Source organism: Methylobacterium fujisawaense, from assembly GCF_014138435.1.
Taxonomy (GTDB): Bacteria; Pseudomonadota; Alphaproteobacteria; order Rhizobiales; family Beijerinckiaceae; genus Methylobacterium; species Methylobacterium fujisawaense.
The window spans coordinates 115,344-226,929 of record NZ_JACJIM010000004.1 but is presented as its reverse complement, the minus strand read 5'-3'; the positions used below and the strand labels follow the sequence as shown (position 1 = coordinate 226,929).

General features: G+C 69.4%; 112 protein-coding genes and 1 tRNA gene (2 of these 113 only partly in view). 65 read left to right on the top strand and 48 right to left on the bottom strand.

From position 1 onward, the window contains the following. The 6 genes from GGQ91_RS13720 to GGQ91_RS13695 form a co-directional block, all read right to left on the bottom strand. Window positions 1-284 carry the start of a PepSY-associated TM helix domain-containing protein gene (locus GGQ91_RS13720; protein ID WP_053608279.1) on the bottom strand. Its footprint begins 919 nt before the window's first position, so only the first 284 of its 1,203 coding nucleotides appear in the window; its start codon is at window positions 282-284; its stop codon lies beyond the left edge, outside the window. Between the two features lie 71 nt (window positions 285-355). Beyond that, entirely contained in the window at window positions 356-1,924 is a 1,569-nt protein-coding gene (gene garD, locus GGQ91_RS13715; RefSeq protein ID WP_053608278.1) for a galactarate dehydratase, read from the bottom strand. Between the two features lie 44 nt (window positions 1,925-1,968). Further along, a complete protein-coding gene (locus GGQ91_RS13710) occupies window positions 1,969-2,856 on the bottom strand; it encodes a 2-hydroxy-3-oxopropionate reductase (protein WP_179698689.1) in 888 nt (295 codons plus the stop codon). A gap of 24 nt (window positions 2,857-2,880) precedes the next feature. Then, window positions 2,881-3,645 (bottom strand): HpcH/HpaI aldolase family protein, encoded by a 765-nt coding sequence (locus GGQ91_RS13705; protein ID WP_043357688.1) that lies wholly within the window; start codon window positions 3,643-3,645, stop codon window positions 2,881-2,883. Between the two features lie 134 nt (window positions 3,646-3,779). Beyond that, window positions 3,780-4,670, bottom strand: coding sequence for a LysR family transcriptional regulator (locus tag GGQ91_RS13700; protein ID WP_179698688.1), 891 nt, complete (start codon window positions 4,668-4,670; stop codon window positions 3,780-3,782). Between the two features lie 141 nt (window positions 4,671-4,811). Next, window positions 4,812-5,945, bottom strand: coding sequence for a branched-chain amino acid ABC transporter substrate-binding protein (locus GGQ91_RS13695; RefSeq protein ID WP_179698687.1), 1,134 nt, complete (start codon window positions 5,943-5,945; stop codon window positions 4,812-4,814). A 352-nt stretch (window positions 5,946-6,297) separates the two neighbouring features. On the opposite strand from GGQ91_RS13695, the gene GGQ91_RS13690 reads away from it, so the two are divergent. Further along, window positions 6,298-8,988 (top strand): MGH1-like glycoside hydrolase domain-containing protein, encoded by a 2,691-nt coding sequence (locus GGQ91_RS13690; RefSeq protein WP_182592210.1) that lies wholly within the window; start codon window positions 6,298-6,300, stop codon window positions 8,986-8,988. A 33-nt stretch (window positions 8,989-9,021) separates the two neighbouring features. On the opposite strand, the gene GGQ91_RS13685 is transcribed toward GGQ91_RS13690, so the two are convergent. Both GGQ91_RS13685 and GGQ91_RS13680 read right to left on the bottom strand, forming a co-directional pair. Beyond that, window positions 9,022-9,345 (bottom strand): hypothetical protein, encoded by a 324-nt coding sequence (locus GGQ91_RS13685; protein ID WP_043356119.1) that lies wholly within the window; start codon window positions 9,343-9,345, stop codon window positions 9,022-9,024. Between the two features lie 356 nt (window positions 9,346-9,701). After that, window positions 9,702-9,968, bottom strand: coding sequence for a hypothetical protein (locus GGQ91_RS13680; RefSeq protein ID WP_043356118.1), 267 nt, complete (start codon window positions 9,966-9,968; stop codon window positions 9,702-9,704). A 683-nt stretch (window positions 9,969-10,651) separates the two neighbouring features. On the opposite strand from GGQ91_RS13680, the gene GGQ91_RS13675 reads away from it, so the two are divergent. Next, window positions 10,652-12,370: an outer membrane beta-barrel protein gene (locus GGQ91_RS13675; protein WP_182592209.1), complete on the top strand. Its 1,719-nt coding sequence runs from the start codon at window positions 10,652-10,654 to the stop codon at window positions 12,368-12,370. 214 nt (window positions 12,371-12,584) lie between these two features. On the opposite strand, the gene GGQ91_RS13670 is transcribed toward GGQ91_RS13675, so the two are convergent. Continuing rightward, window positions 12,585-13,148, bottom strand: a complete 564-nt coding sequence (locus GGQ91_RS13670) for a sugar O-acetyltransferase (protein WP_210281281.1) — start codon at window positions 13,146-13,148, stop codon at window positions 12,585-12,587. 97 nt (window positions 13,149-13,245) lie between these two features. Between GGQ91_RS13670 and GGQ91_RS13665 the strand changes: the two genes are divergently transcribed. The 8 genes from GGQ91_RS13665 to GGQ91_RS13630 all read left to right on the top strand — a co-directional run bounded on the left by GGQ91_RS13665 (window position 13,246) and on the right by GGQ91_RS13630 (window position 19,490). Continuing rightward, the gene (locus tag GGQ91_RS13665) at window positions 13,246-13,857 is read left to right on the top strand and encodes a TetR/AcrR family transcriptional regulator (RefSeq protein ID WP_246410693.1); all 612 of its coding nucleotides are present in this window, start codon (window positions 13,246-13,248) and stop codon (window positions 13,855-13,857) included. 206 nt (window positions 13,858-14,063) lie between these two features. Further along, complete coding sequence (tauA, locus tag GGQ91_RS13660) at window positions 14,064-15,101, top strand: taurine ABC transporter substrate-binding protein (protein WP_182592208.1); 1,038 nt, start codon at window positions 14,064-14,066, stop codon at window positions 15,099-15,101. Then, window positions 15,098-15,889 (top strand): taurine ABC transporter ATP-binding protein, encoded by a 792-nt coding sequence (locus GGQ91_RS13655; protein WP_043756933.1) that lies wholly within the window; start codon window positions 15,098-15,100, stop codon window positions 15,887-15,889. Before tauA ends, GGQ91_RS13655 begins: the two co-directional genes overlap by 4 nt. Further along, window positions 15,886-16,737, top strand: a complete 852-nt coding sequence (locus tag GGQ91_RS13650) for an ABC transporter permease subunit (RefSeq protein WP_182592207.1) — start codon at window positions 15,886-15,888, stop codon at window positions 16,735-16,737. The genes GGQ91_RS13655 and GGQ91_RS13650 overlap by 4 nt, the downstream gene beginning before the upstream one ends. Window positions 16,738-16,936: 199 nt before the next feature. Then, window positions 16,937-17,536, top strand: coding sequence for a PAS domain-containing protein (locus GGQ91_RS13645; protein ID WP_182592206.1), 600 nt, complete (start codon window positions 16,937-16,939; stop codon window positions 17,534-17,536). Window positions 17,537-17,846: 310 nt separating this feature from the next. Then, a complete protein-coding gene (locus GGQ91_RS13640; protein WP_043756927.1) occupies window positions 17,847-18,356 on the top strand; it encodes a ferritin-like domain-containing protein in 510 nt (169 codons plus the stop codon). 187 nt (window positions 18,357-18,543) lie between these two features. After that, the gene (locus tag GGQ91_RS13635; protein WP_403091249.1) at window positions 18,544-19,089 is read left to right on the top strand and encodes a cysteine hydrolase family protein; all 546 of its coding nucleotides are present in this window, start codon (window positions 18,544-18,546) and stop codon (window positions 19,087-19,089) included. Window positions 19,090-19,292: 203 nt separating this feature from the next. Then, a complete protein-coding gene (locus GGQ91_RS13630; protein WP_012318739.1) occupies window positions 19,293-19,490 on the top strand; it encodes a hypothetical protein in 198 nt (65 codons plus the stop codon). A 102-nt stretch (window positions 19,491-19,592) separates the two neighbouring features. Here the strand turns inward: GGQ91_RS13630 and GGQ91_RS13625 are convergent, their stop codons facing one another. Beyond that, the gene (locus GGQ91_RS13625; protein WP_043756918.1) at window positions 19,593-20,363 is read right to left on the bottom strand and encodes an SDR family NAD(P)-dependent oxidoreductase; all 771 of its coding nucleotides are present in this window, start codon (window positions 20,361-20,363) and stop codon (window positions 19,593-19,595) included. Between the two features lie 152 nt (window positions 20,364-20,515). On the opposite strand from GGQ91_RS13625, the gene GGQ91_RS13620 reads away from it, so the two are divergent. Further along, entirely contained in the window at window positions 20,516-21,145 is a 630-nt protein-coding gene (locus GGQ91_RS13620; protein WP_043379529.1) for a TetR/AcrR family transcriptional regulator, read from the top strand. Between the two features lie 301 nt (window positions 21,146-21,446). Here GGQ91_RS13620 and GGQ91_RS13615 read toward each other — a convergent pair whose 3' ends face one another. The 5 genes from GGQ91_RS13615 to GGQ91_RS13595 form a co-directional block, all read right to left on the bottom strand. Then, window positions 21,447-21,791, bottom strand: a complete 345-nt coding sequence (locus tag GGQ91_RS13615; protein WP_182592205.1) for a DUF1330 domain-containing protein — start codon at window positions 21,789-21,791, stop codon at window positions 21,447-21,449. A 64-nt stretch (window positions 21,792-21,855) separates the two neighbouring features. Then, window positions 21,856-22,548 carry an orotidine-5'-phosphate decarboxylase gene (pyrF, locus tag GGQ91_RS13610; RefSeq protein ID WP_043346079.1) on the bottom strand — a complete coding sequence of 231 codons (693 nt, stop codon included), beginning with the start codon at window positions 22,546-22,548 and terminating at the stop codon, window positions 21,856-21,858. A gap of 69 nt (window positions 22,549-22,617) precedes the next feature. After that, entirely contained in the window at window positions 22,618-23,235 is a 618-nt protein-coding gene (locus GGQ91_RS13605) for a uracil-DNA glycosylase family protein (RefSeq protein WP_043379530.1), read from the bottom strand. Window positions 23,236-23,372: 137 nt separating this feature from the next. Then, the gene (locus GGQ91_RS13600; RefSeq protein WP_182592204.1) at window positions 23,373-25,568 is read right to left on the bottom strand and encodes a xanthine dehydrogenase family protein molybdopterin-binding subunit; all 2,196 of its coding nucleotides are present in this window, start codon (window positions 25,566-25,568) and stop codon (window positions 23,373-23,375) included. 50 nt (window positions 25,569-25,618) lie between these two features. Further along, window positions 25,619-26,074, bottom strand: a complete 456-nt coding sequence (locus GGQ91_RS13595; protein WP_043346072.1) for a (2Fe-2S)-binding protein — start codon at window positions 26,072-26,074, stop codon at window positions 25,619-25,621. Between the two features lie 284 nt (window positions 26,075-26,358). Between GGQ91_RS13595 and GGQ91_RS13590 the strand changes: the two genes are divergently transcribed. Further along, window positions 26,359-27,894: a sensor histidine kinase gene (locus GGQ91_RS13590; protein ID WP_043346075.1), complete on the top strand. Its 1,536-nt coding sequence runs from the start codon at window positions 26,359-26,361 to the stop codon at window positions 27,892-27,894. A 24-nt stretch (window positions 27,895-27,918) separates the two neighbouring features. Here the strand turns inward: GGQ91_RS13590 and GGQ91_RS13585 are convergent, their stop codons facing one another. Then, window positions 27,919-28,335, bottom strand: coding sequence for an EVE domain-containing protein (locus GGQ91_RS13585; RefSeq protein ID WP_182592203.1), 417 nt, complete (start codon window positions 28,333-28,335; stop codon window positions 27,919-27,921). A 246-nt stretch (window positions 28,336-28,581) separates the two neighbouring features. Here GGQ91_RS13585 and GGQ91_RS13580 point away from each other — a divergent pair, with 246 nt between their 5' ends. Continuing rightward, a complete protein-coding gene (locus tag GGQ91_RS13580) occupies window positions 28,582-30,948 on the top strand; it encodes a bifunctional diguanylate cyclase/phosphodiesterase (protein ID WP_043379535.1) in 2,367 nt (788 codons plus the stop codon). 328 nt (window positions 30,949-31,276) lie between these two features. Here the strand turns inward: GGQ91_RS13580 and GGQ91_RS13575 are convergent, their stop codons facing one another. The 5 genes from GGQ91_RS13575 to GGQ91_RS13555 form a co-directional block, all read right to left on the bottom strand. Further along, the gene (locus GGQ91_RS13575) at window positions 31,277-32,275 is read right to left on the bottom strand and encodes an NAD(P)H-dependent glycerol-3-phosphate dehydrogenase (protein WP_043350600.1); all 999 of its coding nucleotides are present in this window, start codon (window positions 32,273-32,275) and stop codon (window positions 31,277-31,279) included. Next, window positions 32,272-33,129, bottom strand: a complete 858-nt coding sequence (locus GGQ91_RS13570; protein WP_043756909.1) for a GNAT family N-acetyltransferase — start codon at window positions 33,127-33,129, stop codon at window positions 32,272-32,274. Before GGQ91_RS13570 ends, GGQ91_RS13575 begins: the two co-directional genes overlap by 4 nt. Next, the gene (gene tsaD / locus GGQ91_RS13565; protein WP_043350596.1) at window positions 33,126-34,181 is read right to left on the bottom strand and encodes a tRNA (adenosine(37)-N6)-threonylcarbamoyltransferase complex transferase subunit TsaD; all 1,056 of its coding nucleotides are present in this window, start codon (window positions 34,179-34,181) and stop codon (window positions 33,126-33,128) included. Before tsaD ends, GGQ91_RS13570 begins: the two co-directional genes overlap by 4 nt. A gap of 151 nt (window positions 34,182-34,332) precedes the next feature. Continuing rightward, on the bottom strand, window positions 34,333-34,542 hold the full coding sequence (locus GGQ91_RS13560; RefSeq protein WP_043350594.1) for a TOBE domain-containing protein: 210 nt from the start codon (window positions 34,540-34,542) through the stop codon (window positions 34,333-34,335). A 97-nt stretch (window positions 34,543-34,639) separates the two neighbouring features. After that, window positions 34,640-34,981, bottom strand: a complete 342-nt coding sequence (locus tag GGQ91_RS13555; protein WP_043379540.1) for a DUF2293 domain-containing protein — start codon at window positions 34,979-34,981, stop codon at window positions 34,640-34,642. 102 nt (window positions 34,982-35,083) lie between these two features. Between GGQ91_RS13555 and GGQ91_RS13550 the strand changes: the two genes are divergently transcribed. After that, entirely contained in the window at window positions 35,084-35,407 is a 324-nt protein-coding gene (locus tag GGQ91_RS13550) for a hypothetical protein (protein ID WP_043379541.1), read from the top strand. A 111-nt stretch (window positions 35,408-35,518) separates the two neighbouring features. Here GGQ91_RS13550 and rpsD read toward each other — a convergent pair whose 3' ends face one another. Next, window positions 35,519-36,136 (bottom strand): 30S ribosomal protein S4, encoded by a 618-nt coding sequence (gene rpsD, locus GGQ91_RS13545; protein WP_010686187.1) that lies wholly within the window; start codon window positions 36,134-36,136, stop codon window positions 35,519-35,521. A 192-nt stretch (window positions 36,137-36,328) separates the two neighbouring features. On the opposite strand from rpsD, the gene GGQ91_RS13540 reads away from it, so the two are divergent. Beyond that, on the top strand, window positions 36,329-36,808 hold the full coding sequence (locus tag GGQ91_RS13540) for a GNAT family N-acetyltransferase (RefSeq protein WP_182592202.1): 480 nt from the start codon (window positions 36,329-36,331) through the stop codon (window positions 36,806-36,808). Between the two features lie 129 nt (window positions 36,809-36,937). Here the strand turns inward: GGQ91_RS13540 and GGQ91_RS13535 are convergent, their stop codons facing one another. Further along, window positions 36,938-38,572 (bottom strand): alpha-D-glucose phosphate-specific phosphoglucomutase, encoded by a 1,635-nt coding sequence (locus tag GGQ91_RS13535; protein WP_111474008.1) that lies wholly within the window; start codon window positions 38,570-38,572, stop codon window positions 36,938-36,940. A gap of 219 nt (window positions 38,573-38,791) precedes the next feature. On the opposite strand from GGQ91_RS13535, the gene GGQ91_RS13530 reads away from it, so the two are divergent. After that, window positions 38,792-39,934: an alpha/beta hydrolase gene (locus tag GGQ91_RS13530; protein WP_053608264.1), complete on the top strand. Its 1,143-nt coding sequence runs from the start codon at window positions 38,792-38,794 to the stop codon at window positions 39,932-39,934. Window positions 39,935-40,139: 205 nt separating this feature from the next. Here GGQ91_RS13530 and scpA read toward each other — a convergent pair whose 3' ends face one another. From scpA to GGQ91_RS13485, 9 genes are all read right to left on the bottom strand, one after another. Then, window positions 40,140-42,305 (bottom strand): methylmalonyl-CoA mutase, encoded by a 2,166-nt coding sequence (scpA, locus tag GGQ91_RS13525; protein ID WP_182592201.1) that lies wholly within the window; start codon window positions 42,303-42,305, stop codon window positions 40,140-40,142. 56 nt (window positions 42,306-42,361) lie between these two features. Beyond that, window positions 42,362-43,132: an SURF1 family protein gene (locus tag GGQ91_RS13520; protein WP_182592200.1), complete on the bottom strand. Its 771-nt coding sequence runs from the start codon at window positions 43,130-43,132 to the stop codon at window positions 42,362-42,364. A 14-nt stretch (window positions 43,133-43,146) separates the two neighbouring features. After that, the gene (gene cyoD / locus GGQ91_RS13515; protein ID WP_043379552.1) at window positions 43,147-43,551 is read right to left on the bottom strand and encodes a cytochrome o ubiquinol oxidase subunit IV; all 405 of its coding nucleotides are present in this window, start codon (window positions 43,549-43,551) and stop codon (window positions 43,147-43,149) included. Beyond that, window positions 43,548-44,180: a cytochrome o ubiquinol oxidase subunit III gene (gene cyoC / locus GGQ91_RS13510; RefSeq protein WP_043379554.1), complete on the bottom strand. Its 633-nt coding sequence runs from the start codon at window positions 44,178-44,180 to the stop codon at window positions 43,548-43,550. Before cyoC ends, cyoD begins: the two co-directional genes overlap by 4 nt. Before the next feature lie 4 nt (window positions 44,181-44,184). Then, the gene (gene cyoB / locus GGQ91_RS13505) at window positions 44,185-46,185 is read right to left on the bottom strand and encodes a cytochrome o ubiquinol oxidase subunit I (RefSeq protein ID WP_043346007.1); all 2,001 of its coding nucleotides are present in this window, start codon (window positions 46,183-46,185) and stop codon (window positions 44,185-44,187) included. A 75-nt stretch (window positions 46,186-46,260) separates the two neighbouring features. Continuing rightward, a complete protein-coding gene (cyoA, locus tag GGQ91_RS13500; protein WP_182592199.1) occupies window positions 46,261-47,472 on the bottom strand; it encodes a ubiquinol oxidase subunit II in 1,212 nt (403 codons plus the stop codon). Window positions 47,473-47,584: 112 nt separating this feature from the next. Next, the gene (locus tag GGQ91_RS13495; protein ID WP_182592198.1) at window positions 47,585-48,922 is read right to left on the bottom strand and encodes an MFS transporter; all 1,338 of its coding nucleotides are present in this window, start codon (window positions 48,920-48,922) and stop codon (window positions 47,585-47,587) included. A 167-nt stretch (window positions 48,923-49,089) separates the two neighbouring features. Next, on the bottom strand, window positions 49,090-51,273 hold the full coding sequence (locus tag GGQ91_RS13490) for a glycosyltransferase family 2 protein (RefSeq protein ID WP_100793955.1): 2,184 nt from the start codon (window positions 51,271-51,273) through the stop codon (window positions 49,090-49,092). A gap of 2 nt (window positions 51,274-51,275) precedes the next feature. Next, on the bottom strand, window positions 51,276-52,319 hold the full coding sequence (locus GGQ91_RS13485) for a hypothetical protein (protein ID WP_182592197.1): 1,044 nt from the start codon (window positions 52,317-52,319) through the stop codon (window positions 51,276-51,278). Window positions 52,320-52,676: 357 nt separating this feature from the next. On the opposite strand from GGQ91_RS13485, the gene GGQ91_RS13480 reads away from it, so the two are divergent. The 4 genes from GGQ91_RS13480 (at window position 52,677) to GGQ91_RS13465 (ending at window position 54,026) form a co-directional block, all read left to right on the top strand. Beyond that, window positions 52,677-52,751 (top strand) — tRNA-Val (locus GGQ91_RS13480). A 110-nt stretch (window positions 52,752-52,861) separates the two neighbouring features. Continuing rightward, window positions 52,862-53,119 carry a hypothetical protein gene (locus GGQ91_RS13475; protein ID WP_182592196.1) on the top strand — a complete coding sequence of 86 codons (258 nt, stop codon included), beginning with the start codon at window positions 52,862-52,864 and terminating at the stop codon, window positions 53,117-53,119. Beyond that, a complete protein-coding gene (locus tag GGQ91_RS13470; protein ID WP_182592195.1) occupies window positions 53,116-53,319 on the top strand; it encodes a hypothetical protein in 204 nt (67 codons plus the stop codon). Before GGQ91_RS13475 ends, GGQ91_RS13470 begins: the two co-directional genes overlap by 4 nt. Window positions 53,320-53,732: 413 nt before the next feature. Then, on the top strand, window positions 53,733-54,026 hold the full coding sequence (locus tag GGQ91_RS13465) for a hypothetical protein (protein ID WP_081948566.1): 294 nt from the start codon (window positions 53,733-53,735) through the stop codon (window positions 54,024-54,026). A gap of 302 nt (window positions 54,027-54,328) precedes the next feature. Here the strand turns inward: GGQ91_RS13465 and GGQ91_RS13460 are convergent, their stop codons facing one another. Together GGQ91_RS13460 and GGQ91_RS13455 are read right to left on the bottom strand one after the other, a co-directional pair. Further along, on the bottom strand, window positions 54,329-54,583 hold the full coding sequence (locus tag GGQ91_RS13460; RefSeq protein ID WP_182592194.1) for a hypothetical protein: 255 nt from the start codon (window positions 54,581-54,583) through the stop codon (window positions 54,329-54,331). A gap of 136 nt (window positions 54,584-54,719) precedes the next feature. Next, complete coding sequence (locus GGQ91_RS13455; RefSeq protein WP_246410692.1) at window positions 54,720-55,127, bottom strand: hypothetical protein; 408 nt, start codon at window positions 55,125-55,127, stop codon at window positions 54,720-54,722. A 222-nt stretch (window positions 55,128-55,349) separates the two neighbouring features. Here GGQ91_RS13455 and GGQ91_RS13450 point away from each other — a divergent pair, with 222 nt between their 5' ends. The 6 genes from GGQ91_RS13450 (at window position 55,350) to GGQ91_RS13425 (ending at window position 60,645) form a co-directional block, all read left to right on the top strand. Then, window positions 55,350-55,859, top strand: coding sequence for a hypothetical protein (locus tag GGQ91_RS13450; protein WP_043345988.1), 510 nt, complete (start codon window positions 55,350-55,352; stop codon window positions 55,857-55,859). Then, the gene (locus tag GGQ91_RS13445) at window positions 55,856-56,350 is read left to right on the top strand and encodes a hypothetical protein (protein WP_043345986.1); all 495 of its coding nucleotides are present in this window, start codon (window positions 55,856-55,858) and stop codon (window positions 56,348-56,350) included. The genes GGQ91_RS13450 and GGQ91_RS13445 overlap by 4 nt, the downstream gene beginning before the upstream one ends. Before the next feature lie 573 nt (window positions 56,351-56,923). Further along, window positions 56,924-57,061, top strand: a complete 138-nt coding sequence (locus GGQ91_RS13440) for a hypothetical protein (RefSeq protein WP_164706393.1) — start codon at window positions 56,924-56,926, stop codon at window positions 57,059-57,061. A gap of 130 nt (window positions 57,062-57,191) precedes the next feature. Beyond that, window positions 57,192-57,971 carry an SDR family oxidoreductase gene (locus GGQ91_RS13435; protein ID WP_043379573.1) on the top strand — a complete coding sequence of 260 codons (780 nt, stop codon included), beginning with the start codon at window positions 57,192-57,194 and terminating at the stop codon, window positions 57,969-57,971. Between the two features lie 65 nt (window positions 57,972-58,036). After that, on the top strand, window positions 58,037-59,320 hold the full coding sequence (locus GGQ91_RS13430) for an amidase (protein ID WP_043379576.1): 1,284 nt from the start codon (window positions 58,037-58,039) through the stop codon (window positions 59,318-59,320). 515 nt (window positions 59,321-59,835) lie between these two features. Then, complete coding sequence (locus GGQ91_RS13425; RefSeq protein WP_075380084.1) at window positions 59,836-60,645, top strand: class II aldolase/adducin family protein; 810 nt, start codon at window positions 59,836-59,838, stop codon at window positions 60,643-60,645. Window positions 60,646-60,839: 194 nt separating this feature from the next. Here GGQ91_RS13425 and GGQ91_RS13420 read toward each other — a convergent pair whose 3' ends face one another. After that, window positions 60,840-61,739, bottom strand: coding sequence for a LysR family transcriptional regulator (locus tag GGQ91_RS13420; protein WP_043379578.1), 900 nt, complete (start codon window positions 61,737-61,739; stop codon window positions 60,840-60,842). A gap of 141 nt (window positions 61,740-61,880) precedes the next feature. Between GGQ91_RS13420 and GGQ91_RS13415 the strand changes: the two genes are divergently transcribed. Beyond that, window positions 61,881-64,043, top strand: a complete 2,163-nt coding sequence (locus tag GGQ91_RS13415) for a malate synthase G (protein ID WP_182592193.1) — start codon at window positions 61,881-61,883, stop codon at window positions 64,041-64,043. Window positions 64,044-64,334: 291 nt separating this feature from the next. On the opposite strand, the gene flhB is transcribed toward GGQ91_RS13415, so the two are convergent. From flhB to motA, 6 genes are all read right to left on the bottom strand, one after another. Continuing rightward, window positions 64,335-65,396 carry a flagellar biosynthesis protein FlhB gene (gene flhB / locus GGQ91_RS13410; RefSeq protein WP_043379583.1) on the bottom strand — a complete coding sequence of 354 codons (1,062 nt, stop codon included), beginning with the start codon at window positions 65,394-65,396 and terminating at the stop codon, window positions 64,335-64,337. Window positions 65,397-65,410: 14 nt separating this feature from the next. Next, window positions 65,411-66,439: a flagellar motor switch protein FliG gene (locus GGQ91_RS13405; protein ID WP_043348557.1), complete on the bottom strand. Its 1,029-nt coding sequence runs from the start codon at window positions 66,437-66,439 to the stop codon at window positions 65,411-65,413. 14 nt (window positions 66,440-66,453) lie between these two features. Next, on the bottom strand, window positions 66,454-66,846 hold the full coding sequence (gene fliN, locus GGQ91_RS13400) for a flagellar motor switch protein FliN (protein WP_043348558.1): 393 nt from the start codon (window positions 66,844-66,846) through the stop codon (window positions 66,454-66,456). Between the two features lie 91 nt (window positions 66,847-66,937). Next, a complete protein-coding gene (locus GGQ91_RS13395; protein ID WP_244538780.1) occupies window positions 66,938-67,279 on the bottom strand; it encodes a hypothetical protein in 342 nt (113 codons plus the stop codon). After that, on the bottom strand, window positions 67,260-68,189 hold the full coding sequence (locus GGQ91_RS13390) for a flagellar motor switch protein FliM (RefSeq protein WP_043348563.1): 930 nt from the start codon (window positions 68,187-68,189) through the stop codon (window positions 67,260-67,262). The genes GGQ91_RS13395 and GGQ91_RS13390 overlap by 20 nt, the downstream gene beginning before the upstream one ends. 2 nt (window positions 68,190-68,191) lie before the next feature. Further along, window positions 68,192-69,079, bottom strand: a complete 888-nt coding sequence (gene motA / locus GGQ91_RS13385) for a flagellar motor stator protein MotA (protein WP_043379585.1) — start codon at window positions 69,077-69,079, stop codon at window positions 68,192-68,194. A 252-nt stretch (window positions 69,080-69,331) separates the two neighbouring features. Here motA and GGQ91_RS13380 point away from each other — a divergent pair, with 252 nt between their 5' ends. The 16 genes from GGQ91_RS13380 to GGQ91_RS13305 all read left to right on the top strand — a co-directional run bounded on the left by GGQ91_RS13380 (window position 69,332) and on the right by GGQ91_RS13305 (window position 82,955). Next, on the top strand, window positions 69,332-70,111 hold the full coding sequence (locus GGQ91_RS13380; RefSeq protein WP_182592192.1) for a DUF1217 domain-containing protein: 780 nt from the start codon (window positions 69,332-69,334) through the stop codon (window positions 70,109-70,111). A 1-nt stretch (window position 70,112) separates the two neighbouring features. Next, a complete protein-coding gene (gene flgF / locus GGQ91_RS13375; RefSeq protein WP_182592191.1) occupies window positions 70,113-70,853 on the top strand; it encodes a flagellar basal-body rod protein FlgF in 741 nt (246 codons plus the stop codon). A 42-nt stretch (window positions 70,854-70,895) separates the two neighbouring features. Next, a complete protein-coding gene (gene fliI / locus GGQ91_RS13370) occupies window positions 70,896-72,221 on the top strand; it encodes a flagellar protein export ATPase FliI (protein WP_081948567.1) in 1,326 nt (441 codons plus the stop codon). 186 nt (window positions 72,222-72,407) lie between these two features. After that, window positions 72,408-73,616: a flagellar hook protein FlgE gene (locus tag GGQ91_RS13365; RefSeq protein ID WP_182592190.1), complete on the top strand. Its 1,209-nt coding sequence runs from the start codon at window positions 72,408-72,410 to the stop codon at window positions 73,614-73,616. Between the two features lie 22 nt (window positions 73,617-73,638). Beyond that, entirely contained in the window at window positions 73,639-75,096 is a 1,458-nt protein-coding gene (gene flgK, locus GGQ91_RS13360) for a flagellar hook-associated protein FlgK (protein ID WP_182592189.1), read from the top strand. A gap of 4 nt (window positions 75,097-75,100) precedes the next feature. Continuing rightward, window positions 75,101-76,156 carry a flagellar hook-associated family protein gene (locus tag GGQ91_RS13355; protein ID WP_043379598.1) on the top strand — a complete coding sequence of 352 codons (1,056 nt, stop codon included), beginning with the start codon at window positions 75,101-75,103 and terminating at the stop codon, window positions 76,154-76,156. A 90-nt stretch (window positions 76,157-76,246) separates the two neighbouring features. Then, window positions 76,247-76,606: a flagellar biosynthesis regulator FlaF gene (gene flaF, locus GGQ91_RS13350; protein ID WP_043348583.1), complete on the top strand. Its 360-nt coding sequence runs from the start codon at window positions 76,247-76,249 to the stop codon at window positions 76,604-76,606. After that, window positions 76,603-77,025 carry a flagellar biosynthesis repressor FlbT gene (gene flbT / locus GGQ91_RS13345; protein ID WP_179698628.1) on the top strand — a complete coding sequence of 141 codons (423 nt, stop codon included), beginning with the start codon at window positions 76,603-76,605 and terminating at the stop codon, window positions 77,023-77,025. Before flaF ends, flbT begins: the two co-directional genes overlap by 4 nt. Before the next feature lie 45 nt (window positions 77,026-77,070). After that, window positions 77,071-77,481, top strand: a complete 411-nt coding sequence (flgD, locus tag GGQ91_RS13340; RefSeq protein ID WP_182592188.1) for a flagellar hook assembly protein FlgD — start codon at window positions 77,071-77,073, stop codon at window positions 77,479-77,481. 368 nt (window positions 77,482-77,849) lie between these two features. Beyond that, entirely contained in the window at window positions 77,850-78,131 is a 282-nt protein-coding gene (gene fliQ / locus GGQ91_RS13335) for a flagellar biosynthesis protein FliQ (RefSeq protein WP_043348590.1), read from the top strand. Window positions 78,132-78,290: 159 nt separating this feature from the next. After that, complete coding sequence (flhA, locus tag GGQ91_RS13330) at window positions 78,291-80,381, top strand: flagellar biosynthesis protein FlhA (protein ID WP_182592187.1); 2,091 nt, start codon at window positions 78,291-78,293, stop codon at window positions 80,379-80,381. A 6-nt stretch (window positions 80,382-80,387) separates the two neighbouring features. Then, window positions 80,388-81,134 (top strand): flagellar biosynthesis protein FliR, encoded by a 747-nt coding sequence (gene fliR, locus GGQ91_RS13325; protein WP_182592186.1) that lies wholly within the window; start codon window positions 80,388-80,390, stop codon window positions 81,132-81,134. A 1-nt stretch (window position 81,135) separates the two neighbouring features. Next, on the top strand, window positions 81,136-81,651 hold the full coding sequence (locus GGQ91_RS13320) for a hypothetical protein (protein WP_182592185.1): 516 nt from the start codon (window positions 81,136-81,138) through the stop codon (window positions 81,649-81,651). After that, window positions 81,648-82,124, top strand: a complete 477-nt coding sequence (locus GGQ91_RS28515) for a rod-binding protein (protein ID WP_043357241.1) — start codon at window positions 81,648-81,650, stop codon at window positions 82,122-82,124. Before GGQ91_RS13320 ends, GGQ91_RS28515 begins: the two co-directional genes overlap by 4 nt. A 41-nt stretch (window positions 82,125-82,165) precedes the next feature. Further along, window positions 82,166-82,501: a hypothetical protein gene (locus GGQ91_RS13310; RefSeq protein ID WP_043357243.1), complete on the top strand. Its 336-nt coding sequence runs from the start codon at window positions 82,166-82,168 to the stop codon at window positions 82,499-82,501. Between the two features lie 4 nt (window positions 82,502-82,505). Continuing rightward, window positions 82,506-82,955, top strand: a complete 450-nt coding sequence (locus tag GGQ91_RS13305) for a hypothetical protein (protein ID WP_182592184.1) — start codon at window positions 82,506-82,508, stop codon at window positions 82,953-82,955. Between the two features lie 563 nt (window positions 82,956-83,518). Here the strand turns inward: GGQ91_RS13305 and GGQ91_RS13300 are convergent. Then, window positions 83,519-86,248 (bottom strand): heparinase, encoded by a 2,730-nt coding sequence (locus GGQ91_RS13300; RefSeq protein WP_182592183.1) that lies wholly within the window; start codon window positions 86,246-86,248, stop codon window positions 83,519-83,521. A gap of 310 nt (window positions 86,249-86,558) precedes the next feature. On the opposite strand from GGQ91_RS13300, the gene GGQ91_RS13295 reads away from it, so the two are divergent. The 18 genes from GGQ91_RS13295 to GGQ91_RS13210 all read left to right on the top strand — a co-directional run bounded on the left by GGQ91_RS13295 (window position 86,559) and on the right by GGQ91_RS13210 (window position 102,309). Next, on the top strand, window positions 86,559-87,242 hold the full coding sequence (locus tag GGQ91_RS13295) for a response regulator transcription factor (protein WP_043357246.1): 684 nt from the start codon (window positions 86,559-86,561) through the stop codon (window positions 87,240-87,242). A 401-nt stretch (window positions 87,243-87,643) separates the two neighbouring features. After that, a complete protein-coding gene (gene flgB / locus GGQ91_RS13290; protein WP_043357248.1) occupies window positions 87,644-88,030 on the top strand; it encodes a flagellar basal body rod protein FlgB in 387 nt (128 codons plus the stop codon). After that, on the top strand, window positions 88,027-88,443 hold the full coding sequence (gene flgC, locus GGQ91_RS13285; protein WP_043357249.1) for a flagellar basal body rod protein FlgC: 417 nt from the start codon (window positions 88,027-88,029) through the stop codon (window positions 88,441-88,443). Before flgB ends, flgC begins: the two co-directional genes overlap by 4 nt. Continuing rightward, window positions 88,443-88,775 carry a flagellar hook-basal body complex protein FliE gene (locus GGQ91_RS13280; protein ID WP_182592182.1) on the top strand — a complete coding sequence of 111 codons (333 nt, stop codon included), beginning with the start codon at window positions 88,443-88,445 and terminating at the stop codon, window positions 88,773-88,775. The genes flgC and GGQ91_RS13280 overlap by 1 nt, the downstream gene beginning before the upstream one ends. A gap of 92 nt (window positions 88,776-88,867) precedes the next feature. Next, the gene (flgG, locus tag GGQ91_RS13275) at window positions 88,868-89,656 is read left to right on the top strand and encodes a flagellar basal-body rod protein FlgG (protein ID WP_043357253.1); all 789 of its coding nucleotides are present in this window, start codon (window positions 88,868-88,870) and stop codon (window positions 89,654-89,656) included. A gap of 4 nt (window positions 89,657-89,660) precedes the next feature. Beyond that, window positions 89,661-90,146, top strand: coding sequence for a flagellar basal body P-ring formation chaperone FlgA (gene flgA / locus GGQ91_RS13270; RefSeq protein WP_043379616.1), 486 nt, complete (start codon window positions 89,661-89,663; stop codon window positions 90,144-90,146). Then, the gene (gene flgI / locus GGQ91_RS13265; protein WP_043357256.1) at window positions 90,146-91,246 is read left to right on the top strand and encodes a flagellar basal body P-ring protein FlgI; all 1,101 of its coding nucleotides are present in this window, start codon (window positions 90,146-90,148) and stop codon (window positions 91,244-91,246) included. Before flgA ends, flgI begins: the two co-directional genes overlap by 1 nt. A gap of 14 nt (window positions 91,247-91,260) precedes the next feature. Further along, window positions 91,261-91,866, top strand: a complete 606-nt coding sequence (locus GGQ91_RS13260; protein ID WP_051045105.1) for a MotE family protein — start codon at window positions 91,261-91,263, stop codon at window positions 91,864-91,866. Continuing rightward, on the top strand, window positions 91,863-92,561 hold the full coding sequence (gene flgH, locus GGQ91_RS13255) for a flagellar basal body L-ring protein FlgH (RefSeq protein ID WP_043357258.1): 699 nt from the start codon (window positions 91,863-91,865) through the stop codon (window positions 92,559-92,561). Before GGQ91_RS13260 ends, flgH begins: the two co-directional genes overlap by 4 nt. A 20-nt stretch (window positions 92,562-92,581) precedes the next feature. Next, window positions 92,582-93,064: a flagellar basal body-associated FliL family protein gene (locus GGQ91_RS13250; RefSeq protein ID WP_043357260.1), complete on the top strand. Its 483-nt coding sequence runs from the start codon at window positions 92,582-92,584 to the stop codon at window positions 93,062-93,064. 58 nt (window positions 93,065-93,122) lie between these two features. Further along, complete coding sequence (gene fliP / locus GGQ91_RS13245; RefSeq protein ID WP_043357262.1) at window positions 93,123-93,860, top strand: flagellar type III secretion system pore protein FliP; 738 nt, start codon at window positions 93,123-93,125, stop codon at window positions 93,858-93,860. Window positions 93,861-94,127: 267 nt separating this feature from the next. Beyond that, window positions 94,128-95,294 (top strand): flagellin N-terminal helical domain-containing protein, encoded by a 1,167-nt coding sequence (locus GGQ91_RS13240; protein ID WP_179698622.1) that lies wholly within the window; start codon window positions 94,128-94,130, stop codon window positions 95,292-95,294. Between the two features lie 169 nt (window positions 95,295-95,463). Continuing rightward, the gene (gene fliF / locus GGQ91_RS13235) at window positions 95,464-97,101 is read left to right on the top strand and encodes a flagellar basal-body MS-ring/collar protein FliF (protein WP_043379619.1); all 1,638 of its coding nucleotides are present in this window, start codon (window positions 95,464-95,466) and stop codon (window positions 97,099-97,101) included. A gap of 2 nt (window positions 97,102-97,103) precedes the next feature. Further along, on the top strand, window positions 97,104-97,730 hold the full coding sequence (locus GGQ91_RS13230; RefSeq protein ID WP_182592181.1) for a hypothetical protein: 627 nt from the start codon (window positions 97,104-97,106) through the stop codon (window positions 97,728-97,730). Window positions 97,731-97,732: 2 nt separating this feature from the next. After that, on the top strand, window positions 97,733-99,010 hold the full coding sequence (locus GGQ91_RS13225; RefSeq protein ID WP_182592180.1) for a MotB family protein: 1,278 nt from the start codon (window positions 97,733-97,735) through the stop codon (window positions 99,008-99,010). Continuing rightward, a complete protein-coding gene (locus tag GGQ91_RS13220; RefSeq protein WP_182592179.1) occupies window positions 99,007-100,281 on the top strand; it encodes a chemotaxis protein in 1,275 nt (424 codons plus the stop codon). The genes GGQ91_RS13225 and GGQ91_RS13220 overlap by 4 nt, the downstream gene beginning before the upstream one ends. 281 nt (window positions 100,282-100,562) lie before the next feature. Beyond that, window positions 100,563-101,804, top strand: a complete 1,242-nt coding sequence (locus GGQ91_RS13215; RefSeq protein WP_343066789.1) for a flagellar hook-length control protein FliK — start codon at window positions 100,563-100,565, stop codon at window positions 101,802-101,804. Beyond that, on the top strand, window positions 101,764-102,309 hold the full coding sequence (locus tag GGQ91_RS13210) for a transglycosylase SLT domain-containing protein (protein WP_075380073.1): 546 nt from the start codon (window positions 101,764-101,766) through the stop codon (window positions 102,307-102,309). The genes GGQ91_RS13215 and GGQ91_RS13210 overlap by 41 nt, the downstream gene beginning before the upstream one ends. Window positions 102,310-102,597: 288 nt before the next feature. Here the strand turns inward: GGQ91_RS13210 and GGQ91_RS13205 are convergent, their stop codons facing one another. Both GGQ91_RS13205 and GGQ91_RS13200 read right to left on the bottom strand, forming a co-directional pair. Next, window positions 102,598-103,005 (bottom strand): hypothetical protein, encoded by a 408-nt coding sequence (locus GGQ91_RS13205; RefSeq protein ID WP_043357279.1) that lies wholly within the window; start codon window positions 103,003-103,005, stop codon window positions 102,598-102,600. Window positions 103,006-103,204: 199 nt separating this feature from the next. Continuing rightward, window positions 103,205-103,396, bottom strand: coding sequence for a hypothetical protein (locus GGQ91_RS13200; RefSeq protein WP_043357287.1), 192 nt, complete (start codon window positions 103,394-103,396; stop codon window positions 103,205-103,207). Window positions 103,397-103,483: 87 nt separating this feature from the next. Between GGQ91_RS13200 and GGQ91_RS13195 the strand changes: the two genes are divergently transcribed. Next, entirely contained in the window at window positions 103,484-103,747 is a 264-nt protein-coding gene (locus tag GGQ91_RS13195) for a hypothetical protein (protein WP_043379630.1), read from the top strand. 60 nt (window positions 103,748-103,807) lie between these two features. Here the strand turns inward: GGQ91_RS13195 and GGQ91_RS13190 are convergent, their stop codons facing one another. After that, window positions 103,808-104,434, bottom strand: coding sequence for a cell wall hydrolase (locus GGQ91_RS13190; protein WP_051045108.1), 627 nt, complete (start codon window positions 104,432-104,434; stop codon window positions 103,808-103,810). A gap of 143 nt (window positions 104,435-104,577) precedes the next feature. After that, window positions 104,578-104,904 (bottom strand): DMT family transporter, encoded by a 327-nt coding sequence (locus GGQ91_RS13185; RefSeq protein ID WP_182592177.1) that lies wholly within the window; start codon window positions 104,902-104,904, stop codon window positions 104,578-104,580. 364 nt (window positions 104,905-105,268) lie between these two features. Here GGQ91_RS13185 and GGQ91_RS13180 point away from each other — a divergent pair, with 364 nt between their 5' ends. Next, window positions 105,269-106,501, top strand: a complete 1,233-nt coding sequence (locus tag GGQ91_RS13180; RefSeq protein WP_182592176.1) for a serine hydrolase domain-containing protein — start codon at window positions 105,269-105,271, stop codon at window positions 106,499-106,501. Window positions 106,502-106,583: 82 nt separating this feature from the next. Here GGQ91_RS13180 and GGQ91_RS13175 read toward each other — a convergent pair whose 3' ends face one another. Next, a complete protein-coding gene (locus tag GGQ91_RS13175) occupies window positions 106,584-107,996 on the bottom strand; it encodes a DUF4105 domain-containing protein (protein WP_043357293.1) in 1,413 nt (470 codons plus the stop codon). A 598-nt stretch (window positions 107,997-108,594) separates the two neighbouring features. Between GGQ91_RS13175 and GGQ91_RS13170 the strand changes: the two genes are divergently transcribed. Beyond that, window positions 108,595-109,023, top strand: a complete 429-nt coding sequence (locus GGQ91_RS13170) for a Ros/MucR family transcriptional regulator (protein ID WP_043357295.1) — start codon at window positions 108,595-108,597, stop codon at window positions 109,021-109,023. A gap of 137 nt (window positions 109,024-109,160) precedes the next feature. Here the strand turns inward: GGQ91_RS13170 and GGQ91_RS13165 are convergent, their stop codons facing one another. Continuing rightward, entirely contained in the window at window positions 109,161-110,114 is a 954-nt protein-coding gene (locus GGQ91_RS13165) for a PAS domain-containing protein (protein ID WP_236961451.1), read from the bottom strand. 743 nt (window positions 110,115-110,857) lie between these two features. Between GGQ91_RS13165 and GGQ91_RS13160 the strand changes: the two genes are divergently transcribed. Next, window positions 110,858-111,586, top strand: the 5' portion of a protein-coding gene (locus GGQ91_RS13160; RefSeq protein WP_182592175.1) for a sugar kinase. It continues 207 nt past the right edge of the window; only the first 729 of its 936 coding nucleotides appear in the window; its start codon is at window positions 110,858-110,860; the stop codon falls past the right edge of the window.

Here is a 111,586-nt window from a genome sequence, read left to right as displayed (position 1 = left end):
ACATGGACGCTGGCGCGCGGATCGTCCGACAGGGTCAGCACGTTGGCGATACGCCCCCCCGCCTGCGCGTCGATCCGCGCCGCGAGGGTCGCGGGAGACAGCGCCGTCCGCGCGCCGGGCGTGACCTCCAGCCGGTCGCGGTTGGCGAAGGCGGTCAGCGCCTCCTCGTAGCTCATCAGCGCCCCGGTCAGGCCCATCAGGGCGAGGACGAGGCCGGCGGTGAGGCCAAGCGCCCAGTGCAGGCGGAAGAGCAGGGTCCGGAGGGAGGGAATCGGCAGCGTCATGGCAATGCCGGCTGCCTAGCAGAACGCGGCCACGCTGACGACGCCGCAGGGCGCATGCCCCCCGGCCGCCCTCAGGTGATCGGCGCCGGGTTGAACAGGGTCAGATCATTGAACAGCCCCCACCGGTCGGACCAGGGGCGCTTGCGCCCACTCGCCACGTCGAGGATCAGGTGGAACAGCTCCCAGCCGACCTCCTCGATCGTGGCCGCGCCGGTGGCGATGCGGCCGGCATCCAGGTCGATCAGATCGGACCAGCGCTCGGCGAGTTCCGTCCGGGTCGCGACCTTGATCACCGGGGCCTGGCTGAGCCCGTAGGGCGTGCCGCGCCCGGTGGAGAAGACCTGGACGGTCATCCCCGAGGCGAGCTGCAGCGTGCCGCAGACGAAGTCGCTCGCCGGGGTCGCGGCGAAGATCAGGCCCTTCTCGCGGACGCGCTCCCCCGGCGCCAGGACCCCGGAGATCGCGCTCGTGCCCGATTTGGCGACCGAGCCCAAAGCCTTCTCGACGATGTTGTTGAGGCCGCCCTTCTTGTTGCCCGGCGACGGGTTGGCCCGCCGGTCGGCCTCGCCCTTGGCGAGGTAGGCGTCGTACCACGCCATCTCGCGGATCAGCGCCTCGGCGACCTCCGGCGTCTTGGCGCGCGGGGTCAGGAGGTGGATCGCGTCGCGCACCTCGGTCACCTCCGAGAACATCACGGTGGCGCCGCAGCGCACCAGCAGGTCGGCCGCGAAGCCGAGCGCCGGGTTGGCGGTCACCCCCGAGAAGGCGTCGCTGCCGCCGCATTGCAGGCCGACCACGAGGTCCGAGGCCGGGCAGGTCTCGCGGGTCCGGCGGTTCAGCTCCGCGAGGCGCGCCTCGGCCATCGCCAGGATGCTGTCGATCATGGCCGAGAAGCCGTGATGGCGCTCGTCCTGCAGCCGAACCACCCCATCGCCGGCGGCGCCGTTGTCGGGCAGGAGGCGCTCCGAGACGAGCTTCTCGCAGCCGAGGCCGACGACCATGACCGCGCCGCCGAAATTCGGGTTCTGCGCGAGGCTCTGGAGCGTCCGGATCGGCACCACCGCCTCGGGGGCGTTGATGGCGACGCCGCAGCCATAGGCGTGGGTCAGGCCGACCACGTCGTCGACGTTGGGGTAGCGCGGCAGCAGCTCCTGCTTGATCCGCCGGATCGCCACGTCGAGGGTGCCGGCGACGCATTGCACGCTGATCGAGATCGCCAGGATGTTCTTGGTGCCCACCGACCCGTCCGGGTTGCGGTAGCCCTCGAAGGTGTAGCCTTCCAGCGGGGGCAGGGGGGCCGGCACGCGGGTGGCCATCTCCAGGGCGTCGAGGGCGGGGGCGACCGGCGTCGCGACGCGGGATTCCTCGACCCAGGCGCCCCGCGGGATCGCCTGCGTGGCGAGACCCACCACCTCGCCGTAGCGGCGGACCGCCCCGCCCTCCGGGATGTCGGTGAGGGCGACCTTGTGGCCCTGCGGCACGAACTCGACGAGCTCCAGCCCGTCCGGGAAGACCGTGCCGGCCGGCAGCCCGAAGGCGTTGACCACGATGGCGACGTTGTCGTCGGGGCTCAGGCGGATCGTGCGCGGCACGTCGCCGGCGGCGGGCGGGCGGGTCGGGGCTTCGATCTCGGCCTGCATCGGAGGCTCCTTCCGTGACGCGCCCGTCCGGGCTTCTGGCGTGATCAGGCGGCGTCGCCGACGGCGTGGTTCGCGAGGGACTCGAGCGCCTTCACCATCGCCGAATGGTCCCAGGCCGCGCCGCCCTGCGCCACGCAGGCCGAGAACAGCTGCTGGGCCAAAGCCGTGGCGGGCAGGCTGAGGCCCAGCGTCCGGGCCCCATCAAGGGCGAGGTTGAGGTCCTTCTGGTGCAGGCCGATGCGGAAGCCGGGATCGAAGGTCCGCTCGATCATCCGCGCGCCGTGCAGCTCCAGGATGCGCGAGGTGGCCAGCCCGCCGGTGATCGCCTGCCGCACCTTGGCGGGGTCGGCGCCGGCCTTCGAGGCGAAGAGCAACCCCTCGGCCACCGCCTCGATCGTCAGGGCGACGATGATCTGGTTGGCCACCTTGGCGACCTGGCCTGCGCCGACCGGGCCGACATGGGTCACGGTCTTGCCCATCGCCTCGAAGAGCGGCCGGGCGCGCTCAAAAGCCTCCGGCTCGCCGCCGACCATGATCGAGAGCGCGGCGTTCTTCGCTCCGACCTCGCCGCCGGAGACCGGCGCGTCGAGATAGGCGCCGCCCCGCTCGGCGATCCGGGCGGCGAAGTCCTTGGTGGCCAGCGGCGCGATCGAGCTCATGTCGATCACGGTCTTGCCGGGGGACAGGCCTTCGGCGACGCCGTCGGCGCCGAACAGGACCTGCTCCACGTCCGGGGTGTCGGGCAGCATCAGGATGATCGTGTCGGCGCGCTCGGCCACCGCGGCCGCCGTGGCGCAGGCGGTGCCGCCCGCGGCAAGCAGCGCTTCGGGCACGCTGCGCCGGGTCTTGAGGAACAGGCTGTGGCCCGCCGCGATCAGGTGTCCGGCCATGGGCGCGCCCATGATGCCGAGGCCGATGAATCCGATGTTCATGCGTGTCGATCCCGGTTGCGGTGTTCAGGCGCGGAAGCGGGCGGCCAGCGCCTCGGAGCCGCGGGCGAGCAGCCCCATGTCGGAGCCCACCGCGGTGAAGCGGGTGCCGGCGGCGATGTAGCGGCGGGCCAGCTCCTCGCTCGGCGTGAGGATGCCGGCATGCTTGCCGGCCCGGACGATCCGCGCGACCGCCGCCTCGATGGTGGCGACCACCTCCGGGTGGCCCTGCTGGCCGACATGGCCGAGGCTGGTGGAGAGGTCGCCGGGCCCGATGAACACGCCGTCCACGCCCTCGACGGCGGCGATCGCGTCCAGATTGTCGAGGGCGCGGCGGGACTCGACCTGCACCGCCACGAAGATCTCGGCCTCGCAGCGGGTGTGGTAGTCCTTGATCCGGCCGAACCGGGCGGCGCGGGGCGCCTGCGAGAAGCCGCGGATGCCGCGGGGCGCGTAGCGCGTCGCCGCGACCACCCGGGCGGCCTGCTCGGCATCGTCGATGTTGGGGATCATCAGCGACTGCGCGCCGGCATCGAGGATGCGCTTGATGGTGATCGGGTCGTCGCTCGGCACCCGCACCATCGGGTGCGTGTCGCCCTCCATCATGGCCTGGAGCTGGGCGTAGATGTCCCGGAGATCGTTGGCCGAGTGCTCCATGTCGAGGAGCAGCCAGTCGAACCCGGCCCCGGCGACCACCTCGGTGGAGATCGGGCTCGCGAGGCTGCACCACAGGCCGATCTGCTGGCGCCCCTCGGCGAGGGCCGCCTTGAAGCGGTTGGTGAGGCTGTCCATCACGATCCTCCCTGGGCGCGCACGCGTCGCGGCGTCTGCGCGCCGTCCGCCCCATCACGCGCAGCCTTCCGGTGCCAGGTCAAAGCCAAACACTGGATCGATCGATGCCGAACATGCATCAATCGGAGGCCCCGTCACGGTGGGGGCATCTCGGCCAGGATCGAGACCAGCCGGGCGATCAGCGGGTCATCCGCATCGCGCCGCCACGCGAGGAGGAGTTCCACCGGGCGCGGGGCGGGCAGGGCGAGCGGCCGGAACACCACGCCCTCGAAGCGCAGGCGCTCGGCGGCGGCCGGCACCAGGGCGATGCCGAGCGCCGCCCGGACGAGGGCCAGGATCGAGTGGATCTGCGTCAGCTGCTGGACCATCGGGGGCTGGATCTCGGCCTCGGCGAGCAGGCCGAGGACGAGGTCGTGGAAGTAGCGCGCCTCGTTGGGCGCGTAGCCGATGAGCGGCTCGCGCCCGAGATCGGCGGGGGTGAGCCGGTCGCGCAGGGCCAGGGGGTTCCCGGCCGGCAGGGCCACCACGAGGGGCTCGGCCAGCGCCCGGACGGCGATCAGGTCCGGATGCGTCACCGGCGGCCGCACCAGCGCGGCGTCGATCCGGCCGGCGAGGAGTTCCTCGATCTGATCCTTGCTGACCATCTCGCGCAACGCGAGCGTCACGTCCGGCAGCGCCCGCCGCAACGCGGTGACGAGGCGCGGCAGGAAGTCGTAGGCCGAGGCCGCCGTGAAGCCGAACTTGAGGACGCCCGCGCGCCCCGCCGCCACCTGCCGGGTGACGTGGGTCGCGGTCTCGGCCAGCCGCAGGATGCGCTGCGCCTCGGGCAGGAAGCTGCGGCCGGCGGCGGTCAGCCGGACGGTGCGGCTGGTGCGCTCCAGGAGCTGCACGTCGAGGACGCGCTCCAGAACCTGGATCTGCCGCGACAGCGGCGGCTGCGTCATGTTCAGCCGGGCGGCCGCGCGCCCGAAATGCAGCTCCTCCGCCACGGCGGCGAAGCACCGGAGCTGGCTGAAATCGAACATGAAGGCTCCCTCTTCCGGACCGCGGCGCAGTCGGGCGGGAGCATAAGGCCGTCGCGGCGGCTGCGTTGAGAGGGCCGCCCTCATCCAATTAGCTGAGGCGGCGGCCTCCGGCCCCGACCGGCCTACGGGGTCACCTCGTGCCTACGGGGCCACCTCGTGCCCGGCATAGTCGATCCGGCCGTCCGGCCCCTTGGTCCACGCGTAGATGACGTAGTCGGGCCGGGTGAGGTCGCCCTTCCTGTCGTAGGCGATAGGCCCGACCACCGTGTCCACCGGCTTGCCCTGGTGCAGCCAGTCGGCGAGCGCCTTCCCGTCGCTGGAGCCCGTCTCTGCCATGGCCTTGGCCAGGACCTGCACGGCCGCGTAGGCGTAGAGCGTGTAGGCCTCGGGATCGATGCCCCGGGCGTTGAAGGCCGCCACCACGCCCTTGGCGTTCGGGTTCTTGCGGGCATCCGGCGCAAAGGTCATCAGGGTCCCGGCCGCGCCCGGGCCGGCGATCTGGACGAATTCCTTGTCGGGGATGGCGTCGCCGCTCATCATGCGGGCGGCGAGGCCCTGATCGCGCATCTGCCGGATGATCAGCCCGGCCTCGGTGTGCACGCCGCCGAAATAGACGACGTCGACATTGGCCGACTTCATCTTGGAGACGAGGGCCGCGTAGTCCTTCTCGCCCGGGTTGATGCCCTCGTACAGCACCTCCTTGCCGCCCTTGGCCCGGAACGCCTTCAGCGTCTCGTCGGCCAGCCCCTTGCCGTAGGGCGTCTTGTCGTGGACGAAGGCGATCTTCTGGCCCGGGAAGTGCGCGGCCAGATAGCTGCCCGCCACCGCGCCCTGCTGGTCGTCGCGGCTGCAGGTGCGGAACGTGTTCCACATCCCGCGCTCGGTGAACTTCACGCTCGTGGAGGCCGGCGTGATCTGGATGATGCCGGCGTCGAGGTAGACGTCCGAGGCCGGGATCGTGACGCCGGAATTGTAGTCGCCGACGACCATCTTCACGCCGTCGCTGGCGAACTTGTTGGCCACCGAGACGCCCTGCTTCGGGTCGGAGGCGTCGTCGCCGACCGTGACCGTCAGCGTCCTCCCCTTCAGCGTGCCCGCCTTGTTGAGGTCTTCGACCGCCTGGCTCACGCCGTTCCGGATCTGGGCGCCGAAGGCCGCGTTCGGCCCGGTCATGGGCGCGGCGACGCCGATCTTCACCGGCGCGCCGCCCTCCTGCCCCTGCGCCGCGGTCATGAACAGCAGCCCGGCCAGGCCGGCCCTCAGTAATTGCGTCATCGTTCCCCCAGATGCGGCCGGTCAGATCGCCGACGAACGCTGAGTTCGGACAGATCAACGTGCATCGCCGCGCGTCGAGTCGCAGATCATCCAGACCGATCCTGTCGCTCACCTTGCGCAGGGTCAAGTTTTCCGGGGCGGGCCCGGATGGTCCCGGGCCGGGCGCGCCGCGGGGCCGGCGGACGGGTCCTCACGGAGCCGTGCGGTGGCCGTGCGGGCGGCCGGGTCGGGATGGCGTCAATGATGCATCGGGCCGGCGCATCCGCAGCAAACCGTCGTGACCGATGGCCGCCTCCCGTCCCCGCCGCGCCCCCGTCCCCCGCCGTCCGAGACCGCGTCCGGGACGCGGCTGATGGGGCCGCGCGTGGACGAGGATCGTGACGACTCCCGGGACGCGTCGGTGGGCTGGGCCGAGCGCCGCCGGATCGCCGAGCAGGGCCGGGGCGACCGGGCGTGGTCGCTCTGGGGGCCCTATCTCAGCGAGCGGCAATGGGGGACCGTGCGGGAGGATTACAGCCCCTGCGGCAACGCCTGGGCCGCCCTGACGCACGAGGACGCCCGCTCGCGCGCCTATCGCTGGGGCGAGGATGGGCTGGCGGGGATCTGCGACGAGCGCGGCAGCCTCTGCCTGGCCCTGGCCCTCTGGAACGGGCGCGACCGCATCCTCAAGGAGCGGCTGTTCGGCCTGACCAACCAGGAGGGCAACCACGGCGAGGACGTGAAGGAGGTCTACCACTACCTCGACGCGGTCCCGAGCCATGCCTACCTGAAGATGCTCTACCGCTATCCGCAGGCGGCCTTCCCGTACGAGGACCTCGTCGGCGAGAACATGCGGCGCGGGCGGGAGCAGCCCGAATACGAGATCGAGGAGACGGGGCTCTTCGACGGGAACCGGTTCTTCGACGTCACGGTGGAATACGCCAAGGCCGACGCCGACGACATCCACGCGGTGATCACCGCGCTGAACCGGGGGCCCGAGGCCGCCGACCTCCACCTCGTCCCGCAGCTCTGGTTCCGCAACACGTGGTCCTGGCAGGCCGGGCAGGCGCGCCCGCGGATCGCCTGCGCCCCCGACGGGGGCGTGGTCTGCACGCATGACCGGCTCGGGCCGTACCGGCTCGCCTTCGACGGGATGCCGGACCTCCTGTTCTGCGAGAACGACACCAACCTGCGGCGGCACGGCGGGCAGCCGGACGCCGCCGGGCCGTTCAAGGACGGGCTCCACGCGGCGATCGTCGGCGGCGATCCCGCTTCGGTGCGCCGGGACACGGGCACCAAGCTCGGCCTCCACTACGCGCTGCGGCTGGCGCCCGGGGAAACCGCCCGGATCCGCCTGCGGCTGTCGGCGGGCACGCGCCCCCGGGTGGTCGATGACGGGTCGCTGGTCCGCCGCCGGGTGGCCGAGGCGGACGCGTTCTACGAGGAATTGCAGGACGGCATCGCGAGCCCGGATTCCCGCGCCATCTTCCGCCAGGCCGCCGCCGGCCTGATCTGGTCGAAGCAGCTCTACAGCTACGACGTGCGGCGCTGGCTGGAGGGCGACCCGCTCCAGCCGCCGCCGCCGCGGGGGCGCGCGGGCGGCCGCAACGGCCAGTGGCGCCACTTCGCGGCGGCCGACGTGCTGTCGATGCCCGACACCTGGGAATATCCCTGGTTCGCCGCCTGGGACCTCGCCTTCCACTGCCTGCCGCTCGCCCTGCTGGACCCGGACTTCGCCAAGAAGCAGCTCCTGCTGCTCACCCGCGAATGGTACATGCACCCGAACGGCCAGCTCCCGGCCTACGAGTGGGAGTTCGGCGACGCCAACCCGCCGGTCCATGCCTGGGCCACCTACCGGGTGTTCGAGATCGACCGGGACCGGCGGGGCGGGCGCGGCGACCTCGCCTTCCTGGAAGGCGTGTTCCACAAGCTCCTGATCAACTTCTCCTGGTGGGTGAACCGCAAGGACGCGCAGGGCCGCAACGTGTTCCAGGGGGGCTTCCTGGGGCTCGACAATGTCGGCGTGTTCGACCGCTCGCGCCCGCCCCCGGGCTTCGGGGTGGTGCACCAGGCCGACGGCACCGCCTGGATGGCGATGTACGCGCTCAACATGATGCGCATCGCCCTGGAGCTTGCCCTCCACAACGACGTCTACGAGAGCACCGCGTCCAAGTTTTTCGAGCACTTCCTGCTCATCGCCGAGGCCATGACCGACATGGGCGGCGAAGGCGGCGGCGACGGCTTCGGCCTGTGGGACGAGGCCGACGAATTCTACTACGACGAGGTCGACATCCCCGGCGGCGGGATGCTGCCGCTGCGGGTCCGCTCCATGGTCGGGCTGGTCCCGCTCTTCGCCGTGGAGGTGATCGAGCCCTCCGTGCTCCACCGGCTGCCGGACTTCGCCCGGCGCCTGAACTGGGTTCTGGAGAACCGGCCCCATCTCGCCCAGCTGGTCTCCCGCTGGACCGAGGGCGGCGTGAAGGACCGCAAGCTGCTGTCGCTGCTGCGCGGGCACCGGATGAAGGCCCTGCTGCGCCGCATGCTCGACGAGGCCGAGTTCCTCTCGCCCTACGGCATACGCTCGCTGTCGAAGGTCCACCGCGACGCGCCCTACGTGCTCAACGAGCTGGGCGCTTCCTTCACGGTCCGGTACGACCCGGCCGATTCCACCTCGAACATGTTCGGCGGCAATTCGAACTGGCGCGGGCCTGTCTGGATGCCGATGAACTTCCTGATCGTCGAGGCGCTACGGCGCTTCCATACCTATTACGGCGACGACTTCCGGGTGGAGTATCCGACGGGCTCAGGCGCGATGCTGACGCTCAGCGCCATCGCGGACGCCCTCGAGGACCGGCTGATCGCCCTGTTCGCCAGGGACGAGACCGGCCGGCGGCCCGCCCTCGGGCCCCGCGAGCCGATCGCCCCGGCGCCCGGTGCCGAGGAGCCGCTGCTGTTTCACGAATTCTTCGATGGCGACACCGGCAGGGGGCTCGGCGCCGCGCATCAGACCGGCTGGACGGCGCTGATCATCAACCTGCTGCACGACCGGGCTCGCGCCCGATAGGCGCGCCCGGTCGAGCGGGGTCCGGCGATCCGGTCAGCAGCTCAGACGGCGGCCCTCGCGACGCCCGAACACCCGGTAATGGGCGGCGCCCGATTCCATCTGGCCGTTGGCCACGGCGCGGCGGACGTCCGGATTGCAGCGCAGGTATTCCCGTTCATCGAACCCGTAATTGGCGCGTCCCCGATAATCGTCCCGATCGCGGTAGCCGCGGTCGCGGTCGCGGTAATCGTAGTCGCCGCGATCACGGTAACCGCGACCGCCGTAATCGTCGTAATCGGGGCGCGGCTGTGCCGAGACCGGGCCGACGACGCCCAAGATTCCGAGGCTCACCGCGGCCGCTGCCAGAAACGCCTTCATTGTACCAATCTCCCTTTCGGTGCCTTGAAACGCACAGCGCCACGGATGGTTCGATCGTCCCGGACGTAGCGGCGCGCGGCGCTGTCCGGGAGGACCGCCGGGCCTGCGGATCGGGCGAGGATCCGGATCCTGCCGGGCGCGGCATCGCGGGCCGGCTCCGGATCCCGGACTATCGACGTCGGCGGGGGCAGGGGCTCCGCGGACCGGTCCGCCGCGGACATGCTCGGCGTCCCGCACGGGTGACGTCCGGGGTCGGGCGCCGGTCCACGCCCCCCTCTGTCGGGAGCCTGCCGCGGCAAGCTCCCGAAGCCTGCGCGTCGAGCCCGGCCTTCCGCCGGACCCGACGCGGATCGCCGTTACATGCGGTGCATCATCTCGCGACGCATCATGCGGTGACGCATCTCGCGGCGCATCATGTGCCGCTCCATCCGGTGCCGCATCATCCGGCGCTCCATGTCACGCCGCATCATGCGCCGCTCCATCCGATCCATCTGGACGGTCGAAACGATATCGGCGGGCGCCGAAACGCCGGTGCCGGGGCCGATCGGCGCGGCGGAGGCCGGGATCGCGACGACGCCGCCGAGGGCCGCCAGCAGGGCGGCGGTGATGATCGCTGAACGCAAAGAAAATATCCTCTCTCGCCGCCGGGGGAGGGGGCGGGCATGTCCCAAAGGGTCGCGGCCGGCACAGGTCCGCCCGAAATCCCGCCCAGGAAGGCACCGACCGCCGGGATGGTTCCCGGAATCGAATCCGCCGCGTGCGTCCAGCCCGAGACGGGGCTCGGCCTCGTCCAGCGGATGCGGGAACGGGCGAACCTATCGCGCTCTCCGGAATGGCGGACTGCGCGTAACGCGCCTGACGGGCTTCGTGGCGGGACGGCGCGATCCCCGCCGGGCGTCAGCGGCGATCGGCGCGGCGACACGGAACAAGGGCACCGGCGCCCGGACAGGCCGCAGGTGATGCAAGGACGCATCACCGGAATCGAAAGTACTGCCGCCCGGCCTCATGCAGAGGCAAACAAGATCACACTCATTCGAATAAAGCACGAATATTACATTTGAATTATTTCGTATATTGCTTTTATGACAGCAATTATTTATACATTCATAGATTATTTTACAGTAAACATATCAATTTTTTTTGATCTCTTACCTTACGAATCGGTTTATTCTGACATAAACATATCTTCACAGCATGCTTGGACGCACGAGGCCGGCCTGCGTCAGCTCTATAATACACATCAGATCTGACGGAGTGGATAAAGTCGGCGCTTCGGCCTTCGATCATGCGTGGCTGGGGGCTATACATGCAACGAACATTGGGATCAGGACTTCTTCTCGTTCTCCTGTCGCAGACCGTGCCGGCGGCGGATCTCCCACGGGCTTCCCGCCCGGAGCCGCCCATCCTGCCTGTCTTCAGCTGGACCGGAGCCTATGCCGGGCTGTTCGGCGGGTACGGCGCGCTGGATCGCGCCACGCAGTTCCTCTGCACGGGTCCGGGCGGGCAGCCCGGCGCACGCTATTGCCCCGTCCTCCCGGCGAAGCAGGGCTCCGACAGCGGGTTTATCGGGGGCGGTGAGATCGGCTACGATTGGCAACTGGGTTCCGGGCTCGTCGTCGGCGGCGCCGTCGATCACCAGTTCACCCGGCTCTGGGGTTACGATCGCTGGAGGGGCACCTTCCCAACCGAAGCCGGCGGCTATTTCCGCCGCAGCGTCGCACATTCCGGGCTGCGGCTGGACGACCTGACCACGATCCGCGGCAAGGTCGGCTTCGCCTTCGACCGGACCCTCGTCTACGCCACCGGCGGCCTCGCCTTCGGGAACGTCCGGACCGACAACAACGTGACGCTGGCAGGCTTTCCCCTCTTCGATGGCCGGCACGGCGAGACGCGCCTGGGCTACGTGGCCGGCGGCGGCATCGAGCACGCCTTCAGCGCGCATCTCTCGGCCAAGGTCGAGGGTCTGTATTATAACCTCGGCAGCCGTGCCGTCCTCCCGGCCCCGAGCTATCCCGTGCTGACCGGCTACCATGCCGGCACCCGCATCGCGACGGACGGCTTCCTGACCCGGGTCGGTCTGAACTACCGGTTCGGAGCCGCCGGCCTGCCCGACTGGCCGCCGCCGTCATCGACCGGCCCGGCCACCTGGGGCCTCGAGGCCGGCCTGCGCTACTTCTTCAGCTCCGGCAGCCCGCGCGAGAGGCTCGGCGACCCCTACGCGCCCGGCCAGCTCAATTCGCGCCTGACCTACGCGAAGACCGATGCCCATGCCGGCGAGACCTTCGTCCGGCTCGATCACAACCCCACGGGCCTGTTCGCCAAGGGTTTCCTCGGCGCGGGCGGCGTCACGGGCGGGCGCCTCGCCGACGAGGATTTCCCGCCCGTCGAAGTCCCCTATTCGAAGACGCATTCGCCGATCAAGGACGGCGATATCGGCTACGGCGTGATCGAATTCGGCTACGACGTGTTGCGCCGGGACGGGTTCAAGCTCGGGGGGTTCCTCGGCTACCAGTACTTCTCCGAGCTGTATAACGGTTACGGCTGCCGGCAGGTGGCGCGCGGCGACATCTGCGCGAGCCATCCGCAGCCGGCCAGCATCAAGACCCTCGGCGAGATCATGCAGTGGAACGCCCTGCGCGTCGGCATCATCGGCGAGGCGCGGTTCGACCGGGTCCGGCTGAGCCTGGAGGGCGCCTACCTGCCGGTCGTGTCGCTGAGCGGCGTCGACCGGCACTGGAACCGGCCGAACATCAACCCGGGGGCGGAATCCGGCCGGGGCGGCGGTTATTTCCTGGAGGGCATCGCCTCCTACGACCTGACACCGGCCGTCAGCGTCGGCGTCGGCGGCCGCTACTGGCGGATGCAGACCGACAAGGCCAGCACGACGGCCTTCGCGTTCTCCCTGCCCAGCCCGATGAAGTTCCAGACCGAGCGCTACGGCGGGTTCGTGCAGCTCTCCTACAAGCTGGCCGATTTTGGGTTCGGCGACGCGGCCGATCCGGTGGCCGTGATCCGCAAGGACTGAGCCCGCATCCGCGGACGCCATCCGGCCGAAACCGACCGAACCGGGACGCGAAGAACCGGAAAGCGCCGGACCATCGACCGGAGCCATGATGCCGGCGCCCGGCCCGCGACGAGGCCCGTCGCGGGCCGGGCCGAGACTGGAGAACCGGCCGTCCCGGCGCCGGGACGGCGGCTCGGCGATCGCCCTGGAGTCCGGTTCGGCGCGCCCGGCCCCCTCACGGTCGCAGCCGGGCCGGGTTGCCCAAGGCGGTAGCGCCGGGCGGCACGTCGCGCGTCACCACGCTGCCCGCCCCGATGATCGCATCGTCGCCGATCGTCACCCCGGGGAGGATGATGGCGCCGCTGCCGATCCAGACGTTGGCGCCGATCACCACGGGACGGCCGAATTCCAGCATCTGCCGACGCTGCGCCGGGTCGCGCGGGTGATCGGGCGTCAGGATCTGCACGGCCGTGCCGATCTGGGTCATGTCGCCGATGGTGACCGACACCACGTCGAGGATGCAGCAGCCGAAATTCAGGAACACGCCGCGGCCCAGGCTGATATTGTAGCCGTAGTCGCAGTGGAAAGGCGGACGGATGTTGCAGCCCGGGCCGACGCGGGCGAAGGCCTCCTCCAGGAGCGCCTGCCGTTCGGGCTGGCTGCGCGTCTGCGTGGCGTTGTAGCGGTCCATCCAGTCCGAGATGCGCCGGTTGTCGGCGGCCAGCTCCGGATCGTCGGCGCAGTACAGCGCGCCGGCCAGCATCCGCTGCTTCTGGGTCTTCATGATCTCGGTGTCCATGGTGAGGGCTCCCCTCCGGCCGCGTCGGCCTGTTCCGGCACGGCGATGCCGCGCAGGCCGTCAGCACCGGCACCGCGCGATCTCGCCATGCGTACATATGTACGTATCCAGGCCGCGCGCGCTACAGTGGGGCGGACGTGATCCCGGATCCGCGGAGATTGCCCTGCCCACCGCCCAGCGCCGTTTCGACCCGGATCGCCGGGCACGCATCGTCCAGGCGACCCTCGACGTCGTCGCCGAACACGGCGTCGCCGGCACGACCCACCGCCGGGTCGCGGCGGCGGCCGACGTGCCGCTCGGCTCCATGACCTACCATTTCGACAGCCTGGACGCGCTGCTGACGGAAGCGTTCACCCGGCTCGCCGACACGGTCTCGGCGCGGTTCGCCGACCGGCTCGCAGCGGCCACGACCTTCGACGAGGCCTGCGAGGCCGTGGTCGACCTGATCGTGCGCGACGTCTGGGCGAGCCCGCGCACGATGCTGCTGAGCTACGAACTCTATGCCTTCGCGGCCCGGAACCCGCCGCTGCGCCGGGTCATGCAGGACTGGATGGCCAAGAGCCGCGCCGCCCTGGAGCGGCACTTCGCGCCGGAGACCGCCAAGGCCCTCGACGCGATGATCGAGGGCCTGACGATCCATCGCTCGGTCGACCCGCACCCCGCCGACCGTGCGCAGGTGCGGGCGATCGTCGAGCGGCTGGTTCGCTAGGTGCTCCGGCCGGGGGCCGGTCGGCGTGACCCCGCAGGGCAGCCGGCCCGCGCGATCAGACCGCCTTCGACCGTGGCCGCACGAGACACCGCGGTTCCGGCCGCTCCGGCCCAAACCCCCTTGCCTCCGAAGCCAAGCGTGGCCGACCCTGCCATCGTCCGGCCGACGCGCTTGTGAGTCGGCCGGCTGGAGGGGGACTTCACGTCATGACATCCGTCGGTACGCACCGCCCCGTCGCGCTCGCGACCCTGGCAACGCTGGTTCTCGGCCTTCTGGCACCCGGCCTCGCCCGGGCCGCCGACAAGGAGGTCACCTTCGCCCACCAGGACATGGTGGTGCCGTTCCGGGCGCTGATGGCCTCGGGCGCCCTCGAAAAGGCGACCGGCTACACCGTCCACTGGCGCAAGTTCGGCGGCGGCGGCGACGTGATCCGCGCCATGGCCTCGGGTAGCGTCCAGATCGGCGAGGCGGGATCGAGCCCGATCGCGGCCGCCGCGTCGCAGGGTCTCGATATCCAGCTGTTCTGGATCCTCGACGAGATCGCCGACGCCGAGCAGCTCGTGGCCCGCGCCGGCAGCGGCGTGACGCGCGTGGCCGACCTGCGCGGCAAGACGATCGCCGTGCCGTTCGTGTCGACGGCGCATTACCAGCTGATCGCCGCCCTGGCGGAGGCCGGGCTCGGCCAAGCGGATGTCAGGATCCTCAACATGCGCCCGCCCGAGATCGCCGCCGCCTGGGAGCGGGGCGACATCGACGCGACCTTCATCTGGGATCCGGTGCTCGCCCGGGTGAAGCCATCCGGCACGGTGGTGGTCTCGGCCGGCGACCTCGCCCGCCGGGGCAAGGCGACCTTCGACGGCCTCGTGGTCGACCGCGCCTGGGCGGCCGCGAATCGGGATTTCCTGGTGACGCTCGTCAAGCTGATCGCCGCCCAGGACGCGGCTTATGCCGCCAAGCCCTGGAATGCCGACGCGCCCGAGGTGGCGGCGGTGGCCCGGATCACCGGCTCGGCGCCGGCGCAGGTGCCGGCGAGTCTCGCGGCCTACCGGTTCCCGACCCTGGAGGCGCAGGCCTCCCCGGCCTGGCTCGGCGGTGCCGCCGCCAAGGCCCTGACCGAGACCGCCGCGTTCCTGAAGGCGCAGGGGCGCGTCCAGGCGCTGGCGCCGGATTACGGCCGGTTCGTCACGACGGACGTCGTGGACGCGGCCCGGAAAGAGCCAGTCCCCGGACCGGAGGGCCGATGATCGAGATCCGCAACCTGAGCGTCCGCTACGGACAGGGTGCCGGCGCGGTCGCCGCCCTGTCGCGGATCGACCTGACCATCGGCCCCGGGGAGTTCGTGGTGGCGCTCGGCGCCTCGGGCTGCGGCAAGACCACCCTGCTCTCGGCGATCGCGGGCTTCCTCCCGCCCACCGAGGGTCAGATCCTCCTCGACGGGGCCCCGATCCGGGGCCCGGGGGCCGAGCGGGGCGTGGTGTTCCAGCGCCACGCGCTGATGCCCTGGCTGGACGTGGCCGAGAACGTGGCCTTCGGCCCCAAGATGCGGGGCGTGCCCCGGGCGGAGCGGCAGCGGATCGCCCGCGCAATGCTCGACCTCGTGGGCCTGCCCGACTGCGCCGACCGGAAGGTCTACGAGCTCTCGGGCGGCATGCAGCAGCGGGTCGGCCTCGCCCGGGCACTGGCCGGAGACCCGCGTGTCCTGCTGATGGACGAGCCGCTGGGCGCGCTGGACGCTCTCACCCGCGAGCAGATCCAGGAGCTGATCCTCCGGATCTGGCACCGGACCGGCAAGATGGCCTTCTTCATCACCCACGACGTCGAGGAGGCGGTGTTCCTCGCGACCCGGCTGGTGATCATGAGCCCGAGGCCCGGCCGCATCGTCGAGACGCTGGACCTGCCCTTCTCCCGGGCGGCGGTCGGCGGCCGCGATACGCGGGCCGTGAAGTCGGATCCCGCCTTCATCGCCGTGCGGGAGCGCGTCCTCGAGCGCATCCGCCACGGTGCCGGCGCCCGGCCCGAGGCCGTCCGATGAGCGGGCCGCCCCGCACGGCGCAGGACGCGGCCTCGGGCTCCGCGGCGGATCCGCCGGCGCCCCCCGGACCCCGTCGCCGCGGCGGGATCCCGGTGCCGGCGGTCAGCGTCGCAACCGTGCTCGCGGCCCTCGGCCTCTGGGTGGTCGCCACGGGCGCCGGCTGGGTGAAGCCGCTGTTCCTGCCGCCGCCGGAGGCGGTCCTGTCGGCCTTCGGGCAGGCCTGGCGCGGGGCGATCGACGGCGCCCCGCTCGGGATCCACATCCGCGACAGCCTCCTGCGCGTCCTCGGCGCCTTCGGGCTCGCCACCCTGGTCGGGATCCCCGTCGGGCTCGCCATGGGCACGAGCCGGATCGCCCGGGGCATCCTCGACCCGCCGATCGAGTTCTACCGGCCGCTGCCGCCGCTCGCCTACCTGCCGCTGATGATCATCTGGTTCGGGATCGGCGAGCTGTCGAAGGTGCTGCTGATCTTCCTCGCCTGCCTCGCCCCGGTGGCGCTCGCCGCGCGCGCGGGGGTGCGCTCCGCCTCGGTCGACCAGATCAACGCGGCGCGCGCCCTGGGGGCGAGCCCCTGGCAGGTCCTGCGCCACGTGGTCTTCCCGGCAGCCCTGCCGGAGATCCTGATCGGCCTGCGGATCGGCATGGGCGTCGGCTGGACCACCCTGGTGGCCGCCGAGATGGTGGCGGCCCAGGCCGGCCTCGGCCAGCTCGTCCTCAACGCGTCCAACTTCCTGCGCACCGACGTGGTGCTGATGGGCATCCTGGTGATCGGCCTGTTCGCGGGACTGTTCGAGTTCGGGATGCGGTGCCTGGAGCGCGTGCTGGTCCCCTGGAAGGGCAGGGCTTGAGGGGCGACCGACCCGAGTCCACGCTCCCGGACGAGACGCCGATGCGGCGGCGGGGAGGGAACGCCGCAGGTCAATATTGCGCCCTCAACATGCGCACTTAATTGTGTCGCTTGCAGATCCCAACGGGATACGGAGTGTGTACGATCGGAGGGCGCGCGCGGCAGCGGCCGTTTTGGCGATGCGCTCGGGGATGCCACGGATGGCCCAAACGGACGAGGATGTGTCCAAGGCGGCTCTGGTCGCGGCTCTCGAAGCCTCCGGCGGCGTCGGCTTCTGGATGTGGGACATTCTCCGGGACGAGGCGCGGGCCGATCCGGTGAGCGCCCTGCTGTTCAACATCAGCCCGGCCCGGTCGCGGGCCGGCGTCAGCCTCGCCGAGCTCCTGGAGGCCGTCCATCCGGACGACCAGCCGCATATCTCGCAGGTCATCCTGGATTGCGTTCGCACGGGCGGCTCCTACACGGCCGAGTACCGCGTCTGCTCCCCGGAAGGCCGGCTGCGGTGGCTGTTCACCCGCGGGCATTTCTACCTCGATCAGGACGGCCGTCCGTCCACCGGCCGGGGGGTGATCGTCGAGATCTCGGACAGCAAGTCCGCCGGCACAGCCTTCGCGAAGCGCGACGGGGCCACGATCGACGACGCCCTCAGCCGGACCGCCGACCTGTGCCTCTCGCTGCACGACACGGTCTCGCAGCTCCGCGACACCGCCCTGGTGGCGCTGACCGAGACGCTGCTGATCGAGATCGGCCGGCGCCTCGCGGACCGCCAGCGCACCGAGCGCGGCGACGCCCTGCATTGATTGGCCCCCCGTTCCCGTCGAGGCGGCGGCCAGGGCGACGACCGTGGCGCCGGAGCCGCGTCTCCCCATCGACGCCGCCGGCCGGTTGACCCGCGCCGTCAGTCCGGGGCGTCGAGGGCGCGCCCGGCCCCGGAGGGGCGCGCCGGAGGCGGTCGATCCGGAACCGCGCCGGTCCGGATCCCGGCACGGCGCAGGACAGGCTCGATCGGCGCCTCCTCCTGCGACCTTCCGACCGGAACTTGGCCGCGCGGCGCCTGTGTTTGCTGGTTGAACGAGCCATCAGGCTCGCAACTGCTACGAGGCAAACGCCATGACCATGGACGTCCGCGAGATCTACGTCACGGCCCTGAAGAATACCCATGCGGTGGAGATGCAGGCGCTGCAGATCATGGAGCGGCAGGTCGAGCGCCTGGAGCGCTACCCCGAGATGGAACAGGCCCTGCGCCGCCACATCGAGGAGACGCACGGGCAGCGCCAGCGCCTGGAGGAGGCGCTCCAGAGCCTGGGCGACAGCCCCTCGGCCCTCAAGGAGGGCTTCCTGGGCTTTGTCGGGAACATGATGGCGCTCGGTCACACCCCGGCCCAGGACGAGATCCTGAAGAACACCTACGCCAACCACGCCTTCGAGAATTTCGAGATCGCCGCCTACGAGTCGCTGCTCACGATCAGCGACGCCGCCGGACAGCAGGGCCACCGGAGCGCCTTCGAGCAGTCGCTCAAGGAGGAGCAGGCCATGGCGGATGCGGTGCGCAAGCTGATCCGTCCGATCACGGAGCGCTACCTCTCCCTGACGGTGTCCGGCGCCAAGGCCGATCGCTGACGTCGCGCCGTCCCCGCCCGAAGCGGGGCGGGGACGGCCGCGTCCGACGACCCTCACACCAACGCCGACCCGGCCTGATTGCGCGCACATGGACACTGGAAGCGGACGATCGACGAATGCTCCCCGGCCGGAGGGGAAAGCCTCCGGAGGGGCCCTGGGGACGGGTTGCGTCCATCTCTGCATCGACATGCAGCGCATGTTCGCCGAGCCCACCGACTGGCAGACCCCGTGGATGAACCGCGTCCTGCCGCAGGTGTGCCGCCTCGCGGCGGCGCATCCGGAGCGGACCATCTTCACCCGCTTCATCCCGGCCGCCCGGCCGGGCGAGGGCCGCGGCACCTGGGCGACCTACTCGCAGCGTTGGGCCGCCATGACCCGGGAGCGCCTCGACGCCGGCATGATCGACCTCGTCCCGGATCTCGCCCGGATGGTCCCGCCCGCGGAGGTCGTCGACAAGACCGTCTATTCGCCCTGGCTCGAGACCGGCCTCGACGCGCGCTTGCGGGCGCGCTCTGTCGATACGCTGATCGTCACCGGCGCCGAGACGGATGTCTGCGTGCTGGCCGCCGTGCTCGGCGGCGTCGATCTCGGCTACCGGATCGTGCTGGCCACCGACGCCCTGTGCAGCTCCTGCGACGCGGCGCACGACGCCCTCCTGCTGATGTACCGGATGCGTTACGGCCACCAGGTCGAGACCATGACGACCGCCGAGATCCTCGATCGCTGGCACTGACCCGGCCCGCCGCCCTCCGGACAGGGCTGAACATTCGCACCGTAATAGCCAAGCTCAGGCGAGATCTGCGCGAGCCGTCCGCGACCATCCCGACTCTCGAACACTCGATCCGTGCGCCGCCGCACGCGAAAAACAGTCGCGCCGCGCGAACCAGCGGCCTGCGCGACCGTTATGATCCTGAACACGGTCCCGGAGGAAAGGTTATGGCCAAGCACGAGATCCTCGGCTACTTCGAGCACCGCCGCGACGGGGCCTGGGTCTGCGTCCGTCCCTTCACCCTGACCACCCGGGATGCCAGCGTCGACATCCGCCAGGGCATGCGCTTCGACTACGGCAAGCGTGTCGGGGGCGTCGACTTGGCCGAGTACCTCGAGCGGCTGGGCTCGCAATTCGGGTCCTGAGGGCCTGCCCGAGGGCTTGGTGGCACCACCGGCAGCCCCGGCGCCGGTCAAAAATGTCTCGACGCGGCGCCGGACCTTGAGCCCAGCGCCGCGCTTCGTCGTTCAGGCGCCACCCCACTGCATCGTCAAGCCGCCATCGACCACCAGAGTGTGGCCGGTGACATAGGCCGCGGCATCCGAGGCCAGATACAGGATCGCCTGAGCGATCTCCTCCGGCTGGCCGGCCCGATGCCACGGGATCCGCTCCAGGGACTGGTCCAGAACCTCCGACCGCTCGAACCGGTCCGCGGTCATCGGCGTCTCGATCAGGCCCGGGGCGACATTGTTGACGTTGATCCGGTCCTCGGCGAGTTCCCGCGACAGGGAGCGGCAGAGGGAGCCGAGCCCCGCCTTCGACATCCCGTAGGGCGCGCTCTCAGGGGTGGGCAGGTGCTGGGCCACGGAGGAGACGAACACGATCTTGCCGTTCCCGCCCTGCGCTCGGCGCATCTTGATGAAGGGGCGCGCACAGAACAGCGGTCCCATGAGGTTCACCCGCAGGATCCGCTCCAGGACCGCGTCGTCCATCTCGGCGACCGGTATCCCGCTCATGGCCTGTCCGGCATTGGCCACGAGGATGTCGAGGGTGCCGAGCTCGCTGCCGATACGGTCGAAGGCCGCCGTGACGGCCGCCGGATCGCCGACATCGAGCTGTAGCACCAGGGCCCGGCGGCCCGCGGCCTCGACCCGCGCGGCGGTCTCGCGGATGCCGTCCGCGTCGCTGTGATAGGTGATCGCGACGTCGGCGCCTGCCCGGGCGAGCAGTTCCGCCGTCGCCTGCCCGATGCCGGAATCGGCCCCGGTGACCAGGGCACGGGTGTCGGTGAAGCTCATCGGGACTCTCTCGCTGGCACCGCCATGGCGGCCGGATGCGGGGGCAATGGGTGTCGCCGGGGCGGGTTCCGGGCGCGCGCACCGGCCGCAGGGGAACCCGATCCGGGTTCGCGTCTTTGACGCCCCACGGCCGCATGGCCTAGTGAGGACGCATGTCCCTGGACGAAACGCCCCACGCGATCGCAGAGGAGTGCGCGCCCGACACGCGGAGCCGCATCCTGGCGACGGCGGGCACGTATTTCCGCGAGATCGGCTATCAGAAGACGACCGTGGCCGACATCGCCCGGACGCTCAAGATGAGTCCGGCCAACGTCTACCGGTTCTTCGAGTCGAAGAAGGCGATCAACGAGGCGGTGCTGGAGCGGCTGATCGGCGAGAGCGAGGCGGTGATCTCGGAGATCGCCGACCGGCCGGGCCTCGACGCCACCGCGCGCCTCGTGGCGGCGATCGAGACCCTGCATCGCGACTGCACCCGCCGCTGCGAGACGTTTCCCCGCCTGCACGAGATGATCGAGGCGGCGATGGTGGAGAGCTGGGACGTCTGCCGTCATCACGTGGCCCGGATCACCGCCGGGTTCGAGCGGATCATCCGCGAGGGGGTGGCCCGGGGCGAATTCGAGGCCGCCGATCCCGTCGAGGCGGCCGCCTGCATCCACGCCGCCATCGCCCGCTACACCCATCCGCTGCTGGTGGGCAGCTCCAGTCTTCAGCCGGTGCCGCCCGTGGCCGCGATGACGGCCTTCCTGCTGCGGAGCCTCGCGCCGCGGAGGCCGCTGTCGTAGCGCGACCGGACGAGATCCGGGATCGTCGCCGGCGGCATCGCGGCCGCCCCGGAGGACCCGCCTCCATGGTCCCGCTCTGACGGTCGGTCCAACGTCGGCATTCCGCCCCCCGCCCCACAGGGGCGAAGCGGCGCGCCGGGACAGTGGCGATCGCCAGCGCGGACACCGCGCCGCCGGATGCGATGGCGGCCGGGGACGACACCTCCGTCATTCCCCGACTGCGCGCAGGCCCCGAAATCCAGAGCCCCGTCCGGTGCCCGGCTCGGCCGCGCGAGACTCCGCGTGGCCCCTTCGCTGCGATCTACTCGGAAGCCGGACCGGCCTCCGGCGCCGGCTCGGAGGCGCCCGGCTGCGGGCCGTCATAGCCCTCGATCACCAGGATCTCGGCCTCGACGCCGCCGCGCTGCTTGGCCTTGGCCGCCTGGTAGAGGTCGGAGTTCCAGCAGGCGAGGGCATCGGCATAGCTCGGGAACTCGATCACCACGTTGCGGGATCGGGCCGGCCCCATCACCGCCTCGTGGGCGCCGCCGCGCACGAGGAAGCGACCGCCGAACTTGGCGAAGGCGGCACCGTTGGCCGCCACGTACGCCTTGTAGGCCTCCGCGTCGCGGACATCGACCCGCGCGATCCAGTAGCCCTTCGTCATGCTGCGTCTCCTGCCTTGCGGAGCGAAGTGGATCCGATCGGCGCGAAGGCAATCCCGGTCCGGTTCAGGCGAGTTCCGCCACGATCGCCTGCGCCACCGCGCGGGGGTCGGCGGCGCCGGTGATCGGGCGCCCGACCACCACATGGTCGATCCCGACCTTTCGGGCATCGCCGGGGGTCATCACCCGCTTCTGGTCGCCGGCCTCGGTGCCCGCCGGGCGGATGCCCGGAGTGACGATCAGCCGGTCCGGGCCGACGATGCGCCGGACCGAGCCCGCCTCGGCAGCCGAGCAGACGAGGCCGTCGATGCCGATCTCGGCGGCCTGGGCGGCGCGCTTGGCGACGAGCTCCGCCACCGGCAGGCCGTAGCCGGCCTCCGCGGCGTCGGCATCGTCGTAGGAGGTGAGCACCGTCACGGCGAGGATCTTGAGCCCCGCGCCCCGGCCGCGGACCGCCGCCCGCATGGTCTGCGGGTAGGCGTGGACGGTGAGGAAGGTGGCGCCGGAGCCCGAGGCCGAGCGCACGCCCTCCTCGACGGTGTTGCCGATGTCGTGGAGCTTCAGGTCGAGGAAGACCTTGAGGCCGCGGGCCGCCAGCCGCTCGGCCAGGGCGAGGCCGCCCGCGTAACCCAGCTGGTAGCCGATCTTGTAGAAGGTCGCGGCGTCGCCGATCCGGTCGATCAGCGCCTCGGCCGCCTGCACGCTCGGCAGGTCGAGGGCCACGATCAGGCGGTCGCGGGGGTCGGCAATCTCGGTCATCGGCGCGTCCTTCGGGGTCGCGGCAGCGATTCCGCGGAACGCCCGCGAGGTCAATGCCGGCACGGCCACTCACCCCGCCAACACCCGCGCCACCTCGGCCCGCAGCACCGGCAGCAGCTCCGCCTCGAACCAGGGCTCGCGCTTCAGCCAGCCGTTGTTGCGCCAGGACGGGTGGGGCAGGGGGAGCACCCGGGGGCGCCGGGGCTCGGCGAGGATCTCCCGCCAGCGGCGCACCGTGCCGGTGAGCCCGCCCTCCATCCGTCCGAGATGCCAGCCTTGCGCGTACTGGCCGATCACCAGGATCAGTTCGAGGTCGGGCAGGCCGGAGAACAGCTCCGCCCGCCAGCGCTCGGCGCATTCCCGGCGCGGCGGCCGGTCGCCGCCCTTGGCGTCGAGGCCGGGGAAGCACGATCCCATCGGCACGATGGCGACCCGGGCCGCGTCGTAGAACTGCGCTTCGTCGAGGCCGAGCCAGGACCGCAGCCGCACGCCCGACGGGTCGGTGAACGGCTGGCCCGTGCGGTGGGCGCGCGTGCCGGGCGCCTGGCTGGCGATGCACAGGCGGGCCGTGGCCGAGCCCTGCACGATCGGCCGGGGCTCCTGGGGGAGGGGCGGACCGTAGAGCGGGCTGTCCCGGCAGAGGCGGCAGGCGCGCAGGCGCGCGGCGGTGTCGTCGAAGGCGGGCATGCCCCGGAGATGGCGCATCGGCGCAGAAAAAAGAAACGGCGCGGTGTCGCGCCGCGCCGTCTTCAGTCGGGTCTCTTGCCTTGGGGGGAAGGCCTCTCCTCCCTACGCCGAACCGGGCCGGTGGAACGTGCGATTCCTCACGCGCCCTTCACGCCCGAGAGGTCGAGAGGCAGGGAGCGCAGGCGCCGGCCGGTGGCGGCGAAGACCGCGTTGGCGATCGACGGCCCGAGCACAGGCACGCCCGGCTCGCCGATCCCGGTGGGCGCCACCTGGCTCGGCACGATGTGAACCTCGACCGTCGGCATCTCGCTCATCCGGGTCGGCGCGTAGGCGTCGAAATTGTGCTCCTGCACCTGCCCGTCCTTGAGGGTGATGCGGTTGCGCAGCACCGCCGACAGGGCGAAGCCCACCGCACCCTCGACCTGCGCGCGGATCACGTCCGGGTTGACCGGAACGCCGACATCCACCGCCGCCACGATCCGGTTCACCCGGACCGCGTTCTCCTGAGCGGTGACGTCAGCGACCATGGCGACATACGAGCCGAAGGATTCGTGGACCGCAACCCCGAGGCCGCGGCCCGGATCCTGCGGCTTGGCGCTCCAGCCGGCCTTCTCGGCGGCGAGCTTCAGCACGCCGGACAGCCGCGGCGCCTGGGTCAGGAGGGAGAGCCGGTAGGCCACCGGATCGACGTTCGCGGCATGGGCCAGCTCGTCGATCATCACCTCCATCACGTGGGCCGTGTGGGTGTGGCCGACCGAGCGCCACCACAGGACCGGCACGCCCTCGCGGCCATTGTGGACGCCGAACCGGTAGGCCGGCAGCGCGTAGGGCGTGTCGGAGGCGCCCTCCACGGTGGTGGAGTCGATCCCGTTCTTGACGATCATCGCCTCGAAGGGCGAGCCGATCATGATCGACTTGCCGACCATGACGTGGTCCCAGCCCACCACCGCGCCCTTGGCGTCGATGCCGGCCCGGACCTTGTGCAGCACGGTCGGGCGGTAATAGCCGCCGGCCATGTCGTCCTCGCGGGTCCAGACGAGGTGCACGGGGGCCTTCTCGCCCGACGCCTTCAGAACCGTCGCGGCTTCGGCGAGGTAGTCGGCGGTGGGGGTCGCCCGGCGGCCGAAGGAGCCGCCGGCCCAGTTGCTGTGGAGGCGGACCCGGTCGGACGTCACCCCGAGGATCGCCGCCATCGTCGCCTGCTCGACGGTCTGGAACTGGAAGCCCGCGTAGACGTCGTAGCCGCCGTCGGCCGCCCGCTCGATCGTGGCGTTCAAGGGCTCCATCGCCGCATGGGCGAGGTAAGGGAAGGTGAACTCGGCCTCGACGACCTTGGCGGCCCCTCTCAGCGCCGCCTGCGGGTCGCCGCGCTCGGAGGCCGTGAGGCCGGGGCCCTTGGCCCGCTCACGGTACTCCGCGAGGATCGCGTCGGACGAGCGGGTCTCGGCGGTGCTGTCGTCCCAGGCGACGGTAAGCGCCTCGCGGCCCTTCATGGCCGACCACGTGTCGCGGGCGATCACCGCCACGCCGGTGGGCACCTGCACCACGTCGAGGACGCCGGCGACCTTGCGGGCGGCGGCGGCATCGAAGCTCTTCACGGTTGCGCCGAAACGCGGTGCCCGGGCCACGACCGCGGTGACCTGATTGGGGCGGCGGATGTCGAGGGAGTAGATCGCCGTGCCGTTGGTCTTGGCCACGGAATCGAGGCGCGGGATCGTCTGGCCGATCAGCCGCCACTCGCTCGGATCCTTGAGCCGCGGCTCGGAGGGGACCGGCAGGGAGGCGGCCGAGGCGGCGAGTTCCCCGAACCGGGCCTGCCGGCCGGAGGGCGCGTGGCGCACGATGTTGTCGGCGACCGTGATCTCCGAAACCGGCGCCTTCCAGCGGAAGGCGGCTTCGGCCATCAGCATCTCGCGGGCGGCCGCGCCCGCCTTGCGCAGCTGGAACCAGGAATTGGCCACCGCGGTGGAGCCGCCGGTGCCCTGGATCGGGCCCATCAGGCTGTTGTTGTAGAGCGTCGCATCCGCGGGGGCGAATTCGGTGCGGACCTTGGACCAGTCGGCGCCGAGCTCGTCGGCCAGGATGGTGGCGAGGCCGGTCGTGTTCCCCTGGCCCATGTCGAGGTGCTTGATCACCACCGTGACGGTGTCGTCGGCGCCGATCCGCACGAAGGCGTTGGGCTGCGCCTTGACGTCGGCGAGGTTCGGGCCGGATGCCGCGCGGGCGGATTTCGGGTCGAGCCGGAACGCGACCACGAGGGCGCCGGCGCCGGCGAGCAGGCCGCGGCGGCTGGGACGGGCGGGCAGGGGATTCGGTCGACGGGCGTTCAGCATGGCGGCGAGGCTCCGGTCGGGACCGCGGGGAAGGTGAGGCGTCAGGCCGATCAGGCGAGGCTGCGCGCGGCTTCGTGAATCGCCGCGCGGATGCGCTGGTAGGTGCCGCAGCGGCAGATGTTGCCGTCCATGGCGCCGTCGATGTCGGCGTCGCTGGGCTTGGCGTTGCCCGAGAGCAGGCCGATCGCCGACATGATCTGGCCGGACTGGCAGTAGCCGCACTGGACCACGTCGAGCTTGCGCCACGCCGCCTGGACGGCCTCGGCCACGCGGCCCGACACGCCCTCGATGGTCGTCACCTGCGCGGTGCCGACATCGCCAAGCCGCGTCTGGCAGGACCGGACCGGCTGCCCGTCGAGATGGACCGTGCAGGCGCCGCACTGCGCGATGCCGCAGCCATACTTGGTGCCGGTGGCGTCGAGCCGGTCGCGCAGCACCCAGAGCAGGGGCATGTCGGGGTCGGCGTCGACCGCGTGCGTGACACCGTTGACGGTGAGATTCGGCATGGTCGGCGACCCTTTCTCGACGCGGGCATCCGGGCAGCCCGGATCACGGCGTGCGGCCTCGCACGGGTAAGCGAGCACGCACCTTTAAATAGCGAGCCCATGCCCGGACACGATGTGCGGCACCGCACTTCAATCCGGCGGCGGCACAGCCTCGATACAGCCCCCGATGCTTAAGATTGAAGGGATGCCGGCAGCCGCTTCTTAACACATCCGCCTCATCTTTACGGCGTGCTTCCCAGCCACCGCCGCCCGTCCGCGGAATCGAGCCGAGTTTCAAGACGCGCATGCCCGATCTCACCGTCGAGATGGTCCAGCGCGGTCGCGGCCCCTCGACGGAGGAGGCGGCGCGCCGCCTCGGGGTCGCCCGGGAAATCCGCTCGGCCCGCGAGAAGCTGACCTCGCAGACCGGCCTGGAGCGGGCCTTCGACTACGAGCTGCTGCGCCACTACGCCCAGTACCGGGCCGGCGCGGGCATCCCGCTGGTGGGATTCGCGGCGGCGCTCGCCACGGCGGCGACCTTCTGGATCGCGCCGCCGGTGGCGGCGGCCTGGGCGCTCGGCGTGTTCCTGATGATCACGCTCAACACCACCTTGAGCCGGCGCTTCCTCCGCGCCGACCCGGCGACGATCCCGCTCGCCCGCTGGCGCCGGCGCTTCCTGATCGGCGAGGTGCTGCAGAGCCTGTCGTGGTCCGCGATGATCGGGCTCGGCACCACCGGCGGCTGGACCTTCGCGCTGTTCGGCCTCGTCATCGCCTCCGCCGTCACCACCATGCTGGCCGCGACGGTGCCGCTGGCCGCCATCGCCGCCCTGGTGCCGCTGGCGCTCGCCACCGTGTCCCTCGCCGCCTTCTCCCGCGGGATGGACCTGCTGATGCTGGTGGTGATGGCCGGCGGCGCGCAGGTCTTCTTCCTGGGCCTCTCCCGCCGCCTCTACACCTCGACGGTGGGCGCCCTGCGCTCCCGGGCCGAGAAGGACGCGGTGTTCGGCGAGCTGGAACAGGCCAAGGCCAATTCCGACGAGGCCCGCCGCCGGGCCGAAGAGGCCAACCTCGCCAAGTCGCGCTTCCTCGCCACCATGAGCCACGAGCTGCGGACGCCGCTCAACGCCATCCTGGGCTTCTCGGAAGTGATGAAGAACGAGGTGTTCGGCACCCACACGGCGCCGTCCTATCGGGAATACTCGCACGACATCCACGACAGCGGGATGCATCTCCTGAACCTGATCAACGAGATCCTCGACCTGTCGCGGATCGAGGCGGGGCGCTACGAACTCAACGAGGAGCCGGTGCAGCTCGCCCACGTGGTGGAGGAGTGCCGCCACATGATGGGCCTGCGGGCCAAGGCCAAGAACCAGACGTTCCACGATCTCGTGGACGGCTCGCTGCCGCGGCTCTGGGCGGACGAGCGGGCGCTCCGCCAGATCGTGCTGAACCTCCTGTCGAACGCCGTGAAGTTCACGCCGCCGGGCGGCGAGATCTGGCTGAAGGTCGGCTGGACCGCGTCGGGCGGCCAATACGTCTCGGTGAAGGACAGCGGCCCGGGCATCCCGGAAGACGAACTCGGCACGGTCCTGTCCTCGTTCGGGCGCGGCTCCCTGGCGATCAAGACCGCCGAGCAGGGCTCCGGGCTGGGCCTGCCGATCGTGAAGGGCCTGGTGGAACTGCATGGCGGGCAGTTCCAGCTGTCCTCCAAGCCCCGCGAGGGCACCGAGGTGGTGGTGACGCTGCCGGCCTCCCGGGTCATGGACACGCTGCCGGCCGTCGAGGTCGAGCCGGAGGTGGTGGCCCCCGCGCGCAGTCCCCTCAACCGCGCGGCGTGACCCGCGCCGGTCGGGCCGCCCCGCTCAGTCGAGGCCGCCGAGCACACGGATCCGGGCCCATTCGGCTTCGGACACCGGCTGCACCGACAGGCGGGAATTGTTGACCAGCACCATGTCGGCCAGGGCCGGATCGGCCTTGATCGCCTCGAGCGTCACAGGGCGGGGCAGCGCCCGCACGGCCTTGACGTCGACCATGCCGAAGCGGCCGGTCTCGTCCGTGTGATCGGGATAGTAGGGGCGGATTACCGCCACGATGCCGACCACCGCCTTGCCCTCGTTCGAGTGGTAGAAGAAGCCCTGCTCGCCGACCTGCATGGCCATCAGCTGCTTCTTGGCGAGGTGGTTGCGCACGCCGTTCCAGTACGTGCCGGCCTCACCGGCCGCGACCTGCTGGTCCCACGACCAGGTCGCGGGCTCGGATTTGAACAGCCAGTACGCCATCGCTGAAGGTCCCGCGGACCGCCCGGCCGGGCGGCATGCCCCGCCATAGCCCAGCTTCGGCCTCCGGGAACAGGCCAGCGCCGCGTCCGTCGCGCTCGGCGCGCTCGGCGCACCGAGGGCCGGCGCATGAGACGTCGTTAAAGATCAGTAAAATCTCGCTTATCGAGGGATGCTGTTGGCTGAATATTAAATTCTGGATGCCAAACGTGGCATAAGAGCATCTCTTAATAATCTCCGGTTGCATACATGCTGTCACTGGTCGGCTGCTTCGCCGGAGAGCACAACTTCTGGCTGGTGGTCCTGGCGGCACTCGTCTGCACGCTGGCGAGTGCGACGGCGCTGGAACTCCTCATCCATGCCGGCCGGGCCGGCGGCCGCAACCGCTACATCTGGCTCACCGTGGCCGCCGCCGCCGGCGGGTCGGGGATCTGGGCGACGCATTTCCTGGCGATGCTCGCCTTCGAGCCCGGGCTGCCGTCGGGGTACGGCGTCGGGCTGACCCTCCTCTCCTACGTCGATGCCGTGGCGATCACCGGGCTCGGCTTCGCCCTGGCCACGACCGGCCGGAGGATCCAGGCGGCGCTCGGCGGCGCCGTGGTGGGGTGCGGCATCGCGGTGATGCACTATACCGGCATGGCCGCCTTTCAGGTGCCGGGACACCTTGTGTGGAATCCCGTCCCGGTCGTGATCTCGGTCGGGCTCGCAGCGGCGTTCGGCGCCGCCGCCCTGGTGGTCGGGCTGTCGGCCACCACGGTCCGGGGCCGGTTCGGCGGCGGCGCGCTGCTGATCCTGGCGATCTGCGGCCATCATTTCACCGGCATGGCCGCCGTGACCATCCTGCCGGACCCCACCGTGGAGATCCACGCGAGCGCCATCCGCACCGCCTGGCTCGCCGCCGCGGTGGCGGCGGCGAGCTTCCTGATCCTGCTGCTCGCCGGGGCTGCCCTGGTGCTCGACCTGCGGGACCGCAAGCGTGCCGAGTTCGAGCGCGAGCGGCTGCGCAGCCTCGCCAACGCGGCGGTAGAGGGTCTCGTCGTCTGCCGCGGCGGCGAGATTGTCAGCGCCAACGAGGCCTTCGCCCGGCTCGCCGGCACCGGGGCCTCCAACCTCGTGGGCACGAACCTGGCCCTGTACCTGCCGGGCGTCGCCGCCGGGGCCGGAACGGTCGACCAGCCCCTCGAGGCCGACCTCGTCCCGGCGAGCGGCGGCACGATCCCCGTGGAGGTGATCATGCGTCCCGTCGCCGAGTACGGGCGCCTGCCGCACCACGCCGTGGCGGTGCGCGACCTGCGCGCCCGGCGCCGGGCCGAGAGCGAGATCCATTACCTCGCCCACCACGACGCGCTCACGGGGCTGGCCAACCGCACGAGCTTCCACGCGCGGCTGGAGCGGGAGATCCGCGCCGCGGACGCCCAGGGCGGCCGCCTCGCCGTGTTGTGCCTGGACCTCGACCGCTTCAAGGAGGTCAACGACCTGTTCGGACACGCGGCCGGCGACGCGATGCTGCGCGATCTCGCCCTCCGGGCCGGCGGCCTCCTCGACGCGAAACAGCTGATGGCCCGGCTGGGCGGCGACGAGTTCGCCATCCTGACGCCGCAAGCGGAGGGGTCCGCCGAGCGGCTGGCCGAGCGGATCCTGTCCACCCTGGCCGCGGTGCCGGCCGCCTCCGGCCCGGTGATCGCCACCAGCATCGGCATCGCGGTCTATCCCGACGACGCCGCGGACCAGCGTGCGCTCCTGAGCCACGCCGACGCCGCCCTGTACCGGGCCAAGAACGAGGGGCGCGGCACCTTTCGGCGCTACGACGCCAGCATGGGTGCGCAGATCCGCGACCGGCGGCAGCTGGAGCACGACCTGCGCCACGCGGTGACCCGGGGGGAGCTGGAGCTCGTCTATCAGCCGCAGAGCGAGATCGGCACCGGCGCGGTAACGGGCTTCGAGGCGCTGCTGCGCTGGCGCCACCCCACCCGGGGCAGCATCCCCCCGGCCGTGTTCGTGCCGATCGCCGAGGAGACCGGGGCAATCCTGGAGATCGGGGCCTGGGTGCTGCGGGAGGCCTGCCGGGCGGCGGCCGGCTGGCCGAACCCTCTGGCGATCGCCGTCAACGTCTCGGCGGTGCAGCTCCACAACCCGCACTTCGTCCAGTTCGTCCACGGGACCCTGTTCGAAGCCGGTCTGAAGGCGGAGCGCCTCGAGATCGAGATCACCGAGACCGCGCTGATCCGGGATCCGGCCCGGGCGCTCCTCACCCTGCGCCAGCTCAAGGCGCTCGGCGTGCAGATCGCCATGGACGATTTCGGCACCGGCTATTCCTCGCTGTCGAACCTGCGCGCCTTCCCGTTCGACCGGATCAAGATCGACGGCTCGTTCATCAAGGCGGTCCACAGCAACCCGCAGGGGGCCGCGATCGTGCGCTCCGTGCTGGGGCTGGGTCGGGGTCTGGGGCTCGCCGTGGTGGCGGAGGGCGTGGAGACCGCCGAGGAGCTGTCCTTCCTGGCGCAGGAGAACTGCACCCTCGCCCAGGGTTATCTGCTGGGCCGACCCGAGCCGATCGCGCGCTTTTCCACCCACACCCACGGCGCGGCGCCGGACCGGGCGGCCGCCGTGGCCTGAGGCGCATCGGGCCGGTCGCCTCACCTCGAAGAGGGGCGGCCCCGGCGCCGGCTCATCCCGGCGGAGGTGGTCGATGGCGGCCCCGCGGTCGGGCTGCCGACGCTGTCGCGGGTCCGATCCGCGATCCGGGGAGGCGCTCCGCGCAGCGCCCCCGGCCCCGTCGTCGACAGCCACGCGACCAGAGGGCCGAGCCCCTGGGCGGCGGATCGAGGCGGAGCCGTGACGGATCACGCAGGGCCTGCCCCCAGCGCCCGCCAGAGACCCGGATGCGCGGTCCCGGGTCCGGGCACCGGGTGCGTCGGCGGCCTGCGCCCCGGGGAGGGCGCCCTCAGTCGGTCTCCCCGCGCAGCGGCCGGGCCAGCAGGCCGGCGATCACGTCGTCGACGCTGGCCGAGCCGGCCACGATGGCGGCGACGGCTTCCGCCACCGGCATCTCGAGACCCTTCGCGGCGGCGAGGCCCGCGAGGGCCGCGGCGGTGAAGGCCCCCTCGGCGAGCTTGCCGCCCGCGGCCTCGGCCGGGCTGGCGCCGGCGCCGAGCCGCTGGCCGAAGGCGAAGTTGCGCGATTGCGGCGATGAGGCGGTGAGCACGAGGTCACCGAGCCCCGAGAGCCCCATCAGCGTCTCGGGCCGCCCGCCGAAGGCGCGGGCGAAGCGCATCAGTTCGGCGAAGGCCCGGGCGATCAGCGCCGCCCGGGCGCTCTCCCCGAGGCCGCGCCCCACCACGATCCCGCAGGCGATGGCCAGCACGTTCTTGCCGGCGCCGCCGATCTCCACGCCCCGCACGTCGTCGGTGTGGTAGAGGCGGAAGCTCGGCCCGGACAGCAGGGCGCTCAAGCCGGCGGCGAGGCCGGCATCGGCCGCCGCCAGGGTCACGGCGGTGGGCAGGCCGCGGGCGACGTCGGCTGCGAAGCTCGGGCCGGACAGGACCGCCACGGGCACACCGGGGGGCAGGACCTGCTCGGCCACCGCGCTCATGAAACTGTCGCTGCCGCGCTCGATTCCCTTGGCGCAGAGGATCACCGGCCCGGCGCTGGCCAGGGGACCGCGCAGGGTTTCCAGCACGCCGCGCATGGTCTGGGCGGGCACGACCACGAGCGTCGCCCGGGCGCCCGCGAGGGCGTCGGCATCGGCCGTCGCGCGGATCGCGGGATGCAGCGGCACGCCCGGCAGGTAGCGCGGATTCTCCCGCTGGGCCTGGAGGGCGGCCGCGGCCTGCGCATCGCGCAGCCAGAGGGTGACGGGATGGCCGGCCCCGGCGGCGGCGTTGGCCAGCGCCGTGCCCCAGGCCCCGCCGCCGACGACGTTGATCGGGGTCTCCGCGCTCATGCCGCTTCCTCCCTGTCCGCGCAGTCCAGCCGGTAGAGCACGTGCGCGCGCAGCGGCCCCTCCGGCACCGCCGGATGCGGGAATGTCCCGGCCGGCCTCAGGCCGAGGCGCTCCATCACGGCCCGGGAGCGGTCGTTGCCGACCGCCGTGAAGGCCACGACGCTCCGGATCCTGCAGCGCCCGGCGAGATCGGCGAGGGCGAGCCGCGCAGCCCGGGTGGCGAAGCCGTGGCCCCAGGCCTCGCGTGCGAGGCGCCAGGCCAGTTCGACCGTCGTTCCGGGCCGGTCGCCCCCCGGGAAGGGCAGGGGTCGCAGGATCCGCATCGGGCCGGCGAAGCCGATGAACCGGCCCGCATGCTCCAGGGCCCAGGGGCCGAACCCGTCCGCCACGAAGCGGCGGTCGCAGAGGCCGGCCTCGGCGGCGCTCTCCGCCTCGGTCCGGGGCCGCGGGAAATGAGCCATCACCGCCGGATCGGCGTTGAGCGCCGCGAAGGGCGCCGTATCCTCCGGCCGCCAGCGGCGGAGGGTCAGGTCGCCGTCCCGGAGGGCCTCCGGCACCGGGGCGGCGGCGATCTTGCCGCGCCAGGCCAGGGAGCGGCGGTTCAGGAGCGCGAGGTCCGCACGGCCGGCGAGCACCGCCTCGCCCAGCGCGATCGCGATCTCGAGCTGACCGAGCGGCATGGTGGCATAGGCGGGCGGGCGGGTATGGTCGCGCCAGGGGCCGCCGCAGGCATTGTCCAGGAGGATACGGGCGAAGCAATGGTCGAGCCGCACCGGCCAGTCCGGACGGACGGCTTCGGGCAGGCGGCGCTCCACCAAATCCCGCCAATGCGTGCGCCGGTCCGCCGGGTTCATCCGGCCGGCACCGCCGCCCGGGCCGCCAGCGGCCAGCGGGGCCGCGCCGGGGCCGTGAGGTCGTCCACCAGCCCGAGGCGCAGGCGCTCCAGCCCGGCCCAGGCGATCATCGCGCCGTTGTCGCCGCAGAGCGGCAGGGGCGGCGCCACGAAGCTCAGGCCCGCCTCGCCGGCCAAGGCGGCCAGCGCCCGCCGGATGGCGCCGTTGGCCGCCACGCCCCCCGCCGCCACCAGGGCGGTGGGCCGTCCGGCCACGTCCGAGAAGGCGCGCAGGGCGACCCGGGCGCGGTCCACCACCACGTCGACCACGGCGGCCTGGAAGCTCGCGCAGAGATCGGCGACGTCGCGCTCGGCCAGCGGGGCGATCCGCTCGGCCTCGATCCGCACGGCGGTCTTGAGGCCCGAGAGGGAGAAGTCGGCCTCGCGGCGGCCGAGCATCGGCCGGGGCAGGGCGAAGCGCTCGGGATCGCCGGCCTCGGCCATGCGCTCGACCGCGGGACCACCGGGATAGCCGAGGCCGAGGAGCTTGGCGACCTTGTCGAATGCCTCGCCGATGGCGTCGTCGACGGTCGAGCCGAGCCGCACGTAGTCGCCGACGCCGCGCACGGCGACGAGCTGGGTGTGGCCGCCCGAGACCAGGAGCAGCAGGTACGGGAAGGCGACGCCGTCGGTGAGCCGCGCCGTGAGCGCGTGGGCTTCCAGATGGTTGACGGCGAGCAGGGGCTTGCGGGTCACGAGCGCCAGGGTCTTGGCGGTGACGAGGCCGACCAGCACGCCGCCGATCAGCCCGGGGCCGGCGGCCACCGCGATGCCGTCGAGGTCCCGGAAGCCGGTCCCGGCCCGGTCGAGGGCACGGGCGATCAGCCGGTCGAGCACCTCCACGTGGGCGCGGGCGGCGATCTCCGGCACGACGCCGCCATAGGCCGCGTGCTCGGCGATCTGGCTCAGTACCTCGTTGGCGCGGATCTGGCCGACACCATCCTCGTCGACCGACACCACGGCGGCGGCGGTCTCATCGCAGGTGGTCTCGATGCCGAGCACGGTCTTCTGCACGGGTTGAACTCCTCCGATCCGGACCGCATCCTATCCGCCGGCGGTCACGGCGCGAAAGCGGAGCATGGTCTCAGCCGTCCGTCCCATCCGCCTCCTGCGGTGCCGGAGCGCAGGGCAGGCCTCGGGATGAGGGGACGGCGCGAGGACGCCCTCAGTCGACGGCGACCATGACGTCGGAAGCCTTGATCACCGCGTAGGCGGGACCGCCGGCGACGAGCTTGAGGGATTCGACGGCCTCGTTGGTGATCGAAGCGGTGACCACTTGGCCGGGGCTGATCTCGATCTTCACGTGGGAGGTGGTCGCCCCCTTGTCCACGGAGAGGACCGTGCCCTTGAGAACGTTGCGCGCGCTGATCTTCATGGTCTGCTGCCTCGCTCCATAAGCCGCACCGGAACAGGTCGCGTCGGGCGGCCTCGGGCAGGTCTCCTACAGCATGGCGGGGTCCCGCGCGACCGCCTCAGCGCGGATCGGCCTCAGGCTCGCCGGCCTCGTCCTCGGGGATCGGCGCGGCCCCCCAGGCGGCCAGCGCGGCGTTGAGATCGTCGAGGACGAAGTGCCGGGCGCTGTCCCGGTCGTATCCGTCGGCCAGGAGGTCGTCGTAATCGGTGAAGACGTGGCGCGCGTACGTGATGAGGGCGAGGCGTGCCGCGGTCTCCGGGGCGGCCCGGCGCAGGCCCGGGCTGGCCAGCGCCCGGTCGAGGGCGGCCTCCGCCTCGAAATCCGGGAGGCGCGGGGCAAGCCGGGCCAGCGCCGCGGCGACGGCGTCCCGGCGATTCAGCGGCGGCGATCCAACGCTCATCGCAGGCCTGCCGACGGCATGATTTTAACGGAGCGATCGGGTAGGATCGGCCTCAGATGAGGCGGGGCCTGCACGGGATCCTCCGCCGGGGAGATCAGGTCCATGGCAATTCTTCGTCCCGCGCTGCTTCTCGGCCTCTTCCTCGGGGCGGCGCCGGCGCTGGCCCAGGGCCCGGCTCCGGGCATGAATCCGGGCACCAATCCGGGCTCTGCCGCGTCCCCGGCCACGGCGGGTTCCCAGGTCAGCGGCCGCCGGACCACGGCCACCGGCCAGACCAAACCCCCGGGCGGCACCGCAGCCACCGGATTGCCGCAGCCCGTGAACCAGGCCGAGATGATCAAGGCTCAGAAGGCCGCCGAGGCCCGCTCGAAGGCCTGGGACAGCAAGATGCGCCACACGATGGGCTCGATCTGCCAGGGCTGCTGAGGCCCGGGCGGTCGTCCCGGACGCCGGAGGCCCTCGTCCGGGACGAGGGTCCGGAAACGCGAAGGGGCCGCCCGAACGGGCAGCCCCTCCTCGGTCGCCGGGGCGACGGGATCAGCGGGAGTAGAACTCGATGACGAGGTTCGGCTCCATCTGCACCGGGTAGGGCACCTCGGACAGGCTGGGGATGCGGGTGACGCGGGCGGTCATCTTGGCGTGGTCGGCTTCGATGTAGTCCGGCACGTCACGCTCGGAGAGCTGGGTCGCCACGATGACGATCTCGAGCTGGCGGGAGGACTCCTTGACCTCGATGAGGTCGCCGGCCTTCACCTGATAGCTCGGGATGTTGACGCGGACGCCGTTCACCTTGACGTGCCCGTGGTTGACGAACTGGCGCGCGGCGAACGGGGTCGCGACGAACTTCGCCCGGTAGACCACGGCGTCGAGGCGGCGCTCGAGCAGGCCGACGAGGTTCTCGCCGGAATCGCCGCGCAGGCGGATCGCCTCGGCGTAGTAGCGGCGGAACTGCTTCTCGGTGATGTTGCCGTAATAGCCCTTGAGCTTCTGCTTGGCGCGCAGCTGCGTGCCGAAGTCGCTCATCTTGCCCTTACGGCGCTGGCCGTGCTGGCCGGGGCCGTATTCGCGGCGGTTGACGGGGCTCTTCGGGCGGCCCCAGATGTTCTGGCCCATGCGGCGGTCGAGCTTGTGCTTGGCCTGAATCCGCTTCGACATATCTTCCGCGTCCTCTCGTGACGAGAATGAGGAACGCGCCCTCCTTTTCCCGGCCCTTCGCGGTCCGGGACGACAGGGCGGGAGGATCCCGCCCACGGGTGCGCGTGAAAACGCGACGGGGCCCCGTGCGGAGCCCCATCGACGGCGGGTCTTTAGGGGACGGACGCGCCGCGGTCAACCGTGAGAGGTCAGATGGACGAGTCAGTCGTGGTCCGGCGCGGCGCGGCCGCGGACGCGGAGGCGATCCGGGCGCTGGTGGAGGCGGCCTACACCAAATGGATCCCGGTGATCGGGCGCCTGCCGATTCCCATGCAGGCGGACTACGCCCAGGCTTTGCGGGACCACCGCTTCGACCTGCTGCGGGCCGGTCCGGATCTCGCCGGCCTGATCGAGACGCGGGCCGAGGCCGATCACCTCTTGGTCGTCAACGTCGCGGTGCACCCGGCCTTCCAGGGCCGGGGCTTCGGCAGCCGGCTGATGGGACGGGCCGACGCCGTCGCGGCCGAGGCCGGGCTCGCGCGGCTGCGCCTCTACACCAACAAGAAGTACACGGCGAACCTGCGCCTCTACGGGGCGCTCGGCTACCGGGTGGAGCGGGAGGAGCTCTACGACGGACCGGGCCGGACCCGCGACGACGACGTCACCGTGCACATGGTGAAGGACTTGGTTTGAGGCATCGGCGCCGGCCTTACCGTCATCGCGAGCGCAGCGAAGCGACCCAGGGTGGCGCGCCGCCGTAGAGCGTGGCGCCTCTGGATTGCTTCGCGGCGCTCGCAAAGACGAGGCGTCTCCCGGCTCCCTTCAGGTCACCACGCTCGGCTCAGGCCGTCCGGTGCGGGGCTCGATCTCGGCGATCGCGCGGGCCGCGGCCGCGACCGGGGCCAGCACCTCGGCAACGGCCAAGTCGAGCCGGTCCGGTGCGTTCTCGTAGCGCTCCAGGTAGACCCGCAGCGTCGCCCCGGCGGTGCCGGTGCCGGAGAGCCGGAACACCGCCCGCGCGTCCTCGGCGAAGCCGATCCGGATGCCCTGGCGCTCGGTGAGCGAGCCGTCCACGGGATCGCGGTAGGCGAACTCGTCGGCCGTCGACACCGTGAGATCGCCGATCCGCGTGCCCGGCAGACCGTCGAGTTTCTCGCGGAGCGCGTCCATCAGACCGTTGGCGGCGTCCGAATCCACCTCCTCGTAGTCGTGGCGGGCGTAGTAGTCGCGCCCGTAGGTGCGCCAGTGCGCCCGCACCAGCGCGTCGGCCCGCTCGCCCGTGGCGGCGAGGATGTTGAGCCAGAGCAGCACCGCCCAGAGCCCATCCTTCTCGCGCACGTGGTTCGAGCCGGTGCCGGCGCTCTCCTCGCCGCACAGGGTGATGAGGCCCGCGTCGAGGAGATTGCCAAAAAACTTCCAGCCGGTGGGCGTCTCGTAGGCCTTGATGCCCAGCGCGGCCGCGACCCGGTCGGCGGCGCGGCTCGTGGGCATGGAGCGCGCGACACCGGCCAGCCCGCCCGCGTAGCCCGGCGCCCGGTGGGCGTGGGCGGCGAGCAGGGCGAGGCTGTCGCTCGGCGTCACGAACAGGCCCGGGGCCACGATCATGTTGCGGTCGCCGTCGCCGTCCGAGGCGGCGCCGAAATCCGGCGCGTCCGGCCCCTGCATCAGGTCGAACAGGTCGTGGCAATGGACCGGGTTCGGATCCGGGTGGTGACCGCCGAAATCCTCTTTCGGGACCGCGTTGACCACCGTGCCCGCGGGGGCGCCGAGCATCCCTTCCAGGATCGCCGTCGCGTAGGGGCCGGTCACCGCGCTCATGGCGTCGAAGCGCATGCGGAAGCCGGAGGCGAACAGGCGCGCCACCGCGTCGAAGTCGATGAGCGTGCGCATCAGCGCGGCGTAGTCGGCCACCGGGTCGATGACCGTCACCGTCATGGCGCCGAGGCGGGTGTCGCCCAGAGTGTCGAGGTCGAGGTCCGGGGCCTCCACGAGGCGGTATTCCGTGATCGCCTTCGCCCGCTCGAAGATCGCGTTCGTCAGCGTCTCGGGCGCCGGGCCGCCATTGGCGGCGTTGAACTTGATGCCGAAATCGCCGTCCGGCCCGCCCGGGTTGTGGCTCGCCGAGAGCACGATGCCGCCGAGCGCCTTGGCCTTCCGGATGACGCAGGAGGCGGCCGGCGTCGAGAGCAGGCCGCCCTGACCGACCAGGACCCGGCCGAAGCCGTTGCCGGCGGCGAGGCGCAGCGTCTTCTGCACCACCTCGCGGTTGAGGAACCGGCCGTCGCCGCCCAGCACAAGAGTCGCGCCCGCCTTGTCGGGCAGGGTGTCGAAGATCGCTTGGACGAAGTTCTCGACGTAGTTCGGCTGCCGGAACACCGGCACCTTCTTGCGCAGGCCGGAGGTGCCCGGCTTCTGGTCGGGGAAGGGCGTGGTCGCGACGGTGGTCGGAGTCGTCATAAGCGGGCGTCTCCCGGAATCTCCCGCCTCAATGCCCGTCCGGGAGCTTGGCGTCACCAGCCCCGGCGACAGGGGCGGGCTTTTTTCACGCGGTTTCGCCGGATCGGGCGACGGAACCCGCCGCCTGTCCGCCGCCGGCCGGTCCGGAGCGTTGCGCCCGCCGACGCCCGCCGGTTGAATCGCCCAAGCCGCCAGACAAGGCGGATCGGAGGAGACATCATGGCGGACAGACCAATGCGGACGGACCCGGACGCGGCCCGGCCCGGCCGGGGCTTGGCCCGGCGCGAGCTGGTCGGGGCGCTCGCCGCCGGGGCGGCGGTCGCGGCCTCGGCGGCCCAAGCCGTTGCGGCGCCTGCCGTCGCGGCTCCTGTCGTCGCGGCTCCGGCGGCCCAGCTGACGACGGACGAGTTCCGCCTGCCCTGGAGCGAGCCGGGGGTCGAGATCTACGTGCGCAACAAGCGGCCCGCGGGAACCGAGCGGTTCCCGGGCGACCGGATCCTGCTCTACGTGCACGGCTCCACCTACCCGTCCTCCACCGCCTTCGACCTGCCGCTCGGGGGGATGTCGGCCATGGACTACCTCGCGGGCCTCGGCTTCGACGTCTACTGCGTGGACCTGCCGGGCTACGGCCTGTCCGGACGCCCGGCCGCCATGGACGCGCCGCCCGCCGACAATCCGCCGCTCATGCGGACGCCGGACGCCGCCAAGGTGGTGGGGCAGGTCGTCGACTTCATCCGGAAGCGGCGCAACGTCGAGAAGATCGACCTGATGGGCTGGTCCTGGGGGACCTCCACCATGGGGCTCTACACCAGCACCCACAACGACGCGGTCAACCGCCTCGTCCTCTACGCGCCGCAATGGCTGGCGCGCACGCCCGGCCTAATCGGCGGCGGCGGCACGGTGGGGGCCTATCGCACCGTCAGCCGGGACAGCGCCCGGGCGCGCTGGCTGACCGGCGTCCCCGAGGACAAGAAGGCCGACCTGATCCCGGCGGGCTGGTTCGACCAATGGGCCGACGCGACCTTCGCCACCGACCCGGTCGGGGCGAAGCGATCGCCGCCGGTCCTGCGCGCGCCGAACGGCACGGTCGCCGACAAGGATGCCTACTGGGCGGCGGGGAAGCCGCTCTACGATCCGGGCGAGATCCGCGTGCCCGTGCTGATCATCCACGCCGAGTGGGACGCCGACCTGCCGAGCTACCAGGCGCAGGAATACTTCACCAAGCTCACCCACGCCCCCTACAAGCGCTTCGTCGAGCTGGGGGAGGGCACCCATACGGTGATGATGGAGAAGAACCGCATGCAGTTCCTCCACGCGGTCGGGGCCTTCCTCACGGAGGCGGACCCGCAGGCGCTGAACTGAGCGGCGAGCCCCGGGGGCCGGCCGATCCCATACCACCGCCCCATCCTGAGGTGCCCGCGTCAGCGGGCGCCGCAGGGGGGCTCCAGGGATCGCGCGGCCGGAATGGAGGCCTCCTTCGAGGCCTCCGCTTCGCTCCGGCACCTCAGGACGAGGGGGCGCCTAGGCATGGGGCGAGGCGGCCGGTCCGGCCGCCTCGGGAAGCCTTCTACTCCGCCGCCTGCCGCGCCGCGTAGCCCAGCCGGTCGTTCAGCGCGCGGATCAGCTTGACGGCCGCCTCGGCGATCACCGTGCCGGGCGGGAAGATCGCCGCCGCGCCGGCGGCCGTCAGCGCCTCGTAGTCGCCCGGCGGGATGACGCCGCCGATCGCGATCATCACGTCGTCCCGGCCCTGCTCGGTCAGCGCCGCCTTCAGCTCCGGCACCAGGGTCAGGTGGCCGGCAGCCAGGGACGAGACGCCGACGATGTGGACGTCGTTCTCCACCGCCTGCCGGGCGGCCTCCGCCGGGGTGGCGAAGAGCGGCCCGATATCCACGTCGAAGCCGAGATCCGCGAAGGCCGAGGCGATCACCTTCTGGCCGCGGTCGTGCCCGTCCTGGCCCATCTTGGCGACCAGGATGCGCGGCCGGCGGCCGTCATTCTCCTCGAACGCCTCGACCAGCGCCCGGACTTCCTCGACCACAGGCGACATGCCCCCCACCTCGCGCTTGTAGACGCCGGAGATCGAGCGGATCTCGGCGCGGTGCCGGCCCCAGGCCTTCTCCAGGGCCTCGGAAATCTCCCCCACCGTCGCCTTGGCGCGGGCGGCCTCGACGGCGAGCTCCAGCAGATTCTCGGTGCCGTCGGCGGCCTTCGTGAGGGCCTCCAGCCGGGCCGTCACCGCCGCCTCGTCGCGCTCGGCGCGCAGGCGCTTGAGCTTGTCGATCTGGAGCCGGCGGACATTGCCGTTGTCGACCCGCAGCAGGTCGATGGCCATGTCGTCGTCGGCCCGGAACTTGTTCACGCCGACGATGGTCTGCCGGCCGGAATCGATCCGGGCCTGGGCCCGGGCGGCAGCCTCCTCGATGCGGAGCTTCGGGATCCCGGCCTCGATCGCCTTGGCCATGCCGCCGAGGCCGTCGACCTCGCGGATGTGCTCCCAGGCCCGGGCCACCATGTCGGCCGTGAGCTTCTCCACATAGTAGGAGCCGCCCCAGGGATCGACGATCCGGGTGGTGCCGCTCTCCTGCTGCAGGAACAGCTGCGTGTTCCGGGCGATCCGCGCCGAGAAGTCGGTGGGCAGCGCCAGCGCCTCGTCCAGCGCGTTGGTGTGGAGCGACTGCGTGCCGCCCTGCGTCGCCGCCATCGCCTCGATGTTGGTGCGGGTGACGTTGTTGAACACGTCCTGCGCGGTGAGCGACCAGCCGCTCGTCTGCGAATGGGTGCGCAGGGCCAGGGATTTCTCCGACTTCGGATCGAACCCCTTCACGAGCTTCGCCCAGATCAGGCGCGCGGCCCGCATCTTGGCGACCTCCATGAAGAAGTTGGTCGAGATCGCCCAGAAGAACGACAGGCGCGGGGCGAACTGGTCGATGGTCAGCCCGGCGGCGAGGCCCGCCTTGATGTACTCGACGCCGTCGGCGAGCGTGTAGGCGAGCTCCAGGTCGTTCGTCGCCCCGGCCTCCTGCATGTGATAGCCGGAGATCGAGATCGAGTTGAACTTCGGCATGTTCTTCGACGTGTAGGCGAAGATGTCCGAGATGATCCGCATCGATCCCTTGGGGGGATAGATGTAGGTGTTGCGGACCATGAACTCCTTGAGGATGTCGTTCTGGATCGTGCCGGCGAGCTTCTGCGGCGGCACGCCCTGCTCCTCCGCGGCGACGATGTAGAGCGCGAGGATCGGCAGCACCGCGCCGTTCATCGTCATCGACACGGTCATCTCGCCGAGGGGAATCCCCGAGAACAGCGTGCGCATGTCGTAGATCGAGTCGATCGCCACGCCCGCCATGCCGACATCGCCGGAGACCCGGGGATGGTCGGAATCGTAGCCGCGGTGGGTGGCGAGGTCGAAGGCGACCGACAGGCCCTTCTGGCCAGCCGCGAGGTTGCGGCGGTAGAAGGCGTTCGAATCCTCGGCCGTGGAGAAGCCGGCGTACTGCCGGATCGTCCAGGGCTGAGTGACGTACATGGTCGGGTAGGGGCCGCGCAGGAACGGCGCGATCCCCGGATAGGTGTCGAGGAACTCGAGGCCCTCCCGGTCCTCCGGTCCGTACCGGCCCTTCACCGGGATGCCCTCCGGCGTCATCCAGGGCTCGCCCAGCGCCGGCGCCGCGACCACGAGCGATTCGCCGGCCAGCGGGATTTCGGCGAAGTTCGGGATGCGGGAGGTCATGGCGTTGACTCGTTATGGCGTTTGTCACGCCATTATAGACACGCGCTTGACGCGGGCTACTCCCCCGCAGGTCCAGGACCGCGTCCGCCCCGCAGGACGTAGACAACCGCGGCCGCCAGCATCAGCGCCATCCCGTACCACGTGATCGCGTAGACGAGGTGGTTGTTGGGGAAGGCGATCACCGTCAGGCCGCCCACCGGCAGCCCGCCGGGATTGGGCGTCGCGTCCGCATCCACGAAGTAGGGGGCGACGTCGGTCAGGCCGCGCGCCGCCGCGATGGCGGCCACGTCGCGGGAATACCAGCGGTCGTCCTTGGGATCGTTCGAGCGCAGGAACGCGCCCCCGGGCTCGGTCAGCCGCAGGAGGCCGGTCACCGTGGTCTCCCCCGCGACCTGCCCGGCCGCCCGGGTCGCCGGATCCCGCCGGTCGCCGGGCACGAAGCCGCGATTGACCAGCACGAGGCTGCCGTCCGGACGCCGCAGGGGCGTCAGCACCCAGAATCCGCCGCCGCGCTCGGTGACGGCCTGAACCAGGGTCTCGCGATCGTGCAGGAAGGTGCCCGCGAGCCGGACGTGCCGGTAGGCGTCGTCGGGGCCGACGCGCGGCCATGCGGCGAAGTCGGGGGCCGGCACCGGCGGGGCATGGACCCGGGCATCGACCCGGGCGATCAGGTCGAGCTTCCAGGCCCGCCGCTCCACCTGCCACGTGCCGAGCCCGAGCAGGACGATGAAGACGAGGCCCGCGCCGACGCCGAACACGACGCGCCGCCACAACGCAATCGGGGCCGGGGAGGGGCTCAAGCCCCCCGCCGACCCCGCGGGTCTCATCTGCGGACGCGCGCTCAGCGGGCGTTGTTCATGACGTCGTGGGCATCCATCGGCATCATGTTGTGGTTGAGGTGGTACATGACCCACACCGAGCCGGCGAGCATGATCACCACCAGCGTGATGGTGAAGATCAGCGCCATGAAGGTCCAGCCGCCCTCCGACTTCGTGCTCATGTGCAGGAAGTAGATGACGTGCACGACCATCTGGACGCCGCCGAGCGCCAGGATGACCAGGGTGGTGACGAGGCTGTTGTCGAGGACGTTGCCCATCACCAGCCAGAACGGGATCACCGTCAGGATCACCGACAGGACGAAGCCCGTCATGTAGCTCTGGAAGCTGCCGTGCCCGCCCTCGCTGTGGGCGTGCGCATCGTGCGTGTCCTGGCCGTGGCCGGTGAGGCGGTGTGCGTCGGCGCTCATTCGAGCACTCCCATAAGGTAGACGACGGTGAAGACGCCGATCCAGATCAGGTCGAGGAAGTGCCAGAACATCGACAGGCACATCAGCCGGCGCTTGTTCTCGACGATCAGGCCGCGCTTGCTGACCTGCACCATCAGCACGACGAGCCACAGGATGCCCATGGAGACGTGCAGGCCGTGGGTCCCGACCAGGGTGTAGAACGACGACAGGAACGCGCTGCGCCAGGGCGGCGCGCCCTCGTGGAACAGGTGGACGAATTCCCGGATCTCCAGGGCCACGAAGGCCACGCCGAACAGGCCCGTGATGGCGAGCCAGATCTGCGTCTGCTTCACCCGGTCCCGGTCCATCTCCAGCATGGCGAAGCCGTAGGTGATGGACGAGAACAGCAGCATGGCGGTGTTCACCGCGATGCCGGGCAGGTCGAACAGCTCCTTCGGGGTGGGGCCGGCCGCGAAGCTGCGCCCGAGCACCCCGTAGGTCGCGAACAGGGTCGCGAAGATGAGGCAGTCGCTCATTAGGTAGAGCCAGAACCCGAGCATGGTCGAGCCCTCGGAATGATGGCCCTCCTCGTCGGTCTGGTAGAAGACCGGCGCCGCGGCGCCGGGGGGTGCAGTCTCCGCGTGCATCATCGGATCACGCCATCTCCAGTTCGCGCGTCCGCTGACCTTCCGTCCGACTGACGACGTCGGCGGGAATGTAGTAGTCGCGATTGTAATTGAAGGTGTGGGCAATCGCGACGACGAAGATCGCCACGAAGGTGAGCGCCGCCAGCCACCAGACGTACCAGACCATGGCCAGGCCGAAGGCGAAGTTCAGCCCCGCCAGGATCGCGCCGGTCGCGGTGTTCTTGGGCATGTGGATCGGCTTGTAGCCCTTGAGGGGACGGTCGAAGCCGCGGTTCTTCATGTCCCACCACGCATCGGAATCGTGGACCACCGGCGTGAAGGCGAAGTTGTAGTCCGGCGGCGGCGAAGAGGTGGACCATTCGAGGGTCCGGCCGCCCCACGGATCGCCGCTGAGGTCGCGCAGCTTGTCGCGGTTCCGGATCGAAACCACGAACATGATGATCTGCGAGGCGATGCCGCAGGCGATGAGCGCCGCGCCGATGGCGGCGATGACGAACCAGATCTGCAGCGACGGGTCGTCGAAGTGCTGCATGCGCCGGGTCACGCCCATCAGGCCGAGCACGTAGAGCGGCATGAAGGCGACGTAGAACCCGGTCACCCAGAACCCGAGGGCGACCTTCCCCCAGAAGTCGTCGAGCTTGAAGCCGAAGGCCTTGGGGAACCAGAAGGTCACGCCGGCGAACATGCCGAACAGCACGCCGCCGATGATCACGTTGTGGAAGTGCGCGATCAGGAACAGCGAGTTGTGCAGGACGAAGTCGGCCGGGGGCACCGCCAGGAGGACGCCGGTCATGCCGCCGATCACGAAGGTGACGATGAACGCCACCACCCACATCATCGGCACCTCGAACCGGATCCGGCCGCGGTACATCGTGAACATCCAGTTGAAGATCTTCGCGCCCGTCGGGATCGAGATGATCATGGTCGTGATCCCGAAGAACGAGTTCACGTCCGCGCCCGAGCCCATCGTGAAGAAGTGGTGCAGCCACACGAGGTAGGCGAGGATGGTGATCACCACCAGCGCGTAGACCATCGAGGTGTAGCCGAACAGGCGCTTGCCGCAGAAGGTCGAGGTGATCTCCGAGAACACGCCGAAGGCCGGCAGGATCAGGATGTAGACCTCCGGGTGACCCCAGATCCAGATCAGGTTGAAGTACAGCATGGCGTTGCCGCCGAGGTCGTTCGTGAAGAAATGCGTGCCGATGTAGCGGTCGAGCGACAGCATCGCGAGAACGGCCGTGAGGATCGGGAAGGCGGCCACGATCAGGATGTTGGTGCACAGCGACGACCAGACGAAGATCGGCAGCTTCATCATGGTCATGCCGGGCGCCCGCATCTTCACGATGGTGGCGATCAGGTTGATGCCCGAGAGCAACGTCCCGATGCCGGCGATCTGCAGCGCCCAGATGTAGTAGTCGACGCCGACGCCGGGGCTCATCGCGGCGCCGGAGAGCGGCGGGTAGGCGAGCCAGGTGGCGCGGGAGAACTCGCCGACGAACAGCGAGACCATCACCAGCATGCCGCCGGCCACCGTCATCCAGAAGCTGAAGTTGTTCAGGAACGGGAAGGCCACGTCGCGGGCGCCGATCTGCAGCGGCACCGCGAAGTTCATGAGCCCCGTGACGAACGGCATCGCCACGAAGAAGATCATGATCATGCCGTGGGCGGTGAAGATCTGGTCGTAGTGGTGCGGCGGCAGGAAGCCCTGCTGGTCACCGAAGGCGACCGCCTGCTGCGAGCGCATCAGGATCGCGTCGGCGAAGCCGCGCAGCAGCATCACGCCCGCGAAGATGCAGTACATGATGCCGATCTTCTTGTGGTCGATCGACGTGATCCAGTCACGCCACATCGGCCCCCAGAAGCGGTAATAGGTGATGACCCCGAGCACGGCGAGGCCGACCACGGCCACGCCGGCGAAGGTCCCCTGCAGGATCGGCTCGTGATAGGGGATCTGCTCGATCGTAAATCGTCCGACGAGCAGCTGCTGTAGGTCCAGGTTTGCGAACATGGGATCGGCCCGTTCAGTGGGTTCGACGGCGACCGCCGGTCTTGTGTGTGGGTTCCGCTGGCATCACGCGCGGAATCATTGGTTCAGCTGCTTGGGCGCGATCTGCTCGCCCTCGCTCTGGCCCTGGCTGTCCGGCGCCTTCTGGCTCCGGACGTCCGGGTTGCCCATATCGGGCCGCGGCTTCATGCCCTGGGGCTGCGTCTGGCCGTGCGGGCCGGTCTCCGAGGCCGGCGACGTGGCGCCGGGGCCCTCGATCCCGCGCTCGGCGAGGCGGTTGTCGTACCGGAGCCGCTTGTAGTTCTCTTCCGCCTCCGCGCCGGAGGCGCCGCCCTGCGCGTCGATCTTCACCATCTCGCCGACGCACATCTGATCGGGCCGGGGGCACATGCCGATGATCCGGTCGTAGAGGCCCTTCATGTAGGACTTGTAGAACCGCGCCGGTTCGGCCTCGCTCGGCTCCTCGAGCTTCAGGTAGGCCTCCTGGGTGAGCTCGCCGCCCTCGGCCTTGGCCTTGGCGATCCACTGGTCGAACTTGTCGTTGGCCAGGCCGTGGAACTTGAAGAACATGTTCGAGAAGCCGGCGCCGCTGTAATGCGCCGAGCGGCCCTCCCAGGCGCCCTCCCGGTTGATCACCGCGTGGAGCTGGGTCTGCATGCCCGGCATGGCGTAGACCATGCCGGCGAGGGTCGGCACGTAGAACGTGTTCATCACGTCGGTGGCGGTGATCTTGAAGCGGATCGGCCGGTCCACCGGCGCGGCCAGCTCGTTGACCGTGGCGATCCCGTATTGCGGGTAGAGGAACAGCCACTTCCAATCCATGGCCACCGCCTCGACCTCCAGCGGCACCGTGCCGGCCGGGACGTCGCGCTTCGTGTCGATCTTGCTGAGCGGCCGGAACGGATCGAGGGTGTGTGTCCCGATCCAGGTCAGGGCACCCAGCGCGATGATGATCATCAGCGGCGCCGTCCAGATCAGCACCTCGAGCTGCGTCGAGTGGTGCCACTCGGGATCGTAGACCGCGTCCTCGTTCGTGGCGCGGTAGCGCCACGCGAAGATCAGCGTGAAGGCGATCACCGGGACGATAATCAGGAGCATCAGCCCGGTCGCCGCCAGCACGAGGTTGCGCTGCTGCTCGGCCACGTAGCCGGCCGGCTGCATGACCACGAAGTTGCAGCCGCCGAGCAGGGTCAGGAGCGGCAGGGTCAGGAGCGGCAGGAGGCGCCGCCCGCGGTCGCCTCGGCGGGTCGCGGTGTCGGTCCTGTCCGGTCGATGGGTCGTAGAGGTCACAGCACGCGTCTCGTCATCCCAGGCCGCTTGCGCGGCGCTTCTGCCGTGCCGCGCGAGGCGGCGTTCCTGTCAGCGATGGGCGGATCGGGCGGCCTGCGCCGCCGCCCGCCGACTACATCTGGCGCAGTTCCGACCGGTCGGTGAACAAGGCCACGAGGCTGCAGACCGCGCCGGAGAGGAGGTAGACGCCGATCATCGCCAAGCCGTAGCGCTGCGACAGGAACAGGGCCACGAGCGGCGCGAAGCCGGCCCCGATCAGCCACGCGAAGTCGGAGGTGAGCGCGGCGCCGGTGTAGCGGTAGCGGTTGCCCAGCCGGGCCGTCACGGCGCCCGCGGTCTGGCCATAGGCGAGCCCGAGCAGCATGAAGCCGATCGTGACGTAGATCGTCTGGCCGATGGCGCTCTCGCCGAACAGGAGCGGCGCGATGATGCTGCCGATGGCGAAGAAGCCGATCAGCGAGGCGCTCATGATCAGGGCGTTGCGGCGGCCGATCTGGTCGGCGATCAGACCGGAGGCGGCGACCGCGCCGGCGCAGACGATGGCCCCGGAGAACTGCACGATCAGGAACTCGCCGGGCGAGCGGGTGGTGCTGTTCAGCGCCAGCCACGCGATCGGGAAGATCGTCACGAGGTGGAACAGCGCGAAGGCCGCGAGCGGCACGAAGGCGCCGCGGATCACGTCGCCCGCATGGTGGCGGAACAGCTCGAGGGCCGGGACCGGACGCAGCCGGTCGAGGTCCATCATCCGGGCGAATTCCTCGGTGGCGACGAGGCGCAGCCGGGCGAACAGGGCGACCACGTTGATGGTGAAGGCGCAGTAGAACGGGAAGCGCCAGCCCCAGTCGATGAAGTCCGCCTCGTCGAGGTTGACGATGAAGAACGCGAACAGGGCGCTGGCCACCATGAAGCCCAGCGGCGCACCGAGCTGCGGGATCATCGCGTACCAGCCGCGGCGCTCCCGCGGGGCGTTCATGGCGAGCAGCGAGGCGAGGCCGTCCCAGGCGCCGCCCAGCGCGAGGCCCTGCAGGATCCGCAGGCCGGCCAGGATGTAGACCGACGCGATGCCGATGCTGTCGTAGCGCGGCAGGAAGCTCACCGCCGCCGTCGAGCCGCCCAGCAGGAACAGGGCCGTGGTGAGCTTGACGCTGCGCCCGTGGCGCCGGTCGATCGCCATGAACAGCACCGTGCCGAGCGGCCGGGCGATGAAGGCGAGGGCGAAGATCGAGAAGGCGTAGAGCGTGCCCTTCAGCGGGTCGACGAAGGGGAAGAACACCTTCGGGAAGACCAGCACGCAGGCGATGCCGAAGACGAAGAAGTCGAAGTATTCGGACGCGCGTCCGATCACCACACCGATGGCGATCTCGTTGGGATGGACCTTGTGGTCTCCCATCGCCTGCTGGGCGTCGCGCTCCAGGATCGTGGCCGAGGCCATTGGGGTATTCGAACTCATTGTTGGCTGCCGCCCTCGCCGCGCGCCTATGGGGTCGCCTTGGCCGGAACCGCCTCATGCGGCATGTCCAGAGGTATCGCAACCGGCTCCGGACGCAAGTTCACCCACTGACGCATGCATAGCACCGGTGGTCGCGGCCATCGGCGGCGCCACGGGGCGTGGACCGCTCACACCCGGTAATGCGCCGAATTCCGTGACAGGTTGATGTTGTAATAGGGGTCGGCGCGCAGCTCGGGACCCCAGCGGTCCAGCATGGTCAGCACCTCGCCCTCGAAGCGCTTCCGCTTCTCGGGCGTGTCCTCGGCCCCGCGGCTCTTCGACTCGTGGTGAATCAATCTGGCGAAGGGCGTCCAGACGATCCGGTAGCCGGCCCGGCGGATCTTCAGGCAGAGATCGACGTCGTTGAAGGCGACCTTCAGGGCCTCGGCGTCGAAGCCTCCGACCGCCGCGAAGACATCGGCCCGCATGGCGAGGCACGCGCCGGTGACCGCCGAGACCTCGTGGGCGATGACCATGCGGCAGAAATAGCCCGGATCCGCGTCCGCGACGCCGAGATGGCTGTGGCCCGCGACGCCGCCGATCCCGAGGACGATGCCGCCGTGCTGGATCGTGTGGTCCGGATAGAGGAGCTTCGCCCCGACGGCCCCGATCTCCGGCCGCACCGCGTGGCGGACCAGCTCGGCGAGCCAGCCGGGCTCGAGCACCTCGATGTCGTTGTTGAGGAACAGGAGCACCGGGCCGGTGGCCGCGGCGGCGCCGCGGTTCGACAGGTCCGAGAAGTTGAAGGCGCCCGCTACCGGCACGACGCGCACCCGCGGATCGTCCCGGTAGCGGGCGAACAGGGCGGCGGTCTCGGGCTCGCGGCTGTCGTTGTCGACGATGATCACCTCGATGTCGGGGTAGTCGGTCGCGCCGAGCAAGCCGTCGAGGGTCACCGACAGGATCTCGGCCCGGTCCCGGGTCGGGATGATCGCGGAGACCCGCGGCGGCGGCGCCGGCAGCGGCCGGATCAGGCGGTTGAAGCCCCCGGGACCGCGCTCCGCCCGGCCGCCCCAGGGGGCCACGACCTCCTCCAGGGCGCGCAGGCGCGCGGCCTCCGCCCGGGCGAGGGACCGGTCGGAGAAGGTGCCGGAGCCCTGCGCGGCGCGCCAGTGATAGAGCACCCGCGGGATGTGGCGGATGCGGCCGGGATCGAGCCCGTCGGTGAGTCGCAGCAGCAGGTCGTGGTCCTGGCTGCCCTCGAAGCCCGGACGCAGGCCGCCGACGGCGCGCAGCGCCTCGGTGCGCACGACCGTGAGATGGTTGATGTAGTTCTGGGCGTAGAGCAGCTCGCGGTCGAAGCACGCCTTGAAATGCGGGTCGAACCGGCGGCCGCGCCCGTCGATCTTGTCCTCGTCGCTGTAGATCAGCACGAGGTCCGGATCGCGGCGCAGCGCCCGGGCGACCTCGTAGAGGGCGTCCTCGGTGAGCGCGTCGTCGTGGTCCATGAAGGCGCAGACCGCGCCCCGGGCCATGCCCAGCGCGTCGTTGGTCGCCCGGGCGATGTGGCCGTTCTCCGGCCGGGTGAGGACGCGGATGCGCGGGTCGGCCTCGGCCGCACGGCTCAGGATCCGCGGGATCTCGGGGCGCGTGGAGGCGTCGTCGACGGCGCACAATTCCCAGTGGGGATAGAGCTGCGCGCGCAGCGACGCCAGGGCCGCCCGCAGCACCTTCGGGTCGGGATTGTGGACCGGCATCAGCACGGAGATCAGCGGCGGATCGGTCCAGGCGGCGATCTCGGCGGCGATCCCGTCCCGCTCCGCACGGCGCAGGCTGTGGGTTCCGAGCCACGCCTCGTAGCCGCTGACGCGCCGGTGGCGCAGCGCCCGGCCGAGGAAGCCACGGGCGCGCACCTTCTTGCCGAGGATCCGCCAGGCGAGCGCCTGGGCGGTCAGGCCGGGATCGCGCAGGAGACCGCGCGCGGCCAGGATTGGCCGGGCGAGACGATGCACGGCGATCCGACGCAGCCGGACCGGGACCCGTCCCGCCGGATCGGCGACGCGCAACGCGACGACGTCCTCGGGCAGGCGGCCGATCCACGCGAAGGCGCCCCCGCCCCGGGCCTCCTGGGGCAGCACCGTGCCCGGGCGTCCGTCCGGTCCGACGAAGCTGATGTCCGGGAGGGTGTCGCGGCCCTCGGCCGGGTCGTTGGACAGGACGATCTCGACCCAGCGGCCCGCGAGGCCCGGGAGGGCGACGCGCAGGCCGTCCGAGGCCGCCCGCGCCGCGAGGTCGCGCCGCTTGCGCCAGAGCCCCGTGAGCTGCGCCGGCAGGGGCTGGAATTCGGGCACCTCCGCCCCGGACGCAGGCACCCTCAACTCCAGCTCTTGTCGACCGAGGCCTTCACGGCATCCGACATGGCGACATCGAAGACGATCATGTCTTCCACCGCCTTGACGGCCTTCAGGCGCTCGGCGAGCGCCATCGTCTCGGCCGGCACCGGGGGCAGGGCCGGGATCGGCTTGGCGATCCCCAGGCGGTCGAACAGCGTCGATGCGAAGGCGGGGAACCGGGATTTGTGCCCGACGATCCCGACGCGGGCGAGAATCTCGATCGCCGCGATGGAGTTGCCCGGATGCAGCCGGTCGTCCGGCATGCGGGTCCCGAGTTGGCGGGTCAGCGGATTGTAGAGCAGCCGGTAGGCGGGTTCGGGCAGCATGCGGAAGAAGCGCTTGAGGCTCTTCACGTCGGAGAAGTCGTACCCCTCCGCGAAGGCGGCGGCCTCGGCGAGCGGGCCCAGGCGCCAGCTGCGTGCGGGATCGGCGGCATCCCCGGCCCGAGCCTTCAGCCAGCGCATCCGGGTCGCCATCTCGATCTGCGGCTCCTGCAGCAGGATGGCGGTGATCATCAGGTCCGGCGTCAGGAAGTTCTCGTAGCGCGGGACGGTCACGGCGCCGGACAGGAAGGCCGACGGGGCGGCCGGGCCGGTCAGGACGCAGGTGAGAATCTCGTCCGGCAGCTTATGGATGCCGAAATAGCAATGCTGGAAATGCGGGAAGAGCGCCGTCTGGAGGACGGTCTCGGGCTCGATGCTGGTGTTGATCAGCATGGTCCGCAGCCGCACCAGCCCCTCGGGCGGCATGCGGCGATAGACCATCACGTTGGTGTCGGCATCGTACAATTCGAGCCGCGGGATCTCCGTCAGCCCCGGCACCTCCGCCTCCGTGACCACGAAGGTGCATTGCCCGGTGGCATGCCACCCGTTGCGCTTGAAGGCCTCGTCGATGACGCTGGCCGGGACCTCGGCCACGCGTCGTCCGTCGACCGCGACCACGACCCGGCTGATGGCGAGGGGATTGTCCGGCACGATCCAGCCGCGGATCGCAACGCCCTGATCGTGGTCGATGAAGTAGCGCATGTCCTGAAGCGTGAGGCGGCGGCATGCCGGCGCCCTGTGTCCGCCATGTGTCGCGGCACGGCCTGATGCCGAGCGGCAGGGCCATAGCGCATTTTTCCGCCGGCGTGCACCAGGGCCGGCTTCGGCCTCGAACCGCATCCGAGCCGGTCGATTGAACCGGCCCGAAGATTTTTCCCGCAAACCCTTGCCCGCAAACCCTTGCCAGACATCACCGATGCAGTCCGGCCCCGTCGCGATCCGGTCGTCCGGTGCCCGGGCCGGGCGCGATCGATCCGATCCGCCATGCAGGTTCTGCTTGCGCCCTCGCCGGCCAGCCGCTATAGGCCCCGCCCACCGGAGCAAGAACGGCTCCGGCCCGGGCGCGTAGCTCAGCGGGAGAGCACTACCTTGACATGGTAGGGGTCACAGGTTCGATCCCTGTCGCGCCCACCATCTAACCGAGCGAGGTTGGATGGTTTTTTTGACCGAAGACGGTTTTCTACCGGGTCCCTCAGGTTCGGCGAATCTGAGGCGGGTTCAGCGGACATCAGCCGCAGGTTCGCGTGGCCACCGACCCGACCGTCTCCGAATTCCGGAAAGCCGCTGAGGTCACCGATCAGGAGATCGATGCTGCGGTCGACGCGGTGCCGGCCGACCTCGCTACCGACGCGTACCCGCTTGCGAAGGGTTGGAGCCTCGACCTCGTCGAGACCATCCGAACGCACGCCCATGCGGCCGATGCGCTCACCACCGACACGCCGGCCTGGACGCGCACCATGGTCCGGACCGCGATCCTGCTGGCGCACCCGGTGAACGGATGAGCGAGAGCGAGGCCGATCTGGATCGCGAAGCCACCGCCAATCGCCTGATGCAGCGCCTGAGCGGCTTCGCGCAGGGAATCGGGATGAGTGGCACGGACGCCCGCCAGATCATCGGCCGCGTGATCGCATCCGATCCGTCGGCCGGGGACGGGGAGCTGATGGCGAAGGCTCGCACCTGGATGCTGATCGCGCTGGGGTAGCGACCTGCCGACGGCCCCATCGCCGCGAGGCGCTCGGCCGCGTCAGGGCATTCGCCCACGCGTGATGGCGGCCTGTGTGGTTGAGCCGCCAGAAATCTGTCCGGCGGATATCCACCCGGCGCGGGCCTGACGAGGCGGCCCAGACGTTCGATCCGGAGACTTCAAGCAGGCGGCTTGCGGGTGCTTCGCGGCGGCACCGCCCGCTTCCGCACGCCGCGAGCCAAATCACGGAGCGTGGTCAGGCGTATCGGCGTTTCCGCTTCCGATCTTGCCAAGCCGACGCGATGCGGCATCGCGCGTCCACCAACGAAAACTGTGTTGCGGTGCGACAGAGATTGATTTCGACCCGGCGGGATCAGCAATGGACCGACAGCGTTCTCACTATTGCTGGCAAAGATTCGCGGAGCGTCGTCATGGGTCTCACCGCATTTGTTGTCTTCGTCGTCCCATGGGTGGTGCTGGCGGTGTATTTCACGCGCACCCCGACGGCCCTTCGCCTGGGGGCCGCGCCCGCTCCTTGGCGGCCGCTGCCGACCCACAGGGAGTTGGCACAGGCCCAGCGGCAGGCGACGCACCCGAACCACGGGCGCAATCCAGATCACGGCGGCATATTGAACCGGGACGGGCACGGTCCGGTGGATTTGCCGCGCGGTGGAGCGCTCGGTACGAGCGTGGAGCCCACCGAACCGGACGACAAGGTCAGTTAGCGTACCGCAGCGCGTGCGGCAGCATGCGATCACGAGGGCCGCGGACCCGCCACGCGCAGGCCACCGGCGTTTCGCTGAGCTGCGTCGCGTAGCGCAGCGAGCCCGCGCGGCCCCACGGACACCATCGGACCGCGCCGGAACAGCGTGGGGCGGACGAGCACCGCGCACAGGCCGAAGAAGCCGCGGGGGCGGCCGCAAACAACCCGGCGGCTCTCCAGGGCGAGCGATGGATCCCGACCACGGTCACGGCGATGCGCTCCCGTCTCCCTTCGGCCCTGTCCGACGATGCGAAACAGGGTCTCTCAGAGCGCAGGCGAAGCGTCCGGGCTTCCTGTCGCAGCGCCCACGGGGTCGGCCGCGCCGTCGGCAGGGATCGATGCCGTAGGGGTGTCCGGGCGGCGGCGCGTCCGGTTGCGTGTTTCGTCCGGCCGCACGCGATCAAGCGTCTGCGTCACCGCGTCCAGAGCGGACGAGGCGCCTGCCATGAGGGCGAGCGCCATCGCCGATCCGACCGAGGTCAGGAAGACGACCGTGGCGATGACTTGCGGAGCGGTCATGGCGCACCTGCGCGGGTGCATCGCGCTGACGATGGGCCCGGATGGCCGCGGCGGAGGCTGCGGCGGAGGCTTCGGCGTCGGATGAGCACGGGCCGTGGCGGAGCGGGGTCGCCCGCAGGCCGGACAGGCGCCCGCGTCATCGCGCCCCCAGGAGCAGGCGGTCCAAACCCGAGGAGAACCTCAACTCGATCCTCCGGCCATCGCGCCCGACGACTTCGCACGGCTGGTTCAGGAGCAGGGCGATCGAGATCAGTCGCAGGGTGTGCGGCGGCATCGCCTCCGGATGAAGCTCGATCATCGCACCGGATGCCCTGAGCTCCCAGATGAGACAATCGCAGCATTCCAGCGGGCGCCCGAAGAAGATCTGCCCGGTCTTGAAGGCAGGCCTCCAGGGCTCGTCCAAGCGCTCCTCGGCCATCGTGACCTCCTGACGAACCAGCCATCGCGTCCTGCGACGATCTGTATTCGCGTTCATTCCCCGCGCGATTTCGGTATCAAACGTCACATCCGGCAGCACGGCAGCGGCCTCGGGGCGCAGGCCCACCGGGTCCGTTCGACGGCACCCGGCCGCGCGGATCCGGGCCGGGCGCGTCCCGCGCGGTCGAGCCTGCGGCGGGGGCCTCGATCGCCAGGGCCGGATCCCACGGGGCGGCGGAGCCCATCGTGTTAACATTCTACAATCGGCCAGCAGCGCATTTAATTGTTTGTTAACTATTCTAAACAGTCTAGGCGGATCGGAATTGGATCGAGAGGGAGCAGAGGATCCGTGAGCGAGCTGCAGAGGCTTCTGAACGACCCTCGGTTTCGACCCGCAGACAAGACCCAGCGCGACTCCGGCGCCGGGCCCGAAACCAACCTCGGCAACGTCCTGCGCGTCGTCTCGTCGCTGCACGCACGGGCCGAGCTTCAGAAGCCGCCGGCCTCGCCGCAGGATTGGGACGCCCTCATCCTCCGGGTCCAGGCCGCAGCCCGCCAGGCCCGCGAGATCGAGGCGCAGGCCCGTGAGCGGGAGGCGCGCATCGAACAGGTGCTGGATCAGGTGCGTGAGGAGATCCACGCCTCCAACGAGCGCGCCCGGACGGCGGAGATGCAGGCCCGCGAGGCACAGGTGCGCGCCGAGGCCCAGGTCCTCGCCGCGGAGGAACGCGCCAGGGCCGCCGAGGCCCGCGTCCGCGCCGCCGAGGACCGGGCGCGGCAGGCCGAGGAATGGCTGGAACGCGTCCAGCAGGCGATCCTGTCCGAATTCTCGGACCTCACCGATCAGGAGGCGGCATGAGCGGCGCCGCCCGGGCGCGGGCCGAGACGATGGAGTCCCATCCCCTGACCTACCCGGTCGGGCCTCGCGACGGCGACGCCGCGCCGATCGACCGGGTCGTCGCCCTGTTCTCCGGCGCCGCTTCGGCCGGGCCCGCGGCCGAAGCGGAGGCGGATGACTGGTCGGCCTCCCTGACCGCCGTGCGCGGCGTGGCAGCGCGGGTCCGCGGCCTGCAGGCGAGCGCCCGCGAGTCCGTCCGGGAGGCGCAGCATTCGGTGCGCGCGGCCGAAACGGCACGCCGCGCCGCGGAGGACCGGGCCCGCCACGCTGAATCACTGCTGCGGGCGGCACTCGAGCGGGCCGAGCAGGCCGAGGCGCAGGCCCGTGCGGCGGCCGAACGGGCCGAACGGGCCGAGGCCGAGCGAACGGAAGCGCGGGGGTGGCTGCGCCGGATGCACGAGTGCATGGTCAACGAATTCGGCGCCCTGTCCGAGGCCGCGGATCAGCCGTGAGCCGGCGCGCAGCGGCCCCCCGGCGTCCCGGCGGGCGCGACAGGCGCGGCCGGACGACGCGGTTGCCGGCGGGGCCGTGACACCGACCGCAGGCTGCGCCCAGCCCTAGGCACCATCCGGCCGTGAGACACGGCGATGTCCGGTTGCAGATCCCGGACGCAGGCGTCGGACAGGCGCGGCGACAGGCCGTCTCCGGCGCGATCCACGACGGGCGTGATCTCGGGGAGAGGCCGCCCCGCGACGGAGCGCACGAACGTGGCCGGCCCGGCCTGGGGATCGCGTCGGCCTGGGGATCGCGCGGGTTGATGCAGTCGTGAGCCGGCCTCCGGTCCGTCGCTCCGCGGATCCGTCCTCGAACAGCCGTGCGACATCCCGATGCGGAGCGCCACGGCCGCAGATTCCGCCCGGACGGGGAGGCCCGACCGCGCAGTCGGTGACTGGAGCGGTGCAGCGCATGCAGATTTTGGCGCGGCCTCTTCAATATGACCGGCAACCTTAAGCTCACGAAAACAACTTTCGGACCAAAAGAGCCTGACCTCGTCGTCTCGACCTCGTCCGCCTGGCAGGATCGCCGTGACCCTCAGCCTCGTCCTCAGCACGTCCCTTCCGCTTCTCACCGGGGCGGTGGCCCTGTTGTGGGCCGGGTTCGTCGCCCCGGAGCGGGAGGAGCGTCCCGACGGGCCCGGCGCCCGCGACCTGCGCACGTGGTGAGCGGCGGGCGCCGGCCGAACACCGCCTGAGAGGCCCGCGGCCCCGTCCCGGATCGCTTCCGCGGGGGGCGTCCGGCGGGCTATGACGCGGCGGATGCCCTCGCGGCGAGGGCCGGTCACGGAGGCTCCCCATGGATCTCGGCTTGAGCGGGCGCCGGGCGCTCGTCTGCGCGGCGAGCAAGGGACTGGGCAGGGGCTGCGCCCTGGCGCTGGCCCGCGAGGGCGTCGCGGTGACGATCACGGCCCGCAACGCGGAGCTCCTGGAGCGGACCGCCGGGGAGATCCGCAGCGAGACCGGGGTCACCGTCACCGCCGTCGCGGGCGACATCGCCACCGAGGCCGGCCGGGCCGCGGCGCTCGCCGCCTGCCCCGAGCCCGACATCCTGATCAACAATGCCGGCGGGCCGCCCCCCGGCGACTTCCGCGACTGGGACCGCGACGCCTGGATCCGGGCGCTCGACGCCAACATGCTGGCGCCGATCGCCCTGATCCAGGCGACCGTCGACGGGATGATCGCCCGCAAGTTCGGCCGGATCGTCAACATCACATCCGGCGCCGTGAAGGCGCCGATCGAGCATCTCGGCCTGTCGAACGGCGCCCGATCGGGGCTGACGGGCTTCGTGGCCGGCCTCGCCCGGCAGACGGTGCGGCACGGGGTGACCATCAACAACCTGCTGCCCGGCCCCTTCGACACGGACCGGATCCGCAGCAACGCCGCAGCCGGCGCCGCCAAGGCGGGCACCACCGTGGAGGCGTTCCTGGAGGCGCGGGCGCGCGCCAACCCCGCCGGCCGGTTCGGGCACCCCGACGAGTTCGGCGCCGCCTGCGCGTTCCTGTGCAGCCGGCAGGCGGGGTTCATCACCGGCCAGAACCTGCTGATGGACGGCGGCGCCTATCCCGGCACGTTCTGACGGGCGGGGGCCCGACCGGGCCCTCCGCTTGCATCGACGGCCCGCAACATCGCGCGGTGAGGATCATGAGCGTACGCGAGACCGTCGAGGCGCGGCTGGCCCGCATCGGGGAGGGGGACGAGGCGGTCTTCACCCGGCTCTACGCCGCCGAGGCCCGCGCGGCGGCGGACGCCGCCGACGCCCGCCGCCGGGACGGGATCTCCCTCGGCCCCCTCGACGGCGCGATGGTCTCGATCAAGGACCTGTTCGACGTGGCGGGCGAGACGACGCGCGCCGGCTCGATCCTGCTGGCCGACGCGGCGCCGGCGCGGGCCGATGCCCCGGTGGTCGCCCGCCTGCGCCGGGCCGGCGCGGTGATCCTGGGCAAGACCAACATGTCCGAGTTCGCCTTCTCGGGGCTCGGGCTCAACCCGCATTACGGGACCCCCGGCAACGCCGCCGATCCGGCGCGCATCCCGGGGGGCTCGTCCTCGGGCGCCGGGGTCTCGGTGGGGCAGGGGACCAGCGACATCGCGATCGGGTCGGATACGGGGGGCTCCGTCCGGATCCCCGCCGCGCTGAACGGCGTCGTGGGCTTCAAGCCGACCGCCTGCCGCGTGCCGCTGGACGGGGCCTTCCCGCTCTCCTACGCCCTCGATTCGCTGGGTCCGCTCGCCCGGACGGTGGCGGAATGCGCGGCCGCCGACGCCGTGATGGCGGGCGCGGAGCCCGTGCCGCTGGAGGCGTTCCCCGTCGCGGGCCTGCGCGTCGGCGTGCCGCGGGGCCTGCTGTTCACCGAGACGGAGCCGCTCGTGGCCGAGGCCTTCGAGCGCGCGCTGGCCTGCCTGTCCCGGGCTGGCGCCCGAATCGTCGACCACCCGATCGACGATCTCCTCGCCGCGATGGACGCGGCCATGCCGGACGGCTCTATCGCGGCGATCGAGGCCGCGGCGATCCATGCCGACTGGCTGGACAGCGCGGCGTCCCGCTACGACCCGCGGGTCCACCGCCGCATCCTGGCCGGCCGGACCGCGACGGCGGCGCGCTACGTCCGGACGATGCGCCGGCGGGCCGAACTGATCACCACCTTCGACCGGGTTCTCGCCCCCCTCGACGTGCTGGCCCTCCCGGCGACCGCCACCACGGCGCCGCTCACCGCCCCGCTGGAGGCGGACGACGCGGCGTTCCTGAACGCCAATCGCCTGATGCTGCGCAACACGGCCTTCGGCAATTTCTTCGATCTGACCGGGCTGTCGCTGCCGATGCCGGATCTCGCCCGGCCGGCGGGGCTGATGCTGCTCGCCCGCCACGGGCAGGACCGCCGCCTCCTGGCCCTCGGCGCCGGCATCGAGGCGGCGCTGGCGGGGTAGGGCGCTCCGCGCCGCTCCCGTCATCGCGAGCGCAGCGAAGCGACCCAGGGCAGCGTGACCCCGGTGGACGTGGCGCGACCCTGGATTGCTTCGCTGCGCTCGCAAAGACGGCCACCGTCCATCGGGAGCGCCCCCGCATCCGGACACACTATCGCGGCCCCGCGCGCTGCGCCGCCGGGGGCATGGCCCAAACCTCACGCCGCCGGGGTGACGCGGGACGCCGCGAAGCCCGAACGCAACGTTGCTAAAGCCGGCTTCCCGGCGGCTGAACCGGACCGACGCCCCGAGGCGCGTCACGGTGCATCGCGGCGGGCGTGGGTAGGAGCGGGCCCCGAACACCTCGAGCCGCGGTGCCGGCCGGCCCGGTCCCGCGCATTGCCGGATGGCGTCCCATCGTGCACCCTGGCGGCGATCCCGGCCCGAACCGCGTCCTCCGGGGCTCGACCGCGCCGGGAGACCGGGACCGCCCGCGCCGGGGGTGATCCCGATCAGGCCGACCGGCAGGGAGCCGTCGCATGAGCGCAGCCACGCCGTCGATCGTCGCGGACCGGGACGCCGGGTCCGGCGGAGGGATTCAGGAGGCGGTCCGGGCGATGCGCGTCGATCTGGCGGCCGCCTACCGGCTGATCCATCGGCTGGGCCTCGACGACAGCATCTACACCCACATCTCGGCGCGGCTGCCGGGGGACGGGCACCGGTTCCTGATCAATCCCTACGGGATGCGCTTCGAGGAGGTGACGCCGGAGAACCTCGTCACCGTCGATATCGACGGCCACGTGCTCGCGGACCCGATGGGGCTCGGCATCAATCCGGCCGGGTTCACGATCCACAGCGCCATCCACGCCGCCCGCGCCGACGCGATCTGCGTGCTGCACACCCACACGGTGGCGGGGGTCGCGGTCTCCTGTCAGGAGGAGGGGCTGCTGCCCCTGAACCAGTGGTCGATGCAGTTCACGGGGCGCGTCGCCTACCACGCCTATGAGGGCATCGCCCTCGATCTCGACGAGCGGCAGCGGCTGGTGGCCGATCTCGGCGACAAGCCCGTGATGGTGCTGCGCAACCACGGCCTGCTGACCTGCGGGCGCACGGTCGGCGAGGCGTTCCGGCTGATGCACAACATGGAGCGCTCGTGCCGGGCGCAGTTGGCGATCCAGGCGGCCGGCGCGCCGGTGATCCGGCCCTCCGCCGCCATCGCAACCAAGACCGCCGGGCAATACGCCGCCGGCTACGACCGCGTCGTCGTCCAGGGAGCGCCCGACAACGAATGGGCGGCGTTCAAGCGGATGCTGGCGCGGACCGATCCCGATGTCTTCGCGGCGGGGTGAGGCGCGACGTCGATCGGGTGGGATCCGCGCCCCCGCTTCCGGGCGGGCGGTTTCACCCGTATTCCGCCGGCCATCAAAGTCGTGAGCGACGAGTGCCTGTCCCCTCTCCCTCGTGAGGCGGAGCGCGCGGCGCCGGCCGTGTGACGTCGGTCGCTTCTGCGGGGGAGGGGGACGCGTCGCCCCTCGGCCCCCCCTCACCCCTCCGTCCAGGCCCCGCTCGACCGGTAGGTCTGCTTCAGGAACGCGATGAAGGCCCGGGTCTTGGCGGGCACGAAGGCGCGGCTCGGATAGACCGCGAAGATGCCCGCCGAGGCCGCGGCCGTGTAGGCGGGCAGCACCACCTCCAGGAGCCCGCCGCGCAGCTCCGCGTGCACGTCCCAGGTGGAGCGGAGCGCGATTCCGAGGCCGCCGATCACCGCCTCGCGCACCACCTCGTTGGAATGGGTGCGCAGGGGGCCCGACGCGGTGACCGTGCAGGGTCCTTCCGGTCCGATGAGCCGCCAGGGGTTCTGGTTCTCGGTGGCGAGGCACACATGGCCGCGCAGATCGTCCAGGGTCTGCGGTCGCCCCGCCGCATCGAGGTAGCTCGGCCGCGCGCACAGAACCCGCCGCACCGGCGCGAGGCGCACCGCCGTCAGTCCGGAACTCTCCAGCGCGCCCACCCGGATGGCGAGGTCGTAGCCGCGCTCGATGATGGATTCGAAATCGTCGCTCAGCTCCAGGTTCAGCACGAGGTCGGGGTGGAGGGCGAAGAAGGCCCCCAGATGCGGGACGATGTGCAGGCGCCCGAAGGAACTCGGCGCCGTCACCCGGAGCGTTCCCCGCGCCCGTGTGGCGTTCTGCGAGACAAGGCTTTCGGCCTCCGCGATGGCGTCGACGATCGGGGCGATCCGCTCGAAGAACGCCGCGCCGATATCGGTCGGCGCCAGCCGCCGCGTGGTGCGGTGCAGCAGGCGCACAGCGAGCCGCTCCTCCAGCCGCTTCAGCCGCTTCGAGACCACCGCCACCGACAGGCCGAGCTCCGACCCGGCCCGGGTCAGGCTGCCGGTTCGCACCACCCGGGCGAAGATCTCCAAGTCGCTCTGGTCGTTCATTCTCAACGCTGCGGAAAAAATCAAATCCCTTTTGCCGCCTTTTCGGCGGGTGCCAAGCGGTCTATCGCTGTGAGATCAAAAAAATTTCACGGGCCGTTCGACTTTTTCTGACGCACGGCGCCCCATTTCCCAGAGGATCGCATGTCGAATCTCGTCGTCGCCGAGGATCTCCGCACCTTCCTGTCCGAGGAGGCGCTGCCCGGAACCGGCCTCTCGGCCGACCGGTTCTGGTCGGGCTTCGCGGCGATCGTCCGCGACCTCGCACCGCACAATCGGGCGCTGCTCGACCGGCGCGACGGCCTCCAGGCCGACATCGATTCCTGGCACCGCGACCATCGCGGCCTGCCGCACGATCCGGCCGCCTACGCGGCCTACCTCACGCAGATCGGCTACCTGCAGCCGGAGCCCGACGCTGTGCGGGTGACCACCGAGAACGTGGACGCGGAGATCGCGCAGATCGCCGGGCCCCAGCTCGTCGTGCCGATCTCGAACGCCCGCTACGCGCTCAACGCCGCCAATGCCCGCTGGGGCAGCCTCTACGACGCCCTCTACGGCACCGACGCGATCCCGCAGGACGGCGACCTCGCCCCAGGCACCGGGTTCAACCCGGCCCGGGGCGCCGCCGTGGTGGCCAAGACCAAGGCCCTCCTCGACGCGACCGCCCCGCTGAGCGTCGGCTCCTGGGCGGATGCGGTGGGCTTCTCGGTGACGGGCGGCCGCCTCGCCGTTGCTCTCGGCGCCGGACGGAGCGCCGGCCTGACCGGCACGGCGGACCTCGCGGGCTATACCGGCGCCCCCGAGGCGCCGACCGCGCTCCTGCTGCGCCACAACGGCCTGCACGTCGAGATCGTCATCGACCGGACGAGCCCGATCGGCTGCACCGACCCCGCCGGCATCGCCGACGTGGTGCTGGAATCCGCCCTTTCGACCATCATGGACATGGAGGATTCGGTCGCCGCCGTGGACGCGGCCGACAAGGTCGCGGTCTATCGCAGCTGGCTCGGCCTGATGCGCGGCGACCTCGCGGCCACCCTGTCCAAGGGCGGCCGCACCGTCGAGCGGCGGCTTGCCGCGGACCGCACCTACACGGCGCCCGACGGGGGAAGCCTGACCCTGCCGGGGCGGTCGCTGATGCTGGTCCGGCATGTCGGCCATCACATGTACACCGACGCCGTGACCCTCGACGGCGCCGAGATCCCCGAGACGCTCCTCGACGCGGCGGTGACCGCGCTGATCGCCCTGCACGACCTGAACGGGACCGGCTCCTTGCGCAACAGCCGGACGGGCTCGGTCTACATGGTCAAGCCCAAGCTGCACGGCCCCGACGAGGTCGCCTTCGCGGTGGAGCTGTTCGGGCGGGTCGAGGCCCTCGTCGGGCTCGCGCCGCGGACGCTCAAGATCGGCGTGATGGACGAGGAGCGGCGCACGACGCTCAATCTGAAGGCGGCGATCGCCGCCGCGGCGGACCGGCTGTTCTTCATCAACACCGGCTTCCTCGACCGGACCGGGGACGAGATCCACACCTCCCTGGAGGCCGGTCCGGTGGTCCGCAAGGACGCGATGAAGGCGACCGCCTGGATCAAGGCCTACGAGGACGGGAACGTCGATGCCGGCCTCGCCTGCGGCCTGCCGGGCCACGCGCAGATCGGCAAGGGCATGTGGGCCGCCCCCGACCAGATGGCGGCGATGCTGGAGGCGAAGGGCGCCCACCCGGAAGCCGGCGCCAACACCGCCTGGGTGCCGTCGCCGACGGCGGCCACGCTCCACGCGCTGCACTACCACCGGACGGATGTCCGTGCCCGCCAGGCGGACCTGGCCGGCCGGGCGCCCGCCACCCGGGACGCCATGCTGACCCTGCCCCTCGCCGAGGGCGCCTTTGCGCCGGAGGCGATCCGGGAGGAGCTCGACAACAACTGCCAGGGGATCCTGGGCTACGTGGTCCGCTGGATCGACCAGGGCGTCGGCTGCTCGAAGGTGCCGGACATCCACGAGGTCGGCCTGATGGAGGACCGCGCCACCCTGCGGATCTCCAGCCAGCACATCGCCAACTGGCTGCGCCACGGGATCGTGGACCGGGCGCAGGTCGACGCGGCGTTGCGGCGGATGGCGGCGGTGGTCGACCGCCAGAACGCGGGCGATCCGGCCTACCGGCCGATGGCTCCGGGCTTCGACGGCCCGGCCTTCCGGGCCGCGGAGGCCCTGGTGTTCGAGGGTGCGCGCCAGCCCAACGGCTACACCGAGTTCGTGCTGCACCGGTTCCGCCGGGAGGCGAAGCGCCGGCAGGCCGACGGTCGGGCGGCCTGAGGCCGTCTCGCGGCCTGCGATCCGCCCGAGCGCGCCCCGATCCCGAGGCGCCGGAGCGCAGCGGGGGCCTCGCAGGAGGACTCGCAGAAGGCCTTCGGGGATCACCGCGTTTCCCCGCATCCGCCTTCGAGGCCGGGGAACGCGGGCGCCAGGATCAGGGGCCGGGTTCGACAAGCGATCGTCGCCCCGCGGCGCGCCCTCCCGCATTTCTGAGGGCCGGCGCCCGCCGGGGGGGGGCGCCGGCCGGCCAGGCCGGGTTCCCCGATCCGCGGGCCGGTCACCCGCGGCCGCTCAGCGGCGCTTGCGCGTCATCACGTAGACGAGGAGATTCGCCACCGCCCGGTAGAATTCCGCCGGGATTGCCTGATTGATCTCCACGTGGTCGTACATCGCCCGGGTCAGGGCCTTGTCGACGACCACCTCGATCCGGTTCCTCTCGGCGATCTCGCGGATGCGCAGGGCGATCAGGTCCGCCCCCTTGGCCAGCACCACCGGGGCGTCGCTCTCGCTCTGATCGTAGCGCAGCGCGATGGCGTAGTGCGTCGGGTTCGCCAGGATCATCGTGGCGCGGGGCACCGCCGCCATCATCTGCTTGCGCAGCCGGTCCTGCGCCAGCGAGCGCAGCCTGGCCTTCACAAGCGGGTCGCCCTCGAGCTGCTTGAACTCGTCCTTCAGCTCCTGTCGCGACATCCGCAGGTCACGCTGCCAGCGCAGGCGGGACCAGACCAGATCGCCCGCCACCAGCGCGATGGTCGCCACGCTGACGGCCGAGATCAGGCGGACCGACAGGGTCAGCAGGAACTCGGGCAGGCCGATCGGATCCACAAACATGGCGTCCACGATCTCGTACCGGTCTGCGCGCAGAACCATGAAGGACATGCCGCCGATCGCCAGAAACTTGAAGAGGCTCTTTCCGAACTCGACGAACCCCTGTGTACTGAAGATCCGCTTCCAGCCGCTCGCGGGCGAGATGCGAGACCATTGGGGCTGGATGCGATCAAACACGATGCGGGGCGCGTTCTGAAAGATCGAGGCGGCGATCCCGGCGACGAGCAGGATCACCAGAACCGGCAACAGGAACCGGCCCATTTCCAGGGCCAGGGCGTGAACGAGGCGCTTGGCGTCCGGGCTGGTCTCCACGCTGAAGTTGCGCGGCTGCTCGAGGAGCAGGGTGAGCCGCCGCACGAATGCAGCCCCCTGATCCCGCACCACGAACACGAGGAAGACCAGCAGGCCCATGATCGAGGCGAAGACCGGGGCCTCGCGCGAGAAGGGGGTATTGCCCTGCGCGACCGCGTCGCTGATCTTCTTCTCGCTGGCCGCCTCGGTTTTGCTCTCCTTGTCATCCGACATCGCGGCAGTCCCGCTCAGCGGATGTAGGTCTCATCCGAATCCGCCGAGCTGAGTTCGATCTCGCCTCGGGCGGCCATCTCGAGCGCCTGATCGGTGATCGCGCGGCGGGCCTCGTGCACATCCCGCTGCGAGGCGGGCTCGCCACCCTCGAGTTCGTGCTCCACCAGGCGCCGCGCGCGGGCCGTCAGGGCACTGAGCACGACGTTGCGCAGCTGTCCGCTCGTGCCCTTGAGCGCCAGGATGACCTTCTCGTGGGGGATCTGGTCGAACAGGGTCGTGCGGGCCCGCGGTGTCAGGTTGATGATGTCGTCGAAGGTGAAGAGCAGGCTCTTCAGGATCTCCGCCGATTTCGGGCGCGACTGCGTGAGGTTGTCCAGGACCTCCTCCATGCTCTGGCGCTCCATCTTGTTGATGATGTCGGCCATGCGCGAATGGGTATCCGCCGCGGCGTTGCGCGCCAGATTGATCATGAAGTCCTCGTGGATGGTCTGTTCGATCATCTTCATCGTGGTCTCGACGATCGGCTTGAACGTCAGCATGCGCCGCATGACCGCGTTGCGCATCGGCGCCGGGAGCTGGGCCATCACCTTGGCGGCACAGGCCGGCTTGACCTTCGACAGGATCAGGGCCGCGGTCTGCGGATGTTCCTTGATCAGGTAGGCGGCAAGAGCCGTCTCCGAGCCGTTCGAGATCCGGTCCCAGATCGACCGCTCCCCCCCGCCGAGCACATCGGCCATGATCTCGGCGATCTGCTCCGGAGGCAGGACCCCCTCCAGCAGCTTCTCCATCTCGCGGGCCGTCCCGATCAGGTTCGCCCCGTCGGCGAAGAAGGCCGCCAGCTGCTCGACGATCGTCTCGAGTTGCGGCTTGGGGACGGGTCCGAGCTGCGAGACGGCGCGCGTGATCTGCTTCAGTTCGGCCTGGTCGAAATACTTGACGAGCCGGCTGGCCGTCGTCTTCTTCATCGCGATGAGGACGGCCGCGACCTCCTCGGCAGGGGTCAGCACTCTTCGACCGACTTTGGTCATGGAACCTGCGGCCATGGCGCTGCTTCCTCTCAGCCGTTGGAATCGGCCGCTGCGGGACCGACGATTTCGGTGAGGGACACGCCGAAGCGGGAATTGTCATCCTCGACCACGACGACTTCGCCCCGGGCGATGACGCGGCCGTTCACGACGACGTCGACCGGTTCGCCCACGCGATGGTCCAGGGGAACGATCGCTCCTCGGCCCAGCTTCATCAGGTTGGCGACCGGCATCGTGGCCGATCCGAGGACCACCTGCATCAAGACCGGAATCCGGAGGATGGAATCGAGATTCCGGCCATGGCCCAAGCGCTCGTCCTGCGCCCGCTGGCCGTCGGCATGCGCCTCGATCTTGGCGAACAGGCTGTCGCTATGCCCACTCCCGGTCCCGGACTCGACATTCACGTGGTCTGCGGGGGATGACATCAAACGCTCCTCAAGGATGGGACGATTCGCGGCCGAGCCGCACCGGGACCGGCGGTCGCGGGGGAGGGTGGCCACGTCGGCTGAGCCGGCATCAGGCGCTCGTCAGGTTGCCGCCGACGGCAGGTTCAGGGCTCGCACTGCCGGGCTGTGCCGCGTTCGCCAGCCTGATCCGCTCCGCCTTCAGCTCGGCCAGGGCCACCTTGGCGCACTCGATCTCGCGGCTCAGATCTTCGAGGACGACACGCCCGTCCTGGGCGAAGGACTGGACGGCGTTGCTCGCGCCGACGAGGGCGGACGCGCTCCAATCGACCATGTCGCGGTACTGGGCATGATACCGGTCGAGCCGCTTCAGTCGCATGTACATCGGTACGAGGCAGGCGGTCGTCGCGACCAGGGCCGCGAACAGCAGAGCCTCAGCGAGAGAGAACATCATCGATAAATTCCTGATCCTGATCGATGAAGCGGTCCACGCGCAGGACGACGCCGCCCTCCTCCTGCCCGACATCGCACCAGAACAGATCGCGGTCGTTGCCGACCAGCTTGACACGGCTGCGCGGGGTCGCCCGCAGTTCTAGCACCTGTCCCACGCTGAGCTCGGCGATCTCGCCGAGCGTCAGCTGCTTCTCCTCCAGGATCGCCTTGAGGGTCACCGGCGTCTTCTGCACCTCGCCGGCGATCTGCTTCGTCCACCGGGAGTCCCGGGCGGAGGTCTCACCCACCAGGATCCGCGCCAGGCTCTGCCGCATCGGATTCAGGACGGATTGCGGGATGACGATGAACATCTCTCCGCCGCGATTGAGCGCCTGCAGGACGAACTTCGCCGCCACCGCTTGGTTGTTCCGGCGGCCGATGACGGCGAAATCCATTCGCAGCTCCGTCCGCTCGAGCTTGAACGGCGTGTCCGCCACCAGCGCGAATGCGGACTGCATCGCCTTGCCGATCTGCTCGAAGAGGCGCTGCGCGATCCGCATCTCGATATTCGAGAAGGATCGTTCCTCGTCGAGCGGCGGTTCGGAGCCGTCGGCACCGAGGAGCGCCTCCACCATCGTGAAGATGAAGTCGCGGTCGAAACCGACCAGGATGTGACTGTCCCATTCGGGCGCCTTGAAGATGCCGGCGACCGCGTTCGCCTCGTAGGGCTCCAGGATGTCTCCGAACCGCTGGCTCTCGACATTGCTCAGCGAGAAGTAGACCGGGGAGGCCGCGAGGTGGCGGAGCTGCTCCGCGCAGAACGTCGCGGCCCGGTCGAGGATCACGTGCAGCATCGGGAGGCGATCGAGGGAGAGCCCTGCGGCGTCCAGGAGCCGATCCCGGATGTCGTTGGCGACCGGTTGTTTGTCCATGATCAAGCCGCCTCACGCAGGGCGCTCTCGCTGCGCGGCGCGCCCGTGATCGTCGCGTTCTCCACCTCGTCGATCGTCGGCCGGTAGGCCGCCGTGATGGCCTTGCGGCCATGCTCAACGGCGATCTGCGGCAGCGCGCCGTTCATGAAGGCCAGCAGAGTCTGCTTGACGATGATGAAGACCCGGGCCTGTGCCTCGCGGGTCGTCTTCACCTTGTTGGCGAGCGGCGCCACGACGCTGTAGGAGACGAGAATGCCGGTGAAGGTGCCCACCAGAGCGGACCCGATCAGGCTTCCCAGCAGGGCGGGGGATTGGTCGAGCGCCCCCATCGCCTTCACGATACCGAGGATCGCCGCCACGATCCCCAGGGCTGGCAAGCCGTCGGCCATGTTCATCAGCGCGAAGTAGACCTTCAGCTTGTCGCCGCGGTGCGTCGCGATCTCCTCCTCCATCAGCGCCTCGATCTCGTAGGGCCGCGCATTGCCGACCAGAAGGAGACGGACATAGTCGCAGATGAACAGCGTCAGTTCCTGGTCGCGGGCCACGCGCGGATAGGCTTTGAAGATCTCGGACTCATCCGGTCTGTCCAAGTGACTTTCGACCTCGTTGCGCGGCTTTGACCGGAGTTCCCGTGTCAGCGCGAACAAAAGGCCGAGCAAGGAAAGGTAATCCTCCTGTCTCGGCTCCCGTGCGAACAGAGCATCCCGGACCGCACCGGCGGTGTCCATCACCACCCGCGCCGGGTTGGCGACGATGAACGCACCGATCGCGGCGCCCCCGACAATGATGAATTCGAAAGGCTGCCAGACCACCATGAGGTGGCCGCCCATGGCCCAGAAGCCGCCCGCGACACAGACCATCGCGGTCAGCAAGCCGATGATAACACCCACGTAGCGCCTCGACGTCGTATGGATCGCTACACCGGGCCGTAGACGGTCATGCTTGCGTCGGGCTGGAGCGATCTCGCGGCGCTCAAACGCAACACGTTTCGAGATCAACCGTGCAAGGCCCAGACAAGCTCCCGGCCCTAGGGCTGACGCCCAGCATCCGCGGCCTGTACATCTGCAGCTTTCGATATATCGGCAATCCGAATTCTTATTAATTCGTTCTGAACCCGATCCAACAAGATCAGGAACCCGGACATGACATCAACTTATCTGAATTACAAGCTTATATCTAGAGATATTACAAAAAATCTGAGCGAAAAAGCGTCGGAAAAGGCAAATTCTCGAGAGATAAAATATTACTCCGATCATATTTCCGAAATAAAATCAGTCGATGATTTCATCGGCAATGCGCGCATCTTCAATTTCGCCATGCAAGCCTTCGGCTTAGATGACATGGCTTACGCCAAGGGATTCATGAGAAAGATCCTGGCAGGGCCGCCTGACGCGAACGGAATGCGCTTGGTCGATCGCATTCAAGATGCGCGATTTCGAGAATTTGCGAACGCCTTCGACTTCCAAACCCACGGCGCCAACACAACGCAGCGTCCCGAGGCCAGGCAGGCACCGATCGCTTCTTATGTCCGCCAGAAGCTCGAGAGCGATGCCGGCCAGCAAGACGAGGGCACACGCCTGGCCCTGTACTTCAAGCGCCAGGCGGGAACGATCAAGTCCGCGTTCGGCATCCTGGCCGACAAGGCTTTGGCGGAAGTCGTTCGAACAGCCCTTGGACTTCCTCCCGAGATGGCGATGAGCAACCTTGATGCTCAGGCCGCCCTGATAAACCGGAAGCTCGACATCGCGAGCTTCAAAGATCCGGAAAAACTCGACAAATTCATCAAGCGCTTCACGATCATGTGGGATCAGAAGAACGATACGGCATCAACGCCGACGCTGTCGCTCTTCGGCGGGTCCGATTCGGGCTTCGACACCGGGCTCCTGCTCAAGCTGCAATCCATCCGGCTGGGGGGGCACTGACATGCAGGCGTCGCTTTACGTCACGCTGTCCGCCCAGATGGCGCTCGAACAGCGCCTGAACACCGTGGCGACCAACGTCGCCAATCTTGGGACCGCCGGCTACCGTGCGGAGGAGGTCAAGTTCGAGACGATCCTGTCCGAGGCGGGCGGGCGCGAGGTCGCGTTCACGACGCCGGGCGAGACCTTCCTGTCGCGCAAGGCCGGACCGCTCATCAAGACGGATTCGCCCCTCGACGTCGGCGTGCAGGGGGACGGCTGGCTGGCCGTGCGGGGTCCAGGAGGTCCGGTCTATACCCGCGACGGCCGGATGCAGGTCACGGCGGCCGGCGACCTGCAGGATCTGAGCGGGCGCCCGATCCTGGACCCCGGCGGTTCGCCCCTGACCGTCGATCCGGAAGGGCCCCCGATCACGATCGGACAGGACGGGATCATATCCCAAGGCCCTAATCAGATCGGCGCACTCGGCGTGTTCCGTCTGGACCCGGCCGCGAAACTCACCCGTGTCGCCGGCGGTGCCGTCGCGTCGGACAGGCCGGGCCAGCCGATTCTGGACTTCAATCAGCGCGACGCGACCACGGTCCGGGTCCAGCAGGGATTCCAGGAGGGGGCCAACGTCAATCCGGTGATGGAGATGTCCCGGCTCATCGAGATCACGCGCACCTTCCAGAATGCGGCCGCCGCGGTGGCCGAAACCGAATCCTCGCTGCAGGACGCGATCCGCGGCCTCGGCCCCAGCGCGTAAGCGACCGCCATCGTGGACTCCACAAGGCTGCCGCGTGCTGAGATGAGCATGAACGCCCTCGACCGGCTCGCCCGCGCGCTGGAGGACCGGGACGATCATCCCCTCGTCAGAGTCGGGGGAGTCGTCCGGGAGATCGGGTTCGGCCATTGCCGCATCCGCATCAACACCCCCCTGCTGAGGCTCGGCGATCGGATGCAGATCGAGACCGGCGGGCGGAATCTCGACGGCGAGGTCGTGCGGATCGACGAAGACGGGGCGATCCTCAAGCCGTTCGAGAGCCGGATCGGCGCCGGCCTCGGATCGCCCGCCTATCGCGTGCCGACCTCGGATCCCCGACCCTGCGAGGACTGGAAGGATCGCGTCATCAACGCCCTGGGGCAGCCCATCGACGGAAAGGGGCCGTTGGCCAAGGGCGCGCGGGCGATGCCGCTGGATGCCGATCCTCCGCCCGCGATGCTGCGGTCCCGGGTGAACCGGCCGCTTCCGACCGGCGTGCGGGCCATGGACCTGTTCACGCCGCTCTGCGCGGCGCAGCGCATCGGCATCTTCGCGGGCTCCGGGGTCGGGAAGACCACGCTGCTGTCCATGCTGGCCCGCTGCTCCGGATTCGACGCCGTGGTCGTCGCCCTGGTCGGCGAGCGCGGGCGCGAGGTTCGGGAGTTCCTCGAGGGCCCTGTCCAGGACAGTCGGTCCCGGTCGGTGGTCGTGGTCGCCACGGGCGACGAGAGCCCGATGATGCGCCGGCAGGCGCCGAAGCTCGCGTTCGCCGTCGCCGAGTATTTTCGCGATCAGGGCCAATCGGTCCTGCTCATCCTCGATTCGGTCACGCGCTTTGCCCATGCCGCCCGGGAGGTGGCCCTCGCGGCCGGCGAACCGCCAGTGGCACGGGGCTATCCGCCGAGCGTGTTCGGCGATCTGCCGCGTCTGCTGGAACGGGCCGGGCCGGGGACCGAGGGCGGCGGCACGATCACCGGCATCTTCTCGGTCCTGATCGACGGAGACGACCACAACGACCCGGTGGCCGACAGCATCCGCGGCACCCTCGACGGCCATATCGTCCTCGACCGGGCGATCGCCGATCAGGGCCGCTATCCGGCGATCAACCTGCTCGGCTCGATCTCACGCCTGGCCGACGTCGTGTGGACCCCGCAGCAGCGCGAACTCGTCCGCATGCTCAAGAGCCTGGTCGCGCGTTTCGAGGATTCCCGGGACCTGCGCCAGATGGGGGGATACCAGGCCGGAGCGGATCCGGAACTCGACCAAGCCGTCGTCTTGGTCCCGAAGATCTATGCGGCCCTCCGGCAGGATCCCACCGAGCCGCGCAGCCTCGACGCCTTCCTGGACCTCGCGAACGCGTTGCGAACCTGATCAACGGAGGCACGGGGCGGACCCGGATCCGAGGGGCGAGGGTCGATCGCCCGTGCCGATGGCAGGGCGTCACGAGGAACCGCGTCGCTCGCCGGCGCGGGTTCAGAAAAGCCGCTCGGAAAGCTTCGCGCAAGCGATCTCTGATCAGAGTCGGCCGAACATGATCAAACAACGGGGACGTTCGTCATGGGACTTTATGGTGTGCTGAACAGCGGCGTCTCCGGAATGAACGCCCAAACCAATCGACTTGGAACGGTTGCTGACAATATCCAGAATCAGAATACAACCGGCTACAAGCGCGCATCAACCGAGTTCTCGTCGCTCCTGATCGACCCGAACCCGGGATCCTACGAGTCCGGATCGGTCGATACGATCGTGCGACACGCGATCACGAGCCAGGGCACGAGATCCGCGACGACGTCCGCCACCGACCTCGCCGTCAACGGCAACGGGTTCTTCGTCGTCAAGGATCCCGGCGGCAGGACTTACCTGACCCGAGCCGGGAATTTCATCGAAGACGCGACAACCAAGGATCTCGTGAATGCAGCCGGCATGCACCTGATGGGCTACAGCCTGGCCTCGAGCGATCCGAAGGTCTCGCTGAACAGCTATGACGGGCTCGTGCCCGTCAACACGGCCAGCCTGTCCATGCAGGCCCGCCCCTCCACCATCGGAACGATCAGCGGCAACCTTCCTGCCGACGCGGCGATCGTCACGGGCGGGGCGAATTTCACGAAGGCGACCAACATAACCACCTATGACAATCTCGGCCACGCCGTCGTCGTCGATCTGTACTTCTCGAAGACGGCATCCAACACGTGGCAGGTCTTGGCCTACGATTCCAGCAAACCCGCGAGCTTTCCCGGATCACCGCTCGGCCAGACAAATCTGACGTTCGACAGCAACGGCAAGGTTCAAGGCCTGCCGAAACTGAACTTTACCGTTCCAAAGGGTCAGCCCATGTCTATCGACATGGCCAACATGACGGCTCTGGCAGGGGAATACACGATCACGGGGGGCGCCAACGGAAGCGCCCCGATGAGCGTCGTGGGAACGGACATCGACAGGGACGGGACGGTGTACGCCGTCTATCAGGACGGCAAGAAGGCGGCGGCCTTCAAGGTCCCGCTCGCCACTGTCGAGAGCCCGGACAATCTGAGTCCGCAGGCCGGCAATGTCTTCGATACCACCCCCAGTTCGGGCACGCCCCAGATCGGCTTCGCCACCGTCGGCGGCCGCGGGCAGATCCTGAAGGGCATGCTCGAAGAATCGAACGTCGATCTCGGAACCGAGCTGGCAACGATGATCCAATCGCAGACCAGCTACGGCGCCAATTCCAAAGTGTTTCAGACCGGCGCCGAAATGCTCGAACTCCTCGTGAACCTGAAGCGCTGAGCTGGAATAGAGGACGTTCCACATGGGCCTTTCCGTTGCACTGAACGCCGCGCGCGGATCCCTGCTCGCCAACGCGACCCAGACCGACGTCGTGTCGCGGAACATCGCCGGGGCCCACGATCCGGCCTATTCGCGAAAGATCGCATCGCTCGTCACGACGGACGGGCCGGTCCGGGTCGTCATCAACCGCGCCAGCAACACGGCGTTGTTCGATCGGATGATGAGCAGCACGTCGGAACTCGCCGGCTATGAGGCGATCCTGACCGGGCTCACCACGCTGGAGGGTACGGTCGGCGACACGGACGCGCAGCGCTCCATCGCCGCAAAGGTCGGTATCCTGAACTCGGCACTGGGCGATGCCGCCAACCAGCCGAACGACGTGAATCTGGCGAAGGCCGCCGTTGCGGCCGCGCGGGACCTCGCGCGCGCGCTGAACCAAGCGAGCGACACGGTGCAGGCCGCCCGGCTGAGCGCCGACCAGGAGATCGCCGAGTCCGTCGCCACGATCAACGACCTGCTCGGAAAGTTCGACGCGGCCAATAAGGCCGTCGTCCTCGGGACGGCGCGCGGCGACGATATCAGCGATGCGCTCGACAACAGGGACAAGATCCTCACCCAGTTGTCCCAGGAGATCGGCATCAGCACGGTCGTCCGTGAGAACAACGACATGGCGATCTACGCCGATAACGGCTCGCCCCTGTTCGAAAGACAGCCTCGGACGGTCACCTTCGAACCGACATCCGCCTTCGCGGCCGGGACGACCGGCAAGGCGGTGTTCATCGACGGGATGCGCGTGACCGGCAACGGCTCCCTGATGCCGCTGCAATCCGGCCGGATCGTGGGACAGATGACGATCCGCGACGAAGTCACGGTCACGTATCAGAAGCAGCTCGACGCCATCGCCGCCGGATTGATCAACGCCCTGTCGGAGACGGTCAAGACGTCCGCGATCGGTGCGGCCCGGGCCGGCCTGTTCACCTATCCCGGCGGCCCGGCGCTTCCCGGGGCAGGCATTACGGGGCTCGCCCACACCATCCGCGTCAACGCCGCAGCCGATCCCGAGCAGGGCGGCAACCCGTTCACGCTGCGCGACGGCGGCATGAATGCGGGGGCGCAATATCTGTACAACGACACGCAGGCCGCCGCCTTCTCCGATCACTTGAACGCCTTGCGCGCCGCCCTCGGCGCGGAGCGGCCCTTTGCGGCGGCCTCGGAACTGCCGGCCTCGGCATCCCTGCAAACCGCCGCGGCGGCGTCGGCGAGCTGGCTCGAAGCCGCCCGCAAGGCTGCGTCCCTCCAGGTCGACAAAGAATCAGCGGTGCTGGACAGCGCATCGACCGCGCTCTCGAACACGACCGGCGTGAACCGCGACGAGGAAGTCGCCTCGATGCTGCAGCTCGAGAAATCCTACGCGGCGTCCGCCAAGCTTATCGCGACCGTCAATGCGATGATCCAGTCTCTCCTTGATGCCGTGAGGTAGCGTCATGAAAACGAGCTACATCTCTACCGCCACGCTCTGGAACTCGCCCCGCGCCGGCGCCGCCCGGCTGGAAGCGGAGATCGCGAAGGCGAATGCCGAAATGGTGCAGGGCGGCCGATACGCCGATGTCGGCCTTGAGCTCGGCCACAGGACCGGAACAGACATCAATCTGAGACAGGAGGTCGACGACCTCAAGGCGCAACAGAGCCGCAACAACATAACCGGGCTCCGGGTCAGCGGCACCTACGATGCGCTGACCCAGATCCGGACGGACAGCGAGTCCTTCCTCGCCCTCGTCACCCCTGGAAAGCTGTTCAGCAGCAACGGGGCCGAGACGGTCAAGGAGGCGTCATCGCGACTCTCGGCGCTGATCGCGCATCTGAACTCCGCCGTCGCGGGCCAATTCCTGTTCTCCGGAATCGATACCGACCGACGCCCGATCGCGGATACGCAATCCGTGCCGCCGGCGGCTGCCAAGCTAGCCTTCGCGCAGGCGTTCCAAGCCGCCTTCGGCTTCGCGCCCGGAACGCTGCCGGCCGCGACCAACATCACGGCGACACAGATGCAGGCCTTCCTCGACGGCCCCGCATCCGCGCTCTTCGCCGACCCTCAATGGGGTGCGACATGGTCCGGTGCGTCGAACGTCAACATCCGCAGTGAACTCGCTGGCGGCGAAACGGCGGAGACATCCGTCAATGCCAACGTTCAGGCCGTTCGACAGCTCGCAATGCTGTATACGGTCGGTTCCGAAATCGGGCTGACCAGCCTCGCTCCATCGACGCAGTCGATCGTGTACGACAAGATGCGGGACTTGGCGAGCCATGCCGCATTCAACCTGACGCAGATCCAAGCCAGTGTCGGCATCGTTCAATCCAGAATGAAAGCCGCCGACAACCTGCTCGATTCCAAGATAAAATTCCTGACCCTCGGATACAGCAATCTCGAGAGCGTCGATCTCGCAGAACTCAGGACACGCCAGGAAAACCTGAAAGCCGACCTTCAGGTCTCGTACAGTCTGACGAGCGAGATGAGACGGATCAGTCTGATCGATTACGTCTGACAGTTTCGGATACGGTTTTGACCGCCGGGCGACACGCCAAGCGACGGCACATCACTGCGGCAACGCTTCAATTCGATAGGCAGATCGGCAATGTACGGCGCGTCCTACGCGGAAGCCTACACGGAAGTCTTGGACGATTCACCCACCCTCGCCCGGGAGCGGGAACGGGCGGCCTTCGATCGGGCCATCGCTCTGATGAAGGAGGCCGAGGCCGCCCCTGCATCGGCGGAACTGCGTCAGGAGGCCATCAGCTTCCTGCAGCGCCTCTGGAGCATGCTCATCGATGATCTCGCCAATCCCGAGAACGCGCTGCCGGCGCAATTGCGGGCGGACCTGATCTCCATCGGATTGTGGAACTTGAGCCAGACCGACCAGATCCTCCGCGGCGATGCGACGGGGTTCGAGGCGCTCATCTACGTCAATACGCTGATCCGCGATGGTCTCCAATGAGCCGCTCGATCAATCTCAGCCTGCGAGGCCAGGAGCGCATCTTCATCAACGGGGCCGTTCTCAGAGTGGACCGCAAGGTCACGATCGAGCTGCTCAACGACGCGACCTTTCTTCTCGAAGCCCATGTGCTGCAGGTCGAGCAGGCGAAGACGCCGCTGCGACAGCTCTACTTCATCGCCCAGGCCATGTTGATCGATCCCAGCAATGCCGGCCAAGTCCGACAGGCTTACGATAAAGTCGAGCAGGCGATCCTGGCTCAGACTCCTGATCGCGCCGTCGTTGCGGCGCTCGCAGCGGCGCGCGACCTCCTCAACAGGGGTCGGCCGTTCGAGGTCCTGCGGATGCTGCGCGGGGTCTTCGAACCGGAAGACGCGCCATCCCGACCGAACTCGAACAGTCTCACTCATCAGGTCGCCTGACGAACCGTCAGGGCATAGGCGCCGAAACCAGACGGAGGTCGATCCATGTCCATACCGGCAACCCAATCTACGAACCCGTCAACCGCGAATGTCGCGGCCCGAACGGCCTCGGCTGCGAAGCCGTCGACTCTGAACTACGACACCTTCCTCAGGCTCCTCATGGCGCAGATGAAGAACCAGGATCCCACGGCGCCGATGAAATCGACGGATTACATGGGCCAGCTCGCGACATTCTCGCAGGTCGAGCAGAGCGTGAACATGAATAGCAAGCTCGACGCCTTGCTCACCTCCTCGAGTCTGTCCCAGGCCAGCAATCTCATCGGGCACACCGTCACCTCCGCGGACGGATCGGTCACGGGAACAGTCACGTCCGCGCGGGTGACGAAGGACGGCCTGATCGTACATCTCGATAGCGGCCAGGATGTCCCCTACGAATCCGGACTGACCGTGTCCTAGAACCGTCCCCGGCCTGACGGCAGCCGGTCGGCGGCCCCAATGCCAAGGCATGCGCGATCGTTCGACGAGCCGGCATCCGCGTCATCGCAAGGTCTGCGGCGATCGCAGTCGACACGCCGGCCTGAACCGCCGGCCGCGGCCCAGCAGGGCGCGGCTTGGACGGGAATCGATGGGGCGCGCGGGCTGCTGCGATCCCGGCAGGCCTCCGATCCGACATCCGCAAGGGCTCGCGGAGGCGATGACGCCGGACCGTCGGCGCAGACCGAACTCACCCCATCAGACCGAGTCGAGCCCGTCTGCAGGCCAGACGGTTTCCGGCGAACGTCCCCCTTTCTCGAATGCCCCTGTGAGAATCCCCGTCCGGCCCCATGAACGAGATCGACGCCCTTGAACTCGTCCGCGCCGCCATCTGGACGATCATCGTCGCCTCGGGGCCGGCGGTCGGGGCCGCGATGGTGGTGGGGATCCTGATCGCCCTGTTCCAGGCGCTGACCCAGATCCAAGAGGTCACCCTCACCTTCGTCCCGAAGATCGTGGTCGTCCTGCTGGTGATGATCGTCAGCGGCTCCTTCGTGGGCGGCCAGATCTACGCCTTCACCGAGATGGTCTACGGCCGGATCGTGACGGGCTTCCGCGCGGTGTCGGAATGAGCGGCGTCGAAGGCGGAGGGGGGTCTGGGCGCGGCACGTCGGACGCGGCGGCGCGCAAGGCGCGCCGCCCGGGCATCGGAGCCGGGTGCGCGGACCGACGCCATGCAGGCGCAAGCTTGATGATCCAGAAGTCCCATCACGACACGAGGGGGTGAGAGCGTGGCATCGGCCGTACAAGCGCTCGCGCCGGACAGACGAATCCGGCGGGATGTCTGGTTCGCGATCGGCATCATCGCGATCCTCGCGATCCTGTTCCTGCCCGTTCCGGCCGTGCTGATCGATATCGGGCTGGCGCTCTCCATCGCCATCTCGGTGCTGATCCTCATGGTCGCGCTCTGGATCCACAAACCGCTGGAATTCTCGTCCTTTCCCACGATCCTGCTGATCGCGACGCTGCTGCGTCTGGCCCTCGGTATCGCGACGACGCGGCTGATCCTGTCCAACGGGGATGCGGGCGTCGACGCGGCCGGCCACGTCATCCAGGGCTTCTCGCAGTTCGTGATGAGCGGCGACTTCGTGATCGGGCTCGTGGTGTTCGCCATTCTGATCACGGTCAACTTCCTCGTGATCACCAAGGGCGCCACGCGCATCGCGGAGGTCGGCGCGCGCTTCACCCTGGACGCGATCCCCGGCAAGCAGATGGCGATCGACGCCGATCTCTCAGCCGGCCTCATCGACGACAAGGAGGCGCAGCGGCGTCGGCGCGAGCTGGAGGAGGAGAGCGCGTTCTTCGGATCCATGGACGGCGCCTCGAAGTTCGTGCGCGGCGAAGCCATCGCCAGCCTGATCGTCATCGCGGTCAACATCTTCGGCGGCATCATCATCGGCGTCACCCGTCACAGCCTGCCGCTGGGCAAGGCCGCCGACGTCTTCACCAAGCTCTCGGTCGGTGACGGACTCGTCTCGCAGATTCCGGCCCTCATCGTGTCCCTGGCCGCGGGCCTTCTCGTGTCCAAGGGGGGGACGCGCGGAACCGCCGAGCAGGCCGTCCTCGGCCAGCTCGGCGCATATCCGCGGGCGCTGTTCGTCGCCTCGGGTCTGATGCTGGTCTTCGCGATCCTGCCCGGGATGCCGTTCCTGCCCTTCGCCGTCCTGAGCGTCTTGATGGGCACCATCGCCTATCTGATCCCGCGCCGCCTCGCGGAGGCGCAATCGAAGGTCGATGCCGCGGTGAAGGCCAAGGAGCAGCAGCGTCTCCTTGAGCACCAGGAGAGCGAGGCCGTGAAGGACTCGCTGAAAACCGCCGAGATCGAGTTGCGGCTGGGCAAGCACCTCGCGGTTCAGATGCAGGGCGCGCAGAACGAACTGGCCCACCGGGTCGGCCGGATGCGCCGGAAGTTCGCGCAGCAATACGGATTCGTGGTTCCGGACATCAAGCTGGTCGAATCCCTGACGGTCCCGAGCAAGAGCTATGAGATCGCGATCCACGGAACCGTCATCGCCGCCCAGCAGATGCGCCCCGGCGAGACCATGATCGTCGTGGGTGACGGTCCGCTGCCCAGCATTGCCGGCGAGGAGGTGCGCGAGCCGGCCTTCGGCATGCGGGCCGTCTGGGTGCCGGATGCCTACGCCCAGGAGGCCCGGCGCGAGGGCTTCAGTCCGATCGACTGGCACTCCGTGATGCTGACCCATGTCAGCGAGGTGATCCGCAACAACCTGCCCCAGCTCCTCTCCTACAAGGACTTGAGGATGCTGATCGAGCGGCTCGATTCGGAATACAAGCGGCTGGTCGACGACATCTGTCCGTCGCAGATATCGTACTCAGGCCTGCAGGCCGTGCTCAAGCTGCTCCTCGCCGAGCGGGTCTCGATCCGGAACCTGCACCTGATCATCGAGGCCATCGCCGAGATCGTCCCCCATGCCCGCCGGGCGGAGCAGATCGCCGAGCATGTCCGGCTGCGGATCGCGCAGCAGATCTGCGGCGATCTCGCCGAGAACGGCGTCCTCAACGTCCTGCGCCTCGGCAGCCGCTGGGATCTCACCTTCCATCAAGGCCTCAAGCGCGACGCCAAGGGCGATGTGGTCGAGGTCGATCTCGATCCGCGGCTGATCGAGCAGTTCGGCGTCGAGGCCTCCGAGGCCATCCGCGCCCATTTGAAGACGTCGCACAAATTCGCCCTGGTCACGGCGCCGGAGGTGCGCAGCTACGTGCGGATGATCATCGAGCGCCTGTTTCCGACGGTCCCCGTGCTGTCGCATGTCGAGATCGCCCGCGGCGTTGAGATCAAGTCCCTCGGTACGATCTCCTGACCCCCGATGATCTCGGACACGATCCTCGGCGTCTTCGTGATCTTCTGTCGTGTCGGCGGGTGCCTGCTGGTGGCGCCGGGCCTGTCCAGTGCGCGGGTGGCCCCGCACATCCGCCTGTTCATCGCCCTGACCGTGACCTTGGCGGTGGCCCCCATGCTTCTGCCGAAACTCGGTTTGGGCCTGAGGGGTGCAGGGCCGGCCGACATTCTCTGGTGGGTCGGATGCGAGACGCTCACCGGGTTCGCCATCGGCTTCTTCGGCCGATCCTTCTATTTCGCGCTCGAAACCATGGGCAGCGCCCTGGCGACGATGATCGGTCTGGGAGGCATCCCGGGGAATCCCGTCGCCGAACACGAAGCGGCCTCCCTCGCCGGCTCGCTGATCATGATGGCGGCGACGGTGCTGGTGTTCAGCATGGACCTGCACTGGGAACTGTTCCGCGGATTGGTCGCCTCCTACGACCGCATCCCGGCCGGGAACCCGTTCGGCGCGCGGCCCATGCTGGCCGGCTACGTCGACCGGATCACGGCGGCCTTCGTCATGGCCGTTCGTGTGACGAGCCCGTTCATCATTTACTCCGTGCTGGTCAATCTCGCCCTGGGGCTCGCCAACAAGCTCACACCACAGATTCCGGTGTTCTTCATCGCGACACCGTTCATCCTGTTCGGCGGCCTCCTGCTGCTGATGGTCCTGTCCACGGATCTGCTCGGGCAGTTCGCCCTCGAGTACGGGCATTGGCTGAAGAGAGGCTGACATGCGGACACGCCTGAGCCGGGCGATGCGGCTGCTGCGCCTGCAGGACCGCATGCACCAGCTCGCCGAGCGGGACCTTGCCGCCCTGGACCGCCGGGTTCAGGCGGCCGACATGGCCCAGGCGGATCTGATTCGCGCCCTCAACGAAGCGTCTGCGTTTCACGAGCCGCTGCGCGCCACGGCGGTCGGGCGGCTGAGGCGCCTGGCGATTGAGGCCCAGGAGCTGCGCGCGGAACGCGACATCTCTGCACTGAGGCTGATGGAACGCTCCACGCAGCACAAGCGGACTGAGCTGTGGGTCGGACGCCTGGAGACCGCCCAGCGCCAGCACGCGGAGAAGCGGGATTGGGCGGAGCGCCTCGACCATCTGGGCCTCACCACGGAGGCAAGCCTCCGGTCAGCCAAGCCGGTTAACCTGCAGGACGAGCCAAGGTCTCCCGTGGGCCCGGCGGATGTGTCCAGCCTTGACGGCTGGGCTCGTCGCGATCGCAACAATCCGGATACGAGTACGCCGTGAGCGTCCAGCCTCCCTCCGATATCGTCCTCGACGTTGCGCGCGCGGCGGATCCCGCCCGCTATCAGGCCGCGGTCACCAAGCTCACCCAAGGCGCGCCCGGAACCTTCGCGGACGCCCTGGGAACGGCCTCGGGCAACCGGACCGGGTTCGCCGTAGCGCCGCAGCCGAGCGCCGATTCCGTGCTGACGCGGTTCCGCACGGCCGCAACCCTGCCGTCGCCCCGGACGAAGGGAACCCCCGCCCAGCAATTCGAGGCCTTCGTCCTTCAGACCTTCGTCGAATCGATGCTCCCGCAGGGCGCATCGGCGGTCTACGGCAAGGGCAATGCCGGGGCGATCTGGAAGTCGATGCTGGCCGAGCAGCTCGGCGCCCAGCTGGCCAAGGCCGGCGGCATCGGCATCGCCCGGATGATCGAGGCGTCACACCCGGACACCAGAGCCCCGGCCCCCGCGTCCCGGATCCCGGCGGTCTGACGCAACCCCGCTCCGCCCCACCGACACCCCGGACACGGATCATGCTGCTATCATCCCTGGCCCGCCTCGAAGCGACCATCGACGCCGAGACCACCTCTCTGACGGTGCACGACCTGCGGGATCAGGACGATTTCAACCGCCGCAAGAGTCAGAGCCTCGTAGAACTGGCTCGTCTCGGACGGACGATCAGCGCGGACCGGCTGAGCCCGCCCGAGATCGAGGGGCTGGAGCGGGTCCGCGCCAAGCTGCGACGCAACCACGAACTCCTGGGCATCCACTTGCGTGCCATGCAGGAGGTCTCGGATCTCGTCTCCACCATGATCCAGAGCGCGGAATCCGACGGCACCTACTCGGCCGTCCTGCGCTACCAGGAGTGACCGCGTGACTCGCATCGTCATCACCGGATTGTGGATCTGCGCCATCACGGTGCTGTCCAGCTACGCGGTGATCTCCTGGATACCGGCTTTGCCGAAACCCAAAGCCGAGGAGTATCTGGAGGGGCTGACCTATCAGAAGCTGCGCCCCCTCAACATTCCGATCATCGCGGATGGGAACGTCCAGGGCTACATCCTGGCCACGATCATCTTCACGGCCGACTCGCACCTGATCAAGGGCCTGGGCGTGACCCCGGAGCCGTTCGTGATGGACGAGTCGTTCCGCCAGATCTACAGCGACGGCGACCTCGATTTCCGCAATCTCAAGAAGTACGACATCAACAGGCGCCTGGACGAGATCAAACGACGTGTCAACGAGCGTCTTGGCTCCGAGATCGTGAAGGATGTGATGGTTGAGAACTTCAACTTCATCACCAAGAAGGACATCCGGAGCTGAGGCCCGGCGTCACGGGATTCAGCCGCGAGCCGCGGCGAGGCGGCGGAAGCCGGTGAGGCGGCCGGCGGTTTTCTCGCAGCGTGGGGCCTCCGCCCGTACCGGCATGAAGCGCGCCGGAGCCGCTCGACCCCGCTGCGGCCATGGGCGTTTCACGCGGGGCAGAGGGCGGGCTGTTCGCCGCGCCCGTCTTCGGGCTCGCCGGCCGGGCCGCCGTCCTCCTGATCGGCTTGCGGAGGCCCGGGCCGAAGAACCGCGGCCGGCCACCGCACGCCCGGGACTCGATCGATCGAGGGGAGCGCGCGCGGCAGCGCACGACCCTGTCCTGGCGCGATGCGGCGGGCGACGGCACGGCCGCGCGCCTCGGCAGCCGCCTGCACCCGGATCTTGCGATCCTACGACGGATCCCGAAGGCCCGTTCGACGCCTCCGTCCCGGGCCGAGGGGGGCGCTTCGTCGGGATGCCGCGGGCATCGGCGTCGGGGAGCCGGCCGAACCCACCTGTCAGGACGCCTCGGGCGACCGCAGGGACCCGGGGACGGACCCGGCCCTGCCGGCGCACGATCCTCATTCCGTGAGGCGACGCCGGAGCCCCACCGCCTCGACCGCGCGCATCAGCCGCGCGATGCCGTCCGAGGCGCCGGCGATGAGAAGGCCGCCGGCCACGCATCGCGCGCCCGATAGTGTGTAGCGGAGGCAGGGACCGGGCCGCGCCCGATGATGCGCACCCGCGCGCGGATGCGGAACCGGCGCCGGCGGTTCCGCCCATGGGCGATGCACCCCGATATCGTCGATCCGGCCGGCGAGGCCGTGGGGTACGATGTGCAGCCGTCGTTCGCCCCGAAGGCCGAAGATCCGATGCGATGGATCCAGGGCGACCACCACGCTGGGGTCGAAGTGCAGGAACCCTTCGACCGAGAGGGGACGGTCGCCCGTCAGGAACCGGTCGAAGACGGCCATCCCGGCGAGGTCGTTCAGCAGCACGAAGGCCCGGACATGGCGGTAGTCCGGCCCGTGGACGCTCGTCTCGATGAGATGCACGGCGGCCTCGCCGAGGGTGAGGGTCGCCAGGGCCGTTCCGACGCCCGCACCCGGCTCGCGGCCCTCCGGGATGGCGATGTTGTGGGCGCGCGCCGCCGCCGGATGCAGGCCGCGCGGACCGAAGGGCTCGGCCTGCGAGCCGCCCCGTTCCGTGATCCACCGCAGACCGCCCGTGGCGAACGTGAAGGAGGTGCAGTCCCGGTGATCCTGCGGGTGGATCTGCTCGGAGAAATCCGCCGTGAAGGCGGACCAGCCTGCGGCGGCGTCCGTCCGGCGCAGGAGAATGGTTCCGGACGGAATCGGGGCGCCGGGGAGGGGCCATGCGCCGCTCGTCGGCCCCACCGCCGGACCGGTCATCCAGGGGTGACGATGGGCGGCCGCAACGCGCCCCATCCAGCGATACCGGTCCGTATGCCCAGGGGCATCGTCGAAAGGCGGCAGGGCGCCGTCCGGCTCGAGCAGCGCGATCAGCCCGCCCCAGGCCCTCGCGAGGCGGAGGTCGAGGATGTCCGCCAGGGGGGCCAGATCCGGCCGGCCCTTCAGGACCGGCATCAGGACCAGGGCGAGCGTGAGGATCTCGAGTCTGCGGTGGTAGGATGGCTCCGTGACCGCCCCCTCGGGATCGATCATCGCCTCGAAGCCGCTGCGCAGGGCGATCATCGCGAGGTCGGTCCAGTGCCGCGCCATCGGAAAGGCCGGCAGGGTGACGCCGGCCGCCATCAGGGACGCCGCCACCTGCGCCTCCAGCAACGACCCCGCCACCGTGTGCTGGGCCAGGATCTCCGCCAGGGCCGCGGCATGCCGGACGATCTCGGCCCCAAGACGCTCGACGGCCGAACGGTCCGCCGCATCGCCATCCCGCATCGCAGCGCCCAGCAGGCACAGCATCGCCTCCAGGCGCATCGCCATGCAGGCGGGATGCAGGCTCAGCGTGTCGGCCGGCCGGCCCCAGGGATTCGCGCGGGACCAGGCCAGGGCGACAGCGACCGCCCGGTCCCGAACCGCGCGCTCAGGATTTCCGGCGGCCGCACAGGTCCAGGAGAGGGACTGGAACGCAAGGCGCCACGCATGCGACCGGAACGGATCGCTCCCCCAGTCCGGCACCTCCGGGAGCGCCCAGGCCGGGCAAGACGCGAGACTGACGGAACCGTCAGCCCAGGCCGCGGCGTCCGGCCCGTCCCGCAGGAGCGCGACGCTGCGCAACGGCGACGGCGCTTCCTCCAGAAGGGCGGGGTCGAGATAGGGCAGGATCGACCCCGCGGCGGCGCCCTGGGTTGGCCGCGGGGCGCCGAGGCGGCCGAGCAGATGCGCCAGGACGGCTTCGGCGTCCGGGCCGGCTTCCTCCGCAAGATTGGCCAAGCGCAACTCGTCGTCCAGGAACACGTCCGGTGCGGCGGCCAGTGCAAGGCGCGCATCCGGATCCCAGGTGGCGAAGCCGATCTCCACCGTCGCCGCCTGGGGGGGCGGCGAGACCTTCAGGGTGAAGCGGTAGGCCTCCCGGTGGACCGGGATGTCGAGGAAGGCGGGGATCGACAGGGTGGCCAGGGTACCGGGGTAGGGCGGCGGGATCGGGTTGCCCCGCGCGTCGCGGAAGGACACCTGAGCCAGGGCACCGTCCGACTGGCCCTGCGCGATGACCTGCCCCTTGAACACGAGGGCACGCCCGGGAACCAGCCCGTGCCGCAACCAGGCGGGCCGGGGACCGAGGACGATCCGGCTGTCCTGGCCGAACCAGCCCCGCGCCGATTCGGGGCCCCCGTCCTCAGGGTGGGCCGCGTCCGGAACGGCCTGCCGGATCTCCGGCTGCACGATCCGGAACGGGTGCGTGTTGCGCCAGCTCCTGATGGTCACGCCGACTTGGGAGGCGGGCGCCGGGAGATAGAAGCGGCAGCGGATGGGAGCGCCGATCGACCCCGCGCCGCCCTCCGACATCGGTCCGGCGATCCAGTCTCCGTGCGCGTCGATCGAGGTCCGCGCCAATCCCGGGATGCGGCCGAAATCGATCTCGGACTGATCCTGCGCGCGGAATGCGACACCGATCGCCGCGAAGTCCCGGACGCCCGGACATCCCTCGGCAGCAGCGCAGATCATGTATGCGTTGAACTCATACCAGCGGTCGCCGATCAAACGCTCGAACGCGAAGACGACCCGCGACCAGCGATTCCTGTTGCCAACCGCATGGCTCGCATCGGGCGCCTGTGCAGCGCCCGCGTCCGGTCGCGCCGAGTCGGGCGTGAAGGTGTGTCGTTCGGACATCGGCTCAGGCAGATCTCGCAGGATCGAAGCGTCGCTGGGCGCGTGCGATCATCTTGGCGGATCCCGCAATATGGGACGCACCATTCCGCAAACGCCATAAAATTCGATAAACTTTGCGATGATTCCTTTATTCTTGGATATCGCGCCTCAATTTTCGCTACAATTCTCTACGAATTTTCTTTGATAGAATCTCATAACAAGATGTTGACGCTGTCTCACGTTTGATCCATTGAGAAAATCAGGGAATCAAAGACGAAGAAAAGACAATTTTTGATCTTTAACGCAAGAATGTCGACGGAGACTTATGGCAATGTACGTCATTGTCGATGAGCGGCCGATGGTTACCGATGGTTACGTGGCCAACTTCAATCGCGAGGGCGTGACATCGGTTGGATTAGTGGCCGATGATTTTGAAGGCTGGATTCAGTCCGCCCCCGAGACGGATCTGGACGCCGTCCAGGGCTTCCTCCTGGGCAATTGTGAGCAGCGGCCCGATCTGCCGGAGATGATTCAGAAGCGGTCCCGCGCACCCATCATCGCGATGATCGAGACCCGCTGCCTGACCGAGACGCTGGATCTGTTCAGGGCCGGCATCGACGACGTCGTCCGCAAACCGGTCCATGTCCGCGAGATCCTCGCCCGGACCGAGGCCGTATGGCGGCGCTCGCAGCGCGAGAGGGCCAGCGACAGCGTCGTGGCGGACCGGACCGCGCGGCTGAGGGTGTACTTCGACGGCCGCGACCCCGACGTCGATGGGGAAAAAATGCCCCTGCCGCGCCGCGAACGCCAGATCCTCGAATTTCTGGTCCGCAATCGCGGGCGCCGGATGACCAAGGAGCAGGTGTTCAATGCGGTCTACGGCGCCTTCACGAGCGACGTGGACGAAAGCGTGATCGAGGGTCACATCAGTAAACTTCGCAAGAAACTTCGGCAAAAGCTGAGTTTCGATCCTATCGAAGTTCGGCGTTATCTCGGGTACGCCTTTGTAAATTGACCTCTCTATCCGAGTTCTGCGGGAATCCGCTCATCACAAGGGCCGGTCTCCTGGCCGGCCCGTCGCGGACAGGCGGCCGGACGTCCATCGTCCGGTGGCCCGCATGTCCGGCATGAGAAGCAGCGCGGAGATGATCCGGCCGCAGCCTGGGCGTGCCGGACGCCGGCTCCGCGCCTCCCAGACCGCACGGGGATCAACCCGCGGAACGGCCGGACCGGACACGCGCCCCCCCCCGAGAGCGCGGCGGGAGGCCGCCACAAGCTTCGGACAAGACAGATCGAGGAAAGATCCGCCTGCAGAACAATGTTTCGCCGTACAACGAACGTTGCGGCCCAGGATACGCCCCTCGCCAGCGGGATTTTCCCGCCTCCTGACTTATCCCGTCAGAAAGCCGACAGGTCATGAACCCGATCTTTCTGTTCAACATCGCATCCCGTCAGCTGCAACATCTTGCGGCACGCCAAGCCGTGATCGCTGGCAATATCGCGAATGCCAACACGCCTGGCTATCGCGCCCGGGACCTGACCCCGTTCCGGGACCTGATGGACAAGACGGCTCTGACGATGGCGGCGACCCATACGGGCCACCTTGAGGCCAACGGTGCCGGCACGCGACCGGCGCGCGCGACGTCATCGGCCGGCTGGGACGTCGTCCATTCCGGCAACTCGGTCAGCATCGAGGAACAGATGATGAAGTCCGGCGAAGTCAGCCGCGACCAAGCCCTCAACAGCGGCGTGGTGAAGGCGTTCAACCGGATGCTGGCCCTGAGCGTGAAGGCCGGCCAATGATCGATCCGCTCGCCGCCTCATCGCGGATCGCCGGCTCCGGCATGGAGGCGCAGTCCGAGCGCATGCGCGTCATCTCGGAGAACATCGCGAACGCGCAATCCACGGGCCTCACCGCGGGAGCCGATCCCTATACGCGCAAGACGATCACGTTCCGGACGGCCCTCGACCGGGCCTCCGGGACGGCGGCCGTCGCGGTCCGCCAGGTCGGGCAGGACACGGCGCCGTTCCGGGTCGAGTACGATCCCGGGAACCCGGCGGCGGACGCGAACGGGAACGTCAAGCTGCCGAACGTGAACATGCTGATTGAGATGGCCGACATGCGGGAGGCCAACCGCTCCTACGAGGCCAACCTTCAGATGATCAAGCAGACCCGCTCGATGATCGCCAGCATCATCGAACTCCTGAGGCCGTGATGATCCAGTCCCTCGCCGCCCTCACAAGCGTCACCGACACGAACGCCGTCTTCGGCGCGGCCGACCTCGGCCTCACGATGCCCGGGATCCGGCAGGCGGCCCCTGCGGGACCCGCATCGAATTTCGGCGACCTCCTGACCCAGATCGCGGGTCAGATGCGCGACACGGTGAAGACCGGCGAGGCGGCCGCCATCTCCGGGATTCAGGGCAAGACATCCACCCAGGCCGTGGTGGAGGCGGTGATGTCCGCCGAGCAGACCCTCCAGACGGCGGTCGCCATCCGGGACAAGGTCGTCGCCGCCTACCTGGAAATCGTCCGCATGGCGATCTGACGCGTCCGCCCGCCACGACGGCGCCGCCCCGGGGCGGCGCTCAGCCCCTACCCGAACACCGTCACCCATTCCTCCCGCGCAAGGATCCGGTCATGAGAGCGCTCGCCATCGCGGCCACGGGCATGAATGCCCAGCAATTGAACGTGGAAGTCATCGCCAACAACATCGCGAACCTGAACACGACAGCGTTCAAGGCGGCCCGCGCGGAATTCAAGGACCTCATCTATCAGGCCGAACGGCCGGCGGGCGTCCCGATCCAGGCCGGCGAGTCGGCGATCCCCGAAGGCGCCATGCTCGGCCTCGGCGTGCGCAACACCGCGATCCGGAACCTGCACCGGCAGGGCCCGCTCAACAACACGACCAATCCCCTCGATCTCGCGCTCAACGGCCGGGGCTGGTTCCAGGTGACGATGCCCAACGGCGAGATCAACTACACCCGCGCCGGCTCCTTCAACAAGAACGCCGACGGGCGCCTGGTCACCGCGGAGGGCTACAGCGTCGATCCGGCGATCATCATCCCGCAGAACGCCGTCGACGTGGTGATCAACGAGACCGGCCAAGTGATGGTCAAGGTCGACGGACAGCAATTGCCGCAGACGATCGGCCAGCTCCAGATCGCCAACTTCACCAACGATGCCGGGCTCGAGCCCCTGGGCAACGGCCTGTACCGCGAGACCGCTGCCTCGGGACTTCCGGTCACCGGATTCGCCGGCGATCCCGGCTTCGGCAAGATCCACCAGGGCTATCTGGAGACCTCCAACGTCGACCCGGTCCGGGAGATCACCAGTCTGATCTCGGCGCAGCGGGCCTTCGAGATGAACTCGAAGGTGATCCAGGCCGCGGACGAGATGGCCGGCACGATCTCGAAGGGCATCCGCTAAAACCATGGCCCATGCAGCTCGCCCCGTCGGGATCGTGGCACGGATAGCGCTGGGCGCGGCCTGCACGCTCGGCCTCGCGTCCGTGCCGGCCGTCGCCGCGGAACAGGTCCTGCCGGTGCCGGTCGCCACGATCTACGCGGGCGACGTGATCAAGCCGACGATGCTGCGCGAGCAGGCCTATCCGGAAAGCTACCGGCCGCGTCTGCCGGTCGTCGACTCGGTGGCGCATGCGGTCGGACGGATCGCCCGGCGGACCCTCCTGCCCGGCGAGACGATCCCGTCGACCGCCCTCGAAGAGGCAAAGCTCGTGACCCGGGGCACCCCGACCGTGATCGTCTTCGAGGAGCACGGGGTGGTGATCACCACCGTCGGCCAGGCCCTGGCGAACGCCGCCGTGAACGAGGCGGTCAGCGTGCGGAACTTGGCGACGGGACGGGTCGTCCAGGGCATCGTCCAGCCCGATGGCCACGTCCGGACGGGGCAGCCGTGATGCGCCGGCTGCTGTCCCTTCTCCTGACCGCCCTCGCTCTCTGGCCGGCGCCTGCAGCGGCGACGCGGATCAAGGACATCGCGTCGCTCCAGGGCGTGCGCGACAATCAGATCGTCGGCTACGGGCTCGTCACCGGCCTGCAGAGCACCGGCGATACCCTGCGCAACGCGCAGTTCACGGAACAATCCCTGCAATCGATGCTCGATCGCCTGGGCATCAACGTGCGCGACCAGCGGCTGCGAACCCGCAACGTCGCGGCGGTCATGGTCACCGCCAACCTTCCGGCCTACGTGGAGCCGGGCTCGCGCGTCGACGTCTCCGTGAACTCCATGGGCGACGCCACCTCCCTGCGCGGCGGCACCCTGCTGATGACACCGCTCTCGGGCGGAGACGGGCAAGTCTATGCGGTCGCCCAGGGCGCCCTCGTCGTCTCCGGGTTCAGCGCCACTGGGCAGGCGGAGTCCCTGGTCTCCGGGGTGGCGACGGCCGCCCGGATCCCCAACGGCGCGCTGGTGGAGCGCGCCGTCGCCGGCACGTTCAACGAGTTGCCGGGCATGGCGCTCGAACTGAAGAACCCGGATTTCCGCACGGCCGTCCTGATCTCCGACGCCATCAACGCCTACACGCTCCAGAAGTACGGGAAGCGTGCTGCGAGCCCGCGCGACTACCGAACCGTCGTCCTGTCCCGGCCCGGCCATGTGGGTCGGACCCGATTCATGGCCGAGATCGGCGAATTGCAGGTCCAGCCGGATATTCCCGCGAAGGTGGTGATCGACCAGCGGACCGGCACCGTCGTGATCGGCCGGAACGTCCAGGTCTCCACCGTGGCGGTGACGCACGGCGACCTCACCGTGCGCATCACCGAGACCCCGCAGGTGTCCCAGCCCGCTCCGTTCTCCGACGGGCAGACGACCGTCGTGCCGCGGACCGACATCGAGGCGGGCGAGCGGATGGCACGCCTCGCGATCGTCTCGGGGCCCGACCTGCAGACCCTGATCCGGGGCCTGAACAATGTCGGGATGAAGCCGACGGACGTGATCGCCATCCTCCAGGCCGTGAAGACGGCGGGGGCCCTGCAGGCGGAGCTGGTGATCCAATGACCGGTCCAATCCGCATGCGCCGCATCGGCCTGGACTCCGTACGGAGCTGGCGCGGCCTTTTCCTGACCTCAGCCGTCGCGCTGTCGGCAACGCAGGCGGCCGCCCAGCAGAAGCCGGGCGAGCCGGGCAAGACTGAGGAGTCCCGTCCCGCGCAGTACTGCGCCGGCATCGCGAACGCCGCCGCCGATGCCCGCTTCGCTTGGCAGAAGGAGGCGCTCACCGCGCTGTCCAAGGATATCGAGAACCGGATCAGCCAGCTCGAGGCCAAGCGTGCCGAGTACGAGGAATGGCTGAAGCGCCGGCAAGCCTTCCTCGCCAAGGCGGACGAGAGCGTCACGGCGATCTACGCCCGGATGCGGCCCGAGGCAGCGGCACAGCAGCTGACTGCCATGGACAGCGAGGCGGCAGCCGCGATCCTGACTCGGCTCGACGCGCGCATCGCCAGCGCGATCCTGAACGAGATGGAACCGGGTCGGGCCGCGCGCCTGGCCAACGTCATCACGAACACCCCGCCGAAGAAGCCGACGCCCCAGAGGCCCGGCGAGGCCGTCAAGGCGCAGCCCCAGCCGCGTATGGACGAGGGGGACCGCCATCCGCAGGACAGCGAGACATCAGGATGAAGCGCTTGGCCGCCATCGCGGCGCTCACGGCCCTCGGGGCTTGCGCGACGCCCATCCAAGAGATCGGCCGCGCGCCGGCCCTGAGCCCGGTGGGCCTCGGCATCGATCCGAACCACGACAGCGTGCCGCCGCTCTACGTGGCGACGCAGGGTCAGGGGTACCATTCGACCTGGGCTCAGCAGAGCGCGGACCTGTTTCAGGATCCGCGCGCCAAGAATGTCGGCGACGTGCTGACCGTTCTCATCGCGATGAACGACAAGGCCCAGTTCGACAATGCCACCGACCGGTCGCGCGATTCGCGCGCCAAGTCGAGCCTGGATCTCCAGTTCGACCTGTTCGGTCTCACGCCGGAGTCGAAGAACCATTACGAGGTCAATGGCAATTCCTCGACGAAGGGGCAGGGCACCATCGACCGCAAAGAGCAGCTCCGGCTCTCCGTGGCGGCCGTCGTCACGCATCTGTTTCCCAACGGCAACCTGCTGATCAGCGGCTCGCAGGAAGTGCGGGTCAATTACGAGGTCCGTGTCCTGAACATCGCCGGCATCGTCCGTCCGCGCGACATCTCGCGCCGGAACACGATCGACTACGACAAGATCGCGGAGGCGCGCGTTTCCTACGGCGGCCGGGGGCGCCTGATGGAGGTGCAGCAGCCCGCCGTCGTCCAGCAGGTCTACGACCTGGCCACGCCGTTCTGAACCCGAGGCTGGCGAGATCCATGGCTTCCGATTCCGCATCCCGCCGCTCCAAGCTCCGCTGGCTGCTCCTCCTCGCGATGCTCACGGTCCTGGCGGTCGGGGTCGGGGGAGCGAGCGGCCTCTACATGGCCACACGGATCGAGAAGGCCGTCGACGAGCGGAAGAAGGCCGAGGAGGAGCGCGTCCAGCGGGTGGCCCCCTACGATGCGAACGCGACTGTCGCGAGTCTCGGCACCGTGGTGACGAACCTCGCCGGCCCCGGCGATGTCTGGGTCCGTCTGGAATCGTCCATCGTCGTCAAGGGTGGGGCCCTCGGCAACCCCAAGGCGATCGCCGCGGAGATCCGCCAGGACATCGTCGGCTACCTGCGCACCCTGACCGTCGCGCAGATCGAGGGACCGAGCGGCCTGAGCCACTTGCGCGAGGATCTGACCGAACGCGTCCAGATCCGAAGCAATGGCCAAGTCCAAGACTTCTTCATCGAAACACTCGTCGTCCAGTAGGGCGCTCCGTCGGCCACCTCTTCGACCCCGGCCGACAATCATCAGGATCAGTCACACCATGCTGCGTCGCGTCTGGATCGCGAGCTCGCTCCTCCTTGTCGCCACGGCGGCGCACGCGCAGAATTTCAGCCTCGACCAGGTTCTGCCCCCAGGAAACGGCTCGATCAGCGGGCGGATGATCCAGCTCATCGCGCTGATGACCGTCCTGTCGATCGCGCCGGGTCTCCTTGTCATGGTGACGAGCTTCACCCGCTTCGTCGTCGCACTCTCGTTCCTCCGCTCGGGGCTGGGCCTCCAGAGCGCCCCGGCGAATCTCGTGCTGATCAGCCTGTCGCTGTTCATGACCTTCTATGTCATGGGGCCGACCTTCGATCGTGCCTGGCAGGACGGCGTCCGCCCGCTCACCGAGAACAGGATCAGCGAGGAGGAAGCCTTCGCCAAGGTGACCGCGCCGTTCCGGGACTTCATGCTGGCCCATGTCCGACCGAAGGATCTCGACACCTTCGCGGAGATGGCCGCGGCCAATGCGTCCAAGGCGCCGGATGGCGGCAGATCCGACCTGAGGATCCTGATCCCGGCCTTCATGATCTCCGAACTGCGGCGCGGTTTCGAGATCGGCTTCCTGATCGCGCTTCCCTTCCTCGTCATCGACATGGTCATCGCGGTGCTGGTCATGTCCATGGGTATGATGATGCTGCCGCCGACGGTGATTTCGCTGCCTTTCAAGATCCTGTTCTTCGTACTGATCGACGGATGGAACATGCTGATCAGCGGTCTTGTGAAATCGTATTTCTAATCAGACCCGAAACAATTCTAAGGTCGAGGCGTCATAAATTTTTCCACAACGGGTCTATTTTGACGTTGACTTGCGAGGATAGCTAGTCCATCACATCGGCGCTGCAAATGGATCGGTCGGCCACAAAGGTCATGTCTCGTTCGGTGCAGCATTGATAGCAGGTTGAGATCCGACCCGGACGGGCGATCTCAAAGGCATGAAGCCGCCCTGCTATGCCGGCGAGAATCCGGCATGTCCCAGAAACAACGTCTTCCAAGGGACATCGTTATGTCGAGCCTGTTTACGAACAACGCCGCGATGACGGCGCAGCTGACGCTGAAGCTCATCGGCCAGAACCTGGACAAGACCAACGACGTCATCACGACGGGCCTGAAGATCGCGGGCGCTTCGGACAACGCCGCCTACTGGGCGATCGCCACCCAGATCCGCCAGGACAATTCCGCCCTCGGCGCCGTCAAGGATTCGATCGGCCAGGGCCTGGGCGTCGTCAACATCACGTACCAGGCCCTCAACACGATGGTCGACGAGCTCAAGGAGGTCAAAAGGAAGCTGACCACGGCGTCGGGCGTCGGCGTCGACCGCATGCTGATCCAGGACGATCTCAACGCGACCCTCTCCCGCTTCCGCGCCTATGCTGCGGATGCCTCGCAGGCCGGCGAAGCCTGGCTGTCGGTCGACTCGAACCAGCCCACCTACTCGCCGATCCGGAAGGTCGTCTCGGGCTTCACCCGGGTGCTGGGCCAGCCGATCCTGACGACGACCGACATCGACACGAACAAGCTCAAGCTGTACGATGCGAAGACGGGCAACGGGAGCGCCGGCACGAGTGCCGCGACCACGTCGCTGGCGGCCTGGACGACGGCGCAAGCCACGTACGACGCCGCCTATGCGGCCTACACCAGCAGCGGCAAGACCTCCGCGGACGTGACCGCCTACACGAGCGCGAAGGCCAGTTACGATGCCGCCAAGGCGACTTTCGAGGCCGCGCGGACGTCGGCGAATGCTTCAGCCAAGGTGGGCAAGGATGGCACCGGCGGCATCCTCAACAAGGAATACTCCGTGCTCGGCGCGGACAACAACGGCTTCCTCAAGGCCTACAACCTGAAATTTGACACGATGGACATCTCGACGGTCCTGCCGAACGACCTGTCGAAGATCAACGCCTACATCTCGATGGTCGACCGGATCTCCTCCGCGATGACCGAAGTGGCGGCCAACCTCGGTGCGCTCAAGTCGCAGATGCAGTCGTTCCAGAACTACACCGACGTCCTGTCCAAGGCCAACGACACCTCCATCGGCATCCTGGTGGACGGCAACATGGAAGAAGAATCGACGAAGCTGAAGGCCCTTCAGGTCCAGCAGCAGCTCGGCATCCAGTCGCTCACGATCGCCAACCAGAACACGCAGCAGATCCTCAGCCTGTTCCGGAACTGATCCGGCTCACCTGAGCAATATCAAGACCAGATCGCCGATCTGATTCAGGCCGCGCGTCTTCGGATGCGCGGCTTTTTCCTTTGCCGAAGCCGCGCGTTACGCCACCTTCGCGCAAGGTTGATCCGCCATGCGGAGGCAGAGCCACTGTGGTGGATACCGAGTCCTGCCGATGCCCGGTCGCGAACACATTGAGAAGCTGTGGAACAATATCCTGGAGCTCGGGCCCCGGCGCTTGATCGCCCTCGGGCTGGTGGGACTGACCGTGTTCCTCGCCATAGGCCTGGGGGCCTATTACCTGAGCCGCCCGCTCCGGGAGACCCTCTATTCCGGCTTGAGCCGTGACGACGTGAGTCGCATGGGCGTGGCGCTCAAGGACGCCGGGATTCCCTTCGACGTCAGTGCGGACGGCACATCGGTTCTGGTCAGCTACGGGCAGACCGCGCAGGCCCGCATGCTCCTGGCCGAGAAGGGCCTGCCCCAGAGCGGCAAGGCCGGCTACGAACTGTTCAACGACCTGGGCTCGCTGGGCCTGACCTCGTTCATGCAGGACATCACCCGGGTCCGGGCCCTGGAGGGCGAGATCGCCCGCACCATCCAGACGCTCAAGGGCGTCAAGGCAGCCCGGGTCCATATCGTGATGCCCGATCCCGGCTCGTTCCGCCGCGAGCAGCAGCCCGCCTCGGCCTCAGTGGTCGTGCGCACCGAGCCCGCCAACGATGCCTCGACCGCGCCGGCGATCCGGCAGCTCGTCGCCGCCGCCATTCCCGGCATGAAGCCGGAAAAGGTGACCGTGCTGAATACCGATGGGACGGTCCTGCTCGCCGGCGACGACGCCACCACGGCGCCGGCCGGCCGGCTGACGAGCCTCGAGCAAACCGTCACCCGGGAGATCCAGGACAACGTCCGCCGCACGCTTACCCCTTATCTGGGGCCAAACAATTTCGAAATCAGCGTTGTTGCCCGGCTCAACACGGACAAGACCAAGACGGACGAGACAATCTTCAATCCTGACCAGAAGGTCGAGCGCTCGCTGCGGACAATCAAGGAATCGGAGAGTTCGCAGAACCGCGCCCCCCAGAAGCCGACCACCGCTCAGCAGAACCTGCCCGATCAGCGCGTCCGTTCCGAGGGGACCGATGCGTCGAGCTCCGAAAGCCAGCGCCGCGAGGAATTGTCCAACTTCGAGATCTCCTCGAAGACGGTCCAGACCGTCAGCGACGGCTATTCCGTGAAGAACCTGTCCGTCGCCGTTCTGGTGAACCGGTCCCGCCTCGAGGCGCTCGCGGGCAGCGTCAAAGACGGGGCCAAGGTCGATCTGGAGCCGCAGATTTCAGAGATCGAGCAACTGGTCGCGTCAGCGGCCGGCTTCAACAAGGGCCGGGGCGACCAGATCAAGGTGGCGGCCGTCAGTTTCATCGACGAAGGTCAGCCTCTCGCCCCCACGCCGGCCCTGGGTGTCGGCGACGTCCTGATGCGGCAGTCCGGAACCCTGATCAACGCGGCCACGATCCTGATTGTCGGATGCCTGCTCATCTGGTTCGGCTTGCGTCCAGCGGTCAATGCCATCCTCGCCCGCCCCTCGGAGGTCGGAACCGAACTCACCGTCGCCCCAATGGACCTCGCGGCGGCGCTCGGCGTGCCGCAAGCGGAGCAGGTCGGGGCATCCTCGGATCCCAGCCTGATCGAGGATTTGAATGAGCACGTCGCGCGCTCGCCGATCCGCAAGCTCGAGCAGCTGGTGGAACTCGACGAGGAGCAGGTCGCCAACATCCTGAAACAATGGCTCACGCGCGACGAGGCCGCGTAATGGTGGATGCACCTCCGATCTGGACCGTATTTTCGGATGCGGGTCAGCGATCGTCCCCCACCCTTGCGGCGCTGATCGCCAAACGGGATCCGGCCGACGCGGCCGCCCCCCCGCAGGACGCCGATGCCATCGCGGCTGAGGCGCGCGCGGAAGGCCGCCGAGAGGGCGAGGCGCTGGCCGCTCGGGCGGCTGAGGCCGCCGCGGCGGCGGAACGCGCCGCGGCGGCTACCACCCTGGCGGAGACACGGCAGCGCTGGGTCGAAACGGAAGCCGCTGTCCTGGCGAACGGCTTCGCCGAGCAGGTTCAGATGCTGGAAGCCCGTCTGGCCGGGAGCCTGACGCGGGTCCTCCAGCCCTTCTTGGCGGAAGCCCTGCGGCAGGAGGCGATCCGCGAGTTGCAGGCGACCGTGTCGACTCTTGTGGCGGACAGTCAGACGGGCACGCTCACCCTGAGCGGCCCGCCGGATCTCGTGGAGGCGCTGGCCCAACGCCTGAATCTGCCGCCTGGCCGACTCGCCTTGTCGCCGGACAGCAGACCTGACCTGCGCATTCAGACGAACTGGACGGTCATTGAGACCCGGCTCCAGGCATGGGGTGACCGTATCGCCGCCCTCATCGAGGACCGCTGAGCATGGCCAACGATCACCCCGAGATCATTATCGTCCGCCGGCCCCCGCAGGACGACAACGAACATCATGGCGGCGTCTGGAAGATCGCATTTGCCGACTTTATGACGACGCTGATGGCGCTGTTCTTGGTCCTGTGGCTGACCAAGGTCACGAACGATGAGACCAAGACCAGCATAGCGAATTACTTCAATCCGATCAGCCTTTCCCAGCCTCTCCCGCTTCGGAAGGGGCTCAGCGATCCTCAGCCGGGTTCGACGGATTCGAAGGAGGGAAACAAGGCGAGCGACACGGCGGCCGCGGCCGTCACGCGGGACAGATCCGGCACCCTGCCGCCCGGATCGGCGGGGCGGGAGCGGGAACTGTTCCAGGATCCCTATTCCGTCCTGGCGCACCTCGCGACCGAGTCCGATCCGGACAAGCCCCAGAGCACCACGATCGGCGATCTCGGCGAAGCGGGTCGGCGGGGGGGCGACGTGGCCCGGGATCCGTTCGATCCGCTGTACTGGCAGGTGACCACCCTGTCGCCGGCGAAGACCGACCGGCCCGCCCCAACCGGGATCACACCCCCGCCGGCCCAGGCCAGGCCCGATGCGCGCGGAGCCGGAGACGCGGGCAGCACGGAGGCTGAACCGCCGGTGTCTGATCGCCAAGATCGCCAAGATCGCCAAGCGGCGGAGGCGAAGGCCCCCGAGGCCAAGGCAGCAGGACAGACGGCCACAGGACACACGGCGACGGCAAACAAGGTGGCGGAGATCAGGGACACCGGCGCCAAGGCGGCGGAGGCTCCCATCGCGGGGTCGGCCCCGATCCCGGCGGCGACCGCTGCGGCCCAGGCTGCGCTGCAAGCGGAGATCGCCAAGATCTTCCCGCCCTCCGCCCCCGGCCCCCGCATCGAGGTTCAGGGGACGTCGGAGGGGCTCTTGATCAACGTGACGGACGACCTGAATTTCAGCATGTTCGCGGTGGGCTCGGCCGAGCCCCGTCCCGAGATGGTGCGGGCCATGGAGCGCCTCGCGAAGGCGCTGGCCTCGCGCCCGGGCCGGCTCATCATCCGCGGCCATACTGACAGTCGGCCGTTCCGCTCGGACGTCTACGACAACTGGCGGCTCTCGACGGCGCGCGCCCACATGGCGTCCTACATGCTCATCCGAGCGGGCATCGAGGAGGCGCGGATCTGGCGCGTTGAGGGGGCGGCCGACCGGATGCCGCGCAACGCGCCAGATCCCAAGGCGCCGGAGAACCGGCGGATCGAGATCCTTCTCCAAGGAATTCCGGGATGAGGCGGATCCTGCTGGGTGCCCTCGGTGCGCTCGTCACAGGGCTCGTGGATCCAGCCGTCGCGGAACCGGCGCCCACGGCGATTCCGCAGGCGGACCGTCCCGCGCTTCCGGAGTCCGTGCCGGCACCGGCGGCCCTGGACTCCCAGGGCTTGAGGGCCGGTCCCGTTGCCGCGGTGCGGACGCTACAATTGCTGCAGGACCGGGTCGCGTCCGGCTCGGTCGCCGCCCACGAGGGTCAGCCGCGGTTGATCGCCCGGATCAACGCGGATCTTCTCGCTGCGGCACCGGAGGTCTGGGCCGACGGGCATAATGTCAGAGCCGCCATCGTCTTCTCCCTGAGCGGCGGGGGGCCGGCGATCCTGCGTCGCCTGACTGCGCTGGACGGGCTGGGCGAGCGGGAGGCGACGCTGGCCCGCGGCGCTCTAGCCTTTATCGAGGGGCGGGATGCGGACGCGAACCGCCTCCTCAGGGATTTCGACACGGCGGGTCTGCCGCCGACGCTCGCCGGTGCGGTCGGCCTCGCGCAGGCCTCGCTCATCGTGACCGAGAATCCGGTCCGGGCGATCGCCCTGCTCGATCGCGTGCGGCTGCTGCTGCCGGGGACCCTCAGCGAAGAAGGAGCCCTGCGCCGCGAGGTCTTCGCCCTCGGGCAGATCGGCGATCTGCACAGGTTCGAAGCCCTGGCGATTCAGTATCTGCGCCGCTTTCCGCATTCGGTCTACGCTGGCAATTTCAGGCAGCGCCTCGCCTACCAGTTGACCCAGTTCGATGTCGGCCGGGACGAGGCGCGCTTCGGGGCCCTCAACAGGATCGTCAACGAACTGGCTGCCGGGAGCCGGCGCGATCTGTACCTGCTGATCGCCCGTACGGCGATCCAGGAGGGCAAGACGGCCTCGGCGCGCCTGGCCGCCGACAAGGCCCTGGCGCTCTGCGGGCCCGAGAGTCCGGAGGCGGCCCAGGGACGCCTTTACCGGGCGGCGGCCGAGATCGTGGACCTGGCGACCTTCGAGCCCGGGCTGCGGACCTTGCAGGCCCTCGACCGATCCAAGCTTCCCGCCCGCGACATCCCCCTCCTCAAGACGGCGCTTGCGACGGCCGAGGAGATCGGGCGCGGTCTCGTCGGCACGCGCGTGGGGCCGGTGGCCGACACGGCGCCATCGCGACAGGCGCAGGCCGCGGCGGATTCCACCGATGGCGCGGCCAGACTGATTCCCAAGGCCCAAGCCACGATCGACCAGATCGATCTGCTCCTCCAGAAGGCAACTCCGTGACCCTGATCGCCGCCACGGTTCAGAGACCCGCGCCGAAGTCCGATCGCGAGATGGCGCGGTCCCATCCGGAGACCGACCTCCGGACCCCGCCGGACAGGGGCCGGCCCGGCGCCTTCGGGGATGTCCTGCGCGAGATCGCGGAGCCCCCCTCCACGCCCTCGTCCGACGAGGACCGGGATGATGCCGCGGAGCCGCGGGGACCTGTCGCGAAGGGCCGCCCCGACGAGGCGACCGTGACACCCGCGCTCTCCCCCGCCGATCCGGCAAGCGCCGCCGCGACGGTGCTGGCCAACGTCCTGAACACCGCCCATCCGGCGGCCGCCTCCGACGCCCCCGCGACCGGCGGCTCTCCGGGGCCGCGCATGACAGCCCCCGACGCCGCAGCCCGTTCTGCACCCGCATTGGTGCGCGGAGCAGGATCCGCGCAGGGGCTGCTCGCCGGATCAGGACCCAAGCCGGACGTCACGGTGCTCGACCGCGCGGTCCATTTCAAACCCGTGCTACCCCCGGCAGCGCTACCCGAGTCTGGGGCCGCCGAAGCTGCGCCAGCGGCCTCCGGGGCACCAACCGTGGCTGGACAGAACCCCGCCCGGACGGGACTGAGCGACGTCATCGCCACCGCGGCGCGGACGCTTCAGGCCGCGACCGGTCTCGCGCCCCAGGGTCCGGCAGACACGGCGATGCCCGCCGAAGCTGCGCCGGCGGCCTCCGGGGCTCCCTTTGTGGCCGGACAGAACCTCGCCCGGCCGGGACTGGGCGACATCATCGCCACCGCGGCGCGGACGCTTCGGGCCGCGACCGGTCTCGCGCCCCAGGATCCCGCAGACACGGCGGTGCGCGCGGCCATCGCCCCGCCCGGCACGTCCGACCTGAGCGTGCCTGCGGACAGCCATGCGGTCCCCGGAATCGCCCGTACGATCCTCGCGGCCGCAGGCCACCAGAGCCGGGCCGGCAGTTCCGTCCCGACCCCCAGGGACAGCGTCGGGACAGAGACGGGCCTGCCCGCCATCACCCTGCCGATGATCGCCGCTGCCATCGAGGATGAGATCGCGCGTGCGGTGCCGGCCCGTCCGGATGCGGTCGGCAATCACGCCGACCCGGCGACCGGAACCGCGCCCGACGGACCGCTGCGGGTGCTCAGGATCCAGCTGAGGCCGGAAGAGCTGGGAACCGTCACCGTGGAGCTGCGACTGGCGAATGGCCAGCTCGAGACGCACCTGCGCGCCTCGCGGCCGGAAACCGCCGCGCTCCTGCAGCGGGATGCGGCCATCCTCACGGACCTCCTCAAGCAGGCGCACCACCAAGCCGATGTCACCGTCGCTCAAGCGCGACCGGCCGATGCGGGAGGCTTTGCCGAAGGTGCTCCGTCGCAGGGTCAGTCCTCCTTCGCAAACGGGGGGGCTCGACCGGGTCACCGGGAGGATGGGCAACGACAGGCGGCGCATCGTTCGGCCACCGGCCGGCGCGACGGAGAGCGGATCGATGAGACGATACGTCCTCGCGACGGCGGCATTTATCTGTAGCGCGGTTCCGGCCGCCGCAAACGTGTGTGAGGCCGAGATGGGCCGCGCCTCGGCCCGTTACGGCGTGCCTCTCGGCGTCCTCTACGCCGTCGGCCTCACGGAGACGGGCAAACGCGGCTCGCTCCAGCCCTATGCCATGAACATCGAAGGAACGGCCTATTTCGCGACCGGGCCCCAGGACGTGCTCGCCCACTTCACCGAGGCGCGCCGCCGGGGCGCGCGCCTGATCGATCTCGGCTGCATGCAGATCAATCACCATTATCACGGCGGCAAGTTCGGCTCGGTCGAGGCCATGATCGACCCGCACGCGAACGTGGACTACGCGACGCAATTCCTCCGGGACCTGAAGAAGCGGGAAGGCAGCTGGACGATGGCCGTGGCGCGCTATCATGCCGGCCCGCACAACAACGCGGCGCAGAAGATCTATATCTGCCGGGTCGTGGCGAACATGGTGGTGACGGGTTTCGGCCAGTGGACGCCCGCCGCCACGCGCTTCTGCCAGTGAGAGCCGGAAGGCAGTCCGGAAGCGTCCATGGAACCAAGGGAAGAACCGGGGTCTTTCGCCAGAGGCCACCCGACACCTGGCGATCACCGGGCAGGACGGCGGTCATCGTCCGTTCACGGGCCTGGAGGAGCCGCATGACCGACGCCCCAGAGCCGCCGGAAGCACCATCCGGGAAGATGGCCCTGCTGGTGGCCCTCACTCTCGCGGCCGTCGCCGCCGCCGCCTATGTCCTGATCCGTATGGATTAGTCCGGCCGTCGCCGCGCCGACGGACGATCCCGCTCCGTCGCTACAGGATTCGACAGCTCCCGTAGCTGACCTTGATCGCATTGCGCTCCTCGGGATTGAGCTGCGCCTCGACGAAGTTCAGCTTGTTCAGGTCGATCAGCAGGAAATAGACGCCGTTCTGGCATTTGATCGCGTTGCGCGGCGTGCGCTCATTCAGACGCGGCGAGGCGGTCTGACACTCGTAATAGTCGGAGCGTCCTGCCGAGATCACGGTCAGCAGGCCGCCGCTGGTGACCAGCGAGAACGTCCGGGCCTTCTGGGGCTGCGGCTTCGCCCCCTCCGGCGTGGCGGCATCGAGACCGACGGACGCCTCCTCCGTACACGTCATCGGACGGCGCAGCTGGGAGGCGGACGGCGTGATGCTCAGCAGGAGAAGCGCACCGGCGAGCGCTACCCGTTTCGCGATCATCGGCGAGGGATCCGTGATTCGTGGGTAGTTTCTACCCACAAGCTAGGCCTTTACCCGTCGGTGTAAATGCCGCCTGCTCGGGCGGAGAGGCCGATCAACAGATTTGCCCGCTCGTTCCATTTCACGGCGCGCGTGATTACGGGTCAAGCCGGTCTCGCCGAGGACGGCCACCCGGCTTCCGCGGCCGGCGAAACGGGCTCTACGCCTCCGGGACATCTGGATTGTCGTTGGCGGCCGCTTCGGCATCGCGCCGCGCCGCGATCTCCGTGCCGATTTCCATCAGCAGCAGCCGGGACAGGAGCTGCATCGTCGACGTGCCGTGTAGGGCCAGGAGTTGATGGGCCGCGATGGCCGTCTCCACCATGCGGTCAAAACCGTCTTCGTCGGACATGGCGGGGCGGTAACCTGGTTGAATGCCGAGCATACAACTTAAAGGTATGGATCGAGTTCGATCGCCCGCGCAGAAACAGGAGGCCCCATGATCCCGCCCGGCCAAGCCGACGTTCTGCTGAGGAGATTGGCCGAGGCACTCGAAAGTCCGGTCGAGATCTTCTTCCAGGAATCCGGCTCCGAAGCCGGAGGCGCGTCCGGATCGGACTGCGACCCGATGCCGACCCTGGAGCTGCTCCGCCTGTGGCATGCCTTGCGGGAGCCGCGGAGCCGGCAACGGGTCCTGGCGGCCGCTCGTCAGGAGGCCCGGAACCTGCGCGCGACCGGCGCGACGGACGCGGCGGCCGGCTGATCGAAGCCCGGCCGCGCAGCCGCCTTCAGAGGCTGCGGCGGCCGGGTCGCGCGTGCGCTGTCAATGGCTCGCGGACGGGGGCGCGGGTACGGCCGCGAAGGTCAGGACCGTCGCGGGGAGGGCGGGCGCCGCCGGTGCGGCCGGCTTGTCCTGCGGATCCGGCTTGTCCTGCTTTGCCATGCGCTTGTCGCGCTTCTCGTAGAAGGCATTGCCCCCGGCGACGGCCACGTAGTGCATGTTGGTGTAGGGGAACCGGTGGCCGGCGGTGTGGAAATACATCGCCTTCCCGACCTTCGGGTGGCGCTCGCCGGCCAGGACGGCATCGGCGGCATCGGCAACCTTCAGCAGGTCCTTCTCCTGCATCGGCTTGGTGAGCACGCCCGGCGCGAACTGTCCCGGCTGGCCGACAACCGCGCAGATGCCCCCCGGGAAGACCGCATTCTCGAGCCGGTTCATGACCACCGTCCCGACGGCGACCAGCCCGTCGCTGTCGCTCCGGTTCGATTCGAAATACATGGCGCGGCCGAGACAATCGCGCTCGGCATCGCTGACGACCATCGGCGGCTTGCGGTCGGGGATCGACCCCGTCGTGAGAACCGGCGAAGCGGTGTTGCAGGCCCCCAGGCCCCCGGCTACCGCCAGGACAATCAGTGCAGGACCGACCTTCGTCCTCTCGCTACCCTGCATGCATGTGCGCTCCGTGCTCCCCCCAGCCTGCCGCGTCGGGCGGTGTTCCGCTCCGACCGGGCGAAGGCCAAGCTTGACGGCACGTTCGCGGCGAGGATGTGGCGAGGGCGTTCCCGCCTCGGGGCCGGCCCTGAACCCGGGCCTCAGTGCTGGCCCTGGCCGGCGGCCAGGATGGTCACGCCCACGGCGATCACCGCGATGCCCGCCAGCATCGTCGGGTTGATCGCCTCGCCGTACAGCCACGCGCCGCCGAGCGCCGCGCCGATCATGCCGATCCCCGACCAGATCGCGTAGACGACGCCGATCGGCAGCAGGTCCATGCTGGTCGACATCAGCCACAGGGCGGTCCCGTATCCGAGGGCCACGATCACCGTCGGTCCCGGACGCGTGAAGCCTTCGGCGGCCTTCAGCGCCAGGGTGGCGGTGACCTCAGCGCTGATGGCGAGCCCGAGGATCAGGAACGGATTCATGGCACGGCGAACTTTCGGGCTGCACGGGCTGCGTGAATCGGGCGGTCGAGGCGTGTAGAACCTGTTTCGAATCGGACGCCCGAGCAGACGGAGGAGCGCAGGGCCGGCCCAAGTCTGCTTCGAATCGGCCGCAGGACATCGGCGGCCGCCGCCCGACACAAGGCCACAGATCCATGAACATTTCCGAACCAGCGTCCCGGACCTTCGCGGGCGATGAGCCAGGCGCACCGCGCCCGGTTCTGCGGCCGGGCTTGGGCCGATTGGGGCTTTCGTTAAGCCCTCCTGCGCATGGTGGCTGCGCGCCGGCCCACCGCCGCGATGGCGGCCGCGCGACAGCGACGATCCAGAGCGACACAGACCCAGCATGACCGCGTCCTTGGCGATCCCGGACTCTCCGGCCCGCACGCGCCGGGGCCGCCGCTGGGGCGTGATCGCGGCGGCGGGCGGCGCCGCCGTTCTGGGTTGCGCCTGGACCGCCGCCGCGCTGATCAACGTCCCCGACCCCGTCACCCTGACGGCCCTTGCGGTCATCGAGCCGTCGTCGGTGGGCACGTGGTTCCCGAGCCGGATCGTCCAGGCCCCCGCGCGGGCGAGCGATCTGCCGGCCCGGCCGCGCCCGATCCTCGACCGCGTCCCCTGGAAGGGGAAGACCGTCCCGCTGATGGATGTGCTGGCGGCGACCCACACCAACGCCTTCCTGGTGGTGCAGGACGGGGTGCTGATCCACGAATGGCAGCGCGCGGGAACCGGACCGGAGACGCTGTTTCCCTCGTGGTCGGTGGCGAAGTCCATCGTCTCGCTGCTGGTCGGCGCCGCGGTGGCGCGGGGCCAGCTCGCCGAGACCGACCGGGTCTCCGCCCTCCTGCCCGAATTGAAGAACGGCGCGGTGTTCGGTCAGATCACCGTGCGCAACCTCCTCGACATGGCGAGCGGGATCGCGGTGCCGGAGAACTACGATCCCCGGCATCCCCTGACCGGTACCGCGGGGATGTACCTGACGCGCGACATCACGGCCTTCGTGCGCGACAACGCGCATCTGGCGTTCAAGCCCGGAAGCAAGGGCCGCTACCGCAGCATCGACACAGAGCTGCTCGGCCTGATCCTCGCCCGGGTCGAGGGCAAGCCCCTGGCCGACATCCTCTCGGAGCGGATCTGGAAGCCGATGGGTGCCCAGGCCGACGCCACCTGGAACCTCGACCGGCCCGGCGGCGTCGAGAAGGCGTTCTGCTGCATCAACGCGACGGCCCGCGACTTCGCCCGCCTCGGCCTGCTGGTGGCAGACCAGGGCCGGCTGAACGCCAATCGCATCGTCCCGGCCCGCTGGATCGAGCGGATCATGACGCCGGCCCGGCGCGACGTCGACGGCTGGCAGTACTCGGCCCAGTGGTGGCACGCCCCGGGGGGCGAGGACGACGACATCTCGGCGATCGGCGTCTACGGCCAGTACATCTACGTGAACCGCGAGACCGGCACGGTGATCGTCAAGCTCAGCGATCACGGCGCCGAACAGGACGAGATCGACACGCTCGCGGTGATGCAGACCATCGCGGCCGATCTCGCCGCCGATCGCCCCCCCGCTTCACGCAAGGATCCTTGAGCGGGGCGCCGCGGCCAAGGCTTAGACCGAGAAGGCTTCCACCGAGAAGGCTTCGGCCAACAAGGCTCCGGTCGAGGCCCGGTCAGGCCTCGGTCGGTCCGCCCCCCCGCACGGAGGACTGCTGGGTGAGCGGGCTCAGCGGCGTCAGACCCCGTGCCCGCCAGTTGCGCAGGAGACGCCATCCGACCCGCCGCCACGCGATCGACGGGACCGGCGAGGCCGGATCGACGAGGGCGCTGAGAGCCCGCGTGTAGTCGAGCACGAGGCCCGGGGTCCAGGTCATCGACCGCGCCCCGTTGCGCAGGAAGGCCGCCGCCCAGAATTCCGGCGTGGTCAGCGCCGCGGCGAGCTGCCGCCAGGGATGACCGCCGCGGCTGAACGCGCCCTCGACCGCGATGTCCAAGGCCTGGGCCACCGTGGTGGAGCAGTTGCGACTGATGAAATTGTAGGTGGTGTCGGCGCTGTAGTACGCCCAGAACGCCCGCAACCGGGCGGCGTCGATGCCGTTGAGCGTCACCGCCACCGTCGCCGGGCACCAATCCGCCACCTCCGCCTCGTGGGAGGGCAGAAAGCGTCCGGGCACGTCGTTCTCGGGGCCGGCCCGCAGGCTCGACCGCAGGTTGGCAGGCGAACGGTCGATCTCCACCGCGGGATAGTGGCTGATGTAGAGGTCGTCGCCCTGCTGCAGGGCGGCGTGGCCGGTGGAGAACCGCCCCGCCTTGTCGACGGAGGCGACGTAGCGCCGGATCAGCCGCTGGCCGGCGGGGGTCGTCGCCTGCCCGGTGGGGGTCCAGACATAGACCGTCAGGCTGCCGGGCTCGGCGTTGCCGACGGAGGCGGCCGGCTCGGCTGTGCCCAGGCGCCGGGTGCGCAGCCCGGCCAGCGCGAGGTTGGCCCCGTTCAGGATCAGGAACATCCCGATGCAGTAGCCCACCGTGCCGGCATACCAGGTCGGCCAGGGCTGGAGATGGAACAGGCCGAAGGCGATGCTGAGGCCGCCCAGGGCCACCGACATCCGCCAGCCGGAAAACTTCAGCAGGCTCGCGATCGTGATCCGGACCACGCCGTCCACCGTGAAGGCGATGCCGAAGATCATGGCGAGCAGGAAGGTGCTGTGCCGGGTGGCCATCATGATCAGCACCGCCATCACCGACAGCAGCACGCCCTTGAACAGGCGCAGCCGGCGGGCGGCGCCGAGCGCGGACAGGCCGGCGGCGAGGGAACTCACGCCCTCCGCCAGCAGGATCAGGCCGAACCACCGGTCCGGAACGTGGAGCGCCCCGTCCAGGGAATCGATCGCCACGAGGATGCCGAGCGACGACCACAGCAGGCCCGTGGCGACGATCAGGTGCCAGTGGCGGCGGACCGCGGCCCGCCCGACGAGGAGCATCCAGAGGGGCGCCATCCGGCCGCCGGCGGCGTCCGCGCCGCCCGGTCCGGGCGCGTCGAGCGCCGAGAGCGCACGCGGGATGGAGGTCGAACACGGTCCGGACATAGGGGTCGCCCTCGAAAGCGCGCGTCAACGAGCCTCTCGCACAGATCCCGCCATGCCGTCACGGCCGGAGCGAGGCTCCCGACACGCACGAGGTCTGAGGAGCGCGCGAGGCGCACGATCGAGACGACGATCCACAACTTGCCTGAGGACTTTGTTAATCGCGGCCTCGCACGGGCTCCCGCGCGGGTCGCGGATGGCCGGGACGACGACCGTGCCGCCGCCTCGCCCGCGCCTCCCGCGGCCCGGCGGCATCCCGGATTGTCCCACGTCTCCGCGACTGATTCGGCCGCTGACAGCCTGTCATCGCGCGACCATTCGCAGTCATCGGCCGCAGGCCGCCGCAGCAAACGCCGCCACTGCGCAATATTTGCGAAGCCTCCCGAGATGGCAACCTCATGTTGCCTCGCAAGAACAGAATGTGTTCAAAGCACATCTTAAGATAAACCGTAGACAAATCGCACAGTTTTTGTATTGTTACGCGCCAATCTTGGCAGACTCGAAGCAATTCGGCGCATGATCGGGCGGTAAATCACGATCAAGAGTTCGGATTTGTCGGTGCGCTGATGCTCAAGCTTCGTTTCTACGCACTGGGGGATACATGAATACGATCGAATTGAACGAAAAGGCCTCAGATCTGAACACAGATCTGATCAAGTGCACGGCTTCACTGGTTGCGGCTTACGTGTCCCGGAACGCGGTGGGGGTGGGGGACCTGCCGGTTCTGATCGATCAGGTGCATACGGCCATAACGGTCCTGCAGGGGAGCGCCTCGGGATCCGGTGCGGGCTGGACCGGCCCGACCGCCGCACAGATCGAATCCTCGATCCAGCAGGATGGCCTGATCAGCTTCATCGACGGCCGGTCCTACAAGACCCTGAAGCGCCACCTGACCGCGCACGGCCTGACGCCCGAGCGCTACCGGGCCAAGTACGGCCTGCCGGCCGACTACCCGATGGTCGCCCCGGGTTACGCCGCCAAGCGCTCGGAGATCGCCAAGGCGATCCAGCTGGGCCACAAGGCGGCCTGAGCGAAACCCGGTCCGCACCGCCCCTCGACGCCCCATCCGGGCGCCGAGACGGGTGCCGAGACGGGCGGGCGCGGATCCGGGCTGCGGGCCGGCGCGGCAGGATTGCCCCGTGGGGGCCCGCCGCGCGCGGGCGCGGCTCAGACCCGGGCGACGGCCAGGGTCCCGTCATCGATGGGAACGAAGCGGACGCCCGCCCGGCGCAACGCATCGACCGCGTGCAGGCGGGACCGGCTCCCCCGATGCTCGCTGTCCTCCTCCAGGCGCCGCACCGTGGAATGCGACAGGCCGCTCGCCTGGGCGAGATCCATCATCGACCAGTCGAGCAGGGCCCGGGCGGCGCGCAGATGGTGCCCGGTGACGGAGTGCTCCAGGCCCTCGTGCGCGCCGACCGGCACGGGGGCATGGCTGCGGACAGGGTACTTGAGGCCGCCACGCCCGAGATAGGTCCCGTCCAGGTCCCAGATCGGCATCGTGAGAATCCGGAAATGCCAGAGCTCGCCGTTGGCGAGACGCTCGTGGGCCGTACCCTGGAAGAACGCCCGCCGCTCGATCCGCTCCGCGGCCGCCGCCTGGAAGGCGCTCCGCTCCTCCGGAACGATCAGGAGATACGGATCGGCGCAGATCTCCTCGAGGGGGAGGCCGTGGACCTGGGCGACCGCGAACGGGATTTCGCGGATGCGATCGAGGCCCATCGAGAAGGTCGTGATGTGCTCCGTGAGATAGAGCGCGCCCTGGCGCCGCCGCTCCTCCTGCCGCAGGCGCGCCAGCTGCTCCCGGTCGCTCACGTCGAGCGCCGTGCCGTTGAGGGCGACGGGGCGCCCCTCCGTCGAGAACCGGATCTCCATCGTCAGCGACAGGGTGCGAACCGTGCCGTTCGGCCGGATCACCCGCACGATGACCTCGCGCGGGACATGCCCCTGCCGGATATCGGTCAGCGCCGGCATCAGGTGCCGATCCTCCGGGTGGATCAGGCTGAGCAGCAGGTCATAGCGCGCCTTCGCGGCATTCGGCACCAGACCGAGCAACCGGTAGAATCCCGGAGACCAGATCTGCTCCCCACCCGCGAAGACCCAGCTCCACGCACCGCTCATCCCACGACTTTCCGTGAGAGTCAGGAACTCTCCCGAAGAAAATGTCAGAGCGCTTAAAGCAGTATGGAACATCTCAGCACCGCGCGGACCATATCATCGTTCCACACATCCGAACAAGGAATTTTTATTGCAATTAATTCATAATTAAGCTCAATGTTCAAGCAATAATGTAAAATGTTTTGCGAGATTTATTTTACAATACAGCATTCCTATCCAATCCGATCCAGATCATCGTGATACAGCCCATGACCTGCGGGCTTGCGCCTGCCAATCTCCGCAACACGGACATCCCGCCTGCGGAACCCTCATCCGCCCCCGCGGCGCGCCGCCTGAACCGCATCGCGACCGGCTCTCGATCAGCGCACCCGCAAAAGTTGGCACCGTGTCTCGCTCACGCATGTTTCAAAACAATGATCATCCGCGATAACATTGGATCTATTCCGGACAAGAGGCTTGACAACGCCATATTTCCCCGAGCTATTCATTGAATATTGGATAAATCGCGATCCATATTCATAAAGAAGATATTTTAATACGCCGGGCCACAAGACGATTTCATAAATATTACGGAGCAAATATTTATTCTCGTCACCTCGCGCCGGCGGCCATGGTCGCGTGTTCAATCGGTCGCAGGTCCGCACGGAGGGGCGCGGATCCGGGATCCGGTGCGGCCGCGCCGGCGGACGGTTGACAGGTCGGGCCGAACAATGCGGGGAGGTGGGCCGCACACCGGGAGGAACCGCATGAGGGTCGCCTGCATCGGCGAGTGCATGGTCGAGCTGTCCGAACGCCCGGACGGGACCCTCGTCCAGGGTTTCGGCGGCGACACGCTGAACACCGCGCTCTATCTCGCGCGTCTCGGCGTCAGGGTCGATTACGTGACGGCGCTGGGTGACGATGCCTGGAGCGACGCGATGGCGGCAGCCTGGGGCCGCGAGGGCATCGGCCTCGACCGGGTCCGGCGGCTGCCGGGCCGGATGCCGGGGCTCTACATCATCCGCACGGATGCCGCGGGCGAGCGCAGCTTCCACTACTGGCGTGATCGCGCCGCGGCCCGGGACCTCTTCACCGAGCCCGGCGCCGCCGAGACCGAGGCGGCACTGGCCGGCTACGACCTCGTCTACCTGTCCGGCATCAGCCTCTCGCTCTACGGCGAGACCGGGCGCGCCACCCTGTTCGGGACGCTGGCGCGCCTGCGGGACCGAGGCGGTCGGGTGGCCTTCGACACCAATTACCGGCCCCGCGGCTGGCCCGACCACGACGAGGCCCGGGCGGCCTTCCGCGCGGCCCTGGCGCTGGCCGACCTGATCTTCGCCTCGGCGGAGGATCTGGACTGGCTCTTCGGCGCGGCGGGGGCGGACGAGGTGCTGCGCCATCGCGGTCGGGCCGAGATCGTGCTCAAGGCCTCCAGCGGATCCGGGCCCGTCGCCCGGGTGCTGCACGGGACGGCCGACACCGCCGTGCCGGCCGGG

Bases quoted from the DNA above. Each gene is read 5' to 3' on its own strand.
- garD (WP_053608278.1), bottom strand. From the start codon at position 1,924: ATGCAGGCCGAGATCGAAGCCCCGACCCGCCCGCCCGCCGCCGGCGAC.
- GGQ91_RS13710 (WP_179698689.1), bottom strand. From the start codon at position 2,856: ATGAACATCGGATTCATCGGCCTCGGCATCATGGGCGCGCCCATGGCC.
- GGQ91_RS13705 (WP_043357688.1), bottom strand. From the start codon at position 3,645: ATGGACAGCCTCACCAACCGCTTCAAGGCGGCCCTCGCCGAGGGGCGC.
- GGQ91_RS13700 (WP_179698688.1), bottom strand. From the start codon at position 4,670: ATGTTCGATTTCAGCCAGCTCCGGTGCTTCGCCGCCGTGGCGGAGGAG.
- GGQ91_RS13695 (WP_179698687.1), bottom strand. From the start codon at position 5,945: ATGACGCAATTACTGAGGGCCGGCCTGGCCGGGCTGCTGTTCATGACC.
- GGQ91_RS13690 (WP_182592210.1), top strand. From the start codon at position 6,298: ATGGGGCCGCGCGTGGACGAGGATCGTGACGACTCCCGGGACGCGTCG.
- GGQ91_RS13685 (WP_043356119.1), bottom strand. From the start codon at position 9,345: ATGAAGGCGTTTCTGGCAGCGGCCGCGGTGAGCCTCGGAATCTTGGGC.
- GGQ91_RS13675 (WP_182592209.1), top strand. From the start codon at position 10,652: ATGCAACGAACATTGGGATCAGGACTTCTTCTCGTTCTCCTGTCGCAG.
- GGQ91_RS13670 (WP_210281281.1), bottom strand. From the start codon at position 13,148: ATGGACACCGAGATCATGAAGACCCAGAAGCAGCGGATGCTGGCCGGC.
- GGQ91_RS13665 (WP_246410693.1), top strand. From the start codon at position 13,246: ATGTACGTATCCAGGCCGCGCGCGCTACAGTGGGGCGGACGTGATCCC.
- tauA (WP_182592208.1), top strand. From the start codon at position 14,064: ATGACATCCGTCGGTACGCACCGCCCCGTCGCGCTCGCGACCCTGGCA.
- GGQ91_RS13655 (WP_043756933.1), top strand. From the start codon at position 15,098: ATGATCGAGATCCGCAACCTGAGCGTCCGCTACGGACAGGGTGCCGGC.
- GGQ91_RS13650 (WP_182592207.1), top strand. From the start codon at position 15,886: ATGAGCGGGCCGCCCCGCACGGCGCAGGACGCGGCCTCGGGCTCCGCG.
- GGQ91_RS13645 (WP_182592206.1), top strand. From the start codon at position 16,937: ATGGCCCAAACGGACGAGGATGTGTCCAAGGCGGCTCTGGTCGCGGCT.
- GGQ91_RS13640 (WP_043756927.1), top strand. From the start codon at position 17,847: ATGACCATGGACGTCCGCGAGATCTACGTCACGGCCCTGAAGAATACC.
- GGQ91_RS13635 (WP_403091249.1), top strand. From the start codon at position 18,544: ATGCAGCGCATGTTCGCCGAGCCCACCGACTGGCAGACCCCGTGGATG.
- GGQ91_RS13630 (WP_012318739.1), top strand. From the start codon at position 19,293: ATGGCCAAGCACGAGATCCTCGGCTACTTCGAGCACCGCCGCGACGGG.
- GGQ91_RS13625 (WP_043756918.1), bottom strand. From the start codon at position 20,363: ATGAGCTTCACCGACACCCGTGCCCTGGTCACCGGGGCCGATTCCGGC.
- GGQ91_RS13620 (WP_043379529.1), top strand. From the start codon at position 20,516: ATGTCCCTGGACGAAACGCCCCACGCGATCGCAGAGGAGTGCGCGCCC.
- GGQ91_RS13615 (WP_182592205.1), bottom strand. From the start codon at position 21,791: ATGACGAAGGGCTACTGGATCGCGCGGGTCGATGTCCGCGACGCGGAG.
- pyrF (WP_043346079.1), bottom strand. From the start codon at position 22,548: ATGACCGAGATTGCCGACCCCCGCGACCGCCTGATCGTGGCCCTCGAC.
- GGQ91_RS13605 (WP_043379530.1), bottom strand. From the start codon at position 23,235: ATGCCCGCCTTCGACGACACCGCCGCGCGCCTGCGCGCCTGCCGCCTC.
- GGQ91_RS13600 (WP_182592204.1), bottom strand. From the start codon at position 25,568: ATGCTGAACGCCCGTCGACCGAATCCCCTGCCCGCCCGTCCCAGCCGC.
- GGQ91_RS13595 (WP_043346072.1), bottom strand. From the start codon at position 26,074: ATGCCGAATCTCACCGTCAACGGTGTCACGCACGCGGTCGACGCCGAC.
- GGQ91_RS13590 (WP_043346075.1), top strand. From the start codon at position 26,359: ATGCCCGATCTCACCGTCGAGATGGTCCAGCGCGGTCGCGGCCCCTCG.
- GGQ91_RS13585 (WP_182592203.1), bottom strand. From the start codon at position 28,335: ATGGCGTACTGGCTGTTCAAATCCGAGCCCGCGACCTGGTCGTGGGAC.
- GGQ91_RS13580 (WP_043379535.1), top strand. From the start codon at position 28,582: ATGCTGTCACTGGTCGGCTGCTTCGCCGGAGAGCACAACTTCTGGCTG.
- GGQ91_RS13575 (WP_043350600.1), bottom strand. From the start codon at position 32,275: ATGAGCGCGGAGACCCCGATCAACGTCGTCGGCGGCGGGGCCTGGGGC.
- GGQ91_RS13570 (WP_043756909.1), bottom strand. From the start codon at position 33,129: ATGAACCCGGCGGACCGGCGCACGCATTGGCGGGATTTGGTGGAGCGC.
- GGQ91_RS13560 (WP_043350594.1), bottom strand. From the start codon at position 34,542: ATGAAGATCAGCGCGCGCAACGTTCTCAAGGGCACGGTCCTCTCCGTG.
- GGQ91_RS13555 (WP_043379540.1), bottom strand. From the start codon at position 34,981: ATGAGCGTTGGATCGCCGCCGCTGAATCGCCGGGACGCCGTCGCCGCG.
- GGQ91_RS13550 (WP_043379541.1), top strand. From the start codon at position 35,084: ATGGCAATTCTTCGTCCCGCGCTGCTTCTCGGCCTCTTCCTCGGGGCG.
- rpsD (WP_010686187.1), bottom strand. From the start codon at position 36,136: ATGTCGAAGCGGATTCAGGCCAAGCACAAGCTCGACCGCCGCATGGGC.
- GGQ91_RS13540 (WP_182592202.1), top strand. From the start codon at position 36,329: ATGGACGAGTCAGTCGTGGTCCGGCGCGGCGCGGCCGCGGACGCGGAG.
- GGQ91_RS13535 (WP_111474008.1), bottom strand. From the start codon at position 38,572: ATGACGACTCCGACCACCGTCGCGACCACGCCCTTCCCCGACCAGAAG.
- GGQ91_RS13530 (WP_053608264.1), top strand. From the start codon at position 38,792: ATGGCGGACAGACCAATGCGGACGGACCCGGACGCGGCCCGGCCCGGC.
- scpA (WP_182592201.1), bottom strand. From the start codon at position 42,305: ATGACCTCCCGCATCCCGAACTTCGCCGAAATCCCGCTGGCCGGCGAA.
- GGQ91_RS13520 (WP_182592200.1), bottom strand. From the start codon at position 43,132: ATGAGACCCGCGGGGTCGGCGGGGGGCTTGAGCCCCTCCCCGGCCCCG.
- cyoD (WP_043379552.1), bottom strand. From the start codon at position 43,551: ATGAGCGCCGACGCACACCGCCTCACCGGCCACGGCCAGGACACGCAC.
- cyoC (WP_043379554.1), bottom strand. From the start codon at position 44,180: ATGATGCACGCGGAGACTGCACCCCCCGGCGCCGCGGCGCCGGTCTTC.
- cyoB (WP_043346007.1), bottom strand. From the start codon at position 46,185: ATGTTCGCAAACCTGGACCTACAGCAGCTGCTCGTCGGACGATTTACG.
- GGQ91_RS13495 (WP_182592198.1), bottom strand. From the start codon at position 48,922: ATGAGTTCGAATACCCCAATGGCCTCGGCCACGATCCTGGAGCGCGAC.
- GGQ91_RS13485 (WP_182592197.1), bottom strand. From the start codon at position 52,319: ATGCGCTACTTCATCGACCACGATCAGGGCGTTGCGATCCGCGGCTGG.
- GGQ91_RS13470 (WP_182592195.1), top strand. From the start codon at position 53,116: ATGAGCGAGAGCGAGGCCGATCTGGATCGCGAAGCCACCGCCAATCGC.
- GGQ91_RS13465 (WP_081948566.1), top strand. From the start codon at position 53,733: ATGGGTCTCACCGCATTTGTTGTCTTCGTCGTCCCATGGGTGGTGCTG.
- GGQ91_RS13460 (WP_182592194.1), bottom strand. From the start codon at position 54,583: ATGACCGCTCCGCAAGTCATCGCCACGGTCGTCTTCCTGACCTCGGTC.
- GGQ91_RS13445 (WP_043345986.1), top strand. From the start codon at position 55,856: ATGAGCGGCGCCGCCCGGGCGCGGGCCGAGACGATGGAGTCCCATCCC.
- GGQ91_RS13435 (WP_043379573.1), top strand. From the start codon at position 57,192: ATGGATCTCGGCTTGAGCGGGCGCCGGGCGCTCGTCTGCGCGGCGAGC.
- GGQ91_RS13430 (WP_043379576.1), top strand. From the start codon at position 58,037: ATGAGCGTACGCGAGACCGTCGAGGCGCGGCTGGCCCGCATCGGGGAG.
- GGQ91_RS13425 (WP_075380084.1), top strand. From the start codon at position 59,836: ATGAGCGCAGCCACGCCGTCGATCGTCGCGGACCGGGACGCCGGGTCC.
- GGQ91_RS13420 (WP_043379578.1), bottom strand. From the start codon at position 61,739: ATGAACGACCAGAGCGACTTGGAGATCTTCGCCCGGGTGGTGCGAACC.
- GGQ91_RS13415 (WP_182592193.1), top strand. From the start codon at position 61,881: ATGTCGAATCTCGTCGTCGCCGAGGATCTCCGCACCTTCCTGTCCGAG.
- flhB (WP_043379583.1), bottom strand. From the start codon at position 65,396: ATGTCGGATGACAAGGAGAGCAAAACCGAGGCGGCCAGCGAGAAGAAG.
- GGQ91_RS13405 (WP_043348557.1), bottom strand. From the start codon at position 66,439: ATGGCCGCAGGTTCCATGACCAAAGTCGGTCGAAGAGTGCTGACCCCT.
- fliN (WP_043348558.1), bottom strand. From the start codon at position 66,846: ATGTCATCCCCCGCAGACCACGTGAATGTCGAGTCCGGGACCGGGAGT.
- GGQ91_RS13395 (WP_244538780.1), bottom strand. From the start codon at position 67,279: ATGATGTTCTCTCTCGCTGAGGCTCTGCTGTTCGCGGCCCTGGTCGCG.
- GGQ91_RS13390 (WP_043348563.1), bottom strand. From the start codon at position 68,189: ATGGACAAACAACCGGTCGCCAACGACATCCGGGATCGGCTCCTGGAC.
- GGQ91_RS13380 (WP_182592192.1), top strand. From the start codon at position 69,332: ATGACATCAACTTATCTGAATTACAAGCTTATATCTAGAGATATTACA.
- flgF (WP_182592191.1), top strand. From the start codon at position 70,113: ATGCAGGCGTCGCTTTACGTCACGCTGTCCGCCCAGATGGCGCTCGAA.
- fliI (WP_081948567.1), top strand. From the start codon at position 70,896: ATGAGCATGAACGCCCTCGACCGGCTCGCCCGCGCGCTGGAGGACCGG.
- GGQ91_RS13365 (WP_182592190.1), top strand. From the start codon at position 72,408: ATGGGACTTTATGGTGTGCTGAACAGCGGCGTCTCCGGAATGAACGCC.
- flgK (WP_182592189.1), top strand. From the start codon at position 73,639: ATGGGCCTTTCCGTTGCACTGAACGCCGCGCGCGGATCCCTGCTCGCC.
- GGQ91_RS13355 (WP_043379598.1), top strand. From the start codon at position 75,101: ATGAAAACGAGCTACATCTCTACCGCCACGCTCTGGAACTCGCCCCGC.
- flaF (WP_043348583.1), top strand. From the start codon at position 76,247: ATGTACGGCGCGTCCTACGCGGAAGCCTACACGGAAGTCTTGGACGAT.
- flbT (WP_179698628.1), top strand. From the start codon at position 76,603: ATGAGCCGCTCGATCAATCTCAGCCTGCGAGGCCAGGAGCGCATCTTC.
- flgD (WP_182592188.1), top strand. From the start codon at position 77,071: ATGTCCATACCGGCAACCCAATCTACGAACCCGTCAACCGCGAATGTC.
- fliQ (WP_043348590.1), top strand. From the start codon at position 77,850: ATGAACGAGATCGACGCCCTTGAACTCGTCCGCGCCGCCATCTGGACG.
- fliR (WP_182592186.1), top strand. From the start codon at position 80,388: ATGATCTCGGACACGATCCTCGGCGTCTTCGTGATCTTCTGTCGTGTC.
- GGQ91_RS13320 (WP_182592185.1), top strand. From the start codon at position 81,136: ATGCGGACACGCCTGAGCCGGGCGATGCGGCTGCTGCGCCTGCAGGAC.
- GGQ91_RS13310 (WP_043357243.1), top strand. From the start codon at position 82,166: ATGCTGCTATCATCCCTGGCCCGCCTCGAAGCGACCATCGACGCCGAG.
- GGQ91_RS13300 (WP_182592183.1), bottom strand. From the start codon at position 86,248: ATGTCCGAACGACACACCTTCACGCCCGACTCGGCGCGACCGGACGCG.
- GGQ91_RS13295 (WP_043357246.1), top strand. From the start codon at position 86,559: ATGTACGTCATTGTCGATGAGCGGCCGATGGTTACCGATGGTTACGTG.
- flgB (WP_043357248.1), top strand. From the start codon at position 87,644: ATGAACCCGATCTTTCTGTTCAACATCGCATCCCGTCAGCTGCAACAT.
- flgC (WP_043357249.1), top strand. From the start codon at position 88,027: ATGATCGATCCGCTCGCCGCCTCATCGCGGATCGCCGGCTCCGGCATG.
- GGQ91_RS13280 (WP_182592182.1), top strand. From the start codon at position 88,443: ATGATCCAGTCCCTCGCCGCCCTCACAAGCGTCACCGACACGAACGCC.
- flgG (WP_043357253.1), top strand. From the start codon at position 88,868: ATGAGAGCGCTCGCCATCGCGGCCACGGGCATGAATGCCCAGCAATTG.
- flgA (WP_043379616.1), top strand. From the start codon at position 89,661: ATGGCCCATGCAGCTCGCCCCGTCGGGATCGTGGCACGGATAGCGCTG.
- flgI (WP_043357256.1), top strand. From the start codon at position 90,146: ATGCGCCGGCTGCTGTCCCTTCTCCTGACCGCCCTCGCTCTCTGGCCG.
- GGQ91_RS13260 (WP_051045105.1), top strand. From the start codon at position 91,261: ATGCGCCGCATCGGCCTGGACTCCGTACGGAGCTGGCGCGGCCTTTTC.
- flgH (WP_043357258.1), top strand. From the start codon at position 91,863: ATGAAGCGCTTGGCCGCCATCGCGGCGCTCACGGCCCTCGGGGCTTGC.
- GGQ91_RS13250 (WP_043357260.1), top strand. From the start codon at position 92,582: ATGGCTTCCGATTCCGCATCCCGCCGCTCCAAGCTCCGCTGGCTGCTC.
- fliP (WP_043357262.1), top strand. From the start codon at position 93,123: ATGCTGCGTCGCGTCTGGATCGCGAGCTCGCTCCTCCTTGTCGCCACG.
- GGQ91_RS13240 (WP_179698622.1), top strand. From the start codon at position 94,128: ATGTCGAGCCTGTTTACGAACAACGCCGCGATGACGGCGCAGCTGACG.
- fliF (WP_043379619.1), top strand. From the start codon at position 95,464: ATGCCCGGTCGCGAACACATTGAGAAGCTGTGGAACAATATCCTGGAG.
- GGQ91_RS13225 (WP_182592180.1), top strand. From the start codon at position 97,733: ATGGCCAACGATCACCCCGAGATCATTATCGTCCGCCGGCCCCCGCAG.
- GGQ91_RS13220 (WP_182592179.1), top strand. From the start codon at position 99,007: ATGAGGCGGATCCTGCTGGGTGCCCTCGGTGCGCTCGTCACAGGGCTC.
- GGQ91_RS13210 (WP_075380073.1), top strand. From the start codon at position 101,764: ATGAGACGATACGTCCTCGCGACGGCGGCATTTATCTGTAGCGCGGTT.
- GGQ91_RS13205 (WP_043357279.1), bottom strand. From the start codon at position 103,005: ATGATCGCGAAACGGGTAGCGCTCGCCGGTGCGCTTCTCCTGCTGAGC.
- GGQ91_RS13200 (WP_043357287.1), bottom strand. From the start codon at position 103,396: ATGTCCGACGAAGACGGTTTTGACCGCATGGTGGAGACGGCCATCGCG.
- GGQ91_RS13195 (WP_043379630.1), top strand. From the start codon at position 103,484: ATGATCCCGCCCGGCCAAGCCGACGTTCTGCTGAGGAGATTGGCCGAG.
- GGQ91_RS13190 (WP_051045108.1), bottom strand. From the start codon at position 104,434: ATGCAGGGTAGCGAGAGGACGAAGGTCGGTCCTGCACTGATTGTCCTG.
- GGQ91_RS13185 (WP_182592177.1), bottom strand. From the start codon at position 104,904: ATGAATCCGTTCCTGATCCTCGGGCTCGCCATCAGCGCTGAGGTCACC.
- GGQ91_RS13180 (WP_182592176.1), top strand. From the start codon at position 105,269: ATGACCGCGTCCTTGGCGATCCCGGACTCTCCGGCCCGCACGCGCCGG.
- GGQ91_RS13175 (WP_043357293.1), bottom strand. From the start codon at position 107,996: ATGTCCGGACCGTGTTCGACCTCCATCCCGCGTGCGCTCTCGGCGCTC.
- GGQ91_RS13170 (WP_043357295.1), top strand. From the start codon at position 108,595: ATGAATACGATCGAATTGAACGAAAAGGCCTCAGATCTGAACACAGAT.
- GGQ91_RS13165 (WP_236961451.1), bottom strand. From the start codon at position 110,114: ATGAGCGGTGCGTGGAGCTGGGTCTTCGCGGGTGGGGAGCAGATCTGG.